Here is a 94,994-nt window from a genome sequence, read left to right as displayed (position 1 = left end):
CTGAGGATCCTCACCGACCGCCGCTCCGACCTGACCGCCGACCGCACACGCCGGATCAACCGACTTCGCGGCCAACTCACGGGCATCTTCCCAGCGTTGGAACGCGTCCTGGACCTCGGCAACGTCGGCCCGCTGGTCCTGCTGACCGGCTACCAGACTCCGGCCGCCCTGCGCCGGACCGGCCGCAGCCGGCTGGAGGCCTGGCTCCGCAACCGCAAGGTCCGCGGCGCCGACGCCTTGGCCCAGGCCGCCTTGGAGGCCGCCGAGCGTCAGCACACCACCGTCCCCGGGGAGAAGATCACCGCCCAGGTGGTCCACACCCTGGCGAAGGAGGTGATGGGCCTCACCGAGCAGATCACGGAGATCGACAAGCTCATTGCGGCCCGGTTTCGCGACCACGGCCTCGCCGAAGTGATCGCCAGTATGCCCGGGATCGGCCCGCTGCTGGGCGCGGAGTTCCTGGCCGCCACCGCCGGCGACATGAGCCGCTTCGGCAGCTCCGACCGCCTGGCCAGCTTCGCCGGAGTCGCCCCGGTGCCCCGCGACTCCGGCAACGTCAGCGGCAACCTGCACCGTCCACGCCGCTACCACCGCGGCCTGCAACGCGTCTTCTACACCTCCGCGCTCATCAGCATCCGCAGCTGCGACGAGTCCCGCCGCTTCTACGAACGCAAGCGCGCCGAAGGCAAGCGACACACCCAGGCCGTCCTCGCACTGGCCCGCCGACGCGTCAACGTCCTGTGGGCCCTCATCCGTGACGGACAGTGCTTCCAACGTGAACTCCAGGTCACAGCGGTCGCTTGACAACAGCATTAGGAGGTGATCGGTGCATTCGGCACCTGGCGGAACGTGCCCATCACCTTCGGCAGCGGCGGGGACGCCGGGTCGGCGCAGGCGTCGAACTACCTGCGGATGGTCCCCAACACCGAAGGGGGGATGTTCGCCAACTCCATCGAGGTCGGTCTCTACGCCGAGAAGACCGGTCCGACGACCAGCACGTACGGGCCGCAATGGACCGAGCTGGGCAACAGTGGGGGCAAGACGAAGGCCATCACGGCCGGAATCAACCCGGCGCTGGCGGACAACATGAACCACACCTACATGACGGTCCGCCAGGCCAGTGGTGACCAGTGGGACGTGCTGTATGACTTCAACTGGGTCGGCAGCACCACCGACCAGCTCAAGGTCCCACGCGGGAACTCCAATCGGATCGACATCGGTCTGGAGGTCATGGGACCGCAGCACGTCACCGTTCCGGAGATCGCCAACCGGGTCCAGTTCATGGCTGAGAACAAAGCCTGGTCCCGGGCCGCGACCGCGGATACCGCCCAGGTCACCACTCTGGGGATCTGCGGCCAGTCGAAGGGACTGCCCTCCGACCCGACGGCCGTCTACACCGCCCCGTACTGCTTCAATGCGAAGCTGACGGACGCGACGAAGTTCACCCAGTGGACCGTGAGCAAGCCCGGCGCCACCACCTCGCAGGCGAGCCCGCTGCCTCCCCAGTCGACGGGCACGTTCAACGGCGTCGACCAGAAGGCGCTGTCGCGGTGCCTGGCCACCGACCCCAACGCCTGTCTGACCTCGGTGCCAGGCCTGTCCACATGCGTGCAGACCGCCAAGGTCTGCAACGCCGCTGCGCTCCAGAGCGCCCCCCGCTCCTCCGCGCGCGCGGGCAGCGGCCCGGGGGAAGTTACTGACATCGGCGCCCGCGCTGCGGCGTCCTTCGGGGTTGCCCAGAACACCGTGCGCGTGACCACGGGAACCCGAGCACCCAACGCCGCAGCCACGTTCGGTCTCAGCTTCCCGTCGCCCGCCGCCAGTGACACCAACGTGGTGACCGTGGAGTCCTCGGCGCCGAACCACGGACTGGAGCAGCGGGGTCTGACCTTTGGGGGCTTCCGCGCCACCTACTCGGCCAGCACCGGGCAGCTCCTGGATGCCTGCTGGGGGCAGATGTGCCGCTCCTGACCACCACCGCCGTGACCGCCCCGCCCATAGCCGAGGAGCCTTCCGTGCCTGACGGCCGCACGCCCCTGCCCGGCCGGCCCCGCCAGCGCCGAACCGCGACGATGGTCCTGTCCACCGTGCTCATGCTCGCAGCCGGCCTCGGAACAGCTGGTCCAGTCAATGCGGAAACGATTCCGCAGGGTGGTCCGAATGCCACGGCCGCAGTCGGCCAGGAGGAGAAGGACCTGCGCACCGAGTGCGCCGCCCATCCGGAGGCGAAGACCCGCAAGGGCTGGATCAAGAGCCGCTTCGAGACGTGCGTGCACCAGCCCGTCTACCTCAAGCTCATGGACAAAGAGCGCCGTCTGAGGGGCGAACTCTGGTTCGACCTGTGGATCCTCGGTTTCTCCTACGACGGATCCCGCCGTGTCGATTACACCAGCAGTATCGAGAACATCCGCACCAAGGCGGTCGCCGGTGAGAATCCCGCGACGTGGAAGATCGAGCAGAACTTCAGCCACACAATCAACGCGTCGGCCAGCGGCCCCAACCCCCAGATGACCAAGCCGGCCGTCACCACCCGCAGCGAGAACATCGCGCAGTGGACTGCCAAACCCTTCTGGCAACTCAACTACACCTCGCCCGACACCGGGAAACTCGACCCCGCCAACACCCAGGTCGTCACCGGGATGATCACCCTGGACATGCGGGTGTCGTCACCCACGGCAGTGCCCTGGACGGATCCCGTCATGGCCTACTCCAGCGTCCGCTTCGACTACGCCGGGCCGACCGCGGGCAAGCACAAGGGCACCGTCTTCACCGAAGCCCGCGTCGAACTCGTGATGAGCCTGAAAGACCCTGCCGTCGACCAGAGCGCCCGGCACATCCTCGACGCCCAGCAGCTTCCCGAGCGCACCTTCCCCTCCTGGGCGGGCAAGACCGTGCCTGGCGCCACGGAACCGCTGCACCGCCTCATCGACAAGGACAAGCAGAAGAAGAACCGGGAGAACGCGATCGCGACATGCAACGATGTCTGGGGTGACTACAGCGGGACCAAGCTCCAGTGCGACGAGTACCCGTTCGCCTCGACGAAGGAGGGCGCCGCGGCCCCGGGGAACCGATTCTCCGCCCGGCTCATCGAGGGCGCCGACAACGAGACGGGCGGCCGCCGCCTCAACGACATGTTCACCCTGAACCGCGTCCTCGACGGAGACGCGTTCTACGTGAAGATCACTCCCTGAGTGACGACGGAGACACCCCATGCCCCTCATCGCCGAGTACGGCACCATGGCCCAGCCGGACCGCGGGATCGTGGAGGTCTACGACTCTGACGCCTACCTCGGCGACGAAGAGGCGTTGCAGCAGTCAAGGACCCAGGTAGTCGCCGGGAACGGCTATCACCTCTACCTTCACAGCCTCCAACCCGACATCGAAGTACAGGTCACCATCAGGGTCTGGGACACCCCCCAGAAGCCCCCGGAAGACGCTGAGGGCACGATCCCTGTCTCCCTGGAGTCAGAGACGGGCCAGCTCGTCGTCAACCAGCTCACCTTCGGGCCGGCGGGCATAATGGACCTGCCCCGACCCGGCGTCTACGAAGGGCACGCGGCATGGAGCGGACGAGAAGCCACGGCCGCCTACTACAACACGTGCCTCCAGCGCGCTGTCGATGAGCAATGGGACGCGGAACAGATCGGAGCAGCGTGGAAACAGTGCTCCACGGCTGAGCAGTACACCCTCGACCTCTGGTTCGTAAGGGAATCCGAACCCGAGGACGACGAATAGCCTTGGGTACTGCTTCCCCAAGCACAAGATGGGGCCCGTGACTTCCGTCCACCCGCGCCGGAGCACGGGCTCTCCATCAGCCGCGCCTGGATGATACGGCCGCGTCAGGCGGCCTGGCCGAAGCCGGCGGCAGCCAGGTCCTGGTCGCGGAGCTGGGTGAAGTCGACGTCCAGCTTCGGGTCGTACGCCTCGGGCTGGACGCCGAGCTCGTGTGTGCTGTACTCGCCGAACCGGTTGATGTGCTCGGTCAGGTACGGCGAGATGTGAGACAGGTCCTCCGGCTCGATGGTCCAGCCCTCTTCCAGGAGCTGCCGCACGATCTCCGCGATGTCCAGGGCGTTATGAAAAATGACCGCGTTCGTGAGCAGAGCATTGAACTTCATCGCCTTCTCCTGCTCGACCGGGTCGTTGTCCGCGATGACCCCGCGGTTGCCGAAGCCGATCCACTGGGAGAACCGGTTGAACGACTCCGTCTTGTTCGTCGCCGCGGTCACCCTCCGGCGAAGCGCCGGATCAGAGAGGTAGCGCAGTAGCTGCACGGTGCGAATCACGCGGCCGACCTCGCGGAAGGCGGCGTAGGTGGCGTTCTTCTTGGAGCCCGAGCGCAGCCGCTTGAGCAGCGTGGACGAGGAGATCGCCCCCTCCCGTACGGAGACGGCCACTTTCATCAGGTGCCTGAACTGGGACTCGATCAGGTCGAAGTCGATGACGTTCTTGCCCGGCTCGCCGAACAGCGCGTCGATGTGCGCGTACTCGGTCTGCTTGCTGGGCCGGTAGAAGGTCAGCCCCTTCCAGTTCCTGATCCTGGGCATGAGGTCGAAGCCCAGCAGATGCGCCATCGCGAAGACCGGCTGAGACTGGCCCTGGGTGTCCGCATGCACCGTGGTCGGCTTCACCTCGGAGGAGTTCTTCAGCAGGCCCTCGATGATGTACACGGCCTCCCACACCCCGCACGGGATGAAGTGCGTGAACAGCGCGACGTACGTGTCGGAGACGTGGTGGTAGGCGATCCCGCCCGGCTTGCCGTACCGGACGCTCGTCTCGGCGAGCAGGTTGTCGAGGTAGGTGTCCATGTGGGTGCCGTCGGCCGCCACCGCTGTGCCGTCGCCCCACGCCTGCGAGATGTCCAGACGGGCGTGCGCGTTGACCAGGTCGGCGATGGCCTCGTTCAGCAGCACGATGGAGAAGTGCCGGTTCGCCGTGTACGACAGCTCGTGTCCTGAGACTCCTGGGATGTGCCGGGCGGCCTCGTACGGGCCCATGTTCGTGCCCTTGACGAAGGTCGTGATGACGTAGCGGCCGAAGGGATCATCCAGCTTCGGCTCGTTGCCGGACGCAGGGCCGAAGCGCTGCCACCAGTCCACCCAGTACGCGGTCCGGGCCACGATCCCCATCAGCGACCGCTCCGGCATCCTGGCCTTGATCTCCTGCTCCAGGCGTTTCGCCGAGGGCCGCTGTCCCTCCGAGCGATGCGGCTTCAGCGACGGGATGCCGGTGGCGGGGTCGATGACCAGGCCCTCGTTGTCTGGGTACCCGGCGTCCGCCGCCGCGGGGGCGTTCCGCAGCTTGTCCTCCAGCTGCCGGCGGAAGACCTTCGCATCGAACGCGGCACTCTCGCCCTCCTCGCACAGGCCGACCTCGACCAGGTAGGAGCCCAGCTTCTCCTTCACGACCTCCCAGTCCAGCAGCTGCTTGGACCAGTCCGCGTACTCCTCCGAGCCGACCACCGCCACGTCGCCGGTGCGCAGTTCCTCGGCGAGCGCGGTGAAGACCATCGCCTCGAAGTGCTTGCGTACGAACTGCCCCGTACGAGTCCTGTCCGCCACAGCCTTGCGCCAGTTCTGCGTGGCGAAGGAGATGTCCACCTCCTTGCCCTCCTCATCGAAGGCGGTGATGTACTCGCCGCGGGCGTGTCGGTGCCGCTGGGCGTGCGCAAGCGCGTCCAGTACCCGCCGGTCCTCGGACGTCTCGGTGAACTCCAGCTTTTCGGCCAGGTCGAACATCACCGCGCGGTCCCGGCCGATCTGCCCGTACAGCAGCACCTCCCAGAAGTTGCCCTGGTGGGCACAGACCTTCTCGATCTGCTCGTACTGCCCCGCGAACCCACCGAAGCCCTCCACCGCCTTCGTGACGGCGCCGAGCCCGCCGGCCTGCACCACCAGGGCCTTGGCCATCGCCAGGACCGCCGGGGAGACCTTGCCGTCCAGCCGCTGGGCGACCTCGTCCACCGATGCCTCGTCGTCCAGGCCCTCCAGGGCGCGGCGGACCTCGGCGGTCATGGCCGCGGCCTTCGCCAGTGCCTCCTGAGCCGGGCCGTCGGCGTCGATGTTCTTGAGCACAGTGCGGTAGTTCCCAATCAGGGCCTCAACGATCTCCCGCTCGGCGAGCCGGATCTCCTCCAGCTCCTCCTTCGCCTTCTTGATCTTCGTGGCCACCCGCTTGCAGAACATCGTCGCCAGGTCGTCGCGGACCCGCATCCTCGCCTTGTGCGCCAGGCACGCGATCAGGGCGACCTGCTTGATGGGCGCGTAGTCCCGCAGCTCCGAGGCGTCCGCCGCGTCCGCCTCCCCGGCGAAGTCGTTGATCTTCCCCGTGGCCACCGACTCCATCCACACCGACGTATCGCCGAGCTCGTCCACCCACTCCAGGCGCTTGGCCAGGTTCTTGAAGTGCGACCAGGTCGGCCCCTTGGCGGGCTTCTTCAACCGGTTGAACAGCGTCGTGCCGTCGCTGTCGCGCTCCTCCAGCAGCCGCAGCAGCCCGGCACGCTCAATGGGGCTCATCCGGTCGTGGATGCCCGCACGGATCGACGCGTTCACCTCGGTGCGGATCTTCGAGGCAATCTTGTCGAAGGTGGAGAACCCCGGCAGCTCCAGCCCGGCCTCAACGACCTTCTCCAGCGCGATGTTGATCAGGTCCGCCGGCCGGTTCTTCGCCGCGGCTTCCTTGCGGATCGACCGCTCGACGATCTTCCGGGCCTCGCCCTGGTCGTACTTCACGCCGACCTTCTTGCGGACCAGGCCCCGGTGGTGCTTGGCGGTCCGCTCCGCCCGATACAGCGGCAGCGTGCCCTCCGGTAGCTCCACCTGCCGCCGGACGAACTCCACGACCTGCTCCGAGACCTCCTCCAACGCCGGGAAACAGCCCATGCGCTGGTACGACTTCAGCATCAGCAGCAGAGCCAGCAGATGCTCATCCCCATCCGTGGCATCGGCCGCCCACTGAAGCTCATCGCGAGTCGGCGAGAAGAACAGATGCAGCTCATGCGCGGTGATCAGCCGCTTGAACCGCGGATACGCGGTCCGCTCGATCGAGGTCACAATCCCGCCCCGTGCCCAGACGACAACAACATCAACACCAACGACACTGGGCCGAACGGGTGGCGGGGGCGGGGCGTTCAGGACTGCAAGATCAACTCATTGCCCCTTTGCCCCGTATCTCGGCGCTACCCCCGCATGGGCTGCTCCGCCCGCTCGGTCACCAGACCGGGCCAGCATCAGACCCCGGCGCATCTCCAGGTGGGCACGGAAGCATCGTCACGGTGGGCTACGCCCTGGAAGTAACTCGTGGGTCGATCCCGACGAGAACCTCACGGACAGCCGCTTGAGCCCCACTCCCCCCTCGCCCCTGCCCGAACGGGGGACCAGGTCTCAGTCAGGAGGAACCGACCCTCAACCGACTGGTCTCCAGCTCCAGAACTTCCTTGAAGATTTTCAAGGCTTCTAGATTCCACGCTTCTTCGTCACTTGGCTCAACAGATCTGGCCAGAGCGCCACTAGCCCTCTCGGCGACATCATGCGGCGAGATCACATAGACAGCCATATCTCGCCCCTTTTCCTTGGGGTGCCCCCAGACGAACAACCGAAAACCAGCTTCACGAAGGAAGGGTCCCTGCTCCTTCCAGCCTGTCATTTTGGACCACTTCTCGGCGTAGGTCTGGCCGGTTCCGATGACCTCCCACCGCCCCGGCACGAAGGGTTCAGCCGCCAGAGCTTCGAGATTGACCGCATGCCGCTCCATCGTGCCGGTCAGGGAGGAAATCACGGCAGGAGAGGCGGCCAAGGCGATTGATTGCGACAGATTGTCGATGGCGCGCTCCAGCTCCTTGATCCGCTTCCTGTTGTCCCTACCCGGAACGTACTGGCGTTCCATGATTGCCTCGTCACCCAACTTGGCAAGGAATGCATGCTCCGCCATGGCGTAGAGCTGATCCTGAGGCCAGGAGACGGAGAACTCACACGCCTTGCCGTTGGACCATGAGGAACAGCGGAAGTACTTGTGCGGCCGAACCTCTCCCGTGTTCAACTTTCCGACCGAGCTGTTCTCGTACATCTTCTTTCCGCACGGACAGTGGAGAACACCCGCCATGGGAGATGCATTGGACTTGATGCCCGCACGATGCTGGCCGAGGGCAGTAACGGCCACCTGCAACTTGGCGAATTCATCATCGCTGAGGATTGGGTCTGCCCATCGCACAGGAATCCCGTCGCGGAGAAGCGGCTCACCCTTGTGCATGGCGATTCCTTGAAGGATCGGCTTCTTCAGAATCTTCCCCAAGGTGGCAGTGGTCCACCGGGTTCCCTTGATAGCTGTCTTGACGCCGGCCTTCTTCTCGCCTGCGTTCACGCTCCGCTGGTAGTCCTGCGACGTGAGGACACCCCGCTTGTTCCAGTCCTCACAGAGGCGGCTCATGCTCCACCCCTGGACGCCGATTCGCTCGTATGCCTCACGGATCAGGGGGCCCGTCACCGGGTCGACAACCAGCTTGTAGCGCTGCCTGCCCTGGCACTCCGTCAGCACCGGGCGGTAACCGAAGGGCCAAGTCCCGCCGCCCCACAGGGATTCATCACGGTAGTACTGAGTCTGATTCCGGCGTTTCTGCACGATGGCTTCCCGGTACTCCTGCGCTTGCGTCGCCTTGATGTAAGCGATCATCCGGCCGTTGCCGGGGGTGATGTCCAAGGAAGGGTCATCGAGACAGATGACGTCCTTTCCTCCCTGATAGCACTTGTCGGCAAACATCTCCCAGTGGGTCTGATTCCGAGTGATGCGGTCGAGGGAAGTGACCATGATCGCGTCCCACTCGTACCAGAGCGGCTCACGCATCCACTTGCCGAGGCTGGGCCGCTCTTCGGGGCGGACCGCACCCGACACGAACGAGTCCTCTACCTCCCCCACGGCGTCGTAGCGGCCTTCGGCGACCGCTCCGTCCAGTGCCTCAGCCTGCCGGGCCAAGGCAGAGCTGCCTTCAGAGTCTCGGCTGATGCGTCGCATCTTCAGGACTCGGCTGCCAGGTGACGGCTTGTTCAGCATGTCGTTCCCCCCTGTAGCTCCTCTGCTCATACCAAGCTACATGGTGATCCTGTTTTCCGAGGGTTGGGAGGCGAACCACTCGATCCTGGCCCACCTCGCGGAGCGCCGCGCCCCCTGGCTGCCCTAGCCCCACGTGCGCTCTTGCGCGGCGTTGGACAATGGACGGTGGCCCACTCGGCCGTACGGATCCACGCGCACGGCCCGCACGCACAGCACGCACGCACAGCACGCACAGGAGGACACGCATGGCAGAGCCCGAGCGGACCGAGCGCAGGCTGCGGCCCGCACCGCTGCTCTTCGAGCCCGCGGAGGCCGTCACCGATCCGGAGCACTTCTTCGACCTCGAGTCGATCGAGGACCCGCGCGAGCTGCTGGCCCGCGCCACCGAGCTGACGGTCGCCTTCCGGGCGGCCCAGGACCGGGCCGTGGAGTTCCAGGCCCTGGCCGCGGCCCAACTGGCGGACCCTCGCCGCTTCGACCGGCTCGCTCCGGCGGCCATCGCGGAACAGGCCCAGTGGACCGAGGACTACGCCCGCAAGATGATCGAGTTCGGCGAGTCGCTCCTGCGCGGCGGCGACGGGGACGCCTCCTGACCGAGGCGCCTCCGGGATGCGGCGTACGTCACACATGGAATATGCGAAGCGCAAGATACCCCAACACGCCCCACGCCGTCCCGGTTTCCGGTAACTCCCGGAAACCGGAGCGCTACGGCGGGTAGACCTTGGCATATGACGACCCTGACCGGCTGCCCCGCCCTCGACGTACGCACCGCCGCGCCCGCCGCCGCCCACGTCACCCCGACGGGCGCCGCCTGGCTCGCCTCCGCCTCGGCCCACCCCGGCAGCACACTCGCGGCCTGGCAGGCCCGGCCCACCGCGCCCGCGGTACTGCCCTGCGGGACCGCCTTCGACGTCGTCAACGTCCCGCTCGTGCTCGGCCGCCGGATGCTCGACCTGCTCTGGCACGAGGGCCCCGGCTCCGGGCCGGCCGCGGTGCACCGCGGCCGGACGCTCCTGTTCGCCGCTCCCGGCACCGCCCACCGGCTCCCGGCCCTGCTGGCCTGGGAGGAGTGGGGCACCCCCGTCCCCGCGCCGCTGTGCCACGGCCACGGCGACGCCGTCACCGTGCCCCCGCTGGCCGCGACTCCCGGGCCGTCGCGCTGGCTCGTGGCCCCCGACACGCGGCTGCCGTGGCTGCCCGGGCCCGAGGCGCTGCTCTGGTCGCTGGTGCGCGCCGCCCGGGCAGCCGGAGCTGCGGATATCGATTTTTCGGATCGCCGATCCGGGTGCTAATGTCTACGACGTCAGGCAGGCGCCGCTAGCTCAGTTGGTTAGAGCAGCTGACTCTTAATCAGCGGGTCCGGGGTTCGAGTCCCTGGCGGCGCACAGACAGGGAAAGGCCCCCACGCGAGTGGGGGCCTTTCTCGTCCTCCCGCGGCCTCGCCGCTACGTCGTGACCTTCACCGTGTACGCGCCCGACTGGGTCCGGTCCGCCACCTCGATCGTGATCCGCTCGCCCGGCACCGTGAACCTCTCCCCGACCTCCAGCGGCGCGTCCGCCAGCGGCGGGTACACCGACCGCTCCCAGCAGGCCTCCGTGTCCGGGTGCGCGTCCATCACCTCGATCGGCCCGCCGCCCGACACGGCCTCGTTGCGGACCCGGTAGACGAGCACGCCCTCCGTGCAGGTTTCCCCGTCGTTGCCGGTGGAGCCGCGCGCCTCGATGGCGATGGCGCTGCCGGTGCCCGTACGGATCACCGCCAGCCGGGTCCCGCCCGTACCGCCCTGCCGGGGGGCCTCGGCCAGCGGCTGGAGCGTGTGCAGGGAGGAGCCGGACCGTACGCAGGCCACCTGGGAGTCGTCCAGCCAGCCCAGCTTCCACTTGTGCCAGGCGAAGAGGTCCGGGGCCATGCCGAACTGGCTGCCCATGACGTCCCAGTCGCCGACGTACGTGTCCCAGTCCCCCTTGCCGTCGGTCGGCCGGTGGTAGAGGTCGGGCAGGTCGAAGACGTGCCCGGTCTCGTGCGCCAGGACGTTCCGGTCCGGCGGGTGCTTCTCGAACACGGTGACGATCCGGCGCAGCTGCGCGCCGTCCGCGACGATCGGCCGTTCGAAGTTGACGACCTTGGTGGCGTCCGAGTCCACGCCGGGAGCGTCCGGGTCGGCGATGAAGTACACGACGTCGTACTGGTTGAAGTCCACCTGCGGGTCGGCGGCGGCGACCGCGTCGCGCAGGTAGGCCGCCCGGTTCCCGGGGGCCCAGTCGCGCTGTATCCCGTACGCGGTGGACGACTTGGGCATCTGGATCCACCGCTTCTGCGGGTGCGGGACCAGGCGGAACCGCCCGTACGAGGCCCGCTCGAAGAAGTCGCTGGTCGCCGGGAAGTAGTCGCCGGTCAGCTGCTGCGTGGTGAGCGTGGTCCGGTGGTCGGGGAAGGAGAGGAAGACCATGACCGCGTTGAGGGTGCGCTCGGGCTTGGGGTAGGCGGCGTTCCAGGTGTCCAGACCCAGGGAATGGTGCGCCGAGGTGCGGGTCAGCTCGCAGGGGCCGGCCCCGGTGACGGCCACCGCGGGTCCCGCGACGAGCGACATGGCGGCCAGCGCCGTCAGGGAAGTGAGCGCCGCCGCAGTACTTCGCATGCGGGAGCGGTCCACTCCCCCGGGTGTCTGCTGTCGCGGCACATCGACCTCCGGTGGTGGATTCGTACCCTCTTCATCCACCTTGAGGCGATTGTCTTACTAACGCCCTGTTCCGCTGCCCCACAAGAGTGAGCACTACGGCAAGCCGGTGACGCCTGACCCCGGGCACATGCCTACGGAAAGTTACTAGCGGTCACGTGAGATCAGCCGCCGCCATCGGTGCTCAGAGCCGCGCAGGTTCGATCGCCCGGCGCCGGTCCGACGCTGCGTCAGCACGGCGTCAGCCCAGGGAAGTGCCGTGCCCCACACGGCGACGCCGCTGGATAGGGCCGTCCGGCAGCCTCTATGATTCGGCACACTTTCCTGCACGGACACTCACAAGCAATGCGGGGCCAACGGTGAGCGGAACCCCAGAAGGAACCGGTTCGGCGGCCGACAGCATCCGATCGGCCGTCACGGAGCGTCACAACACGGTGTCGGCAACGGCAATTCCGGTCCGATCCGAGTCCGAACTGCACGATTACCGGGCCGCCTTCAACGCGGCCCACCTCGCCATGGCCGTCGTCGACCGGGACGGTCACGTCGTGGCCGCCAACCAGGCCCTCGCCGGTCTGCTCGGCACCGAGCCGCACGCGCTCGTCGACCAGTCCGCCGCCGACCTGGTGGACCTGGCCGCGGAGGCCCGCACCTGGCAGGCGTACCGCGAGGTCCTGCGCGGCCGCCAGGCCAGACTGCGCTGCACCCGCCGGCTCAAGCACCCCGACGGGCACTCGCTGTGGACCGAGGTGACGGTGGGCCCGGTGCCGGGGACCCGTGACGTCCTGCTGTCCGTCGCCGACATCAGCGACCGGCGCGACCTCCAGGCCCGGCTGCGGCACCTCCAGATGCACGACCCGGTCACCCGGCTGCCCAACCGGGCGCTGTTCTTCGAGCGGCTCTCCACCGCCCTGGAGGCCTCCTCGTACGAGCACGGCGGCACCGGCCGGATCGGGCTGTGCTACCTGGACCTCGACGGGTTCAAGGCCGTCAACGACACCCTCGGCCACCGCGTCGGCGACCGGCTGCTGACCGCGGTGGCGGCCCGGCTGACCCAGTGCGCCGACCAGTCCGGGTACGGGCGCACGGGCGGGCACCTGGTGGCCCGGCTCGGCGGCGACGAGTTCGCGCTGCTGGTCGAGGAGTCCACCGGCACCGAGCAGCTCGCGGACCTGGCGCGCAGCGTACTGGCCGCCGTACAGGAGCCCTTCGACCTGGCCGGGCAGCGGCTGTCGGTCTCCGCCTCGATCGGCGTGGTGGAGCGCGACGCGGCCGGGACCTCGGCGACCGGGCTGATGCAGGCCGCGGACACGACGCTGTACTGGGCCAAGGCGGACGGCAAGGCGCGCTGGACCCTCTTCGACCCGGAGCGCAACGCGCACCGCATGACGCGCCAGGCGCTGTCCTCGACGCTGCGGCCGGCCGTGGAGCGGGGCGAGTTCGCGCTGGAGTACCAGCCGCTGGTGGATCTGGAGAGCGGGGCGGTGCGCGGGGTCGAGGCCCTGGTGCGCTGGAACCACCCGCAGTTCGGCACCCTGACGCCGAATCGGTTCATCGGAATTGCGGAAGAGGACGGCTCCATCGTCCAGTTGGGCCGCTGGGTGCTGCAGACCGCCTGCCGGCAGGCCAGGCGCTGGCAGATCGAGCAGCCCAGCGACTCCCCCGTCTTCGTGTCCGTCAACGTGGCGGTGCGCCAGGTGTGGGACTCCGACCTGGTCGGCGACGTCGCGGAGATCCTGGCCGACACCGGACTGGCTCCGCAGCTGCTGCAGTTGGAGCTGACGGAGTCGGCGGTGATGGGCTCGGCCGGGCGGCCGCTCCAGGCCCTCCAGGCGCTGAGCGACATGGGGGTGCGGATCGCCATCGACGACTTCGGCACCGGGTACTCGAACCTCGCCTACCTCAGCCGGCTGCCGGTGTCGGTGCTGAAGCTGGACGGCTCCTTCGTCCGGGGCTTCCGCTACGAGGAGGGCACCCACCCGAATCCGGCCGACGAGACCATCGTGGAGGCGCTGGTCCAGCTCGCGCACCGGCTGGGCCTGACGGTGACGGCGGAGTGCGTGGAGACCGCCGGCCAGGCGGCCCGGCTGCGCCGCGTCGGCTGCGACACCGGGCAGGGCTGGCTGTACTCGCGGGCGGTGGCCCCGGAGCGGATCGCCGAGATGATCGCCGACCGGCCCGGGACCCTCCCGTAACGCGGCGCACGGCCGCCCCCGCCTCCCTGGGGAGGAGGCGGGGGCGGCCGGCGCTCGGCGCGGGGTGGGGGGATCAGCAGGCGCCGAGGTCCTTCCAGACACCCCATTCACCGGTGGTGCCGGGCACCTCGTTCTGCGTCCACCACTGGGCCTTCCACTTGCGGCCGTTGTACGAGACCTCGCTGCCGCCGGTGTAGATGCTGCCCGGGACGTAGGCCGCGGCGGTGCAGCCCGTGGTGGGCGGCGTCGTCGGCGGGGTCGTCGGGGGCGTGGTCGGCGGGGTGGTCGGAGGCGTCGTGGGCGGGGTGGTGGGCGGCTGTGTGGTCCCTCCGAGGGCGTCCGAGATCTGGTTGAGCAGGGTGGTGTTGGCGTCCAGGCCGAGCAGGGAGTACATCATCGCGCCGGCCAGGCCGCGCTGCTTGCCGTAGTCGACGCGGGCCTGGATGGACCGCTGGTTCAGGCCGGTGAAGAACTCGCCGTCCTTGAAGAAGTACGAGGCCTTGGCCTGGTCGTCCCAGAAGGTGTTCGCCGGGCTGTCGACGATCCCGCCGAGCTCCTTGTACAGCGCGATGCCCGCCTGCTGGCTGGTCGGCCGGGCCCCGGAGGCCTGGCTCGCCGGCTGGGCGAGGCCGTTGGTGGCGCCGGCCTGCACGCCCTTCCAGCCGCGGTAGTAGAACTCGTAGCCCAGCGTCAGCTTGTTGGCGGGGAAGCCGCCCGCGATCCCGTAGGCCGCGTTGCCGTCGATCCAGGAGTCGATGGCGTTCTTGATGCTGTACTTCTCGCTGCCCGGCGCGATCGGGTCGGTCGGGTCGGCGGAGGAGGGCAGGAGCGGGGACTGGTGGTACGTCGGCCCGTCGGAGTCCCAGGCGCCGTGCATGTCGTACGTCATGATGTTCGCGTAGTCGAGGTACGCGCCGATCTTGTCCGTCTCGATGTACTTGATCTTGTCCTGGCCGGCCGGGAGCGCGGAGGTCAGCAGGTACTTCTTGCCGCCGTTGGCCGCGCCGTGGGCGTCGAGCTGGGTGCGGAACTCCTTGAGCAGGAGCGTGAAGTTCTGCTTGTCCTCGGGGGCGTAGTGGTTGCCGAGGTGGCCGCCGGACGAGCCCGGGTACTCCCAGTCGATGTCGATGCCGTCGAAGATTCCGGCCGCGCTGCCGACGCCGCCGTAGCCGCCCTCGACCGGCAGGTTGCCCTTGATGTACTGGTCGATGCAGGAGGAGACGAGCTTCTTGCGGGAGGCGTCGGTCTTGGCCGCGTCGCTGAAGTACTTCGAGTACGTCCAGCCGCCCAGCGAGATGTTGATCTTCAGGTGCGGGTACTTGGCCTTCAACTGCTTGAACTGGTTGAAGACGCCGACGATCGGCTGGTCCCACTTGTCGGCGACCCCGCTGACGCTGTCCGCGGCGCTGAAGGACTTCTGGTAATCGGCGTACGAGTCGCCCGCGCCGTCACCGGCGTTGGGGTTGTTGTCGTCGCCCGCCGCCTTGTTCGCCTCGAAGCAGGTGAGGTCGGTGGGGTGGATGTTGCCGAACGAGTAGTTGATGACGTCCAGCTTGCCCGCTATCCCGCGGGTGTCGAGGTGCTTGGGATAGAAGGCGTTCCCGTACACGCTCCACTGGTCGTAGTAGGCGATCTTGACGTTGCCGGCCGCGGCGGTGGTCGTGGCGTCGGCGGCCGCCGCGGTACCGAGCCCCGCGAAGGTGGCCAGCGCTCCGGCTGCCAGCGCGGCCGTGGCAGCGGCCGCGATGAGGGGTTTACGGATGTGCATGAACTGCCTCCGGGGGGTGGGAGGGGAGAGCAATTGATTCAGGTGGGAGAAGTGATAGCGATCACGCAAGGCCCGCGTCAATGGTTTGGACCAAAGAAGGACTAGACCACTCATGGCCCACATCCCCACGTCAGAGACTTGAGGGCACGTCAAAAACCGCCCGCCACCCCGGGTGACGAGCGGTTTAAGGTTGCCTTCAGCCATGCTCCCGCAAGGTTTCGGCAACAAACCAGCCGAACTCCGTCAGCGTCCGGTCAACCGGCAGCGGGGGCCTCCACCGGCATCCCGTACGCATCTGCGACGAGCCCGTACGAGCGCAGCCGGGCGGCTCCGCTGTGGGCGTTCGAGGTCAGCATCAGCTCGTCGGCGCCCGTCCGCTTCGCGAGGTCGTCGAGTCCGGAGCGGACCTCGTCGGGGGTGCCGTGGACGATGTTGGCCATCCACGCGTCGACGAACTCCCGCTCCGCCGGGGCGAAGGGGTACGCGGCCGCCTCCTCGGGCGTCGGGATCAGCCCGGGCCGCCCCGTGCGCAGCCGGAGCATCGACAGGGCGCCGGTCAGCACCTGGGCGCGGGCCGCCCCGGCGGTGTCGGCGGCGAGCGCCGCGACCCCGATCACGGCGTACGGAGCGTCCAGTACGGCCGAGGGGCGGAAGCTCTGCCGGTAGAGGTCGAGCGCGGGCAGCGTGCCGGCGGCCGAGAAGTGGTGGGCGTACGCGAAGGGCAGCCCGAGCTCGCCCGCGAGCCGGGCGCTGAACCCGGAGGAGCCGAGCAGCCACAGCGGCGGCCGCCCGGCGGGGCCCTGCACCGGACCCGGTACGGCGTGCACCCGGGCGTAGGGGTGCCCGTCGGGGAAGTCGTCGTCCAGGAAGCGGGTGAGCTCCGCGAGCTGCCGGGGGAACTCGTCGGGGGCGTCGCCCTGGCGCCCGGGCCCGCGCAGCGCGGCGGCCGTGCGCCCGTCGGTGCCCGGCGCCCGCCCGAGCCCGAGGTCGATCCGCCCCGGCGCGAGCGCCTCCAGGGTGCCGAACTGCTCGGCGATGGCGAGCGCGGCATGGTTGGGCAGCATGACCCCGCCCGAGCCGAGCCGGATCCGGGAGGTGTGCGCGGCCAGGTGGGCCAGGATCACGGCCGGGGAGGAGCTGGCGACCCCGGGCATCGAGTGGTGCTCGGCGACCCAGTGGCGGTGGTAGCCGCGGGACTCGGCGAGCTTGGCGATCTCCACGCTGGTGCGCAGCGAGGCGTGGGCCGTGCTGCCCGCGCCGACGGTGACGAGGTCGAGGACCGACAGGGGTACCGGTGCCCGGCCGAGGGCCGTGCCCCGGATGCCGTCGGGGTCCGGGCGGCGCCCGCCGCGACTCCCCTGCTGCTGCGCGTCCCCGGTGTCACTCATCGTCGCTCCCGCCTCGTGCTGCCGTTCGTACGACATCCGTACACATCCGTACGAGGATTTCGAACTCTCGATGACGGCCCGGCATTCCCGGCACTCCGGGACACCGCGCGTGACCATGGCATATGCCAAGCGGGTAGATCCAGGCAGGGGGACATGATTGAGCCATCAATCTCATCAACAGGCGCTCCACGTGGGCCTCTTGATGGCTATCGTGGTAGGGCAAGCGGTAACAACCTGCTAGGGGGAAACCGTGGCGCTGAAGCCCGAGCCGACCGCGCCGTTCCACTCGGTGCAGTACGCCCTGCGCGTACTCGAAACGGTCGCCCGCCATACCGGCGGCGTGACCGATGTACAGATCGCACGAGAGACCGGCCTGCCCGCGGTCCACCTCGCGCCGATGCTCCTCATGCTGCGCCGGGAGGGGTACGTGCTCCAGGTGTCGGACGGCGCCTATGCCATAGGCGACTCGCTGGTGCTGCTCGGCTCCGGAGTGGACCGGCAGACGGCCCTGCAGAGCAAGCTGCAGGAGACCCTGGACCGGCTGCGGGACTCGGTGGGTGCGGCGGTCTACATCAGCCGGTACGTGGACGGCGAGGTCCGGATCACGCAGTTCGCGGACAGCCCCCGCACGCCGAAGGTGCACGAGTGGGTCGACTTCCGCTCGGCGGCGCACGCCAGCGCTGTCGGCAAGTGCCTGCTGACCCAGCTCGACCTGAACGGGCGGCGCGACCACCTGTCCCGCCACAAGATCGCCCGGCTGACGTCGAAGACGATCGTCAACGAGCGGATCCTCTTCTCGAAGCTGGACAGCCAGCCGGCCACGGTGCCGATGCTCGACCTCCAGGAGTACGCGGTGGGCACCGTCTGCGCGGCCGTCCCGATCACCGCCGGCTCCTCGGTCGGCTGCCTGGCCCTGTCGCTGCCGGTCGAGCACGCCCACCGGCTGCGGGCCGCGGCCGACGCCCTGAACCGCAAGGCCGCACCCCTGCTGCTGTCGCTCACCCTGTGACCCCTGTGATCCTTGCGGCCCCGGCCGGAGGGGGAGGGCCGCAGGCGGAGGCCCGGAAAACACTTCGGGCGGTTCCCGGTGAACCGGAAACCGCCCGAAGGACAGGTGCGCCGCCAGGGACTCGAACCCCGGACCCGCTGATTAAGAGTCAGCTGCTCTAACCAACTGAGCTAGCGGCGCCTGCTGACAGAGAAAATACTACCTGGTCATCCGGGGTGCTCAAAACCATTGCCCCGCTCCAGGAGGACCAGGCGCTCCTGGGCCCGGTAGGCCGCGAGGAGCCCGGCCAGCGCTGCTTCGTCCAGGAGCCGGTACGCCGCCTCGCCCGGGGGCCGCCACCACACCGGGTCCGGGCCGGGGGCGCCTCCCGGCGCCGGCCGGGGAAGGAAACCCGCGCGGCGCAGGCCGACCCGGTGGACCTTGTTCGTCGCCGTGGTCGGCATGGCGTCGAGGACGCGGACGTAGCGCGGGGCCATCTTGGTGCCCAGGTCCGGCTGCGCGGCCAGGAAGGCCGCGAACGCGTCCGGGGAGAAGCTCGCCCCCTCGCGCAGGGCCACGGCCGCCATGACCTGGTCGCCCGCGACCTCGTCCGGGACCGCGTACACGGCGACCGCGGCCGCGTCGGACCAGCGGGCCAGGATGTTCTCGATCACCGCCGCGGCCAGGTTCTCGCTGTCGACGCGCAGCCGGTCGTCGGTACGGCCCGCGAAGTAGAGGAAGCCGTCCGCGTCGCGGAAGAAGAGGTCCCCGGTCCAGTACCAGCCGTCGCGGGTCCGCGCGGCCTCCGCGTCCGGGTTGCGCCAGTACCCCTCGAAGAGGCTGCGGCCCTTGTTGACCAGCTCGCCGATCGCCTCGGCCCCGTTGAGCAGGCGGCCCCGCGGGTCGAGGACGGCCGCCGGGCACTCCAGGCCGGTCCCGGGATCGATGACCGCCAGGTCGTCCCCCGCCCCCGCGCGGCCCAGGGCGCCCGGCGGGGTGTCCGGCGTGCGCTGTACGGACGCCCCGCCCTCCGTGGCCCCGTAGCCCTCCACCAGCCGGACCCCGAAGCGCTCGGCGAAGCGCGCCGCGTCCACGGCGCCCGCCTCGGTGCCGAAGCCCAGGCGCAGCGAGTGCTCGCGGTCCTCCGGGCGGGGCGGGGTGGCCAGGAGGTACTGGACGGCGCGGCCGACGTAGGTGAAGTACGTCGCCCCGTACGCGCGGACGTCGTCGAGGAACGCGGACGCCGAGAAGCGGCGGCGCAGCGCCACCGAGGCCCCGCCGGCCAGCGCGGGCAGCCAGTCGGCGATCACGGCGTTGCCGTGGAACATCGGCATGCAGATGTAGTGGACGTCGTCCGGGGTGACCGCGAAGTGCCGCGCGAGGGAGCCCCCGGCACCGGCCAGCCGGCCCTGGGTGCAGATGGCCGCCTTGGGGGCGCCCGTGGAGCCCGAGGTGAAGTAGAGCAGCAGCCGGTCCTGCGGGCCGGGCGGGCGGCCGCCCAGCGTCGCCGCGCCGGGTTCGGCCGCCGCGTAGGGGGCGAGCAGGGCCGCGTACTCCTCGGTGTCGGTCACCAGGATCCGTACGCCGGGCAGCGCGAGCCCGTCGAGGAGCGGCAGGTGGGTCCGCTCGGTCACCAGGATCCGGCAGTCGGTGTGCAGGATGTCGCGGGCCAGCTCCGGGCCGCGCCGGGTGGGGTTGATTCCGGCGACGGCGGCCCCCGCGAGGGCCGCCGCGCCGATCCAGAACGGGAACTCGGGGGTGTTGTCGAGCAGCACCCCGATGTGCGGCTCCGCCCGCGGCGGCAGGAGGTCGACGAGCAGCGCGGCGCGCGCGGCGGCCTCCTGGGCGGTCCGGTGGCGGCTGAGGACGGTCTCCTCGAATGCCAGTCCTGGCCGGTGGTCGCCCCATTGGCGCGCGATGAGCTCCGCGACGGTTCCGGATGTCGTCCGCATGCCGCCGGAGGGTAGCTGACGTATCGTCAGAATTGAACGTCGGAACAGGCGTAGAAGGCGTTCGCCGTGTCGTTGACCGTCCAGACCGCCAGGATCAGGTGCCGGCCGCTCTTGCCGCTCGGCATCGCGCCCTGGTGGACGGTGGTCATGGCGGGGCGGGCCCCGTTGTAGGCCACCGTGAGGAAGGGCTGGGGTTCGAGGTCGGCGCGGGTGAGGGTCCTGGTGCCGGTCCAGCCGTTCTTGGTGACGTAGTACTTGAAGTCGGTGGTGGAGTGGTTGGCGGTGAACTGCCACCGGAAGCCGTAGCTCTGCCCGCTGGTCACCTTGGTGGTGGGCCAGGCGCCGCCGCGGGGGTTGTCGAGCTCCGCGAACTGCGTGAGGCCCGCGGAACATATCCTGCCGTCGGCGGGGCCCGCGGCCGGGAACCCCTTGAGGCCCTCGACGCTCTGCGGCTCCCACTGGATGGCTCCGCAGTCGGCGACTGTCTTGTTGGCGCAGAGCTTCTGGCGGCTGATGGGGGTGTCGGTGTAGCCGTGACTGCTCGCGGTGGGGGCCGTGAGGAGCGTGAGGGCGGTGACGACGCCGAGGCCGACCGCGGCGGCGCCGGCCTTCCTGGCCTGGCCGGATCTGGGCATGCGGATGTTACGCATGATGCTCCTTGAACGTGGGGGGAGTTCGACGAGAGCGTGCGCACGCGTGGGGATGTTTTAGGTCTAGACCAAGTCTCAGATTATTGACGGGAGTTGGCCATGTCCATACCAACGGAAGAACGGGTGGTCCGGTCCTTTCCGGCTCCACCCGTTCTCCTGGCTCCGCCCGGCGGCCCGGGCCCCTGCCGACGCCGCGTCGCCGCCTACTCCGCGCGCCCCGTGTAGAAGGCGACCGTGAGGTCCTTCACCAGCGCCTTGCGCTCGTAGTCGTCCAGCTCCACGAGCCCGCGCGAGGTGAGGCGGTGGACGGTGTCGTCGACCGCGTCCACCACCGAGGTCAGCACGGTGTCCCGGTGCTTGGCGTCGATCGCCGCGACCCGGCGCCGCCGCATGGCCTCGGCCACCTCGGGCGCGTACTCGATGCGGGTCGGCTGCGCCGAGTACACCTCCACGCCCACGGCCTCGGTCTCGGCCGCCAGCATCCGGGTCAGCGCGTCGCCGACGGCCTCGGCGTCGCGCAGGGTCGGGGCGTCCTCGTGGAAGGCGTCGGCCGGGAGCTGGGACAGCACCCGGGCCATGGCCGATTCCACCTGCTCGGCCAGGTACTCGGTGTGGTCGGCGACGGCGAGCGTGGCGCGGGCGGTGTCCTTGACCTGCCAGACGACCTGGACGACGACCTGGAGGGCGAGGCCTCCGGAGTCGACGGCGGGCATCGGATCGCTGCGCCAGTGCCGCAGCCGTACGTCGACCCGGCGGCGCAGGAGCAGGGGGCTGACCCAGGTCAGGCCGGTACGGCGGACCGTGCCGCGGTAGCGGCCGAAGAGGGTGAGCACCCAGGCGTGGCCGGTCCGGGCGCGGCCGAGCCCGCCGAGGGCGAGGAGGGCGACGATGCCGAGGAAGGCGAGCGGGGGCCAGTGCGTCGCCTGGAGCCCCCGGTAGGCGCGGGGGGTCGCGCCGAAGGCGGCCACGAGCGGGGCGGGGACGGCCCCGGCCCGCCAGAGCACCGCCGCGCAGCCGGTGAGGGCGATGCCGCCGACGGCGACGCCGATCCAGCCGGGGATGACGGGGCCGCGGTGCTCGCGGAGCCGGTCGTCCCCGCGGGGGACCCGGCGTCCGGGGGCGGGTGCCGGGCGGCGGGTGGCGGGACGCCGGGCCTGGGCGGGGGCCGGGGCCTGCGCGGCCCCGCGGAAGGGCAGGTGCACCGGCACGTCGGTCACCGCGGTGCCGCGGACGCGGCCGACGGCGGGCAGGTCGAGCGTGTCGTCCTCCATGCCCCGGGCCACGGCCCGGGCGACGATGTCCGCCACCGCGACGCCGGGCACGGCGGCCGCCTCGGGCGCCGCCTCCCCCGCGCCGGGCTCGTCCCGTACGTACGGGGCCGCCGGTTCGGGCGCCGCGTCTTCCGCGACGGACTCGCGGTCCAGGGCGGGCCCGTACCCCGGGGCGGGCTCGTCCCGTACGTACAAGGCCTCGGGCTCGGGCTCGGGCGCCGGTGCGGGCATGTCCCGTACGTACGGGGCCACGGGCTCGGGCTCGGGCGCCGGTGCGGGCATGTCCCGTACGTACAAGGCCTCGGGCTCGGGCTCGGGCGCCGGTGCGGGCATGTCCCGTACGTACGGGGCCACGGGCTCGGGGGCCGGCGCCGGCGGCTGCGCCGCGGCCAGGGCCACCGGGGCGGGCCAGGGCTCGGGCACGGGCGGCGCCGCGTCCCGGACGTACGGCGCGGCCTCGTCCGCGGAGCGGGCGTGCTGTTCCGCCCCGGCGGAGACCACCGCGGGCCAGGGGTGGCGCTGCCCGTACGCGGGCTCGGCCGCGAGGACGGCTTCGGGCGTGCGCAGGCGCTGGGTGGCCACGTCCGCGTGGGCCGCCTCGTCCTGGGGGTGCGGGATGTCCACACCCGGCGCCGGTGTAGCGGCATGGACCGGTTCGGCCTCGGTCTCCACCCGCGCCGCCGGCACGTCGCAGACCGACTGCCCCGAGGCTTCGGCCGGGACCACGGACCGCGCCGCGGGCTCCGTCGCAAGACCGAACCCGGCGTGCGGCGCGAGGCCCGGGGCGTGCTCCGACGCCCGGCCCGACGCAAGGTCCGAGCCGAAGCCCGAAGCGAGGCCCGGCGCGGAATCCGCGGCGGCTTCCGACGCGAAGCCGGACACGGGTTCCGGCGCGAAGCCCGGAGCGAGGGCCGAGCCGAAGCCCGACGCCCGGCCGGGCACGGAATCCGCGGCGTGTCCCGGCGCGAAGCCCGAGCCGGCGTCCGGCGCGACGCCCGGCGCAAAGCCCGACGGTTCCGGAGCGAGGGCCGAGCCGAGGCCCGGGGCGGGGCCCAGTGCGAAGCCCGGCCGGGAATCCGCGGCGGGTTCCGGCGCGGAGCCGGACGCGCCGCCCGCGCCGAGGCCCGGCGCGAAGCCGGAGGCGGGTTCCGGCGCGGAGCCCGCGCCGGGGCTCGGCGCGGGGGGCGGGGTGGGTTCCGGCGCAAGGGGCGCCATCGGCAGGGCCGGGGGGACCTGGAGGGTGCCCGTGGTCGATGTGGTGCGCGTGGGGTACATCGTTGCCTCCGTCATACGAACAGCCGGCGCCAGGTTTCCGGGCCCGGATAGCCGTCGGCCGAGGCGCCGCGCCAGCCCTGGGCGCGCTGGAAGGCCTCGACGCTGCGGCGGTCGGCCTCGCTCCAGCGGGGGCCCGGGCCGGACGTGTAGTTCTTGCCGAAGCCCTTCTTCACCAGCTGGCGGCCGAGGGCGGTGATGGACGGGTGGGACGCCCCGGGACGGAAGGCGGCCCGCCCCGGGTAGGCCGGGACCCCCGACGGGCCGGGTGCGCCCACCGCGCTGCCCGGCGTCGGCGGGATGTCCTTGCCCTGGTGCAGGGCCAGCAGCCGCCAGGTGTGTTCGCCCGGGATGCCGTCGGCGTCGGCGCCAGTCCAGCCCTGGGCGCGCTGGAAGGCCTGGGTGGCCAGCCGGTCGGAGTCGGTCCACAGCTTGCCCGCGCCCTGGGGGTAGAAGCGGGCGCCGCCGCGCTCGATCAGCATCCCGCCGAGCTGGGCGACGTACTCGTTGCTGGCGCCGGGGCCGAACTTCGACGCGCCGGGGAAGGTCGCCGAGACCACCGGCTTGGCGCCCGGCGCGGGCGGCTCGGCGGGCGGCTCGGCGGGCGGCTCGGCGGGCGGCTCGGCGGGCGTTTCGGCACCCGGGGGCTCGGGGACGATCCCGCCCGTCACCCCGTTGAACCGGTAGGGGATGTACTTCGCCGAGTTGTTCCAGTACCCGTACGGCGTAGCCTGCTTCCGCGTCGTCGGCCGGGTCTGCTCGTAGGCGACGTAGTGGCCCCGCGTCTCGTCGACCCAGCCGCCGAAGAGCACGACGTGCGAGCCCTTGTTGGGGTCCGCCGGGTTGTGGAAGAGCAGCATGTCCCCCGGCAGCAGCTCCTCCTTCGTGATCTTGGTCGCGAAGGTGTCGAGGCTGCCGGTCCACTCGTTCGTACCAAGGTTCCAGGCCATCGAGACGTACCCCGAGCAGTCCTGCCGGTAGCCGTCCGTCCAGTACTCGGTCATGCTGTACGGGACCTGCGCGTCCAGCCACAGCTTCGCCCGCTTGACGATCGTCGTGCGGTCGATCCGCTTCACCGCGGGCGGCGCCCCCGGCCGCCCGGGCGTCCCCACCGGCCCCGGCTTCGCCGGACGGCCGTGCAGCGGGGACTTCTCGCCCTGCGGCGAGCCGGGGTCGTCCAGCGAGACGGCCTCGGGGCTCTGCGCCGTCACCGCCACCGCGGCCCCGCCGCCACCGCCCAGCACCACTCCCGCCGCGGTGGCCAGGACCAGCGCCCGGCGGGCCCCGCGCGCGGCGGGGTGTCCGCCGTCGCGCAGCCGTATGGCCCGGCCGCGTGCGAGAGCGCGACGGCGCTGCGCGCAGCCCCGGCACACGCAGTCGCCGGCGGGCTCGTACTCCTCGAAAACGGGCATCGGCATCGACGTCGGCGTGCACACGTGCTTCGGAGGCTGCGTCGTCATGCGGTTCCGTCCACTCCCCTGCTCGTCCCCTGCTGCCACTGATCGGGCGGGCCGCATCTGGCGGGGCGTCAGATACGGCCTGACCCAGACATATCGTGCACGATAAACCCCCCAAACATGGGTTAATCGGACAACGCGGGCGCGGCTGGTCACGAGCACCGCCGGAGGTGGGGTAGAGTTTTCCCTGTCAGCAAGCGCCGCTAGCTCAGTTGGTTAGAGCAGCTGACTCTTAATCAGCGGGTCCGGGGTTCGAGTCCCTGGCGGCGCACAGACGGAGGAAGCCCCCCGCAGCGAAAGCTGCGGGGGGCTTCTTCGTCGTGCCCTACGGCCCTACAGTGGCGGGCGGGCCTCCCGCCGGTTCCCGGACTCCTCCCGCGCTCCGGGCACTCCCGCGCGGTCGAGGGCCGGCCGGCCGGCGGCCGGAGCGGAACTTCCTCACGCCGCCGTGCCGGGCCGGACCCCGACGCCCGTCAGGTAGGCCGACACGACCACGTTCGCCGTGTACTGCTTGCTCGTCTTGTCGTAGGTGCCGCCGCAGGTCACCAGCCTCAGCTCGGCCCTGCCCCTGACCCGCGGCCCGTAGGCCTTGTCCGGGTCGAAGCCCGCGCGCTCGTGGACCCGTACGTCCTCGATCGTGAACTCCGCGACCGATCCGTCCGCCCGCACCACGCGCACCTTGTCGCCCGGCTGCGCCGAGCTCAGGCCGTAGAACACGGCCGGCTTGGACTTCGTGTCCACGTGCCCGACCATCAGCGCGGTCCCGGCCGCGCCCGGCTGGGCGCCGGCGCGCCACCAGCCCACCGCGCCCGGCCGGTCGTACGGGGGCGGGTCGATCGCGCCTTGGGGGTCCAGGTCCCGGGCGATCACCGGGGCCTGGATGCCTATGGACGGTACGTCGACCCGCGCGGGCGCGGCCGCCTCCAGCGGGGCGTGCGCGGCCGGCAGGCCCGGCAGCGCCGAGCCCCCGGCCTGACCGGTGAGCGGGGCCGGGACCCCGGTGATCTCGCGGCCCCAGAGCCACAGCCCGAGCACCAGCACCGACCAGGCGGCGAAGGTCAGCAGCCGGCCGCCGCTGCCGGCCCGGCCCTCGTTCACTCGCCGCTGCGGCGACGGCGCAAGGTCAGCGCCCGGCCCGCGACCGCCAGGGTGGCGACGGCGGCGAGGATGGCGCCGATCACCGTGTGCGGCAGACCGGGGCCGTCGCCCTCGTGGTTGCGCTTGGCAGCGGCGGCCTGCTCGCCCGCCTGCGGCGCCGCGGCGTTCTTCCCGGCCTTGGCCGCCTCGGCGAGCTCCGCCTTCTCGGCGAGCTCCGCGGCCATGCCGCCGCCGCCCGCGTGGACCGGCCAGACGGGCGTGTGGTGCGGGTTGGGGTGGTGGTCGCGGCGGCGGACGATCTCGATGGAGCCCCACTCCCGGTCGCCGCCCCGGCCGCCGCACTTCACCCGGATGTCGTGCCGGCCCGGATCGGCCCAGGAGCGGATCATCGCGTCGCCCCACAGGGTGCGGCGGTCGTCGCGGCCGGAGGACAGCCGGACCTCGGACACGAACACGGAGGACTGGGCGACGGCCCAGTCGGCGTCGCAGCCGTGGACGCGCAGTTTGACCTGCGCCCCCGGTTCGGCCGGGTTCGGGTCGGCCGAGACGCTGCCGCGGTTCCCCTCGTTCGCGAGGGCGATGGGTGCGGTCACGGCGGTGAGGGCCGTCAGGACGACGGCCACCCCGGCGGCACGGAGAGCGATCGGATCGGTGCGCATGGTGAACCTCCTCAACAAGGAGATTCACGCGCGACGCGACGCGCCGCATCCGGAGCGGCGCCCTCTTGGCCCGTACGAGTCAGCCGAACGCGCTAAACGAGGTCGACCAGGTCGGCGATGGAGTTCACCGTCTTGGTGGGCCGGTAGGGGAACTTCTCGGTGTCCTCGACCGAGGTCAGTCCGGTCAGTACGAGGAAGGTCTGCATCCCCGCCTCCAGCCCGGCCAGTACGTCGGTGTCCATCCGGTCGCCGATCATCGCGCTGCTCTCGGAGTGCGCGCCGATGGCGTTCAGACCGGTCCGCATCATCAGCGGGTTGGGCTTGCCGGCGAAATACGGCTTCTTGCCGGTCGCCTTGGTGATCAGCGCGGCGACCGCACCCGTGGCCGGGAGCGGACCCTCGGTGGAGGGGCCGGTCTCGTCGGGGTTGGTGCAGATGAAGCGGGCGCCGCCGTTGATCAGCCGGACGGCCTTGGTCATGGCCTCGAAGCTGTAGGTGCGGGTCTCGCCCAGGACCACGTAGTCGGGCTCGTGGTCGGTGAGGATGTAGCCGATGTCGTGCAGGGCGGTGGTCAGACCGGCCTCGCCGATGACGTACGCCGTGCCGCCCGGGCGCTGGTCGTCGAGGAACTTCGCGGTGGCCAGCGCCGAGGTCCAGATGTTCTCGACCGGAACGTCGAGGCCCATGCGGCTCAGGCGGGCCTGGAGGTCGCGCGGGGTGTAGATGGAGTTGTTGGTCAGCACCAGGAAGGGCTTGCCGGAGTCGCGCAGCCGCTTGATGAAGGCATCGGCGCCGGGGATCGGGGTGCCCTCGTGGATGAGGACCCCGTCCATGTCGGTGAGCCAGGATTCGATCGGCTTGCGCTCTGCCACTGGACTGTTCTCCGCTCTCGGTGGCGTCTGACCTCTGGGACCTGTGGTCTCTACCACCCTATCCGGGCCGGGCCGCGGACGCGTTCGGCGTCCACGGCCCGGACGGATCAGCCGAGCCGGACGTTGTCCACGGTCCAGAACCAGTTGTTGGTGCCGCTGTAGCGGAAGCGGATCTGGACGTCGGTGGCGCCGGCCGGGACCTGGAGCGCGAGCGACTCGGAGCGGGCGACGGCGTCCGCTGTGTAGGTCTTGACCACCGTCGGGGCGGCACCGTTGTAGGAGACCAGGACCTGGGCGGTCTGGCCCGTCTCGTGGCGGTAGTGCGTCTGGAAGGTCAGGTTCTTCGTGGTGCCGCCGGACACCGCCCACTTGGGGGTGACCAGCGTGGAGTCGAAGGTGCCCGTGTGGGTCTTGTCGTCCCACTCGTCGGAGTCGGCCACGGCGAACACGTCACGGGAGCGGACGTTCAGCTCGCGCCACTGGTCGCGCTGCGACTGGCTCCAGAACTCGTCCGTCGCGAAGGCCCAGCCGGCCCACTCGGTGACACCGCCGGTGCCCATCCTGGAGTTGTCGACCGACCAGCCGGCCGGCGGGGTGTGCGTGAAGCCCTTGGTGCCGGCCGGGATGCCCGTCTCGTCCACGCGCGCCTGGAGGCTGGGGCGCAGGGTGTCGAAGGGGTCGCTGTCCGGGGCGTTCAGCGGAAGCCCGTCGATGGCGGGGCTGGTGACGCCGACCTGGCCGAGGGCGATGGCCGCGACGTCGACGAGCTTGACGTCGTCGCGTACCGAACCGGCCGGGATCCCGGCGCCCTTGGCGATGACGAAGGTGCCGCGTTCCGCGATGCTGGAGCCGCCGTGGCCGCCCGTGGCGGTGTGGCCGTGGTCGGTGGTGACCACGATCTTCCAGTTCTCCTGGCCGTACGTCGGGCGGGACTGGACGGCGGTGAGGAGCTGGCCGACCAGCTTGTCCACGCGGGCGATGGTGTTCAGGTACTCCTGGCTGGCGGCGCCGGAGGTGTGGCCCGCGTGGTCGATCTCGCCGAGGTAGACGAAGGCGGCGTCCGGGTTCTGGTCGCGCAGTTCGGCGGCTGCCGCGGCGGCGATCTTCGGGTCCTCGCTGCCGTAGCCGTCGCGGTCGCCCTTGAGGCTCAGGCGCTTGTCGACCTTGGCCGAGAAGATCGGGCCGTTCTGGTCGGTGGAGGTGACCGGCTCCCAGTCGGCGGCCGCGTACGTGTTGAGCGCCGGCTTGGCGTTCTCGATGCGGGTCAGGAAGTCGGGGTACGCCGTGTAGTTCTTGCCGGTGAAGGAGTTGTCCTTCACGCCGTGCTTGTCGGGCCAGACGCCGGTGGCGATGGTGGACCAGCCCGGGCCCGAGGAGGTGGCGCCCATCGGGGCGGCGTAGAGGCTGCTGCGGGCGGTGAGGCCCTGGGCCATCAGACCGTTCAGGTGGGGGGCGTCGGCGACCTTGACGCGGTCCAGGACAGCGCCGTCGATGCCGATGACGAGGACCTTGTCGGTGTTGGCAGCGGCCTTGGCGGCCGGGGCGGCGGTGGCGGCGTGCGCGCCGAGGGCGGTGGCGAGCAGGGCAGTGGCGGTGGCGGCCACGGCGAGGGTCCGTCCGGACAGGACAGTGGGCACGTACTCCTCCGGGAGTAATCGTGGGGAAGGCGCTCGGACATGCGCCGGGTCCGGACCGAAGGTGCGGTCTTCGGTCCAGACCCGTTATGCAAGTGTCACTGTCCTGGTCGGGGGTGACCAGGAGGCGACCAGTCAGCTTCCGGTTGCCGACTTCCACGCGTCGACGTAGGAGGTGAGGTTCTTGTCGATGTCGGCCCAGTCCGGCTCGAAGATCTCGACACCACCCATGATCTTGGTCAGCTCGACGGCGTTGGCATCGGTGGGCTTGACGTCGCTGCGCGCCGGGAAGCCGCCGCCGACACCGCTGACCAGCTTCTGGGCGTCCTCGCTGAGGAGGTAGTCGAGGAGCTTCTTGCCGTTCTCGGTGTGCGGGGCCCTGTCCACCAGGCCGGCCGCGTACGGGAGGGCGAAGGTGGTGGGCCTGCCGCCGTCCTTGGCGGGGAACCAGATGCCCAGGTTCGGCATGGACTTGGACTGCGCGAAGTTCATCTGGACGTCGCCGTTGGCGACGAGGAGCTCGCCCTTGTCGGTCTTGGGCGCGAGCTTGCTGGTGGAGGAGGACGGGCCGACGTTGTTGGCCTGGAGCTTCTTCAGGTACTCCAGCGCCGGCTCCTTGCCGCCGAAGTCGTGCATCGACTTGATGAGCACGGCGGTGCCGTCGCCCGCGACACCGGGCGTGGAGTACTGGAGCTTGCCCTTGTACTTGCCGTCCAGCAGCTCCTCCCAGGTCTTGGGGGCGGCGGCGAGCTCCTTCTTGTTGTAGATGAAGCCGAAGTAGTTGTTGACGACCGAGGTCCACTTGCCGTCGGCAGCCTTGTCGGCACCCTTGACCTTGTCGGAGCCCTGCGGCTTGTAGGCCTGGAGCAGGCCCTTGCCGTCGGCCTGCTGGATGAACGGCGGCAGCGTGATCAGTACGTCGGCCTGCGTGTTGGTCTTCTCGCGGACGGCGCGCTGCACCATCTCGCCGGAGCCGCCCTCGACGTACTTGACCTCGATGCCGGTCTTCTTGGTGAAGTCGGCGAAGACCTTGTCGTACCAGCCGTCGCCCTTGTCGCTCTTGAGGCCGTCGGCGCTGTAGACGGTGACGACCTTCTCGCCGCCGTCCTTGGAGTCCGCGGTGGAGGAGCCGCCGCAGGCGGTGAGGGAGACGGCCAGGGCGAGGCTGCCGGTGACGGCCGCGGCGGTACGGAGCAGGAGCTTGCTGGGCATGGAACTTCCTTACGGGGAAAGGGAGTCAGCGGGGGAAGCAGCGGAGACCTCAGCGGTACGAGGCTTTGGTGCGGATGCGCGAGACGGCCAGCAGCACCAGCAGGGTGGTGGCCATCAGGACCACGGCGACGGCGGAGCCGCTGAAGAGCGAACCGCGGTCGGTGGCGGTGAAGATGCGGACGGGCAGGGGCAGCCAGTCCGGCGGGTAGAGCATCATCGTGGCGCTCAGCTCGCCCATGGACAGGGCGAAGCAGAGCCCTGCGGCCGCGGTGAGGGACGGCAGCAGGAGGGGCAGTTTGACCCGCCACAGCACGTACGAGGGACGGGCGCCCAGGGAGGCCGCCGCCTGCTCGTACGCGGGATCGAGACGCATGATGGCGGCCGAAACCGACTGGTAGGCGAACGCCGTGACAAGAATCGTGTGCGCCAGGATCACGATCGAGCTGGTGCCGTTGAGCAGCAGCGGGGGCTTGCTGAACGCCACGAGCACGGCGAGGCCCACGACCACCGACGGCACGGCGACCGGCAGCACGAACAGCGCGTCCAGGGACCGCTTCCCGCGCTTGCCCAGCGCGTCCGCGGCCAGCGCCGCCCAGCTGCCGACGGTGAGCGCGAGCAGGCTGGCGACCAGGGCGGTGACCAGCGAGGTGGTCAGCGCCTGGAGGGATTCGCCCTGGACGGCGGAGGCGTAGTTCGAGGTGGTCGGGCCGGAGGGGAAGGCGCCGGACCAGTGGGTGGCGAAGGAGGCCGCGACCACGACGAGCAGCGGCAGGGCGAAGAGGGGCAGGAAGAGGAGGCCGAAGAGGCCCCAGGCCGCCCAGCGGCCGGTCTTGCTATGCACCAGCACGCTTGCCCACCACCCGGTAGAGGCCGAACAGGCCGACGGAGATCGCGATGTTGACGACGGCGACCACGCAGGCGGCCGAGTAGTCGGATTCGAGGATCGCCTTGCCGTAGATGAGCATCGGGAGCGTGGTGACGTCCTTGGCTCCCGTGAAGAGGACGATCCCGAACTCGTTGAGGCACATGACGAGGACGAGGCTGCCGCCGGCGGCCAGGGCCGGGAGGGCCTCGGGGAGGATCACCCGCCGGATGATCCGGCCCGGCTTCGCCCCGAGCGAGGAGGCCACCTCCAGTTGGGCGGTGTCCAGCTGCGAGAAGGCGGCGAGCAGCGGGCGCATCACGAAGGGCGTGAAGTACGTGATCTCCGCGAGCAGGACGCCCCACGGCGTGGTCAGGAAGCGGAAGGGGCCGTCCGCGACGCCGAACACGTCGGTCCACAGCCCGTTGGCCATGCCGACCGTGCCGTAGAGGAAGAGGAGGGCCAGGGTGATGAGGAAGGAGGGGAAGGAGAGGAAGACGTCGATGAACTTCGCGACCGCGCGCGCCCCGGGGAAGGGGACGAAGGCGATGACCAGCGCGAGCACGAAGCCGAGGACCAGGCAGCCCGCGGTGGCGCCGACGGCCAGCCACACCGTGGTCCCGAGGGCCTCGCGGAAGCCGCGCGAGGCGAAGACGGAGGCGTACGCGTCGAAGGCGCCGCCGCCGTTCTCGGGGGTGAGGGACTGCTGGACGACCAGTGCGAGGGGGTAGAGGAAGACCACCGCGAGCACGGCCACGGGCGGCAGGGACCACACCCAGCGCGGAACCCCGCGGGGCGCCCGCGCGGCGGGGCCGGGCTCCTGCGGGGTGGTGCGCTTCCCGCCTCCCCCGCGCGGCTCGGCGGGCACACCGCGTCCGGCGCGCTGGGCCGGGACGGCCTCGGTGCGCGGCGCGGCCTCAGCCATCGGACACCCCCGCGGCCAGCAGCACGGCGTCGCGCGGCTCGAAGTGCAGGGTGACGCGGTCGCCGAGGGCCGGGGTCTCGCGCAGCTCCGGGAGGTCCGCCTTGACCCGGTGGCCGCCGACGTCGACGTAGAGCCGGTGCGTCGCACCGCGCCACTGCACCTCGGTGATGGTGCCGCTCAGGGCGTTGGGGCCGTCGCCGAGGCCGAGCAGGTGCGGCCGTACGCACAGCGTGGCGCGCGCGCCGGCGGCCGCCCGGCCGGGGTCCAGTTCGAGCGCGCGCCCGGCGAAGAGCGCGCCGCCGTCGGCCACGGTCACCGGCAGCAGATTGGCGTTGCCGACGAAGGAGGCCGTGAACTCGGTGCGCGGGGCTCGGTACAGCTCCTGCGGGGTGCCGCAGTCCTGCAGCCGGGCCTTGTCCATGACGGCGATCCGGTCGGCCAGGGTGAGCGCTTCGACCTGGTCGTGGGTGACGTAGAGGATCGAGACGTCGGGCAGTTCGCGGTGCAGCCGGGCGAGTTCGGTGAGCATTCCGGAGCGCAGCTGCGCGTCGAGCGCGGACAGCGGCTCGTCGAGCAGGAGCACGCCGGGGCGGATGGCGAGCGCGCGGGCGATGGCAACGCGTTGCTGCTGACCGCCGGAGAGCTCGCGGGGGTAGCGCTTGGCGTACGCGGCCATCCCGGTCATCTCCAGGGCCTCGGCGACGCGGCCGGGGACCTCGGACTTGGGGGCCTTCTGCGCCTTCAGCCCGAAGGCGACGTTGTCCTCGACCCGCATGTGCGGGAAGAGCGCGTACTGCTGGACCACCATGCCGATGCCGCGCTTGTGGGGCGGGAGCGCCGTGACGTCCCGGCCGCCGATCAGCACCCGGCCGCGGACCGGCCGTACGAAGCCGGCCACCGCGCGCAGGGCGGTGGTCTTGCCGGAGCCGGAGGGGCCGAGCAGCGCCATGACCTCGCCCGGCTCGACGGTCAGGTCGAGGGAGTCCAGGACGGTGTTGCCGCCGTAGGCGACGGAGACCGAGTCGAACCGGATGCCGCTCACGCGCCGGACTCCTGGGCCAGCAGCGCCGGGAGTCCGGCGATGGAGGCGAGGACGTGGGTGGCGCCGTTCGCGGTCAGCGCCGCGCGGTCGTGGGCACCGGTGAGGACGCCCGCGACGATCCCGGCCCCGGCGCGGCTGCCGCTGAGCATGTCGTACGCCGTGTCGCCGGCGACCACGGTGTGGCGTACGTCGGCCACGGCGCCGGTGCGCAGGAAGGCGGCCAGCACCATGTCGGGGAACGGCCGGCCGCGGCCGCCCGCGTCGGCGGGGCACAGGGTGAGGTCGGCCAGGTCCCGCCAGCCGAGGGCGTCGAGGATGGCGTCCTGGGTGACGCGGGCGAAGCCGGTGGTCAGGACGACGGTGCGGCCGTCGGCGCGGAGTTCCTCGATGGTCTCGCGGGCGCCGGGGAGCGGGGCGACGAGACCGCCTTCGACGAGCCCCCCGTAGGCCTCCTCGAAGGCGGAGTTGGCGCGCCGGGCGAGCTCCTCGGTGCCGAAGAGGTGCCGGAAGACCGAGATCTTCGACTCGCCCATGGTGTCGCGTACGTACTGGAGCTTGGCGGCGTGGTCGGCGCTGCCGGGCTCGACACCGAGGTGCTCGGCGGCCCGCTCGAAGGCGCGCTCGACGAGGCCGCCGTCGGCGACGGTGGTGCCGGCCATGTCGAGGACGATGAGGTTGGACTTGGTGGGCTTCTCGGACTCGGTGGACTCTTCTTGGGTCATTGTGCTTACCAGCCCAGTTCGTCGGCGGTGGTCTCGGCTATGGCGGGCGAGCAGGTCATGCCGCGGCCGCCGGGGCCCGTCACCAGCCAGACGCCTTCGGCCACCTGCTGGCGGTGGACGACGCGGGTGGTGTCGGTGCACTGCGCGTACACGCCCGCCCAGCGCCGTGTGATCTTCGGCAGCGGGCGGCCCAGGAAGGACTCGACGACCCCGGTGAGGTGGTCGTAGGGGTCTTCGAGGGTGTCGAACGCGAAGGGGTGCTCGTACTCGTGGGTGTCGCCGATGGTCAGTCCGCCGTCCTGGCGCTGGACCATCAGGAGCTGCATCCTGTGGGCGGCGGCGATCGGGGCCTGCGCCTGCGCGGCGCCCAGCGCGTCGAGGGCCTCGCCCCGGTACGCCGGGTAGTAGCGGAAGCTGTCGGCGTCCGCGACCGAGGTGGTCAGCGGCTCGCCCAGCGGGGCGGTCTGCATCATCTGGAGCCGGACCCGGCGCACGGGCAGGTCGGGGACCAGCTCGCGGACCAGGCCGGACAGCCATGCACCGGTGGCGAGGACGACGGCGTCGCCCCGGTGGACGTCGCCGTGGTCGTCGCGGACGGCGCCCGCGCCGACGACCTCGCGGACCTCGCGTCCGGGCAGGAAGGTGTAGCGGCCGGTGGCCCGGAGGGCCTCGCGCAGGTACGGCTGCGCGGTGCGCGGCTCGACGGCCGCGTCGCGCTCGCACCACAGGGCGGCTTCGAAGTCCCCGCGCAGGGCCGGGTTGATCTCCCGCGCCCGGGCGGCGGTGACCAGTTCGTAGCCGCGGGCGGCGGCGTCGGGGCGGGCGACGGCCGCCTCGGCGACCGCGTACTCGTGGGCGCCCCGTACGGGGGTGAGGGAGCCGATCGCACGGAAGCCCAGGCCGGGCACCTCCGCGCCGATGCGCTCCCAGAGCTCACGGGCCCGCAGGGCGGTGTCGAGCTCCTCGCCCCCGGCCCGTCCACTGACCCAGATCTGGCCGAAATTACGCAGGGATGCTCCGCGGGCCTCCGCTTCTCGCTCGATCTGGACGACCTCGTGGCCGCGTTCGACTGCTTGCCAGGCGTGCATGGTGCCGACCACGCCGCCTCCGACGACTATGACTCTCACGGCGTCCACGGTGGCCGCGGCCCATGGACCCGGGGGATCCCCCCGGCAACGGGCCGGTGAACAGCCTCCGACGCTTGGACCAGACCCGTTACCATTCCGTGATGTCAGTACATGCCTTTCTTCCGTTAATGGCTGTTCGGCCGGGGACTATTCGGGCCGCAGCCGGGTCGTGAAGCTGAACCGGTCGCCACGGTAGAGCGAACGCACCCGCTCCAGCGGCCGGCCGTCCTGGTCGCGCGAGAAGCGGTGGATGAGCAGCATCGGGAGGGCGGGCGGGGTGCCGATCAGCAGCGCTTCGCGGGGGGTCGCGAGCACCGTCTCCAGCTTCTCGTCGGCGTCGCCGAAGGAGATCCCGAGGCTGTCGCGGAGGTATCCGTAGAAGGAGGAGTCCGGCTGGAAATCGCCGTCGAGGCGGGGTGCGCGGGCGACCCGGATGTAGGTGCTCTCCAGGCCGACGCGCTCGTCGTCGGCGAGCAGTACGCGCTCCAGGTGCCAGACGGGCTCGCCCGGCTCGGCGCCGATGCCGGCGGCCAGGTCGGGCGGGCAGGGGAACTGCTCCAGGCCGATGAGGTGGCGGCCGGGGCTGCGGCCCTGGCGGCGTACGCCCTCGGTGTAGCTGGCGAGCGAGAGCGGCTGCTCCAGCTTCGGCCCGGCGACGACGGTCCCGCGGCCGGAGCGGCGCAGCCGGCCCTCCAGCAGCAGCTCGCGCAGGGCCTGGCGGACGGTCTCGCGCGAGACCTCGTACCGCTCGGCGAGATCGCGCTCGGTGGGCAGCAGCCCGCCTTCGCCGAGCTCGTCGAGGAGCTCGGCGATGCGGGCCTTGACGGCGTAGTACTTGGGGATGCGGCCGTGCTCCGGAATACCGGAACGCACCGGCCGGCCGGGCCGATGGGGCTGATACCGGGTCTGTTCTTCCACCCTCGGACTGTACGTGGGCGAGGTGTACGGAGATCACGGGGCGCGGGGGGCGCCGGTGGCGGGGTCCGGGCCGCCGGGGCGCGGATCCCGCCGCGGGTGCGGGCCGGGGCTGCGGGACAGCCGGCCGGGGGGGGGCGGCGGCGCGTCAGTGGGCGGCGGGGCGGCGGAGGCGGCGGGCGCCGAGCAGCAGGCCGCTGCCGGCGGCCAGGGCGGCCACCGCGCCGAGCGCGTACGTCGTCCCGCGCGGGCCGGTGTCCGCGAGCGAGCCCGCCCCGCCGTCGTCCGGCCCCTCCACGGTGAACCGGTAGCCGCCGGCCTCGCCGACCCAGTCGCCGTCGTCGCCCTTGCGCTGCACGAGGGCCGCGTCGGCGACGGCCTCGCCGTGCGGGGCGTCGGGGGTGAAGGCGAGCCGGACCTTGACGGTCAGGGACCCGCCGGCACCGACGGTGAAACCGGAGAACGCGTCGCCCCCGTCGAACACGGCGATGATCTCGTCGCGGTCGGTGCGCTCCATGCTGACGGGGAAGGTGCCGCCCTGGGTGTCGAACTCCATCCGGAAGTGCGCCGGCCGCAGTGCGCGGGCCGTGTCCGTGAACACCACCACCGGGTGGATGGCGCTGCATTCACCGCCGGTGGTGTTGGTGAGGTCCAGGTACCAGCCCTGCGCGTCCCCGCCGGTCCGGTACACGGCCGGGCCGCCCCGGATCCGGGCCCCGATGGGGAACTGCGGGGCCTTCGCGTCCCCGCACGTGGCCTCCACGCGGGAGGGCAGCGCGGGCGCGGGGCGGGCTCCGCCGCCGGTGCCGATGTCCGCGGCCGCGGAGGATGCGGCGGCGGCGACCAGGACGGCGGCGAGGGCAAGGGCTTTGCGCAGTCGCATGGAGGGCCTTCGCTACTCGCCGGACAGGACGATGGTCGGACCAGGCGACAATCACTCCGGCCCTGCCCGCACCCTGCCACGCGTGCGCGACCCCCCTCCGCCGCCACGCCCGGATCACTCGGGTTTACCCCCATTCGGCCACCCGGTCAACCCACCCGATGGCCGACGCCACGACCGGACGCCGGCCGCAGCCCGGCTACGGGGTGCCGCGACCGAAGAAGGGGGTCAGGGCCAGTTCCGCCGCGCCTTCGGCGACGCTCGTCGGGGACAGGGAGACCTCGGGCGGGGCCGGGGTGAGGGCGCGAGCCGCCAGGACCGCGCGGACCCCGTCCACGAAGACCTCCGGGGCGGCCGCCACCACGCGCCCGCCCAGCAGCACCCGGTCCACGTCCAGCAGCGCGACCAGGTTCGCCGCGGCCTCGCCCACGATCCGCGCCGCCCGCGCCGAGTCCCCGCGGGCCACCGCGGCCAGGCAGAGCACCTCCGCGCAGCCCCGCGCCCCGCACCGGCACGGCGGCCCGTCCAGCGACAGCACCTGGTGGCCGAACTCCCCCGCCGCCGAACGGGCCCCGCGGTACACCTCGCCGCCCAGCCGGAGTCCCGCGCCCAGCCCGGTGCCGAGGTGCACGTACACCGCGGAGCCGTCGCCGAAGCCGGCCGCGGCCGCCGCACCCGCGTTGGTGTCCTTGTCCAGCCGCACCGGAGCCCCCAGCCGCCCCGCCAGGACCTCCCGCAGCGGGAACCCCTCCCACTCCGGGTGCCCGGTGACGCGCCCCAGCACCCCGGCCCGCCAGTCCAGCGGACCCGGCGCGGCCACCCCCACGCCGAGCGGGGGCCCGGCCGGGTCCGCCACCCGCGCTACCCCCCGTACGACCGCTTCCACGACCGCCTCCGGACCGGCCCCGAAGTCCAGCGGGCCCCGCCACCGCTCCAGGACGCGGCCCGCGAGGTCCACCCGTACCGCTGTGAGCTCGTCGCGGTCGAGCTGCACCCCGATCGCGTGCCGCGCCCCCGGCGCGAGCCGCAGCAGCGTCCGCGGCTTGCCGCCGGTGGAGGGCTCGCGGCCGGCCTCCGCCACCAGCCCCTCGGCCCGCAGCCGCGCCGTGATCTTGCTGACCGCCTGCGGGGTGAGCCCCGTACGGCCGGCGAGCTCGCCGCGCCCCAGCCCCGCCGGGCCGGCGCCGCGCAGCAGGTCCAGTACGAGCGCGTCGTTGTGCCCGCGCAGCGCCGGCAGGTTCACCCCGCCGCGCCCATCGCGCGTACCGCTTCCGCCCGTACCGCTACCGCCCTCATCGCCCCTGTTCACCCGCCCATTCTCCACCCTCCTTGCACTTCAGCAACACTGTTGCCAAAGTGTTCACCATGAACGACACCGCCCCCGGCACCCCCCTCCGCGTCGGACTGATCGGCTACGGACTCGCCGGTTCCGTGTTCCACGCCCCCCTCGTGACCGCCACCGAGGGCCTCGCCCTCGACACCGTCGTCACCTCCGACCCGGACCGCCGGACCCAGGTGCGCGAGGCGTACCCGGACGCCCGGACCGCCGACTCCGCGGCCGAGCTCTGGGAGCGCGCCCCCGCCCTCGACCTCGTCGTCATCGCCTCCCCCAACAAGACCCACGTCCCGCTCGCCACCGCCGCCCTCAACGCCGGCGTCCCGGTGGTCGTGGACAAGCCGCTGGCCGCGACCGCCGCCGAGGCCCGCGAACTGGCCGACCTGGCGGACCGGACCGGAACCTTCCTCTCGGTCTTCCAGAACCGCCGCTGGGACAACGACTTCCTCACCCTGCGCCGCCTCCTCGCCGAGGGCGAACTCGGCGAGATCCAGCGCTTCGAGTCCCGCTTCGAGCGTTGGCGTCCGCAACTGAAGGGCGGCTGGCGCGAGTCCGGCGCCCCGGAGGAGATCGGCGGCCTCCTGTACGACCTGGGCAGCCACGTCGTGGACCAGGCGCTGGTGCTGTTCGGCCCGGCGGTACGGGTCTACGCGGAGACCGACGTGCGCCGCCCGGGCGCCGAGGCGGACGACGACACCTTCATCGCCCTCACGCACGCGAGCGGGGTCCGCTCGCACCTGTACGTCAGCGCGACCACCGCCCAACTGGGTCCGCGCTTCCGCGTCCTGGGCTCGCGGGCCGGCTACGTGAAGTACGGCCTCGACCCGCAGGAAGCCGCCCTGCGCGACGGGCTGCGTCCGGGCACGGACGTGCTGTGGGGCGAGGAGCCGCCGCACGTGTGGGGCCGGCTGGGCTCCGGCGAGTCCCCGCTGACGGGCGGCGGGACCCCGGTGCCGACCGAGCACGGCGACTACCCGGCGTACTACGCGGCGGTGGCGGCCGCGCTGCGCGACGGCGGCCCGGCCCCGGTCACGGCGCACGAGGCGGCCGAGTGCCTGGCCGTGCTGGAGGCGGCGCGCACGTCGTCCCGGGAGGGCGTGGCCGTCGAACTGAAGGCGGCGCATTAGCGGAAAAACGGCGTGCTGGGGCCGGAGAACGATCTATCCTTCACAGGTTGTTGATGATCACACATGTGAAGAATGGAATTCCGCTTTGAAGCTGCCCCGGATCGCAAACGTCGTCGCCGCCGCGGCGATGGCCCCGGCCGTCATGCTCTCCTCCCCGGCCTTCGCAGCCGACTCGGCGTCGGTGGCGGCGCCTTCGGGCCCGGCCGTGGCCGACCGGCTGCCCGGCGGCGAGAGGTCCGGGGAGCAGGCCGCGGGGCCGGGGGCCGACGACGCGCAGGCCGCGAGGGACCGGGCGGCGATCGAGGCGCTCCTACGGGACCCGGCGAGCGGCCCCGGCGTACGCCGCGCAGCGGAGACGGCCCTGCGGGGAACGGCCGCGAACATGCGGCAGTTCCTCGACGTCGAGTGGGCGAAGGAGCAGCTCACCGACGATCGGGTGCGGGTCTCGCAGATCCACACCGCCGGCGGCGTCGCCGTGAAGCGCGAGGCCAAGCGGGCCCTCGCGGCGAACACCCAGGCGGCTCTCACCGAGTTCCTCACGAACGGGCAGCACGTGGCCCGCTTCGAGGACGACCGGGTCGAGCTGGCGCGGATGCTGGACGGCGCCGGCAAGGGCATCACCGAGGCGGCCAACCGCCTGCTGGACACCGGGACGCGCGAGCAGGTCCGCGAGTTCGTCGCGAACGGGCAGCACACGGTGCGGGCCCAGGACGACCGGGTCGCGGTGCTCCGCATGCTGGACGGCGCCGGGCCGGGCCTGAAGGCGGGCATCGTCAAGCTCCTCGAAGGCAACCCGGGCCCCGCGCAGCTGCGCGAGTTCGTGAAGACCACGCAGCACCAGCTGCGCGACACCGACAACCGGGTGCTCATCCTCTCGATCCTGAGCAAGGAAGCCGGCCCGGAGATGAACAAGGCCGCCGTCGCCGCCCTCAACGGCACACCCGAGGACCGCGCCCAGTTCCTGAAGACCGGGCAGCACGAGGCGCGCGCCAAGGACAAGGCCGCAGGGGGCCAGACCGGCAAGCCGGACGCGGACAACACCGGCGCCGCCAAGCCGGCCGTGGCGACAGGCACGGGCAACGTCACCAACACCGGAAGCGGCACCGGCACCGGCACCGGCACCGGTGGCAACACCAAGGTGACCCCGGCGGGCGGCTCCGGTTCGCTCGCGAAGACCGGCGCCGGCGACGAGAACGGCTGGATCGCGGGCGCCGCGGCCGCCGCGCTCGCCGCGGGCGCGGGCCTCGTGCTCGCGGGCCGCCGTCGCCGCACCTCGGCCGAGGGCTGACACGTACGACGGAAGGGGTGGGACCGCCGTCGGCGTCCCACCCCTTCCGCTTGCTCGCGCTGCGCGCTACGCGCCCTTGAACTCCTGGCGCTGGCGGCCGAGGTTCTCGATCTCCAGCTCCACGACGTCGCCGGCGCGCAGGTACGGCTTCGGCTCCGGCTGGCCCATGGCCACACCGGCCGGGGTGCCGGTGACGATGACGTCGCCCGGGTGCAGCGTCATGAACTGGCTCAGGTACCGCACGACCTCGCCGACCGGGAAGATCTGGTCCGCGGTGTTGCCGTCCTGCTTCAGCTCGCCGTTGACCCACAGCTTCACGTCCAGGACCTGCGGGTCCGGGATCTCGTCGGCCGTGACCAGCCAGGGGCCGAGCGGGGTGAAGGTCTCGCAGTTCTTGCCCTTGTCCCAGGTGCCGCCGCGCTCGATCTGGAACTCGCGCTCCGAGACGTCGTTGACGAGTACGTACCCGCCGACGTGCGCGAGGCCCTCCTCCGCGGAGGCCAGGTAGCGGGCGGTGCTGCCGATGACGACGCCGAGCTCGGCCTCCCAGTCGGTCTTCACGCTGCCGCGCGGGATGAGCACGGTGTCGTCGGGGCCGCCCACGGTGTCCGCGGCCTTGAGGAACAGGATCGGCTCGGCCGGCGGCTCGGCGCCGACCTCGGCCGCGTGCCCGAAGTAGTTCAGGCCGATGCCCACGATCTTGCCGATGCGGCCGACGGGCGCGCCGATGCGCAGCCCCTCGGCGTCGAGGACCGGAAGCTCGCCCGATACCGCGGCGTCCCGTACCCGGGACAGCACGGAGTCGTCGGCCAGGAGTGCGCCGTCCACATCCGTGATCAGGCCGGACAGGTCCCGCAGGGTCCCGTCCTGGTCGAGCAGCGCGGGGCGCTCCGATCCGACCGGTCCGACACGCAGCAGCTTCATGGGCATTCTCCCGTGGTCGAGGGTGGTCGGCCCATGGGCATGCCCGGGGCCGGCCGATGGGTTGCGGCCATCGGAGGATTGGTCGATCCTCCAAGAAGTCGGACCAATCCGCAAGACCCTGTTCACAGACTGGAACGCGCTGCTCCGGCTTCCGCTCCCACTCCCGCGATCTTCGACTCCGCCCGATCCTTGCGGTGCTGGAGCCACACGCGCTCCGCCACCGACCAGGCCGTGGTCGTCACCAGGTACAGCCCGGCGGCCAGCGGCACGACGGCAGCGGTGATCAGCGTCCCGAACGACAGCAGGGGCAGTACGCCGCCCAGCTTGCGCATGAGCTCCTGCTGCTCGGCGGTCACGGCGGGCGCGACCCCCGCCCGGCCGTTCGCCCCGGCCCTGGTGGCCGCACCCCTGGCCCCGGCCTTCGCTCGACGGCCCGACGCCGACACCGCCGACGCCGTCTCCGCGGCCGCGGCAGCCGTCAGCGCCGCCGCCCGGCGCCCCCGCACCGCGCTCCACGCGGCCACCGCCGCGGTCGCCGCGAACAGTCCGAGGAACACCAGCCCCTGCGCCCCGAACAGGCCGCCCTCCCCGAGCGCCTCCGTCCACCGGGACCCGAGGGGCGCGGCGAACAGCCGGTGGCCCAGCAGCTCATTGGCGGCCCCGCCGATCCGGTCGGAGGAGAACGCGCGGTACATCACGAAGAACACCGGCAGCTGGAGCAGTACGGCCAGGCAGCCCGCCGCCGGCGTCGCCCCGCGGAAGGCGGCACGGCTCAGCGGGTGCAGGGCGAGCCGTACGAGAACAGTGAACAGCACGATCGCGGCAGCGGTCGCGGACCCGGCCAGCGCCGGCTCCAGGAGCCGGCCCAGCTCGGCGACAAGATGAGTGAAAACGGACACGCGGGCCCTCCGAGGGGTCTCGTCGAACGTCGAAAAGAGGTGCATTTCGGCGTGACGACCCGCGAGGGGCGACAGCAGTGATCAGTCAGAAGAAGGCGAGAAGTCGAGAAGTCGAGAAGTACTGCGCGCCCCTACGCGGCCGTCAGGACGAGACGGCCGGGAGCCCTGGGCCTCGACCGGCCCGAGGCGTCGGGATCGCGCTGCGGCAGGAACGCCGTGCGCTGCTCGCGATCACGGATCGCGGTGCGTATTCGGTGCGGCGGCACGGGCCGGACGAGACGCGCGGCCAGTGCGGCGGTGCCCACGGCGACGGTGGCCGCGAGGGCCACCACGACGGCGCCCACTCCGACCAGCCCGCCCTCCCCGAGGCAGAGCCCGAGGAATCCACCGACCAGGAGCAGGCACAGGGACAGGAACGACAGCGAGCGCGCACTGCTGTGCCGGACCATCCGAACCGCCCCCTCCCGCTCGCGCTCCCGCGCACGAACTCTCGTACGAGAACCAGTACTCGGTTCCGATACTAACCGGGCCCACTGACAACACGCCGTACAGCCCCTGGAGTTTCCCCGTCCCCGCACCCGCACCCGTCCCCGCACCCGTCGTCGTCCCCGCACCCGGGCAGCGGATCGCGGGCCAGCACCTGCTCGTCCGGGCGCCCGTCCCCCGTCTCGCGCGGCCCGAGCCAGGTCACCGCCAGAGCCACCGCGAGGTTCGCGGCGAGCGCGACCATGCCCGCGTTCACGCCCCACGCCGGGTCGTTGCCCGTGAAGACCAGCGCGCAGACCACCCCGACCCCGACGAGCAGCCCGCTCAGCGCGCCGGCCGTCGTCAACCGCCGCCACACCAACCCCAGCAGCAGCATCGGCACCAGTTGCGCCATGCCCTCGTAGGAGACGAGCGACAGCCGCACGAGCGTGTTGGGGGCGATGTACGTCATCACCAGCGCCACCGACCCGACCGCCACCACGACCACCTGCGAGGCGAGCTTCTGCCGCTCCCCCGAACTCCAGCGCGGCGCGAGCGAGAGCACGCCGCGCCCCCACATCGTCCCGATCACCAGCATGAACACCGCCATCGGCACGATCGACGACAGCGCCGCCGCCACCCCGATCAGCCCGACCGCCCACGCCGGCAGCAGGTCCACGACCAGCCTGAACAGCGCGAGGTTGGAGTCCGCGCCCGCCAGCCCCGGCACCACGAACAGCGCGGCCATGCCCAGCAGCATCGGCACGAACAGCAGCACGTTGTAGGCGGGCAGCAGGATCGCGTTGCGGCGCAGCGCGTCCGCGTCGCGCGCGCCCAGGTACCCCGCCACCGTGGTCGGGAAGATGACGACGGTCAGCGCGTTGAGGACGGTGGTGGAGGCGAACCACGCCGTCCCCAGGTTCCCGCGTCCGCCCGCCCCCTGGGCGTCCGCCCCGCGACTCCCGTGGCCGGGCAGCGTCAGCCACTGCGGCCGCTGCTCCACGAGCCGGTCGAAGAGCTCCCCGTACCCGCCGAAGTAGTGGACCGGGACGTAGACCGCCAGGAACCCGAGCGTGCCGATGACCAGCACGTCCTTGAGCACCGACACCCACGCGCTGCCGCGCAGCCCGCTGACCACGACGAAGCCGGTGGTCACGGCGAAGGCGACGAAGTAGGCCCACTCCAGCGACACGGCCCCGTACGTCACCGTGGAGACGACGACACCCATCCCGGTGATCTGGAGCTGGATGTAGGGCAGCAGGAAGACCGTGGCCAATACGGCCACGGCCGCGCCCAGCCAGGGCCGCCGGTAGCGGTGGGCGACCATGTCGGTGATCCCGACGAGCCCGTGGCGCCGCGCGTAGTCCCACAGCATCGGACCGACCACGTAGCCGAGGGCGTATCCGCAGGTCATGTACGCGACCACGTACATGACCGGGGCCCCGTAGTTGTACCCCCAGCCGGCGGCGCCGAGATAGCTGAAGCTGGTGTAGCCCTCGCCCGCCATCAGGACCCAGATGAACACGGTCCCCAGCGAACGCCCGCCCACCGACCACTCGGCGAGCCCCCCGCCGCCCGCACCCTTCTTCCCCTTCCCCGGACCGCCGCGCACTGCGAGCAGCCCGAGCACGACGGTCGCCACCATGAACACGGCGAAGACGGAGGTCGCCACGGCTGCCGCACTCACCGGCGGCCACCGCCGTGGGCACTGCTGTGGGTACTGCCGTGGTCACCGCGCCAGGCCCGCCAGACGGCGAACGGGGTCACCAGCGTCGCCCCGACCAGCCACGCCAGCAGGAACGGCACCCTCCCGAACACCAGCGGCTCCACCCGGTTCACCAGCGGAAGCGCCCCGCAGAACAGCACGAACGGCACACCCAGCCACAACAACTGAGGACGTATCACCCGATTCCGACGCACCGCCCCACCCTAGGACTTGAGGGTCCCCCAGACCACCAGGCGGTACTTGGAGGTGTACTCCGGCGTGCAGGTGGTGAGCGTGATGTACGCCCCGGGCGCGCTGTAGCCGTACTCCGGCTTGACGGCGCTCCGCGGCACGGGCCCGATGACGCCGGTGTCCCGCTCGGTCGTCTCGGCGAGCACCTTCCCCACGACATACGTGTACCGCTTGCCCCGCACGTCGACGAGGACCTCGTCCCCCGCCCGCAGCCGGTTGATGTACCGGAACGGCTCCCCGTGCGTGTTGCGGTGCCCGGCGAGCGCGAAGTTCCCCTGCGCTCCGGGCTGCGCGGTCCCGGCGTAGTGCCCGGCGTACCCCTTGTCCAGCACGGTGCGCTTGTCGACCCCCTGGGCGATCGGCACGACGACGCCGAGGCGCGGGATGCGCAGCACCCCGTACGCCGATTCCCGCGGCCGGGGCTTGGGGGCGACGGGGGCGGGGGAAGCGGGATCGGGATCGTGACTCGGATCGACTACAGCCGGCGGGTCCGACGAGGCGGACGGCGGGGACGGGGCGGACGAGGTGGACGGTGTCGGGGGCAGATCCGGCGGAAGACCGATCCACTCCCGCTCCAGCTGGCCGACCCGCTCGTGCGCGGCGGCGAGGGCCTGCCGGTTGGTCCACCACACCTGGTGCACCACCAGCAACAACACCACCACGCCCACCGTGACGGCCACCTCGGCGCACACCCACAGCAGCCCCACGAGACCGGCCCGGCGCACCCGCCGGCCACGGCCCTGCACCACCACCCGCACGTGATCCCGCACGGCCCGCACCTTAAGTCCTCCCCCGTCAACTGACCAGCAGCAGTACGGTGTGAACCATGCGCCCCGACACGCCTGCCGAGCACATCGCCGAAGCCGAGCGCCTCATCCGCACGGCGACCCGCTACCCCGAGGACCAGGAGCCCCTGCTCCTCCAGGCCGCCGCCCACCTCGAACTGGGCGACGCCCGGGACCGCGCCAGCGCGCTGTACGACCAGCTCCTCGCCGCCTCGCCCGCCGACCCCCACCTGATCAAGGCCCTCCAGGCGGCCAACCTCTGGGAGTACGGCCACGAGCCCGAGGCCCGCGCCCTCATCCAGGGCATCCGCGCGGCGGCCCCCGCGGACCCGGCCCCCTGGGAGGTCATCGCCGAAGCCCTGGAGGCGCACGACGAGTTGGAGGCCTCGCACGACTGCTTCACGGAGGCGGCGACCCTCCTCATCCCCGACAACGCCCCCCTCACCCGGGCGACCACCGCGCTGCTCACCGGCCGCCACCGGGTCCGGCGCCTGCTCGGGCTCCCGCACGACGACTGGGACATGGTCGCCGACACCCGTCACATCGGCCCGATCCCGCTGGACGAGCTGCACGACCCGAAGCGCATCTGGGCCCTGGGCTCCGACGACCCGGCCGAGCTGCGGGCCGAGATCGCCCGCCTGCGCGCCGAACTGGGCGACCGCCGCGCCGCCCTCTCACGGCCCTTCCCCGTCGCGATCCTCCACTGGCCGCAGCGCGAGCTGGCCGAACTCCTGACCAGCTACCCGACCCTCGGCGCGGAGTACCCCTCGCACGAGGCCCACCTCGCGCAGATCGAGACCTCCCTGCGCGCCCTGGCCGCCTCGGGCACGACGAACCTCGGCATCGTCACCGCGAGCGTCCCCTCGTACGAGGCCTTCGCCGCCTCGGAGAAGACCTCCCCGGCCTCCCCGTCCCTCCTGGCGGAGTACGCCACCACCCTGGCCGCCCGCGGCAAAGCCACCCCCTGGCCCCCCACCCCCACCACCCCGTGCTGGTGCACCTCGGGCAAGCCGTACGCGGAGTGCCACGGCGACACCTCCCCCGGCCCGGTGTAGCGCCGCCGAATCCATGCGTATCGCATCTCGGACAGTAATGTCCTATGACTGCCTGAAATAAGATCCGTGCGTTAGCGTCGTCCTACATCCGCAGACGTGGAGTGGCAACTGCCTCCGATGCCGGGTGCCTCTGCCCCTGCACACAAGAGGTTTGCCGCTCACATGCCCTACTCAAGTTCCGGCGATTGGCAGTTCAGCGTACCCACGCAGGGCAGCAAACGGCTTCCGCCAGCTGCCCGCTACGTGGAGTCCCTGGCCCACCAGGGGTACGGCTTTGAAGCTGCCATCGCTGACCTCGTCGACAACTCGATCGACGCGGGTGCCAGAAACGTCGTGGTCAGCTTCCTTCGCGACGGCGACCGTCTGGTCAGCCTGCTGGTCATAGATGACGGCAAAGGCATGGACGACGGCGCCCTGGATGTCGCCATGGTCGTCGGCGGTCGTGAAGCGTACGAGGACAACTCACTCGGGCACTTCGGCGCCGGCCTCAAGGCCGCCTCACTCTCTCACGCTGACTCACTGACGGTCATCAGCCGTACCAAGCGAAGCCCCGCCACCGGACGGCGCTGGCTCACCGCACACGCGCAGCAGGACTTCAGCTGCGACATTGTCGACTCTCAGTACTGCCAGGACCTGGTCGACCGCTACGACGGGATCATCGACTGGCATGGCACCATCGTCCGCTGGGACGGCGTCCGCGCCTTCGAGACGATCCTTTCCGGACAGAGCGACCGCTTCCTCAATGAGCAGATCGACAAACTCGAGACCCATCTCGGTCTGCATCTCCACCGGTTCCTCGCAAGGGATGACTTCCACATCGACCTCGTGGTCGAGGACGTCAGGACGAAAGAAGAACTTGACCACCGCGGGGTAGAGCCGATCGACCCATTCGGATATCGGTTGCCGGGCCGGTCCGGATATCCGCGGGCGTACACAGCACTCGTTGAGGGGGTCGGCCCTGTCACGCTCAACGCGCACATCTGGCCGCCGAAGTCCCAGCTGGTCCCCTATCGGGGCATCGGCCCGCTCGCAGACCGGCAGGGCTTTTACATCTACCGCAATGACCGCCTGGTCCAGGCTGGGGGCTGGAATGGCACCCGGAGTGCTGAGACGCATCACAACCTGGCCCGCATCGCCCTCGATCTCCCCTCTTCTCCGAATGCGGTATTCAGTCTCACCGTGAAGAAGGACGGCGTGACCGTCACACCCGCCTTTGCCCGCGGCCTGGAGAGCGCTGCCGATTCCAGCGGACACACCTTCACCGCATATCTGGCGGAATCGGAGAGTGCCTACCGGGAAGCAGCCAAACGGTCCGCGGAAGTTCAGCGCAAGGAAGCCGTGCCTCCCGGCAAGGGAATAGACCCCAAGCTCAAGCGCACGCTCCGCGACGAACTACCCCAGCTCGACGGTGAAGCACCAGTCACCTTCCGGTGGGACGTATTGCCGCCTCATCTCTTCTTCGATCTCGTCCGCGATGAGCACGTTATCCGACTCAACAAGGACTTCCGGTCGGCCTTCAATAACGGCCGGCGATCCGGTGCGAATGACGCTCCGGTCCTGAAGGGTCTGCTGTACCTCATGCTCGAAAAGAACTTCCGCCTGGGTCGTTCAAGTGCCCAGCGCGACGACGAGATGGCTCTATGGAACAGCATCCTGCTGTCTGCCGCCCGTTGCGAAATCTCCCGCTGACTGGAGCCGCTGACTTCCATGCAGGACCATCTCCTCAACCTTCACACCGACGCCCTCGGAGCCATGCGGCGCGCGCCGCGGCCCTTCGCGCCGCTCGCGGCAAGCCTGAGCGACACCGCCGACGGGCATGACGCGGACCTTGACCTCTTCCAGTCCCGCATGACTGGGGGAGATCCCGAGCTCTCCGCGCTGTGGAACCGGTCCCTCGCCCAATGGGATGCCGTGCCGGACACGGCATGGTCCTACGCCGCGCCCAGGACGGATGAACGACGATTGGACGCGTACACCCGCCTCGGATTCGGCGCGGATCTGCGCAAGATTCTCGACGCGGCAGCACCGGTCGACAAGGAACCTCGTGCCGTCGTCATCAGTGAGACCAACCAGGCGTGGTACACGCGGGACGGCGCGGCCTCACGGTCCTTCTACTGGCCTGCGTACGAAAACCTGCTCCGCTCGAAAGGCTGGACCGAACCGGCGATCACGAGTCTGGGAGACGCGGCGCACAGCGTCGTCGAGCGCCTGGCCAATCCTGCACGTGCGGAAGCCTATGGCGCCCGTGGGCTGGTCGTCGGCTATGTCCAGTCAGGCAAGACCGCCAACTTCACCGGTGTCATCGCCAAGGGGGTAGACGCCGGCTACCGGCTCGTCATCGTGCTCGGCGGAACTCTCAACCTGCTCCGGGGCCAGACACAGCGCCGCCTCGACATGGAACTGATCGGACGGGAGAACATCCTGCGGGGCGCAGATCCCGGTGATCTCGATTCCCTGATCGGCGTCGACTACCAGGATGACGAAGACTGGCCCCGGAAGTTCGTATCGCACGGCGGCCGGCCGTCCCAGCTCGGGGCCTTCGATATGGAGCGGCTGACCACGAAGGACAAGGACTACCAAGGTCTGGAACAGGGGATTCGGGCACTCGACATCGAGAAGCTCGACCGTTCGCTCCCTCTCTACGACACCGCCAATCTGCACCATGCGGCAGCACGCATCATGGTCGTCAAGAAGAACAAGGCCGTCCTCACCAAGCTGGTGAAGGATCTCAAGAAGATCGGCCCGATCCTGAGCGAAATTCCCGCTCTGATCATCGACGACGAGTCGGACCAGGCCTCCGTCAACACCACGGATCCCCGCAAGCGGGAAGAGGGCAAGGCCAACCGGTCAGCGATCAACAGCCTCGTCTGCGATCTGCTGGACCTGATGCCGCGAGCCCAGTACATCGGCTACACGGCGACTCCCTTCGCGAACGTCTTCGTCGACCCGGACGACGCGGCGGACATCTTCCCGCGCGACTTCTTGATTTCCCTGCCCCGGCCCTCCGGGTACATGGGAGTTGAGGACTTCCACGACCTCAACTGCGACCTGCCCCTTGCTGAACGCACGCTCGCGACCTCCCAGGAAGCCGCTCACGTCCGAGGAATCGACAGTACGAGTGGCGACCGCCTCCTGGAAGCCATGGACGCCTTCGTACTGGCCGGAGCAATCAAGCTCTACCGGGCCGAGCACGGTGTGGCCGACAACAAGTTCCGGCATCACACGATGCTGGTTCACGAATCGGTACGAATGGCGGACCACGCCGCACTTGCAGGGCGCATCCAGGGCCTGTGGAACTCCTCATACATGAGCAGTGAGTCCCATGTCCGTCTGGCGGCGCTCTACGACTCCGATTACAAGCAGGTCTGCGACGCACGCGCCGACGGACTGCCGGTCCCCTCTTCCTACGAGCAACTGCGGGCTCACGTCAGCAGGGCGCGGCAGCTGATCGGGGCGGGCGGCAACCCTGTCATCATCGTCAACGGCGCCAGCGAGCGGGACTACGAGCAGGCCGAGCTGGACTTCGACCGTACTCCCCACGTATGGAAGATCCTGGTCGGCGGGACCAAGCTGTCCCGGGGCTTCACCGTAGAGGGACTCACCGTCACGTACTACCGCCGCAAGACCCAACAGGCGGACACACTGATGCAGATGGGCCGCTGGTTCGGGTTCCGGGATGGCTACCGCGACTTGGTACGCCTCTACATCGGCCGCGAGGAGCCGTTCGGCCGGGACAAGACCCTCGACCTGTACGAAGCCTTCGAAGCCATCTGCCAGGACGAGGAGGCCTTCCGATCACAGCTATCCCAGTACGCGGAGATGGTCGACGGAGAACCACAGCTGACGCCGCGCCGAGTACTGCCGCTCGTCTCTCAACACCTCGGCTTGGTGAAGCCTTCTGCGCGGAATAAGATGTTCAACGCGGAACTTGTAGAGATCCGTTCACCAGGCCGGCCGATTGAGCCCGCCGCCTACCCCGGCAACCCGGCCACGGTCAGGGCCAATGCAGGACGCTGGGAACCGCTCCTGCACGTCTTCGGTTGCGACAGGCAGACTCTGGAACTTCCCCCGGACGACACCAGCCCGCTCAGGCGGAGGTTCGAAGCAGCCACCGCCCGCGTCGCGCACTCCACCGTGGTGAACGTGCTGAGCCAGCTGGAGTGGGAGGGAGACAACCACTTCGCACCCCACCTCAGCTATCTGAGTCAGCTCAACGGAACACTGGCCACGGTGGACGACTGGCTCATCGTCGCCCCGCAGACGACTCCGGGCCGGCGCATCGAGGGCAGCCTCCTCGGATCCGCCCCGACCTCACTTGTCCGGCGCACGCGACAACTGGGAAAACTGTCGTTCGGCCGAATCTCCGGGATGGATCACCGACGATGGGCCGAAGCTCTCGTCAAGAACACGCAGGGAGGTTCCGTCCCCGCACCGGTGAACGTCGGACCGCACACCGGGGTCCTCCTTCTCTATCCCGTCATTGAGGCGTCCAATGACAGTGAGCTGAGGTCAGCCGTCAACAACGGCGCGGTTGATCCGGCGCGCACCATCCTGGCGTTCACCGCGATACCGCCCACCGCGGCCAACGACTCCTCGCGTCGGCTGCTGCGCTACCAGGCCATACGCTCCGACTCCTGAAGCCAGTTGAGGGCAGCTCACGAACGAGCCAGAGCCGCCTTGCTCCGTGCCGCGCTCCAAACAGACAGGACGATCAGCCTTGCTCCCTCTGGACATCTCAGCCGCTGCCAGCATTCACGCGCAGGGCCTCCTGCAGGCTGACCAGGAGCTGGTGGATGTCCATGCCCATTTGCTCAGTCTGGACCCCACTGGACACCGCTTCGCCGGCGTCCTGCGTGACACGATCGACCAGCTGCTGAACGGCGAGGTAACGGGCCGCTTCGACTGGAAGACTCTCTTCAAGACGGAGAAGACGCACGCCGGCACGCTCGTAGAGATCAATCTTCAGAGGGAGTTCAAGTTCACCGACGGCATCGACATGGACTACCGGATTGCTGGCACGGAGGTCGACTGCAAGTACTCCCAGCAGTTCGGCGGCTGGATGATTCCCCCGGAGGCAATCGGACACCTGTGCCTGCTCGTTTGGGCCGATGACTATAGCAGCCGATGGAGCGCCGGCTTGCTGCGCATCGACCGAAGGTGGCTGAACGGCGGCAGCAACCGGGACATGAAGCTGACCGTGAAGGCCGGGCACCGGGATAAGATCCTCTGGCTCTGGCACGAGCAGCCGCTCCCGGAGAACGTCCTGCTTCACCTCTCTGCCCCCACCCGTGACACGATCTTGTCATCATCCTCCGGGCAGAAGCGGGTCAACGAGCTCTTCCGGCGGGTGCAGCAGAAGCGGATCGGGCGCGGGGTGGTCCGCACGGTGGCACAGCAGCGGGATTACATGGCGCGTGTCCGTGAGGCGAAGGGGCGCGCCCGGACGGTCCTGCGCGAGGAGGGAATCCTGATTCCCGGCCACTTCAGCAGCCACCAGGCCGTAGCCCGAGCCTTCGGCGTGGAAGTGCCGCGTCTGGGGGAACTCGTCAGTTTCCGGGTCGCCCGAGCGCGGCAGCATCACGGAACCCGGCCCCGTGTGGAGATCGGCGGAGAGCTCTGGGTGCTAGCGGACGCAGCTGACCCGGTGGAGACGGCACCATTCCTTCCCAAGCACACGGAGGGCGAGTCTGATTGACCTGGAGAGCCGGGGCGTGGACGGCTAGTGTGCACGCCACAGGCACATGGGACGACATGATGGGATTCCCCTGAGGAGCAGGGCAGCACGATGACCGATGACTGGGACCCCCCGGCAGGATCCTGGGCTTCGTCGGCGGCCCGGCGTCGGAACATGCAGGCGATCCGGAGCCGCGACACCAAGCCTGAGCAGCTGGTACGCAGGCTCGTGCATGCGCAAGGACTCCGGTACCGGGTTTCTGCACGGCCACTGCCGGACTTCCGGCGGACCGCCGACATGGTCTTCCGCCCGACGAAAGTAGCGGTCTTCATCGACGGCTGCTACTGGCACGGCTGTCCAGAGCACTACGTCCCGCCGAAGACCAACAAGGGCTACTGGTCGGAGAAGGTCACCCGGAACATGGCCCGCGACCGCGACACCGATGCCCATCTGCGCGAGGCCGGCTGGACCGTCCTGCGTTTCTGGGAGCACGAACCGCCAGAAACCTGCGCACTCACGATCGCCACAACGGTCACCCGGCTCAGGGGCTGAGCCGGGCTCCCCTCAGCTCTAGGCGCTGGGCGGCACCGTCGGCGTCTTCTTCTCCAGCGCGTCCCGGATCCTCTTGCCTACGGCCTCGGCAACCGGGGGCGGGAAGGCGTTGCCCACCTGCCGGTAAGCAGCTGTCTTCTTCCCCATGAACTTCCAGCTGGCGGGGAATCCCTGGATGATCGCAGCCTGCTCAACGGTCAGCTTGGGGCCGCCATCTGCGAACAGGTCCCGCTCCTTATCCTTCATCTGGTCCATGTCATTCGCTACTCCGAGGCCGCACACGCCCAGCTTCGACCAGGCCCTCTTCGCGCGCGTTGGGCCGAGGTCCGCGCCGCCGTGTTTCTTCGAACCACCGACCAGCGTGGGTGCGATGTCGGTTCTTGCGCTGTCGAGCCATTCCTTGAACTTGTCGTCAGCACGCGCATCACCTGAGCCGTCGAACCTGTCCCGCATAGTGTCGTGCAGGGCGTCACCGACGGTCACTTTCTGGATCTTCCGCTCGTCCTCTTCACTCACATTCCCGAAGGGAACGAAGTAGGGCGCGTACTCAGGCCGCAGGGCGACCAGGATCGCCCGAGGCCGCAGCTGCGGGACACCGAAGTGCCAGGCTTCCAGGACCTGCCACATGCAGACCTCATAGCCTTCCTCTTTCAACCGGCGCTCGATGGTGTTCTCCCGGTACTCCCGGAACTTATGAGGAGGCTCCAGCAGGCCGCGGACGTTCTCGATCATCACGGCCTTCGGGCGGAGGTCCCGGACCATGTCGAGCATCGTCGGGAACAGATCGCGTTCGTCGTTCTCCCCGAGCTGCTTGCCCGCCGCAGAGAACGGGGGGCACGGAACGCCGCCGGCCAGCAGATCGAGCTCCCCCTCGGCCAGTCCCAGCTCGGTCACGTCGAACGTGGTCAGGTCCCGCTGGAGGATGCGGACACCTTCCCAGCCCTTGCCCTTCGCATTGTGCTGGAGCGTAGCGATGGCATTCGCGTCGATCTCCACCAGTGCGTGATGCCGGAAGCCCGCACCATGAAGCCCCAGCGCCTGCCCCCCCGCCCCGGCACAGATCTCAACCGAGGTAAAGCTGCGCTCCGACTCAGTACTGGTCATGCACCCTCCATCCAGACTTAGCGGCGGCTACACCTTGCAACCCACCATCACAGAGGGTGACAGACCCCACTGACAACACGACTCCCAAGTGTGCGACACGATGGTGCCCGCCAGGAACTCACCACCCATCACAACGAACACACATACGATATGTGGCATGCGAAGCCCCTCGTGGTCCTGGGATGAACTGCTGCTCGCCTGCTCGCTCGTGGTCAGAAACGGATGGCGAGAATTGAGAGAGGGAGACGGAGCTGTGATGGAACTCTCGAACCTCCTCCGCTCGCTGCCCCTGCCGCAATGCGCGGCCATGGCTCAGACGATGCCGCAGTACCGGTCCGTCGGCAGCGTGTCCCGCAAGACCACCGACCTGGCATCAAACCGGCCCGGGTATGCAGGCACGCCGACCAACTGCAGCAAACTGGACAAGAAGATCATCGAGGCGTTCTGCCGCCAGGAGGCCGAGATGCTCAGCGCGGCGCAGGCGATCGAAGACGGTATCGCCTCGGGCCAGCTCGCCCTGATCCCCGAGCAGTATGGAGAGTGGGACGAGGATGAGGCAGTCGCCCAAGAGGGCCGGCTCCTGAAGCGATGGGCTCTGTCCAGAGAACGGAGCCCCGCTCTACGGCGAAGGAAGCTCGCGCAGATACGCAAGCAAGGACTGCCCTTCGCGTGTTCGGTCTGCGCCTTCGACTTCTCCCGCACCTACGGGCCGCTGGGTGAGGACTACATCGAGGTGCACCACGTGCTCCCGCTGCACATCGCGGGCCCCCGCGATACGAGGCTAAGCGACCTTGCGCTGCTCTGCGCTAATTGTCACCGTATGTGTCACCGCAACCACGAGGGTGTCTCTTGGCGTACCCCGGATGAGCTGAGAGCCACTCTGCCGCCTGCATGAATCCCCGTCATAACGGAAGCGCCAATTGGACGTGGCCGCGGGCCAGGGCTGTGGGTGGGGTGGGGCGGGTGGTGGCCAGGGTGAGGAGGGTGCGGAGGGCTGCGAGGACTTGGTCGGGGGTGTCGCGGATCATCGACGGGGTCGCGCTGACCACCAGGATGCCGTGGGACTCCAGGCGCAGGCGGCGGCGGAGCGTGGCGTGCCAGGCGTCGCGCGTGTAGTGGTACTCCGCGGAGTCGACCTCCAGGGCCACGCCCTCGTCGGGCCAGTAGGCGTCGGGGCTCGCCAGGAAGGTGCCGTCCGGGGCGTGGAGGCGGGCGTTCCAGAGCGGGGTCGGCAGGTCGGTCGCCGTCAGGGTGTCGCGGGCCCGGGCCTCGGCGAGCGAGCGGACGCCGACGAGCAGTTCCGCCGCGGCCGCGCGGACCGCGGGGCGGGCGAGGAGGCGGGCCGCGCGCAGTTCGGCGTACAGGTCCTGCGGGTGGCACCAGCCGGCCTGGACCACGTGGGCCAGGGTCGAGCGGATGCGGTCGGGGTCCCGCGCCCGGGCGGCGAAGTCGGCGGCCGCGCGGACCGGGCGGGTGCTCGGGATGCCCGACACCGCGATCGTGCGGGGCCAGAGGGAGGTCGGCAGCGGGTGGACCTCCGCGGTACGGGCGAGCCGGCGCGGGGCGCGGATCAGGACGTCCGCGGGGCGGTACGGGGCGTCGCGGATGCCGAGGAGGGCCAGGGCGGCGGCGCCGGTGAGGGCGGCCGTGTCCCCGGACAGGGGGTCCGTGGCGGGCTCGGCGGCGTACAGGACGGCGGCGAGGGCGCGTTGGCGGTGGTCGGGCGGGCCGGTCTGGAGCAGGTAGACGCGTGGCAGAAGGCGCTGCCAGGGGCCGCCGGGGCGGGTACGGGAGGTGATCGTGCCGCCGGGGACGCCGGCTGCGGTGGTGAGTTGGTGGCGCGTGGCCAGGTTGAGCTGGCGGCGCCCGATGCGGACCGTCGTCTCGCTGGTCGACGCATGCGTGGTCGACGCATGCGTGGTCGACGCATGCGTGGTCGACGCCCGCGTAGTCGACGCCCGCGTAGTCGACGCCCGCGTAGTCGACGCCCGCGTAGTCGACGCCCGCGTAGTCGACGCCTGCGTAGTCTGCGGCGTCGTTTGCCTCGTCGTCTGCGGCTTCGTGTCGCTCGGTGTGCGTGTCGTGATCATGCGCGGGTTATGCCCGGCCGCGGGCCCCGCACGCCCCCGGTTGGAAAGCGGTTGCCCTTGACCCGTGGCATGCGGTGGTATCCCCGCATGAGCAGGATTGCGCAGGTCATCGTGTTGGCAACGTACGCGGACGAGGTCATGGAGCCCCTCACCCGGCCCGACGAGTCGCGCAGCTGGAAGGGGGAGTTCAAGCCGCTCGACCTGTTCGTCGGCGGCTGGGTCATCGAGTTCTACCGGCAGTGGACCCGCTCAGGTCTGCTGGCGCACCTGGAATCGCTTCCGTGGCCCCACCCCGGGCGGGTACAGGTGCTCATCCACGACGAGGAGGACGACTGCTTCGGCGTCTGGATGATGTACGACGGCGCGCTGGTCGAGGTGCCCCTCCCGCATGTCCAGCGGTTCCACGCTCCGGCGCCGCCGACGGACGAGTTCACGCCGAGCCCGGGATACCTCTGGCGGACGGACGGGGATGCCGGTGTGCCCGCAGGCCTGTCGACCGAACGGCAGGATCCGCGACCGGCCTGGTAGGGCGCGCCCGCGCCGAACCGCCCCGCCGTCCCCGCTAGCGGTCCGGGTGGTGGGGCGAGAGGAAGACGACCACGCCCGTCTCCGTGCCCGGCAGGGCCGGGACCTCGTGCCAGCCCAGGCGGCGGTACGTGGCCACCGTGTCCGCCGCCAGGCGGGAGGTCAGGAGCCAGGCCCGCTGGTCCGGGGCGTCGGCGGTGATCTCCGTGAGCAGGGCCCGGCCGGTGCCGTGGCCGCGCGCGTAGGGGCGTACGGCGAGTTCGTCTATCTCCAGCGCACCCGTCAGGAGCTGCTTCACCCGGTCCGGCCCGAGCTGCGCCGCGACCTGTGCGTACGCGCGGTTCTTGGGGAAGGCCGCGGGGGTGATCCAGCCCGTGGCGAAGCCGTCGATGCCCGCCGCGGACTGGGCGAGGGCCGTACGGAACCCACGGCGCCGGGCGTCGGCCTGGAGGCGGATCGCGAACTGGCGAATGGTTTCTTCGTCCTCGTTCCACGGCGGGGCGGAGAAGACGTCGGCGTAGGCGTCGACCAGTTCGTCCGCGAGGTCGAGGACGGCCTGTCCGTAGCAGATCACGATGTCCGGGCTCCTGATGTCGATGTGGGAGAAGGGGCGGGGTGGGGGTGGTTTGCCCGTTTGGGTGGGGAGAGTGAATTTATGCCAGTCGCGTTCCAGGGTCCTACATCGCACGGATCCGGCGAGTGTGCGACAAATCCCCTCCCCGTCCTCCGTGTCGGGAAACCCGACGGGGGCGTTGAGCAGCCCGTGGACAGACTGTTTCGGGCCATCGGCTGGTGCGCGCTCGCGTTTCTTCTCGTGCTGGGCCTGGTGGCCCTGCTGCCCCGCACCGTGCAGGAATCGGTGCCGAACACCGTGATCGGCGGGGCCGTGATCGTCCTGGCGGGACTGGGTGCCCGCCGGGTGGTCAAGCGGTCGCGTTAGCCTCGTAGGCGATTCACTGATTCATGGATTCATCGATTCATCAGACAAGACGAACGAGGGAGTTGGCATGGCTCGCGTACCCAGTTCCGCAGTGGCGGCCGCCGGTCTGGTCGGCGGCTACGCCGTCGCCCGGTGGTCCAAGAGGCGCCCCCTCGGCGGTGTCGTGCTCGCCGCCGCCGGGATCGCCGCCGGCCGGGAGTGGCACCGCAGCGGCGGCGCCCCCGCCGCGGCCGGGCTCGGCGCGCTGTACCTCGCCGGGTTCGCGGGCGCGCACCCGCTGGCCAAGAAGGTCGGCGCCTGGCCGGCGGTACTCGGGGCCACCGCGGTCGTGGCCACCGCCGCCTGGGTCGTCGCCGACCGCGGCTGACCGGCAAAGCGGCCGCCGCCCGCTACGCCCCGAACGCCCGCGACACCGTGTAGATCAGCAGGCCGGCCAGGGCGCCGACCACCGTGCCGTTGATCCGGATGAACTGCAGGTCCCGCCCGATGTGGGCCTCGATCTTCCGCGACGTGTGCTCGGCGTCCCAGCCCGCCACCGTGTCCGTGATCAGCGAGGTGATCTCGGTCCGGTAGGTGGTGACCACATACACCACCGCGCCCTCGATCCAGCCCTCCACCTTGTCCTGGAGCCGGCCGTCGGTGGCCAGCCGCGCCCCCAGCGACATCAGCGAGGACCGCACGCGCAGCCGCAGCTCGCTGCGCTCGTCCTCCGCCGCCGAGATGATCATCGACCTGATCGCGGTCCAGGCGGAGGCGATCACGTCCTGCACCTCGCCCCGCTCCAGGATCTCCGACTTGAGCCGCTCCACCTTGGCGCGCGTCTCCGTGTCCGACTGGAGATCGGCCGCGAAGTCGGCGAGGAAACGGTCCACCGCCCCGCGCGCCGGGTGCTCCGGCATGTCCCGCATCTCCTGGAGGAAGCGGAGCAGCTCCTTGTACACCCGCTCGCCGACCTTGCGGTCCACGAACCGCGGGGTCCAGCCGGGCGCTCCGCCCTGCACCGCCGCCTCCACCGAGTCGGCATGCGTGACCAGCCAGTCGTGCGCCCGCGCGCACACCAGGTCCACGACCCGCCGGTGCCCGCCGTCCGCGACGACCTTCTCCAGGGTCTTGCCGAGCCCCGGCGCGATCTCGGCGGTCTCGGCCCGCCGCGTGATCGCCTCCCCCACGACGGCCTGCACATCGGAGTCGCGCAGTACGGTCAGGGCCCCGCGCAGCGCGGTGGCCAGCTCGGCCGTGACCCGGTCGGCGTGCGCGGGATCGGCCAGCCAGGCCCCGAGCCGGCCGCCGATGCCGAGCGCGTGCAGCCGCGTACGGACGACGTCCGCCGAGAGGAAGTTCTCCCCGACGAAGTCGCCGAGGGTGACCCCGAGCTGGTCCTTCTTGGTCGGGATGATCGCGGTGTGCGGAATGGGCAGGCCGAGCGGGCGCCGGAACAGCGCGGTGACGGCGAACCAGTCCGCGAGCGCGCCGACCATGCCCGCCTCGGCGGCGGCCGCGACGTAGCCGGTCCAGCCGCCGGCGCCCCAGGCGTGCTGGGCGACCTTGGCCAGGACGTAGACCAGCGCCACCAGGACCAGCAGACCGGTCGCGGTGGTCTTCATCCGGCGGACGCCGCGCTGTCGCTCCTCGTCGGCCGCGCTGAACACGAACCCGCCGCGTACGGGTGCCGGGGCCACCGGCGGTGATGCCGGTGGCGCTGGTGGCGATTCGGCCGTGCTGCGGTTCTCCACGTGCTCCTGCCTTCCCCCGGGGGCGCCGGTTTTGTCTGCATAGCATCCGACTCCCGGGAGGCCCGCAGAGTTCCCGGCACGCCGTGTCGCGCCCCCTACGGCCCGCCTGCGGCCCAGCCCGCCTGCGACCCGCCTCGGCCCAGCCGGCCGGCCCGCGCCGCGCTCACAGCTCCTTGCGCAGCGACGGTCCTCCGCCGTCCAGCCCCTTGCGGGACTTCGGGGCCTTGACCTTGACCTCCACCCCGCCCCAGAAGGCGAAGCCCGTCACCACCACCCGCGGGGCCCCCGGCTGCCTGGGCCCCGTACCGTCGCTCTGGTCGAAGGCGCCCATGACGCCCACGCCCCGTACGTCGACCTCCACGCCCGGCGGCACCGTGATCTGGATGCCGCCCATGATCGCGACGCAGGTGATCACGACCTCCCGCTCCGCGAAGTTCGCCTCGCGCAGGTCGAGCTCGCCGCCGCCCCAGAACGCCACCGCGTTGAAGCGTGCGGGCACCGTCCAGTTGCCCTTGCGCTGGAAGCCCGACATGACGGCGACGGCCGTCGCGGACGTACCCGACCCCCCGATCCGGGCCGGCCAGGCGGAGTCGGCCCCCGCGGAGCCCGCCGCCGGGGAGAACGGCGCGGCCGCCCCCGCAGCCCCCGAAGGCGCCGGCAGGTCCCGCGTCAGCGGTTCCAGTTCCGCGTACGTGCGCGACTTGTACGCTGCGTCCAGCCGCTCCTCGAATTCCTCCATGTCGAGCCGGCCCTCGGCGACGGCGTCCCGCAGACGCTCCACCACCCGGTCCCGGTCGGCATCCGACGCCCTCAGTTCCGGCAACGGCTTCTCCGGCCGCTCGTCACTCATGAGCACCAGCCTATGCAGTGATCCTGGGGAGTTGTATGACTTAGCCCCGACGCCGACCCCGGCTCGTCCCTGATGTCATCCCCTACCCGCGTACATCCGCGCGATCACGTCCTCGATGTCCGGCTCCCGCACCGACAGGTCCACCAGCGGGTACTGCGCAGCCACCGCCGCCACCAGCGGCGCCGCCGAAGCCTGCGCCGGGAAGGCCAGCCACTGCCGCGGCCCCTCCACCTTCACCACCCGCGCGCCCGCCACGCTGATCGGCGCCAGCTCCCGCTCCAGGTCCACCACCAGCGTCCGCTCGCTCTCCCCCGCGCCGCCCGCGGCGTGCAGCCCGCCCAGGGGGCCGTCGTACATGAGCCGCCCGTGGTCGATCACCATCACCCGCTCGCACAGCTGCTCGATGTCCTGGAGGTCGTGCGTGGTGAGCAGCACCGTCGTGCCGAGTTCCTCGTTCAATTGCCGCAGGAAGCCCCGTACCTTCGCCTTGCTCACCACGTCGAGCCCGATCGTCGGCTCGTCCAGGTAGAGCACGTCCGGGTCGTGCAGCAGCGCCGCCGCGATGTCCCCGCGCATCCGCTGCCCGAGCGACAGCTGCCGCACCGGCACGTCCAGCAGCTCGGCCAGGTCCAGCCGCTCCACGCAGCGCTCCAGGTTCTCCTTGAACCGGGCCGGCGGCACCCGGTACATCCGCCGCATCAGCCCGTACGAGTCCTTCAGCGGCAGGTCCCACCACAGCGTCGTGCGCTGCCCGAAGACCACTCCGATCCGGTGCGCGAGCCGCATCCGCTCCCGCGCCGGGTCGATGCCCGCGACGCGCAGCCGGCCGCCGCTCGGCGTCAGGATCCCGGTCAGCATCTTGATCGTGGTCGACTTCCCCGCGCCGTTGGGCCCGATGTAGCCGACCACCTCGCCCCGCGCGACCTCGAAGCTGATCCCGTCAACGGCCCTGACCTGCCGTTTCTCCCTGCGCACCAGGCCCACCCGACGCCGTACGTCGAAGACCTTCTCGACCCCGTCCAGCTCGATCAACACATCTGCCACGGCCGGCTCAACTCCCCGTGCTTCGGTACGAACGGACTCCCGCGCGCCACGCCAGCGACGCGGGCAGGAACACGGCGAGCGCCACCAGCGGGCTCGCGTACGCCAGCCACCCGGGCAGCCCCAGCGGGTCCGGGCGCCCCAGGAGGTACAGCGCGGGCAGCCAGTTGACGAAGGCCAGCGGCACGACGAAGGTCACCCCGCGCAGCAGGTCCTTCGCGAACACGGTCGGCGGGTACTCCAGCATCGTGCAGCCGCCGTAGGTGAAGGAGTTGACGACCTCCGCCGCATCGCCCGCGACGAACTGGAACGCCGCACCGGCCACCATCACCGCCCCGAAGATCCCCGCCCCGGCGATGATCATCGCCGGCACCAGGACCAGCTTGCCGACCGTCCAGTCCACCTCCCCGGACAGCGCCCAGAGCGACCAGCCCAGCACTCCCAGGCCCTGCGCGATCCGGCCCAGCCGGCGCAGCGCGAAGCGGTCCGCCGCGACCTGCGCGAGCACCGGGACCGGGCGGACCAGCATCGTGTCGAGCGAACCGTCGCGGATCCGGGCGCCGATCCGGTCGGTGTTGCCGAGCAGCAGGTCCGCCAGGCCCAGGGAGGCCGAGCAGGACCCGTAGAGGAGGGCGATCTCGGGCAGCGTGAAGCCCCCGAGCACGTCCACGTGCGAGAACATGATGTAGATCGCGGCGAAGTCGAGGAGCGTGATCGCCGCGTTCCCGAAGGTCGACAGGAAGAAGGACGTCCGGTACGTCATCGTCGACCGGATCCACATCGACACGATCAGCCCGTAGCCGCGCAGCCCCTCCACGGCCCGGTTCCGCTTCGGCCCGCCGAGCGGGAGGGCGCCGAGCGGGAGGGCTCCGGACCGCCCCCGGCCGGCATCCGCCAACGGCCGCGTCGCCGCGTCCGCCGTCGCGTCCGTCGTCGCGTCGGCCGTCGTGTCAGCCACCCTGGACCACCACCTTCCGCGTCGCCGCCGCCTGCACCAGCCGCCCCAGGCCCAGCAGTACGAGCGCCCACCCGGCCTGGAACCCCAGCGCCCGCAGCGCGCCCCCGGCCCCCGCGCCCATGCCCAGCAGCACGTCCAGCGGCACCTGGAGCATCGCCGCCCAGGGCAGGAGGCGTACGAACTCCCCGAAGCCGCCCGGGAACACCGTCAGCGGCAGCAGCATCCCGGAGAAGAAGATGGAGACGACGGTGGCCATCAGGTTGATCCCGGCACCGTCCATCAGCCAGAACGCCGCGAGCCCCAGCAGGTAGCGCAGCGCGAAGCTCACCACCACCGCCAGCACCACGGCCACCAGGAACAGCAGCCAGCGCAGCGGATCGGCGGGCAGCGCCAGCCGGAAGGCGAGCGCCCCCACCACCATCGGGACCGCCCCTCGGGCCACCAGGTGGTAGGCCGCCCGGCCCAGGTCCCCGGCGAGCCACCACATCTGGAGGTCCACCGGCCGGTAGAGGTCCACGGCGATGTCCCCCGTGCGGACCCGCTCCTGGAGCTCCTCCTGGAAGCCGCCGCCGATCAGCGCGGCGGCGGCGAGCATCGCCTGGCTGACCCAGATGAAGGTCAGGGCCTGCGCCTGGTCGTAGCCGCCGAGCCCGGGCCGCTCGTCCCACAGTGCGATGAACGTGTAGGCGAGGATGAAACCGAACACCGTGTTCGTGAACACCCCGGCCGCGGTGGCCATCCCGTACGTGGCGTACCGGCGGAATCCACCGGCCGCGACGGCCAGGTGGAGTCGTACGCTCCGACCCGCTCTCCAGTGCACCGTATCCCTCCGTTTTCCACGTCGTTCCTACGTCGGCCAAAGCGCGCGAGCTTAGTGCGGAGGGGCGAGCCACGGAATCGATTTATGCCCGTCCGGAGCGGAATCAGCGGCCATCGGGTAGACACCATGAGGTACAGATGTGGATGTTTCGTACGGCGCCGAGGAGTACCGGAGATGAGCGACCAGTCACCACCACCCGGCTGGACCCCTCGCGACCCGGACACCCCCGACGAAGCGCAGGCCGCGCGGGCGGACCGGGCGGAAAACGCGGAGCGGCCCACACCGGGGGCCGAGACCGGAGCCGGGGCAGAGACTGGAGCCGGAGCAGAGACTGGAGCCGGGCCCGGGGCGAAGACCAAAGACAAGAAGGCCGGGCGGAAACGGTCCGGCTGGCGCCGCATCTTCCCCACCTGGCGCATGGTCCTGGGCGGAGTGCTGCTGCTCGCCCTGCTGCTGGGCGGCGCCCTCGTCGCCGGCTACCTGCTGGTCGACATCCCGCCCGCCAACGCCGCCGCCACCGCGCAGTCCAACGTCTACCTCTACTCCGACGGCTCCCAGCTCGCCCGCGACGGCGAGGTCAACCGCGTCAACGTCCCGCTCTCACAGATCCCGCGGACCGTCCAGGAGTCCGTACTGGCCGCCGAGGACCGGGACTTCTACTCCGAACGGGCGGTGGACCCCGCGGCGATGCTCCGCGCGGCCTGGAACACCGCGACCGGCAAGGGCACCCAGTCCGGCTCGACCATCACCCAGCAGTACGTCAAGAACTACTACCTGGGCCAGGAACAGACGATCAAACGCAAGGTCAAGGAGTTCTTCATCGCGATCAAACTCGGTCGCGAGAAGTCGAAGAACTACATCCTTGAGGGCTACCTGAACACCAGCTACTTCGGACGCAACGCCTACGGCATCCAGGCCGCCGCCCAGGCCTACTACGGCAAGGACGTCGGCAAACTCACCACCGCCGAAGGCGCTTACCTCGCCACCCTCCTCAACTCCCCCAGCGCCTTCGACGTCGTCTCCCACCCCCAGAGCCGCGCCCGCGCCCTCGGCCGCTGGAACTACGTACTCGACGGCATGGTCAAGAAGAACTGGATGACCCCCGCCGAACGGGCGGCCACCACCTTCCCCGAGCCCGGGAAGGTCCGCGGCGCCGCAGGGCTCTCCGGGCAGCGCGGCTACCTCGTCGAAGCCATCAAGGACTACATCGTCGAGAACAAGATCCTCGACGACAAGACCCTCGCCGAAGGCGGCTACCGCATCACCACGACCATCGACAAGCGCCGCCAGACCGCCATCGTCGACGCCGTCAACGACAAGGTGGTCAGCAAACTCGACCCCGAGAAGCGCAAGGCGGACCGCGTCGTGCGGACCGGCGCGGTCTCCATCGACCCGGCCACCGGCAAGGTCGTCGCCATGTACGGCGGCATCGACTACACCAAGCAGTTCGTCAACAACGCCACCCGCCACGACTACCAGGTGGCCTCCACCTTCAAACCCTTCGTCTTCGCGGCCGCCGTGCAGAACAACTCCCGCACCCAGGACGGCCGCACGATCACCCCGTACACGATCTACAACGGCGACAACAAGCGCCGCGTCGTCGGCACCCGGATTCCCTACGCACCGGAGAACGAGGGGCAGGTCAGCTACGGGAACATCACCGTCAACACCGCCACCGACCTCTCCGTCAACGCCGTCTTCGCCCAGATGGTCGTCGACGTCGGCACCGAGAAGGTCAAGAAGACCGCCATCGACCTCGGCATCCCCGCGGGCACCCCGAACTTCGACGCGGGTCCCGCCATGGCGCTCGGCACCATGCAGGCCAGCGTCCTCGACATGACCCAGGCGTACGCGACCCTCGCCGCGCACGGCAAGCACACCCCGCACACCTTCCTGGAGAAGATCACCAAGGAAGGCGACACCGTCACCCTCCCGGACCGGGACACGAAGCAGGCCGTCAGCCGCGAAGCCGCCGACACGACCACGTCCATGCTGGTCAGCGTCGTGGACAACGGCACCGGTACGGCCGCCCTCGCCGCCGGGCACCCCGCCGCGGGCAAGACGGGCACCGGAGAACTCGACCGCTCGGCCTGGTTCGCGGCGTACACCCCGGACCTGGTCACGGTCGTCTCGATGATGGGCCAGGACCCGGACACCGGCGCCCTGGAGTCCCTGTACAACGCCCTCGGCGAGGCCCGCATCGGGGGCGGCGGCTACCCGGCCCGGATCTGGGCCCAGTACACGAAGACGGCCCTGGAGGCCACCGACCCGGTCGACTTCGACCTCGAACTCATGCCGGGCGCGGACCGGCCCCCGCCGGTGGCCCCGAACACTCCGCAGCAGACCCCCGACGACGACTTCTCGGGCCCGCCGGTACGGCCGAGCCCCCCGACGGGCGGCCAGAACCAGGGCGGGCAGACCAACGGCGGCCAGACGCAGGGCGGGCAGACGCAGGGCGGACAGACCAACGGGGGCCAGACCCAGGGCGGCCAGACGCAAGGCGGCCAGACCCAGGGCGGACAGACCAACGGGGGCCAGACCACCGGGGGCCAGACCACCGGGGGCCAGACCACCGGCGGTCAGACGACCGGAGGCCAGACCGACGGCGGCGCCACCACAGGAAACCTGGGCGGCACCACCGAAGGCCTACGCCCCCGCCCGCCGGCGGACTACCTCGAATGACCTCGAATGACCTCGAACGGACTCGCCCCCATGACCCCGGTCAGTGACCGGAGGTCATCTTCAGCCCCACCACTGCGACCAGCAGCAGACAGATGAAGAAGATCCGGGCGGCGGTGACGGGCTCACCCAGCACCACCATGCCGAGCACCGCCGCACCGGCCGCACCGATACCGACCCACACGCCGTACGCCGTACCGATCGGCAGGGTCTTGGCGGCGTACGAGAGCAGCACCATGCTGGCGACGATGCCGGCGCCCGTGAACACACTGGGCCAGAGCCGGGTGAAGCCTTCGGTGAATTTCATGCCGATCGACCAGCCGACTTCGATCAGACCGGCGACGATGAGAAGAACCCAGGCCATGACAGGCACCTCCGGGACGAGAGCGAACGGGGTGCGTCGTCTTTGCGTCCAGCTACCCGGTACGGCGCGTCTCGTCGGGGGTTCCCCTCCACCCTAGCAAAGAACGGGCAAAGCGCACGAGAAGGGCCGGTGACGATGGTCACCGGCCCTTCTCGCACAACAATCAGAAGCTCAAAGACTCAGACCAAGAACTCAGAGATACAGCCCGGTGGAGTCCTTCGACCCCTCCAGCCGCTCGGCGGCCACCGCGTGCAGGTCCCGCTCGCGCATCAGCACGTACGTCGCCCCGCGCACCTCCACCTCGGCCCGGTCCTCGGGGTCGTACAGCACCCGGTCGCCCGGCTCCACACTGCGCACGTTCTGCCCGACCGCGACCACCTCGGCCCAGGCCAGCCGCTTGCCCACCGCGGCCGTCGCCGGGATCAGGATGCCGCCGCCCGAGCGCCGCTCGCCCTCGGGCGAGTCGGACTTCACGAGCACGCGGTCGTGCAGCATGCGAATGGGGAGCTTGTCGTGCGTGGTGGTGTTGGTGGTGTCGTCGCTCACGCCCCGAACCTACCTCAGCGCTTGCGCCGCGCCGACAGCACGAGCAGCCCGAGCACACCCACCGCGACCAGCGCGACCGGGACGATCCGCTCGACGCGCGGAGCCCCGTCCTCGTGCCGCAGACCGTCGCGCACGTCCGTCACCAGACGGTTCACGGCCACCACGGCGCGCCCGGCGGTGTGGTCCACGACGCCGACGGCCCTGGCCTTGGCATCCCCGATGATCGTCTTGGGGTGCATGCGCACGCCGATCTCATCGAGCGTCTCGGCGAGCTGCTCGCGCCTGCGGACGATGTCCGCCTCGATCTGTGCGGGGGTCCTGGCTTCCGGCACCGCGCTGCCTCCGTCGTCGTGGTCGTGGTCGTGCTCGTATGTGAACAGGCTGTCAGCTTAGTCTCGTGGCATAACGATGCCCTCCCGAGGAGACTGTTGAGATGAGCGAGCGACTGCAGCCGGGCGACACCGCCCCGGCCTTCACCCTGCCCGACGCGGACGGCAACGAGATCTCGCTCGCCGACCACAAGGGCCGCAAGGTGATCGTGTACTTCTACCCGACCGCACTGACCCCCGGCTGCACGAAGCAGGCCTGCGACTTCACGGACAACCTCGCCGTCCTGGCCACGGCCGGCTACGACGTCATCGGCGTCTCCCCGGACAAGCCGGAGAAGCTCGCGAAGTTCCGCGAGAAGGAGCACCTGAAGGTCACGCTGGTCAGCGACCCGGAGAAGGAGACCCTGACCGCCTACGGCGCGTACGGCGAGAAGAAGCTGTACGGCAAGACGGTCACCGGCGTCATCCGCTCCACGATCATCGTGGACGAGGAGGGCAAGGTCGAGCGCGCCCTCTACAACGTCAAGGCCACGGGCCACGTAGCCAAGATCATCAAGGACCTGGGCATCTGACCCCGCCCCCGCCCGACGAAGCGGCCCGCACCCAGCCGGTGCGGGCCGCTCCGCTTATCGGACGAAACAGCCCGTACACGAAGGAACGCCTCACGGAGGCGGCGAGCACATCACGCACCCTGACGGAGGCGCTGGAGCAACTGGGGGGCGACCCGAAGAGCGGGTCGCGACGGTACCTCCACGACCGCATGCGGAAGCTCGGCGTAGATGTCTCGCACTTCGAGCGGGAGGCAGCCCTCAGATGGACGAGGGAGATCCTGGCCGAGGCCGTCGCCGCTTCCACCAACATGTGCGAGGTTCTACGGCACCTCGGCCTTGAGGTCGTGGGCGGCCACCACACGCACATCAGCCGCCGGGTGAAGGCATTCGGGATAGATACCTCCCACTTCAGACTGCCGTCTCCCGCAGGACGCCCCAAGTCTCGACGCACACCGGAATCGATCCTGGTCAGGCAGGACGATGCGGGCGCCCGCCGGACACAGAGCGAGCACCTCAAGTACGCGCTCGCCTCGCTGGGCGTCCCCGAGCGGTGCGCGATGTGCGGCATCGAGCCGACCTGGCAGGGCTGTCCGCTGCCTCTGGAGGTCGACCACCTCGACGGTGACTGGCGCAACAACCAGCCGGAGAACCTCCGACTGGTCTGCCCCAACTGCCACTCCACGACGTACACATATCGCGGCCGCGCGAAGGGCCGTCGATGAGCGCCCGCGCCCCGCGCCGGAAGTACAGCAAGCGCGTGAAGCCGGATGGGGCGACCTTGCGTGAGGCGGTTGCCGACTCACACTCACTGGCCGAAACTCTGCGGCGTCTGGGCATGCCCGCCTCCGGCAGCATGAACAGGGCGCTCAGCAGAGGAGGGCGCCGCAGCCGATAGCGCGGAATCACCCGCCGCAGAACGCCGCCTTCCCGCTAAGATGGCGGCGCGAGCGGCCGTTGCTGAATTGGCATAAGCGGGTGTTTTAGGGGCACCTGGGAGTGATCCCATGTGGGTTCGAGTCCCACCGGCCGCACTGACGGTGGAATCCAAGGCCCGGCTCCGAGAGCCGGGCCTTCGGCGTATCCGGCTCAGACCAACAGGGCGCGGACGAAGGGGGTCAGGGCGCGGAAGGCCTGGCCGCGGTGGGAGATGGCGTTCTTCTCCGCCGCCGAGAGTTCCGCGCAGGTGCGGGACTCGCCCAGGGGCTGGAGGATCGGGTCGTAGCCGAAGCCGCCCGTGCCGGCCGGGGTGTGGCGCAGGGTGCCCAGGAGGCGGCCCTCGACGACGCGTTCGGTGCCGTCCGGGAGGGCCAGGGCCGCCGCGCAGGCGAAGTGGGCGCCGCGGTTCTCGTCGTCGATGTCGCCGAGCTGGGCCAGGAGGAGGGCGAGGTTGGCCGCGTCGTCTCCGTGCCGGCCGGCCCAGCGGGCCGAGAAGATGCCGGGGGCGCCGTTCAGGACGTCCACGCAGAGGCCGGAGTCGTCGGCGACCGCCGGCAGGCCCGTGGCCCTGGCCAGGGCGTGGGCCTTGAGGAGGGCGTTCTCGGCGAAGGTGACGCCGGTCTCCTTCACGTCCGGGATCTCCGGGTACGCGTCCGCGCCGACCAGCTCGTGCGGCAGGCCGGCGTCGGACAGGATGGCGTGGAGTTCGGCGATCTTGCCCGGGTTGCGGGTGGCCAGGATCAGGCGGTGGGGCGTGGAGGTCATGCCCGCCATTATTCCGGCCGCCGCCGGCGGATCGGCCCGGCGGATCAGCCCGGCGGATCAGCCCGGCGTGCAGACCATCGAGATCTCCTTGGCCGCGTCGGCGACGGGCGTGACGTCCGGTACCGAGTTGCCGGTCTCGATGGACTTACGGACGTTCTGGACGGCCGTGTTCATGGAGGTGATGGCCTTGCGCAGGTCGGCGTTGTCCGCCTGGTCGCCGACCTTCCTGAGGTTCGCGTCGATCTGGTCGAGCGCGTTCTTGGCGTCCTGCGGGCTGTTGCCGGCCTGCGAAACGGCCTCGCTGAGGTCGTTCACGCTGTTCGTGATGGCCACCGCCGTGTTCGCGCAGTCCATCGCCGTCGAAATGGCGTCGCAGGAGGTGATCGCCGGGACGGCGAGCGCGGCCGCCAGTGCCACGGCAGCTATGCGGAGCTTCGGGTTCTGCTTCTGCTTCTGCTTCACTTCGGGTCTCCCCCGCTCTGGTACATGGACGGGCGCACGGTTGTGACACCGTGCGCCCGTATTCGCGTAGACGCCGGGGCGGACCCGGCGGTTGCCGTGGAAGCGTAGAGGCGTGGAGGCTACAGCTCCAGGGCGCCGAGCTGGATGGCCTCCAGGTCGGCGCAGCCGCCGGCGGCCAGGTCGAGCAGGGCGTTGAGCTCCTTGCGGTCGAAGGGCTCGCCCTCGGCGGTGCCCTGGACCTCGACGAAGCGGCCGTCGCCGGTGCAGACCACGTTCATGTCGGTCTCGGCCCGCACGTCCTCCTCGTAGCAGAGGTCGAGCAGCGGGACGCCGTCCACGATGCCGACGCTGACGGCGGCGACGGTGCCGGTCAGCGGCTTGCGGCCGGCCTTGATGAGCTTCTTCTGCTGGCCCCAGGCGATGGCGTCGGCGAGGGCGACGTAGGCGCCGGTGATGGCGGCGGTGCGGGTGCCGCCGTCGGCCTGGAGGACGTCGCAGTCCAGGACGATGGTGTTCTCGCCGAGGGCCTTGTAGTCGATCACTGCGCGCAGCGAGCGGCCGATGAGGCGGGAGATCTCGTGGGTGCGGCCGCCGATCTTGCCGCGTACGGATTCGCGGTCGCCGCGGGTGTTGGTGGAGCGGGGCAGCATCGAGTATTCGGAGGTGACCCAGCCTTCGCCGCTGCCCTTGCGCCAGCGCGGGACGCCTTCGGTGAAGGAGGCGGTGCAGAAGACCTTGGTGTCTCCGAAGGAGATGAGGACGGAGCCCTCGGCGTGCTTGCTCCATCCGCGTTCGATGGTGACCGGGCGGAGCTGTTCGGGCGTACGGCCGTCGATGCGAGACATGGCTCCGAGCCTAGTCGGTGCGGGGGTACGGGAAGACCCCGTCCGGGTGCGTCCGGTACGGGGTCTTGTCGTACAGCCGTATGAGGCCGTGGAGTCCGAGCCGGGGGGCTCAGATCACATCATGTCCTCGATGTCGGCGGCGATCGGGTCGGCGTCGGTGCCGATGACGACCTGGATCGCGGTGCCCATCTTGACGACGCCGTGGGCGCCGGCGGCCTTCAGCGCGGCCTCGTCGACCTTGCTCGGGTCGATGACCTCGGTGCGCAGGCGCGTGATGCAGCCCTCGACCTCTTCGATGTTCTCGATACCGCCGAGCCCGGCGACGATCTTCTCAGCCTTGGTGGCCATCTGTGTCTCCCTGAGTGTTACGAAGAACGAGTCTCGGCGGCCGTAACCCGCATCGTCCGCTTTGTCACGGTAACTCACGGTTGGCCTATCTACGCGAGCGCGTGCCCGGTAGCTGCCGAATGATGACCATCAGCAGCAACCTGCCCACAACTGGTCTACACCAGTGTGCCGCAAGTGTCGCAACTGCCAAAAACGGGCCGGTCAGGGAGGACGCCGATGAGCGCGAGCAGCGCCGCAGCAGTGCCACAGCAGAAGTGGTGGAACGGCCTGTTCCAAGGGCTGCAGAAGATGGGGCGGAGTCTGCAGCTGCCGATCGCCGTGCTGCCCGCGGCGGGCATCCTCAACCGGCTCGGCCAGGACGACGTCTTCGGCAAGGACCGCCTGAACTGGGTGAACGTCGCCAACGTCATGAAGGGCGCGGGCGGCGCCCTGCTCGACGCCGACCTCGGCCTGCCCCTGCTGTTCTGCATCGGCGTCGCGATCGGCATGGCGAAGAAGGCCGACGGCTCGACGGCGCTGGCGGCGGTCGCCGGCTTCCTGGTCTACCGGGGCGTGCTGCACGCCTTCCCCAAGGACTGCCCCGCGGGGACCAAGGACATCGGGGGCGGCTGCCTGGGGCAGGGGGACGCCTTCGCCGGGTACGCGTACCAGAACCCGGGGGTCTTCGGCGGCATCATCATGGGCCTGCTGGCCGCCTGGTTCTGGCAGCGCTACCACCGGGTCAAGCTGGTCGACTGGCTCGGCTTCTTCAACGGCCGCCGGCTCGTCCCCATCATCATGTCCTTCGTCGCGATCGCCTTCGCCGCGCTCTGCCTGTGGATCTGGCCGCCGATCGGCGATGCGCTGGAGAGCTTCTCCGACTGGCTGGTGGGACTGGGCGCCTGGGGCGCCGGCATCTTCGGCGTCGCCAACCGCGCTCTGCTGGTGATCGGCCTGCACCAGTTCCTGAACGTGCCGGTGTGGTTCCAGTTCGGCAGCTACACCAAGCCGGACGGGCAGACCGTACACGGCGACATCAGCATGTTCCTCAACGGCGACCCGAACGCCGGGCAGTTCCTGTCCGGCTTCTTCCCGATCATGATGTTCGCCCTCCCGGCGGCCGCGCTGGCGATCACGCACTGCGCCAAGCCGCAGCGCCGCAAGGAGGTCGGCGGCCTGATGCTGTCGGTCGGCCTGACCTCCTTCGTCACGGGCATCACCGAGCCGCTGGAGTACTCCTTCCTCTTCGTGGCGCCACTGCTGTACGCGATCCACGCGGTGCTGACGGGTGTGTCGATGGCAGTGACGTGGGCGCTCGGGGTGAAGGACGGTTTCAGCTTCTCGGCGGGCCTGATCGACTACCTCATCAACTGGAGCCTGGCCACCAAGCCCTGGCTGATCATTCCGATCGGGCTGTGCTTCGCGGTCCTCTATTACGGGATCTTCCGGTTCGCGATCACCAAGTTCGACCTGGCCACCCCGGGCCGGGAGTCGGACGAGGAGATCGAGGCGATGCAGGCGGAAACCACGAAGGCATAGAGATGAAGGCGTAGACGCCAAGAGGCCTCCGCCTCTTGGGTCCAGGGCCCCCGGATCCTTTGATCCGGGGGCCTTCCGTCATGTGGTTTAGACCACATGAAATCGAAGGTTCCTTATCTAACCCCGACCGTGCTACAACTGGTCTACACCACCCAATGGTGTAGACCATGCGCATGCCGAGCAGCCTTGGTCTCTCTTTCTGAGACGCCGCCGTCCCCCTTCTTCATGCCCCCGCGCGGCGCCTTGCCCCACTGGAGGAACCACATGTCCACAGCTACTGCTGCGGAAAACAAGAAGGGCGCAGGCGTGATGGCCGTCATGCAGCGCATCGGCCGGAGCCTCATGCTCCCCGTTGCGGTGCTGCCCGCCGCAGCGCTCCTGGTTCGCCTCGGCGACAAGGACATGCTGGGCTCGGCCTCGATGCCGGAGTTCATCAACAAGATCGCCGGTTACATGGCCGCCGGCGGCGGCGCGATCCTCGACAACATGGCGCTGCTGTTCGCCGTCGGCATCGCGATCGGCTTCGCCAAGAAGTCGGACGGCTCGACCGCCCTCGCCGCCGTCACCGGCTACTTGGTCTTCAAGAACGTGCTCGCCACGTTCACCGACTCCAACCTGCCGAAGGTCGCCAAGGCCGTCGAGGGCAAGGTCGTCATGGTCGACGCGCCCGTCGACGCCAAGGTGCTCGGCGGTGTCGTCATGGGCATCGTCGTCGCCCTGCTGTACCAGAAGTTCTACCGGACCAAGCTGCCGGACTGGGCGGGCTTCTTCGGCGGCCGCCGCCTGGTCCCGATCCTCTCGGCCTTCGCCGGCCTGGTCATCGGCATCGTCTTCGGTCTCATCTGGCCGGTACTCGGCACCGGTCTGCACAGCCTCGGTGAGTGGCTGGTCGGCTCCGGCGCGGTCGGCGCGGGCATCTTCGGTGTCGCCAACCGCGGTCTGATCCCGGTCGGCATGCACCACCTGCTGAACTCCTTCCCGTGGTTCCAGGCCGGCGAGTACCAGGGCAAGAGCGGCGACATCTCCCGCTTCCTGGCCGGTGACCCGAGCGCCGGACAGTTCATGACCGGCTTCTTCCCGATCATGATGTTCGCCCTCCCGGCTGCCTGCCTCGCGATCGTCCACTGCGCCCGACCCGAACGCCGCAAGGTCGTCGGCGGCATGATGTTCTCCCTCGCGCTCACGTCCTTCGTCACCGGTGTGACCGAGCCGATCGAGTTCACCTTCATGTTCATCGCTCCGGTGCTGTACGCGGTCCACGCGGTCCTGACCGGTGTCTCCATGGCGCTGACCTGGGCTCTGGGTATGAAGGACGGCTTCGGGTTCTCCGCCGGCGCCATCGACTACCTGCTGAACCTCGGCAAGGCGACGAACCCGTTCGGCCTGGCGCTGGTCGGCCTCTGCTTCGCGGTGGTCTACTACGTCGTCTTCCGGTTCGCGATCACCAAGTGGAACCTCCCCACCCCGGGCCGCGAGTCCGACGAGGAGCTCGCCGAGCTGCTCAAGGCCGAGGCCAAGTAGTCCCGGTCGTACCTACGCCGAAGCCCCCGCTCTCCCGGACAGGGAGGGCGGGGGCTTCTTCGTACGCGCGGGCGGTGCGGTTCAGACCTCGTAGACGGCGCCCGCGTACGCGAGGTCGACCGGGCCGTCGTAGACCGCGCGGGCGTCGGCGAGGTTCTGCTCGGCGTCCGTCCACGGCGGGATGTGGGTCAGGACCAGCCGGCCGACCCGGCCGCCGCGGGCGTACTCCCCGGCCTCGCGTCCGTTGAGGTGGAGGTCGGGGATGTCCTCCTTGCCGTGCGTGAAGGAGGCCTCGCAGAGGAAGAGGTCGGTGCCCTCGGCGAGCAGCCCCAGCTCGGGGCAGACTCCGGTGTCGCCGGAGTACGTGAGCGAGCGGCCGCCGTGCTCGATGCGGATCCCGTAGGCCTCGACCGGGTGGCAGACCTTCTCGGTGCGGACCTGGAACGGGCCGATCTCGAAGCTGCCGGACTTCAGGTTCCGGAAGTCGAAGACCTCGCTCATGGAGCGCTCGTCGGGGACGTCCTCGTACGCGGTGGTCAGGCGCTTCTCGGTGCCTTCGGGGCCGTAGACGGGGATCGTGCCGCAGCGCCCGCCCTCGTGGCGGTAGAAGCGGGCGACGAAGTAGGCGCACATGTCGATGCAGTGGTCGGCGTGCAGGTGGCTCAGGAAGATCGCGTCGAGGTCGTACAGGCCGCAGTGGCGCTGGAGCTCGCCGAGGGCGCCGTTGCCCATGTCGAGGAGCAGCCGGAAGCCGTCGGCCTCGACGAGGTAGCTCGAACAGGCCGATTCCGCGGACGGGAACGAACCCGAGCAGCCGACGACGGTGAGCTTCATGGAGCGTGAACCTCCGTGGACGGTCCGTGGACGGAATGCGGGCCGTGCGTGGGTCGAGCGTAAGGCGCGAAACCTCCGGTCGCTCCTCCGCGGCGGGCCGTTGTGGGGGGAATCACCTGTCCTGTCACCCGGGGGAGCGACGCCCTGGAGGCGGGTTGCCGCGCCGCGGTGTCCGGGCGCGGCTACGGTCGGAGTATGGACACGTCCTGGTGGCCGGCGGTCGCCGCGGTGGTGGCCGTGGCGCTGCTGGTGCTGATCCCGCAGCGGGTCCGGGGCGTGCGGCGGACGGCGGTGCCGGCGCACGGGCCCGGTCCGGAGCCGAGGCCGGGGGCGGGCGAGCTGTGGGCCCTGGGGGACGGTCGGCCGTGCCTGGTGCTGGGGGTACGGACGCACCGGGCGCGGGTCGCGTGGATCACCGGGAAGTACGACGACCGGCGGGCCGGGGTGATCCCGCTGCCGCCGGGGACGGTCGGGGGGCAGGGCCGGGCGAGTTTCCTGGAGGCGGACCGGGTGGCGGAGGTGTCGGTGTGGGAGTTCCGCGACAGGCTGGGGACCCTGGACCCGGCGTTGTGGGACGAGGTCCGGGGACTGGGAGGTACCGGATGATCCGGTTGCGGCGCGTCTACGATCCCCCGGAGCCGGGGGCGGACGGCGTGAGGGTGCTCGTGGACCGGCTGTGGCCGCGCGGGCTGTCGAAGGAGGCGGCCGGGGTGGACCGGTGGCCGAAGGCGGTGACGCCGTCGGCCGAGCTGCGCAAGTGGTTCCACGGGGGCGGCTCCGCCGGGGAGTTCCGGGAGCGCTACGAGGCGGAGCTGGCGGAGCCCGAGGCGGTGGCCGAGCTGGCGCGGCTGCGGGGGCTGGCCGAGGGCGGCCCGCTCACCCTCCTGACGGCGGTGAAAGACCCGGCCTCCAGCCATGCGGCGGTCCTGGCGGAGCTGCTGGGCGCGCCCTCCTGACAGCTGTCCGTACGGCCGCGCGGGCCGGGATGCCGCATCGGCGTCCCGGCCCGCGCGGGGCCTTGGGGGGTCAGAAGGCGCTGGGGCTGCGGTCGACGCACAGGGCCCAGATCACGAACACGCCGATCGCGATCGCGATGAGGGACCAGAACGGCTGGTAGGGCAGCCAGAGGAAGTGGAAGATGATCATCACCCCGGTCAGGGCGATGCCGACGGCCCGGCCCCATTGCCGGCCCTTGAGGATCGCGATACCGACGAGCAGGAGCAGGATGCCGAGGATCAGGTGGATCCATCCCCAGGAGGTCAGGTCGAACCTGAAGGTGTAGTTGCGGACCCGCCAGATGACGTCGTCCTTCGCGAGCGCGGTGATGCCCTCGAAGATCGCGGAAACGCCGGCGATGATCATCAGGACGGCGGCGAACATCGTGCCGCCCGCCGCCCAGGGGGACGGCTGTCCCGGTGGGGTCGGAGGGGCGTTCGGGGTACCTGGGGATGCGGGGCTGGGAGTGGTCGTCATCGTGCCACCGCCCTCTCTCTGGGGTCGGCCGGCCCGTTCAGCCTCGGCCGGGCACATTCAGCCTCGGCCGGTACCGCCGTCCCGGCGACTTCCGAGGGCCGTTCGGGTGAATGCGCCCCGGAACGCGCCTGCGCCCGCCTCCCCCGTGTCGGGGAGGCGGGCGCAGGGCGAAGAGGGCCCGGGCCGCAGGGCTACGCCCAGAGCTGGCCCTGGAGGACCTCGATGGCCTCTTCCGTCGTCTTCGCCGTGTAGACGCCGGTCGACAGGTACTTCCAGCCCCCGTCGGCCACGACGAAGACGATGTCCGCGCTCTCCCCCGCGGCCACCGCCTTGCGGCCGACGCCGATCGCCGCGTGCAGGGCCGCCCCGGTGGAGACGCCCGCGAAGATGCCCTCCTGCTGGAGCAGCTCGCGCGTGCGCGTCACCGCGTCCGCCGAGCCGACCGAGAAGCGCGTGGTGAGCACGGAGGCGTCGTACAGCTCGGGGACGAAGCCCTCGTCGAGGTTGCGCAGGCCGTAGACGAGGTCGTCGTACCTCGGCTCGGCCGCGACGATCTTGACTCCGGGTACGTGCTCGCGCAGGTAGCGGCCCACGCCCATCAGCGTGCCGGTGGTGCCGAGGCCGGCCACGAAGTGGGTGATCGACGGCAGGTCCCGCAGGATCTCGGGGCCCGTCGTCGCGTAGTGGGCGCCCGCGTTGTCGGGGTTGCCGTACTGGTAGAGCATCACCCAGTCCGGGTGCTCCGCCGCCAGCTCCTTGGCCACCCGCACGGCGGTGTTGGAGCCGCCCGCCGCCGGCGACGAGATGATCTCGGCTCCCCACATCGCCAGCAGGTCGCGCCGCTCCTGCGAGGTGTTCTCCGGCATCACGCACACGATCCGGTAGCCCTTGAGCTTCGCCGCCATCGCCAGGGAGATGCCGGTGTTGCCCGAGGTGGGCTCCAGGATGGTGCAGCCGGGGAACAGGCGGCCGTCCCTCTCCGCCTGCTCGACCATGTGGAGCGCGGGGCGGTCCTTGATCGAGCCGGTCGGGTTGCGGTCCTCCAGCTTCGCCCAGATGCGGACGTCGTCCGAGGGCGAGAGCCGGGGCAGCCGGACGAGCGGCGTGTTGCCGACCGCGGCCAGCGGGGAGTCGTAGCGCATTACTTCGAGCCGCCGGCCACGGCCGGGAGGATGGTGACGCTGTCGCCGTCCTTGAGCGCGGTGGAGATGCCGTCGAGGAAGCGGACGTCCTCGTCGTTGAGGTAGACGTTCACGAAGCGGCGCAGCGCCCCGCCATCGACGATGCGCTCCTCGATGCCCTTGTGACGGGTCTCCAGGTCGGCGAAGAGGTCGGCGAGCGTCGCGCCCTCACCGGTGACGGCCTTCTCGCCTTCGGTGTACGTGCGCAGGATGGTGGGGATGCGGACCTCGATGGCCATGGCAGGCTCCAGTGTGGTGAAGAAGGGCTGAGGGAAGTCAGGCGTGGCGGGGCGCGGTACTCGCGGCTCGCAGCCCCCTCGCGAGGGGGCCGTGGGGTTCAGGCAGCCGGACAGATGGCACTGGCGAGGCGGCACAGGTCGACGTGCAGCCGCGCCACGAGCAGCGGGCTGCCGGGCGTCTCGATGCTCACGTCGGAGGAAACCATGCGGTCATGTTAACGATTCCCGGTCCCCCGTTTGGAGTGTGATCCCGCATCGTGGACTCCACCGGCTCACATACTGGTCAGTAGGCCTCTACGACCTGCACTTTCTCCTCCGTGATCACGCCTTCGACGATCCGGTAGGAGCGGAACTGGAACTCCCCGAGGCCGTCCTTGTCCGCCGTGGAGACCAGCACGTAGTGCGCGGCGGGCTCGTTCGCGTACGTGACGTCCGTACGGGAGGGGTAGGCCTCGGTCGCGGTGTGCGAGTGGTAGACGATCACCGGCTCCTCGTCCCGGTCGTCCAGTTCGCGGTAGAGCTTCAGCAGGTCCTTCGAGTCGAACTCGTAGAACGTGGGCGAGCGGGCCGCGTTCAGCATCGGGACGAACCGCTCCGGGCGGTCGGTGCCCGCCGGGCCGGCGACGACGCCGCACGCCTCGTCGGGGTGGTCCTGGCGGGCGTGCTCGACGATCCGGTCGTACAGGGCCTGGGTGAGGGTCAGCATGAGCGACAGGATAAGCAAACGGGCCCTCTCGTACCGAGGAGCGGTACGAGAGGGCCCGAATGCTGGACACGAGGTCCGTGGGAGCGCGGTTCCCGGCCGTGGCAGGCGGCCGGGACTCGCGTTTCGCAAGGCCTGGGTCAGGCCTGGGTCAGGCCGGGATCAGGCCTTGGTGAACGCCTCGCCCCGCGGGTCGCGGGACTTCATCACCAGGTAGGAGACGCCGAGGATCAGGCCCCACAGCGGGGCGCAGTACAGCGAGACCCGCGCGTCCTTGTCGGCGCCCATCATCACGATGACCATGCCGATGAAGAGCAGCGCGAACCAGCTGGTCCACGGTGCGCCGGGGGCGCGGAAGGCGGACTGGGGCAGCTCGCCGCGGTCGGCCTTGGCGCGGTAGCGGATCTGGCAGACCAGGATCATGATCCAGGCCCACATGCCGGAGATGGTGGCGAAGGAGACGACGTAGTCGAAGGCCTTGCCCGGGGCGACGTAGTTGATCCAGACGCCCACCAGCATCAGGCCGGCGGAGAAGGTGGTGCCGATGAGCGGGGTGCCGTTCTTGGTCAGCCGGGTGAAGAACTTCGGGCCCTGGCCGTTGAGCGCGAGGTCGCGCAGCATGCGGCCGGTGGAGTACATGCCCGAGTTGCAGGAGGAGAGCGCCGCGGTCAGCACCACGAAGTTGACGACGGCCGCGCCGACGCCGAGGCCCATCTTCTGGAAGGCTGCGACGAAGGGGCTGACGCCCGGCTGGAACTCGTGCCACGGGACGACCGACAGGATCATGATCAGCGCGCCGACGTAGAAGACGGCGATGCGCCACGGCACGGTGTTGATGGCCTTGGGCAGGGTCTTCTCGGGGTCCTTGGACTCGCCGGCGGTGACGCCGACCAGCTCGACCGCCAGGAAGGCGAACATCACGATCTGCAGGGTCATCAGCGTGCCGCCGATGCCCTTGGGGAAGAAGCCGCCGTCGTTCCACAGGTTCGTGACGGTCGCGGTGTCCGCGGCGTCGGAGAAGCCGATGGTCAGGATGCCGGCGCAGATCAGGATCATGCCGACGATGGCGGTGACCTTGACCATGGAGAACCAGAACTCCAGCTCACCGAAGAGCTTCACGGAGATCAGGTTGGCGCCGTAGAGGATGACGGTGAAGATCAGCGCGTACGCCCACTGCGGGAAGCTGTCGTGGGTCCAGTACGACATGTACTGCGCGGCGGCCGTCACCTCGGTGATGCCGGTGACCACCCAGAAGAGCCAGTACGTCCAGCCGGTCACGTACCCCCAGAAGGGGCCCAGGAACTCACGGGCGTAGTCCGAGAAGGACCCCGAGACGGGGCGGTACATGAGCAGCTCGCCCAGGGCCCGCATGATGAAGAAGATGACCAGACCGGCGATGGCGTAGGCCAGGATCAGACTCGGTCCGGCCTTCGAGATCGCCTTGCCGGCGCCCAGGAAGAGGCCGGTGCCGATGGCTCCGCCGATCGCGATCATCTGGATCTGGCGGGCGCCGAGTGCGCGGTGGTAACCCTCGCCGCCCTCGGCCCCGGTCGCCCGACCGCCCTCGCCGGGCGTCTTGTCGTGCTGCTCGACCTGCACAGAGGTCATGTTTTGGTGCGCCTTTCTCCACGCCGACCCGCGCCTTGACTGGCTGCGGATCGGGTCCTCGATCCCCCCGGATACGGATGGAGTTGCACGCCGGCGGTCAGCCGGTTCAAGCGGGCCGGGGGGCATGGGTGGCGCCCCGTCGGCGGTCGTGAAGATTTATCACGGCCTTATGGGTGGGCGAGGGGTCGAAATGTGGCACAAGGCACGGGAAATTCGGGGCATACACCCAGAAACGCATCAGATCACCGCATGACGGTGATCTGATCGTTATTTGGATTTGAGGGTCCGCTGAGCGAACACCGCCCGCCCTTGAGGATTCTCAGAGGGTCTCGATGAGGCTCTCCTGCAGGCCGCCGAGCCAGAGGTACGCCATCACCATCGGCTTGCGCGGATCGTCGTCCGGCAGCCGGAAGAGCAGCGCGCTCTCGTCGTCCTCCGTGATGTCGAGCCGCGCCGCGAGCGTGAGCCGCAGGTCGTTCAGCGCCCCGAGCCAGCGCAGCGGGAGCTCGCCGGTCAGCTCCAGCACGGCCGCCCCGTCGCCGGCCGGGGTGAGCTCGTTCAGGCTGTGCACGACGGCCAGCGCGTCCTCCCGCTTGCGGGTGCGCAGGTCGTTCTCGGTGAACCGGCGGAACTCCGCCGACCGGGCCTTCAGCTCCTGCGGGTCGTCCTTGGGCCCCGCACCGGGGCCGCCGTAGGCGTCGGGGAAGAGCCGGGCCAGCGCCGGGTCGGACGGGGGCTCGGTGGGCCCCTCGTTCCCCTCCGCGAACAGCACGGCGAGCGGGTCGGCGTCCTCCGCGGGCTCGGGCGCGCCGGGACCGATGAGCTCCAGCAGCTGTACGGCCAGGGAGCGCAGGATCGAGATCTCGATCTCGTCCAGCGCGACGGCGGCCCCGCCGCCCTTCAGCGTCTCGAACGTCCCCATGGAGCGGCCCATCAGTTCCGGTCCTGGGAGAGCGTCGCCCACAGGCCGTAGCCGTGCATGGCCTGCACGTCGCGCTCCATTTCCTCGCGGCTGCCGCTGGAGACGACCGCCCGCCCCTTGTGGTGGACGTCCATCATCAGTCTGGTGGCCTTGTCCTTGGTGTAGCCGAAGTACGCCTGGAACACGTACGTCACGTAGCTCATGAGGTTGACCGGGTCGTTGTGCACCAGGGTCACCCAGGGGACGTCGGGCTCGGGGACCGCGAAGGTCTCTTCGGCCGATTCGGTGCGTTCGATCTCAATGGGAGCAACACTCACTTGTCCCATGCTGCCACCGTGACGGGCCGGTCGCACAAACGGGCCCTACATCTCGTCACTTTGACGAGATGTGCGCTAGCATCCCTGACATGAACCCTGCGGACCTGGGCCTGCCGGTGGACGTGCCGTCGACAGCGCTCTTCACGGACCATTACGAGCTCACGATGCTGCAAGCCGCCCTGGCCAACGGCACCGCCGACCGCCGCTCGGTCTTCGAGGTGTTCACCCGGCGGCTGCCCGAGGGCCGGCGCTACGGGGTGGTGGCGGGCACCGGCCGCGTGCTGGACGCGGTGGAGAACTTCCGCTTCGACAGCGCCGTGCTGGAGTTCCTGCGCGAGCGGGCCGTCGTCGACATGCGCACGCTCGACTGGCTGGCCTCGTACCGCTTCTCGGGCGACATCTGGGGCTACCCGGAGGGCGAGGTGTACTTCCCCGGCTCGCCGATCCTGCGCGTCGAGGGCAGCTTCGCCGAGTGCGTGCTGCTGGAGACCGTGATCCTGTCGATCCTGAACCACGACTCGGCGATCGCCGCGGCCGCCTCCCGGATGGCCACGGCGGCGGGCGGCCGGCCGCTGGTCGAGATGGGCGCGCGGCGCACGCACGAGCTGGCGGCCGTGGCCTCGGCGCGGGCCGCGTACGTCGGCGGCTTCACCTCGACCTCCGATCTGGCGGCCGGGTTCCGGTACGGGATCCCCACGGTCGGCACCAGCGCCCACGCCTTCACCCTGGTCCACGACAGCGAGCGCGACGCCTTCACGGCGCAGGTGGCCTCGCTGGGCAGCGGGACGACCCTGCTGGTGGACACGTACGACGTGGCGGAGGCGGTCCGCACGGCCGTGGAGGTCGCCGGTACGGGGCTGGGCGCGGTCCGGATCGACTCCGGCGACCTGCTGCTGGTGGCGCACCGGGTGCGCCAGCAGCTGGACGAGCTGGGGGCGACGGGAACGAAGATCGTGGTCACCTCGGACCTGGACGAGTACGCCATCGCCTCGCTGGCGGCGGCGCCGGTGGACGCGTACGGGGTGGGCACGCAGCTGGTGACGGGCAGCGGGCACCCGACCTGCTCGATGGTCTACAAGCTGGTGGCGCGGGCGGTCTCGGCCGACCCCAAGGCCCCGCTGGCGCCGGTGGCGAAGAAGTCCTCGGGCGGCAAGACCTCGATCGGCGGCCGCAAGTGGGCCGCGCGGCGGCTGGACTCCGAGGGGGTGGCGGAGGCCGAGGTGATCGGCACGGGCCCGGTCCCGGCGGCCCTGGCCGGCTCGCAGCTGCTGGTCGAGCTGGTCAAGGCCGGCGAGGTGGTCGCCCGCGAGCCGCTGGAGGCGGCCCGCGACCGGCACGTCGCCGCCCGCGCGGGGCTCCCTCTGTCGGCGACCCAGCTCTCGCGCGGCGAGGCCGTCATCCCGACGGAGTACGCGTAGCACCGACAGCCTCGCCGGCGTTCGAGGCGCGGGGTGCGGGGCGGAGCCCCGCGAACGGGGGCTGGGGCTCCGCCCCAGTTTCGGGAAGGGGCGGGGCGGGGGAAGAGCCCCCGCAGGGTCCCCGTCGCACCACCACACCAAGCCGAAGGGCACCGGACATGCACCGCGCACTGATCGTCGTCGACGTACAGAACGACTTCTGCGAAGGCGGCAGCCTCGCGGTCGCGGGCGGGGCCGACGTCGCCGCCGCCATCACCGAGCTCATCGGGCAGGCCACCGCCGGGTACCGGCACGTCGTCGCCACCCGCGACCACCACGTCGACCCCGGGTCGCACTTCGCGCACCCGCCCGCGCAGCCGGACTACGAGACCTCCTGGCCGGTCCACTGCGTCGCCGGGACCGAGGGCGTCGGGTTCCATCCGAACTTCGCTCCGGCCGTGGCCTCGGGGGCGGTCGCCGCCGTCTTCGACAAGGGGGCGTACGAGGCCGCGTACAGCGGTTTCGAGGGGACGGACGAGAACGGGCACACCCTGGCCGACTGGCTGCGCGAGCGCCACGTCACCGAGGTCGACGTGGTCGGCATCGCCACCGACCACTGCGTGCGGGCCACGGCCCTGGACGCGGCCCGCGCCGGCTTCACCACCCGCGTGCTGCTGGACCTGACGGCCGCCGTGGCCCCGCACACCGCCGCGCGGGCCCTGGAGGAGCTCCGCGCGGCCGGAGTGGCCCTGTCCGGCGACCTGGGCCGCGGGGACCGGCCGGGGGCCTAGACACCGCCCAGCAGGGCCCGGATGGGGTGCCACAGCTCTTCCGCCCGGTCCGGGGCGCAGCGCCAGAGCAGGCCGTCCGGGTGGTGCAGGACGGCGGTGACCTCGTCCGGGGTCGGCGGCTGGGCATTGCCGCGCAGGTACACCGCCCGCATGCCGAGGTTCCGCAGCCTGGTCAGGGCGCGGGCCCGGTTCGCGGCGTGCACCAGCACCCGTACGTTTCCGCCCTCGCCGGACGGTCTGGGCAGCGTCAGTGCGACCACCACGCTGCCGCCTGGCAGTCTGACGAAACCTCCACCGGGCATGATCCTCAGCTCCCCCGTGTCTCCCCTGTCAATAAGAACTCGCACCACGCATCTAAACGCGATCGGCCGCCGCCCGCTAGAGGGCGACGGCCGATCATGCTTTGACCTGCGGTTTTACCGACTACTTCACAGAGGGGCCGACCTCGACCGTCATCTGGAGACCGTCGTACGGCTCCTTGACGATCTTGATCTTGGTGTTGGTGTCAGTGACCTTCACCGAACCGGTCGGGTTCTCGTCGTAGTAGTACTTGCCCTTGTGGTCGTCGAAGGCCAGGTTGGCGGCCTTCGGCTTCAGGAACAGGGACTCGCCGTTCTTGTGCAGCGTGAACGCGTCCGTCGAGTAGGCGCTGAAGGTCGCGTCGTACGGCTGGATCTTGTTCCGCAGCAGGGTGCCGTCCGACCACTTCATCGGCTTGGCGTTGGCGTCGATCGGAAGGATCAGACCGGCGCCCGGGTGCTGGCTGGTGTTGTTGTCCTTCTGGGACTTGTCCCAGAGCCAGATGAGCAGGCCGTCCTGGTACGGGTAGTGCTCGACCCAGCCCGGCTTGGTGTTGGCGAAGCCGAAGTTGTACGGGCCGACCTTGAGGGTCGAGTCGTACGAGACGTAGCGGCGGTTCTCGGCCAGGTAGTACTGGTCGTACTCCTTGGTGAAACCGGCGCCGATGCGCGAGAAGCCCTTGCCGGTCCAGCCGTTGTCGCCGTTCTCGGCGCCGTCGGCGAAGACCGTGGAGCCGTCCGCGGTGACGGTGACGGCGTCGGCCGCGAAGCCCTTGCCGCCCGCGCCGCCGTCCGTCTGGTAACGGAAGCGGACGTCGACCTTCTGGCCCGCGTAGGCGTCGAGCGGGAAGTTCAGCGACTGCCAGGCACCGGAGACACCGGTCAGCGACGGGCTGCCGGAGGCGTCGGCCGGGATGGCCGTGCCGTTGGCAGTGCCGGCGAGGGCGGTCCAGGTGGCGCCGCCGTCCGTGGACACCTCGGTGTAGAGGTAGTCGTAGTCCGCCTCGATGTCCCACCAGCCCTTGAGGGACAGGGCCGCGGAGGACTTGCCGGTGAGGTCGAGCGACCGGGTGAGGGTGTTCTTGAGGTCGTCACCCATGTTGCTCCACCACTGCGAGGAGCCCTCGGCGGGAGCGACGATGTCGGTCGTGACCTTCTTCTTCGGCAGCTCGACGACCAGCGCCTGCTTGTCCTTGGTGTTGAAGGCCGAGACGCCCAGCTTGTGGGTGGACTTCGTCGCGGCCTTGGCCGTGTCGTAGTTCAGCCAGCCCAGCTGGAGCTTGTCCCAGGCGGTCATGTCGCCCGGGAGGTCGCCTATGGAGTCCTCGCCCTTGCCGAGCCAGGAGCCCGCCGACATCAGGGACCAGAAGCCGACCGAGTTCTCGCCGCCACCGGAGGTGTCGTAGAGGTCCGGCAGGCCGAGGTCGTGGCCGTACTCGTGCGCGAAGACGCCGAGGCCGCCGTTCTCCGGCTGCATCGTGTAGTCGCCGACCCAGATGCCGGTGCTGCCGATCTGGGTGCCGCCGGCCTTGTTGTTCTCCGGGCCGGTCTTGCCCGCGTCGGTGCCGTAGGCGTACCAGCGGTGCGCCCACAGGGCGTTGGTGCCCTGCGCACCGCCGCCGGCCGACTCGTCCTCGCCCGCGTGGACGATCTGGAAGTGGTCGATGTAGCCGTCGGGCTCGTTGAAGTTGCCGTCGCCGTCGAAGTCGTTGCGGTCCCACTGGTCGTACTGGGCCAGCAGGGCCTTGATCTCGGCGTCGGTCTTGCCGGCCTTCTTCTGCGCCTCGGTCCACGCGGTGACGCCGTCCTTGACGGTGTCCCACACGTTGGAGCAGTTGCTCTGGAGGCAGTAGTTGGAGCCGTAACGGGCCTCGTTGTACGGAACCTTGACCCAGTCGGAGACCTGGCCGTCGACCGAGTAGCGGCCCGAGGAGGTCTTCTCGTAGTAGGTCTTCAGGGAGTCCTTGCCCTGGCCGGTACCGAAGTACAGGTCCTGGAAGTACTCGCGGCTGAAGTCCTTGCGCCACGCGGTGCTGTTGTTCGTGGCGCGGTCCGGCTGCGCGATGGTGTTGTGCATCGGGCCGGGGGTGCCGCCGTACTTCGGAACGGCCGGCTTGGGGCCGGGGCCGTCCGGGTCGAACATGGTCGTGTTGTCGACCTGGTCGCCGAACTCGACGAGGATCGTGAAGATCTTGTCGGTCTTCTCACGGCCCAGCTCGACGTACTTCTTGTCGTCGAGCTTGACGACCTTCGAGGCGCCGCGCTGCTCGACGTCCTTCTTGCCGGCCAGCACCTGCTCCAGCGCGGCCTCGCGCTGCTGCGCCTGCTGCTTGCTGAACGGGCCCTCGAGGTTGTGCTTGACCTGCTCCTTGGCGGGAGCGGTCGGGTCCTGGCGGTCTGCGGCGGGGGCACCCCACCGCTCGTCGGCCTGGGCGACGGTGAAGAAGACCCCGGACGCCGCGGTGGCGGCCAGAGTGACTCCGATGGCCGCGGCGCGCAGGGTGCGCCTTCTGGCGGAATTGCTGGTCACTTGATGTCGTTCCCCTCCCGCGGCCGCGACATAGGTCGGAACGTCTCCATAGGAGCGGGGGGTTCCGCGCGGCGCGCGTCTCAAGTGACGACATTTGACCGGAGAGTCGCAAGAAAAGACAGACCTTGACTTGCTCCTTACAACTGCACTATGCGGGCAAGGAGTTCCGCTATTCGGACGTTCCACGGCCATATGGGGCGAACGCCGCTTCCCGCCCTTGAGGATCACCGGAGAATGACCCGCGTGCGCCCCCCGTGCTCCGGCACCGTGGGTTAGGTCGTGCTTACCGGTAGTTCCGCTCGGGCATCCACCGTCTTAGAGTCACTTGACGCGCGACCTGGTTGAGCCGACTCCCCCTCCCGCCTTGAGGACGGATATCGCCATGCCGCGTCCGACTGCCGCACAGCTCGCCTACGGGTCCGCCACCGTCATCGTGTCGACGATCGCCATGCTGCTGCTCTCGCAGACGAGCACCGGGCTCGGGGTCGCGGTCATCTCCGCCGCCGCGCTCACGCTCGGGCTCCTCGTCGCGCTCACCGTGCCCCTCCCGCGCCGGCGCGGCCGGCACGCGGCGGGGCGTACGGGCCGGGCCGGCGCCCCCGTCGCCCTGGACGTGAACACGGCGGCCGCCGCCCGGGTGCCCGATCCCCGGACCGCGACCGCCGAACATCCCGTCCACCACTGACCGGCCCCCGCGGGCGGACGAAGCGGCGCGGGCGGCCTCCCGGATGGGAGACCGCCCGCGGCGCTCACAGTGCTGCGTGGATGGTGACGCAGGTCCTATGTGACGCGTACCACCACGGTCTTGGCGACCTTGTCGTGCAGGCCCTGCTTGTACGGCTTGTCGACGAGCATCGAGATGGCGAGCGCGATCGGCCAGAGGCAGAAGCAGCAGATCAGGGTCGGCAGCCAGAGCATGGCGGCGCGGGAGAGCGCGGCGTTGGACTGCGGGACGCTGCCGTCGTTGAGCATCGCGACGCGCAGGCCCAGCCACTTCTTGCCGAAGGTCTGGCCGTTCTTCTTCGTGAACCACCAGTCGTAGCCGACGTACGCGGCGATCGAGATCAGCGTCATGACCAGGCCGCTGCCGCTGTAGGACTTGGTGATGACCTCGCTGACGTCCTCGCCCTTGTCCGTCTCGACCGTGTAGCGGTTCGTGCCGAAGGCCAGCTGGATCAGGAACAGCGGGACGGCGACGATCACCACGTCGACGATGCGGGCGACGAGCCGCTTGCCGAAGTCGGCGAGCGGCGGCATCCCGGCGAGCGGATCGGGCATGCCGTAGCCGCCGCCACCGCCGTACGGGTCACCGCCGCCGCCGTACGGGGGCGGCGGGGGCGGATAGCCGCCGCCCCCGGGCGGGGGCGGCGGGAACCCTCCCGCGCCGGGGGGCGGCGAGCCGTACGGCGAGCCGCCCGACGGGGGCGTCGGTTCCTGTGGCTTCTTGAGGAACGGGTCGTCCTCGGGCGGCTGGCCCGGCGGCGGCTGGTCGGTGCTCATGGCCCGAGTCGAACCCGGCCCCGGGACCCCCGCAACGGGACCGCGTCCGTTCGGGGGACGGGTACCCCTGCACGGCCGTACGCCGGCCGCGGGCGCAGCCCTAGCGGGATACGTAGGTCCGGGCGGCCTTGTCGTGCCAGGCCTGGCGGCGGGGGCGGTCCAGCAGGCACCACAGGCTGCCCGGTAGCCCGAGGAGGGCGTACACGAGCCAGCGCCGCAGGGCCGCGCCGAAGCCGGGCGGGCGCAGCGTGGCGGTGGCCAGGACCCGTACGCCGAGCAGCTTCTTGCCCGGGGTGCGGCCCCAACGGGCGGTGGGCAGGGCCTCGTACAGGACCCCGAAGAGCAGTACGGCGCCGAGCACCAGGGCGAGGTGGCCGGCGATGGTGGCGTCGAACAGCCAGACCGTGGTGATCCGCCCGCTGAGCCGGGCGGCGTCCACCTTGGCCTCGATGTGTGCGGTCGCCTCGGGTACGAGGGGCCGCGCGACCGCCGCCGCGACGGCGCCGAGCACGAGGGAGTCCAGGAGGCGGGCCACCGCGCGGCGCGCCAGCCCGGCGGGGCGTACGGCGCGCTCCGCCATGCGTTCGAACACGGCCCGTTCGGTACGGCGGGGGGCGGCGGGGGCCGCGGCTTCCGCCGGGGCGGCGGGGGCGGCCGGGGCAGCGGGCTCGGGGACCGCTGCCGCGGCGGGCCGCGCGGGAACCGCGGACCGGGGGGCGGGAGCCGGTACCGGGGCGGGGGCCGGCGTCGGAGCGGGGGCCGAGGCAGGGGCGGGAGCCGACGCCGGCGTCGGGAGGGGCACCGGGAGGGGCTGCGCCGGGGCCGGGGCGGCCGGCTGGGGCCAGGAGGTGGTGAGGCCGGACCCAGCCCCGGAGACTCCCGGGGCGGCGGGCCACGCCGTCGCCGGAGGCGCGGCGGACACGGCCGCGGCGGCCGGGGAGCGGGCCGAGAGGATGCCGACGCCCTGCTGCGCGGGGACCGGCGTACGGGCCAGCGAGATCCCCGCCGCGCGGGCCGGGGGTTCGCTGCCCCAGGACACCCGGTGGTCGCGGGGCCCGCCGAAGCCGGACTGCTGGGCGGGGTCGGCCTGCCAGGCGGCCACCGGTCCGGGACCGGGACCGGAGCCGTGCCCGTGCCCGTGCCCGTGCCCGTGTCCGGGTTCGGGCTCCGGCCCGGGCAGCGCCCCGGTCGCCGAGGTCTCGTCCAGGAACACCGGCCCCGTCCCGTCGGCCGCGACGGCGGGGGCGGGCGCGACGGGAGCGGGCGCGGGAGCGGGGGCAACAGGGGCGGGCGCAACGGGGGCAGGGGCAGGGGCGGGGGCAACGGCGGCGACCGGCCCGGGCACGGCGGCCGCGGGGCGGCTCGTACCCGGCACCCAGGACGCTCCGTTCCAGTACCGGACGAACCCGGGGATGGACGGATCGGGGTAGTAGCCCTCGCGGGCAGCGTGCTCGCCGTCACCAGGGGAGGCCGTCAATGTCCCCAACTCCGATCGTGGCTTGAGGCTTGTGCAGGGGAGGACCATAGCCAAGAACCTCCCCCCGACAGGTCCGGTAACGGGAGAATCCAAGCGTTCGGGCGAACGCAGTGACGTACGGCCGTTTTCGGTCAGCCGACAGATTTCGGCCAATCTCCCGTTTGCTGCCCGAAGTCGCGTCATACCCGGGCGGTTCGGCGCTCTCTCCGGGCGTGGGGCGCGTTCCCGGCCCCGCACCCGTAGCGCACCGAACCGCACCGCAGCGAAGTGAGGCCGTCATGCACCACCCCGTCATCGAACGCGAGCTGGAACTGAAGCTGGTCCTGTCCCCCGAGCGCAGCATCGCCGTCCCCGCCAGGCTCCTCTACTTCACGGACGACCCGTACGCCGTCCACATCACCTTCCACACCGGCTCCAGCACCCCGGTCAACTGGACCTTCGCCCGCGAGCTGCTGGTCGAGGGGGTGTTCAGGCCGTGCGGCCACGGAGACGTCCGGGTCTGGCCCACGAAGATCGACAACAAGGCCGTCCTCTGCATGGCGCTCAGCTCCCCCGACGGCGACGCCCTGCTGGAGGCGCCCGCCGCGTCCGTGTCCGCGTGGCTGGAGCGCACCCTGCGGGTGGTGCCTCCGGGCACCGAGGCCGAGCGGCTCGGCCTCGACGACGCGCTGGCCGAGCTGCTCGCCCCGACGCCGGCCGACGACCTGTGGATGCGCGATCCGTGGCCGTCGGACGAGTCGGCGGACGGGGAGCAGTGAGGGCCCCCGGCCCGTACGGTCAGAAGAGCTTGCCCGGGTTGAGCAGCCCCTCCGGATCGAAGGCCTGCTTGACGGCGCGCTGGATCTCCAGCCCCACCGGGCCCAGTTCGCGTGCCAGCCACTCCTTCTTCAGTACTCCGACGCCGTGTTCGCCCGTGATGGTGCCGCCCAGGGCCAGCCCGAGCGCCATGATCTCGTCGAAGGACTCGCGGGCCCGGCGGGTCTCGTCCTCGTCGGACGGGTCGAAGCAGACCACGGGGTGCGTGTTGCCGTCGCCCGCGTGCGCGCAGACCCCGATGAGCAGGTCGTGCGTACGGGCGATGGCGGCGGTCCCGTCCAGCATCTCGGCGAGCCGTGAGCGCGGTACGCACACGTCGTCGATCATCGTCGCGGGTCGCAGGGTCTCCAGTGCGGTCAGGGACATCCGGCGTGCCTGGAGCAGCAGTTCGGACTCCGCCCCGTCCTCGGCGGGCACCACCGCGGTGGCCCCGGCGGCGGTGCACAGCTCCCCCACGGCGGCCAGGTCCGCGGGGGCCTGCGGGGTGTCGAAGGCGGCGAGCAGCAGCGCCTCGGTGGTCTCGGGCAGGCCCATCTTCCCGAGCGCGTTGACGGCCCGGACGGTCGTACGGTCCATCAGTTCCAGCAGCGAGGGCGTCAGACCGGCCTCCATGACGGCGCACACGGCGGCGCAGGCGGCCGCGGCCGAGGGGAACTCGGCGGCCAGCGCGAGCCGGCGGGGCGGCGCGGGCCGCAGCGCGAGGACGGCCCGGACGACGACGCCGAGGCTGCCCTCGGAGCCGACGAAGAGCCGGGTGAGGTCGTACCCGGCGACGCCCTTGGCGGTGCGCCGGCCGGTGCGCAGCAGCCGCCCGTCGGCGAGGACCACGTCGAGGCCGATCACGTACTCGGCGGTGACCCCGTACTTGACGCAGCACAGACCGCCCGACGCGGTGCCGATGTTGCCGCCGATCGTGCACTGTTCCCAGCTGGACGGGTCGGGCGGGTAGTACAGGCCCTGCTCGGCGACCGCCCGCGAGAGGACGGCGTTGACGACGCCCGGTTCGACGACGGCGATCCGGTCGACGGTGTCGATCTCCAGGATCCGGTCCATCTTGACCAGGGACAGCACGATGCAGCCGTCGGAGGCGTTGGCGGCGCCCGACAGGCCGGTACGGGCGCCCTGGGGGACGACGGGGACCCGTAGGGCGTGGGCGGTGCGCAGGACGTGCTGGACCTGTTCCACCGTGCGGGGCAGGACCACGACGGCCGGGGTGCCGGAGGCGCAGAAGCTGGCCATGTCGGTGGCGTACGAGGCGGTCACCTGGGGGTCGGTGAGGAGGGCCTCGGGCGGAAGTCCTTCGCGGAGCCGCGCCGTGAGCCGTGCGATGAGCTGTGCGGAGAGATCATCATCCATGGGGTCAGCGTGGCAGCCGGGGCCATCGGTGTGAACACGGCCGCAACGCTCTTCGGACACCTCGGCGAGCTCTTCATATTGACGCACAGTGACCCCATGGACGAGGAATCGCAGCAGTCGGCCCCGCCCGTGACCTTCACCGGCCGCAAGACGCTCGTGGCGGCCGCGGTCGCGGTGACCCTGATCGCCGGCGCCCTGCTGATCCGGCCGGCCCGGACGAACGACGACGCGCGCCCGCCCGGACCCAGCGAACGCGCCGCGGCGGCGGTCGGAATGGGTGCGCCCGCCGCGGCGGTGGACCTGACGGCCCTGGTCGCGGACCGGGAGAAGTGGGTCGCGGGGCACGCGCAGGACGACGCGTCGTGGGCGGTGCTCGGGTCCGCGTACCTGGAGCAGGCGCGGCGGACGGCGGACCCGGGCTGGTACCCGAAGGCGGAGAAGGCGCTGAAGCGCTCGCTGGAGCTGCGCCCCGCGGAGAAGGGCAACTTCGACGCGATGACGGGCATGGGCGCGCTGGCCAACGCCCGGCGGGACTACGGGACCGGGCGCAAGTGGGGCGAGCTCGTACGGGCCCAGGCGCCGCGGCGGTGGACGGCGTACCCGGTGCTCGTGGACGCGTACACCGGGCTCGGGGACTACAAGGCGGCCGAGAAGGCGATGGAACGGGTGGTGGACCTGCGGCCGGGGCTGGCGGCGTTCATCAGGGCCTCGCAGGTCTACCGGGACCGCGGCTGGCGCGAGGACGCGACGATGGCCATGGAGCACGCGGCGGGCGCCGCGAAGGCTCCGGCGGAGAAGGCGTACGTGCTGTTCCGCCTCGGCGAGCTGGCCTGGGAGCGCGGCGAGGCCGCGGAGGCGCTGCGGCAGTACGAGGGCGCGCTGCGCACCGATCCGGCGCAGGCGGAGGCCCTGGGCGGCCGGGCGCGCGCGCTGGCGGCGCTGGGGCGGGGCGGGGAGGCGGTACGGGACTACCGGATGGCGCTGGGGCGCACACCGGTGCCGCAGCTGGCGCTGGAGCTGGGCGAGCTGCTGGAGTCGCTGGGCCGGGCGGACGAGGCGAAGGTCCCGTACGACGCGCTGAGCGTGCTGGCCGCGCGGGGCAGCACGAACGGGGTGAACGAGGAGGTGGTCCTCGGCCTGTACGAGGCGGACCACAAGGACCCGGCGGCGGCCGTGCGGCGCCTGTCGGCGGAGTGGTCGCGGCACAAGAGCGCGCAGGTGGCGGACGCGCTGGGCTGGGCGCTGCACAAGTCGGGGAACGACGCGGCCGCGCTGGAGTACGCGAAGAAGGCGACCGAACTCGGGCTGCGGCTGGCCGACTTCTCCTACCACCGGGCCATGATCGAGCGCGGGCTGGGCGACGAGGCGGCGGCGCGGCGGCACTTGCAGGAGACGATGCGGACGAACCCGGGCTTCTCGCCGGTGCGGTCGCGGTCGGCGAAGGAGGCCCTCGCCTCGATCGGCCAGCCGCCGCCGGGGGGCCCGGAGAACATGCAGCCGACCACTCCGTGGGTGGCGCCGGACCTCCCGATGGCCCGCCCGAAGCCCAAGCCGAAGCCCGCGGCGGCCCCGAAGCCGAAGCCGACGGGCCGCTAGCGCCGAGAACGCCGGCGGGGCCGGAACGGCGCTGTGCGCCCTTCCGGCCCCGCGGACCCGCAGCCCGCAGCCCGCAGCCCGCAGCCCGCAGCCTCAGAGGTTGCCGCGCTTCTCCTGCTCGCGCTCGATCGCCTCGAACAGGGCCTTGAAGTTGCCCTTGCCGAAGCCCATGGAGCCGTGGCGCTCGATCATCTCGAAGAAGACCGTCGGCCGGTCCTGGACCGGCTTCGTGAAGATCTGCAGCAGGTAGCCGTCCTCGTCGCGGTCGACGAGGATCTTCAGCTCGCGCAGGGTCTCGACCGGCACCCGGGTCTCGCCGGCCCACTCGCCGAGGGTGTCGTAGTAGGAGTCCGGGGTGTCCAGGAACGTCACGCCCGCGGCGCGCATGGCGCGCACCGTGGCGACGATGTCGTTCGTGGCCAGCGCGATGTGCTGGACGCCCGCGCCGCCGTAGAACTCCAGGTACTCGTCGATCTGCGACTTCTTCTTCGCGATCGCCGGCTCGTTGATCGGGAACTTCACTTTGAGGGTGCCGTCCGCGACGACCTTGGACATCAGGGCCGAGTACTCGGTCGCGATGTCGTCGCCCACGAACTCCTTCATGTTCGTGAAGCCCATGACCTTGTTGTAGAACGCGACCCACTCGTTCATCCGGCCGAGCTCGACGTTGCCCACGCAGTGGTCGATGGCCTGGAAGGTGCGCTTGGCCGGGGGCTCGACCATCGGGTCGACGGCGACGAAGCCGGGCAGGTACGGGCCGGTGTAGTCGCGGCGCTCGACCAGCGTGTGGCGGGTCTGGCCGTAGGTGGCGATGGCGGCCAGTACGACCGTGCCGTGCTCGTCCTTGACCTCGTACGGCTCGTCCAGGCCGCGGGCGCCGTGCTCCACGGCGTACGCGTACGCCGCCCGCGCGTCCGGGACCTCGATCGCGAGGTCGATGACGCCGTCGCCGTGGTCCGCGACGTGCTCGGCGAGGAAGCGGCCGTGGTCGGTCGCCACCTTGATGACCGAGGTCAGCACGAAGCGCGCGGAGCCGTTGGTCAGGACGTAGCTCGCCGTCTCGCGGACGCCGTTCTCCGGTCCGGAGTACGCCACGAGCTTCATGCCGAAGGCGGTGGAGTAGAAGTGCGCGGCCTGCTTGGCATTGCCCACGGCGAAGACGACGGCGTCCATGCCCTTCACCGGGAAGGGGTCAGCCTCACGCGCGGTGTGCGGAGTGGTTTCGAGGTTCGCCAGAGACTCAGTCATGAGCGCAGAGTCCCGCCGATCCACAAGCTGCGCAATAGTTTCCATTTCTCCTGTACAGGATGCCCAGTGTTACCGGAGGATTGCTGAAACATCTGTGCACTATGACCACCCCCGAGGCCGGGAGACACCCATGGGCATCGACGATCTCGACGGCCGGCTCATCGTCCTGCTCGCGCGCGAACCCCGGATCGGCGTCCTGGAGGCCTCGCGCCGGCTGGGGGTGGCCCGCGGCACCGTGCAGGCCCGCCTGGACCGGCTTCAGTCGAATGGAGTCATCCGGGGTTTCGGCCCGCAGGTCGACCCGGCCGCCCTCGGGTATCCGGTGACCGCCTTCGCCACGCTGGAGATCAAACAGGGGCAAGGGGCGGACGTACGGGCGCACTTGGACGGGGTGCCGGAGGTGCTGGAGCTGCACACCACCACCGGGCACGGGGACATGCTGTGCCGGCTCGTGGCGCGGTCCAACGCCGACCTCCAGCGGGTGATCGACCGCGTTGTCGCATTTGATGGGATTGTTCGGGCTTCGACAGCGATTGTCATGGAGAATCCCGTACCCTTGCGGATCATCCCACTGGTCGAACAGGCGGCCGAGGACGACAGCCGCTGATCCGAGGCGGCCCGGCACAGGACGAGGTGACCAGACGTGAGTTTCTGGACGTACCTGTCCAACCGCCACCAGCAGCTCCTGACCGACGCCTTCCAGCACGCCAGCGCCGTCTTCCAGTGCATGGTGATCGCGACCGTGCTCGGCATCGCCATCGGCGTCCTCACCTACCGCAGCGGCTGGGCCGGGAACCTCGCCGTCACCGCCACCTCCACGGTGCTGACCGTCCCCTCCCTCGCCCTGATCGGCCTGCTGATCCCGCTGGTCGGGCTCGGCGTCGCACCCACCGTGATCGCCCTGACGCTGTACGGGCTGCTGCCGGTGGTCCGCAACTCCATCGTGGGCCTGCGCGGGGTGGACCCGGCCCTGGTCGACGCGGCCAAGGGCATCGGGATGTCCCGCACCGCCCGGCTGCTCAGGGTGGAGCTGCCGCTCGCCTGGCCGCCGATCCTGACCGGCATCCGGGTCTCCACCCAGATGCTGATGGGCATCGCCGCCATCGCC

90 protein-coding genes, 4 tRNA genes, 1 pseudogene and 1 riboswitch (1 of these 96 running past the window's edge) are annotated in these 94,994 nt (G+C 70.7%); of the genes and pseudogenes, 36 read left to right on the top strand and 59 right to left on the bottom strand.

Features of this window, described 5'->3' with window-relative positions:
- The 4 genes from AB0M99_RS19000 to AB0M99_RS18985 all read left to right on the top strand — a co-directional run.
- A partial coding sequence (locus tag AB0M99_RS19000; RefSeq protein WP_365921772.1) for an IS110 family transposase occupies positions 1–804 on the top strand: 804 nt, incomplete at its 5' end.
- 15 nt (positions 805–819) lie between these two features.
- Positions 820–1,971 carry a hypothetical protein gene (locus AB0M99_RS18995; protein ID WP_365921771.1) on the top strand — a complete coding sequence of 384 codons (1,152 nt, stop codon included), beginning with the start codon at positions 820–822 and terminating at the stop codon, positions 1,969–1,971.
- A 44-nt stretch (positions 1,972–2,015) separates the two neighbouring features.
- Positions 2,016–3,191, top strand: coding sequence for a NucA/NucB deoxyribonuclease domain-containing protein (locus AB0M99_RS18990; protein ID WP_365921770.1), 1,176 nt, complete (start codon positions 2,016–2,018; stop codon positions 3,189–3,191).
- A 19-nt stretch (positions 3,192–3,210) separates the two neighbouring features.
- Positions 3,211–3,735 (top strand): hypothetical protein, encoded by a 525-nt coding sequence (locus tag AB0M99_RS18985; protein WP_365921768.1) that lies wholly within the window; start codon positions 3,211–3,213, stop codon positions 3,733–3,735.
- A 104-nt stretch (positions 3,736–3,839) separates the two neighbouring features.
- Here AB0M99_RS18985 and AB0M99_RS18980 read toward each other — a convergent pair whose 3' ends face one another.
- Complete coding sequence (locus AB0M99_RS18980) at positions 3,840–7,055, bottom strand: Tn3 family transposase (protein WP_365921766.1); 3,216 nt, start codon at positions 7,053–7,055, stop codon at positions 3,840–3,842.
- A 334-nt stretch (positions 7,056–7,389) separates the two neighbouring features.
- Positions 7,390–9,048 carry a recombinase family protein gene (locus AB0M99_RS18975; RefSeq protein ID WP_365921764.1) on the bottom strand — a complete coding sequence of 553 codons (1,659 nt, stop codon included), beginning with the start codon at positions 9,046–9,048 and terminating at the stop codon, positions 7,390–7,392.
- A gap of 245 nt (positions 9,049–9,293) precedes the next feature.
- Between AB0M99_RS18975 and AB0M99_RS18970 the strand changes: the two genes are divergently transcribed.
- From AB0M99_RS18970 to AB0M99_RS18960, 3 genes and pseudogenes are all read left to right on the top strand, one after another.
- Positions 9,294–9,641 carry a hypothetical protein gene (locus AB0M99_RS18970; protein WP_365921762.1) on the top strand — a complete coding sequence of 116 codons (348 nt, stop codon included), beginning with the start codon at positions 9,294–9,296 and terminating at the stop codon, positions 9,639–9,641.
- A gap of 135 nt (positions 9,642–9,776) precedes the next feature.
- Positions 9,777–10,398: pseudogene (locus AB0M99_RS18965) on the top strand (bifunctional DNA primase/polymerase).
- Positions 10,360–10,433, top strand: a tRNA-Lys gene (locus AB0M99_RS18960). The pseudogene AB0M99_RS18965 and the gene AB0M99_RS18960 overlap by 39 nt, the downstream one beginning before the upstream one ends.
- A 60-nt stretch (positions 10,434–10,493) precedes the next feature.
- Here AB0M99_RS18960 and AB0M99_RS18955 read toward each other — a convergent pair.
- Positions 10,494–11,729 (bottom strand): M6 family metalloprotease domain-containing protein, encoded by a 1,236-nt coding sequence (locus AB0M99_RS18955; protein ID WP_365921760.1) that lies wholly within the window; start codon positions 11,727–11,729, stop codon positions 10,494–10,496.
- 512 nt (positions 11,730–12,241) lie between these two features.
- On the opposite strand from AB0M99_RS18955, the gene AB0M99_RS18950 reads away from it, so the two are divergent.
- Positions 12,242–13,918 (top strand): EAL domain-containing protein, encoded by a 1,677-nt coding sequence (locus tag AB0M99_RS18950; RefSeq protein ID WP_365921792.1) that lies wholly within the window; start codon positions 12,242–12,244, stop codon positions 13,916–13,918.
- 73 nt (positions 13,919–13,991) lie between these two features.
- On the opposite strand, the gene AB0M99_RS18945 is transcribed toward AB0M99_RS18950, so the two are convergent.
- Positions 13,992–15,686: a glycosyl hydrolase family 18 protein gene (locus AB0M99_RS18945; RefSeq protein WP_365921758.1), complete on the bottom strand. Its 1,695-nt coding sequence runs from the start codon at positions 15,684–15,686 to the stop codon at positions 13,992–13,994.
- 254 nt (positions 15,687–15,940) lie between these two features.
- Positions 15,941–17,074, bottom strand: coding sequence for an LLM class flavin-dependent oxidoreductase (locus AB0M99_RS18940; protein WP_365921756.1), 1,134 nt, complete (start codon positions 17,072–17,074; stop codon positions 15,941–15,943).
- A gap of 250 nt (positions 17,075–17,324) precedes the next feature.
- Here AB0M99_RS18940 and AB0M99_RS18935 point away from each other — a divergent pair, with 250 nt between their 5' ends.
- Entirely contained in the window at positions 17,325–18,083 is a 759-nt protein-coding gene (locus tag AB0M99_RS18935; protein ID WP_365921754.1) for an IclR family transcriptional regulator C-terminal domain-containing protein, read from the top strand.
- Positions 18,084–18,189: 106 nt separating this feature from the next.
- Here AB0M99_RS18935 and AB0M99_RS18930 read toward each other — a convergent pair.
- The 5 genes from AB0M99_RS18930 to AB0M99_RS18910 form a co-directional block, all read right to left on the bottom strand.
- Positions 18,190–18,263: transfer RNA gene (locus tag AB0M99_RS18930), tRNA-Lys, on the bottom strand.
- Positions 18,264–18,289: 26 nt separating this feature from the next.
- Positions 18,290–20,014 carry an AMP-binding protein gene (locus AB0M99_RS18925; protein WP_365921752.1) on the bottom strand — a complete coding sequence of 575 codons (1,725 nt, stop codon included), beginning with the start codon at positions 20,012–20,014 and terminating at the stop codon, positions 18,290–18,292.
- A gap of 26 nt (positions 20,015–20,040) precedes the next feature.
- On the bottom strand, positions 20,041–20,664 hold the full coding sequence (locus AB0M99_RS18920) for a lytic polysaccharide monooxygenase (RefSeq protein ID WP_365921750.1): 624 nt from the start codon (positions 20,662–20,664) through the stop codon (positions 20,041–20,043).
- A gap of 203 nt (positions 20,665–20,867) precedes the next feature.
- Positions 20,868–23,210, bottom strand: a complete 2,343-nt coding sequence (locus AB0M99_RS18915; protein WP_365921748.1) for an SPFH domain-containing protein — start codon at positions 23,208–23,210, stop codon at positions 20,868–20,870.
- Between the two features lie 11 nt (positions 23,211–23,221).
- Positions 23,222–24,625, bottom strand: coding sequence for a peptidoglycan-binding protein (locus AB0M99_RS18910; protein ID WP_365921790.1), 1,404 nt, complete (start codon positions 24,623–24,625; stop codon positions 23,222–23,224).
- A gap of 236 nt (positions 24,626–24,861) precedes the next feature.
- Here AB0M99_RS18910 and AB0M99_RS18905 point away from each other — a divergent pair.
- Positions 24,862–24,935: transfer RNA gene (locus tag AB0M99_RS18905), tRNA-Lys, on the top strand.
- 167 nt (positions 24,936–25,102) lie between these two features.
- Here the strand turns inward: AB0M99_RS18905 and AB0M99_RS18900 are convergent.
- The 13 genes from AB0M99_RS18900 to AB0M99_RS18840 all read right to left on the bottom strand — a co-directional run bounded on the left by AB0M99_RS18900 (position 25,103) and on the right by AB0M99_RS18840 (position 37,921).
- Entirely contained in the window at positions 25,103–25,762 is a 660-nt protein-coding gene (locus tag AB0M99_RS18900) for a class F sortase (protein WP_365921746.1), read from the bottom strand.
- Positions 25,759–26,421, bottom strand: coding sequence for a hypothetical protein (locus AB0M99_RS18895; RefSeq protein WP_365921744.1), 663 nt, complete (start codon positions 26,419–26,421; stop codon positions 25,759–25,761). The genes AB0M99_RS18900 and AB0M99_RS18895 overlap by 4 nt, the downstream gene beginning before the upstream one ends.
- 92 nt (positions 26,422–26,513) lie before the next feature.
- On the bottom strand, positions 26,514–27,293 hold the full coding sequence (locus AB0M99_RS18890; RefSeq protein WP_365921742.1) for an HAD-IIA family hydrolase: 780 nt from the start codon (positions 27,291–27,293) through the stop codon (positions 26,514–26,516).
- A gap of 107 nt (positions 27,294–27,400) precedes the next feature.
- Positions 27,401–28,930 carry an alkaline phosphatase family protein gene (locus AB0M99_RS18885; protein WP_365921740.1) on the bottom strand — a complete coding sequence of 510 codons (1,530 nt, stop codon included), beginning with the start codon at positions 28,928–28,930 and terminating at the stop codon, positions 27,401–27,403.
- A 132-nt stretch (positions 28,931–29,062) separates the two neighbouring features.
- Positions 29,063–30,139: a 2-aminoethylphosphonate ABC transporter substrate-binding protein gene (locus AB0M99_RS18880; protein ID WP_365921738.1), complete on the bottom strand. Its 1,077-nt coding sequence runs from the start codon at positions 30,137–30,139 to the stop codon at positions 29,063–29,065.
- Between the two features lie 49 nt (positions 30,140–30,188).
- Entirely contained in the window at positions 30,189–30,986 is a 798-nt protein-coding gene (locus AB0M99_RS18875; RefSeq protein ID WP_365921736.1) for an ABC transporter permease subunit, read from the bottom strand.
- Positions 30,973–31,926 (bottom strand): 2-aminoethylphosphonate ABC transporter permease subunit, encoded by a 954-nt coding sequence (locus AB0M99_RS18870; RefSeq protein WP_365921734.1) that lies wholly within the window; start codon positions 31,924–31,926, stop codon positions 30,973–30,975. The genes AB0M99_RS18875 and AB0M99_RS18870 overlap by 14 nt, the downstream gene beginning before the upstream one ends.
- Positions 31,919–32,968 (bottom strand): ABC transporter ATP-binding protein, encoded by a 1,050-nt coding sequence (locus AB0M99_RS18865; protein WP_365921732.1) that lies wholly within the window; start codon positions 32,966–32,968, stop codon positions 31,919–31,921. The genes AB0M99_RS18870 and AB0M99_RS18865 overlap by 8 nt, the downstream gene beginning before the upstream one ends.
- Positions 32,965–33,690 carry a phosphonatase-like hydrolase gene (locus AB0M99_RS18860; RefSeq protein WP_365921730.1) on the bottom strand — a complete coding sequence of 242 codons (726 nt, stop codon included), beginning with the start codon at positions 33,688–33,690 and terminating at the stop codon, positions 32,965–32,967. Before AB0M99_RS18860 ends, AB0M99_RS18865 begins: the two co-directional genes overlap by 4 nt.
- A 5-nt stretch (positions 33,691–33,695) precedes the next feature.
- Complete coding sequence (locus AB0M99_RS18855; RefSeq protein WP_365921728.1) at positions 33,696–34,817, bottom strand: TIGR03364 family FAD-dependent oxidoreductase; 1,122 nt, start codon at positions 34,815–34,817, stop codon at positions 33,696–33,698.
- A 147-nt stretch (positions 34,818–34,964) separates the two neighbouring features.
- On the bottom strand, positions 34,965–35,735 hold the full coding sequence (locus tag AB0M99_RS18850) for a GntR family transcriptional regulator (protein WP_365921726.1): 771 nt from the start codon (positions 35,733–35,735) through the stop codon (positions 34,965–34,967).
- A gap of 145 nt (positions 35,736–35,880) precedes the next feature.
- Positions 35,881–36,615: a hypothetical protein gene (locus AB0M99_RS18845; RefSeq protein WP_365921724.1), complete on the bottom strand. Its 735-nt coding sequence runs from the start codon at positions 36,613–36,615 to the stop codon at positions 35,881–35,883.
- 196 nt (positions 36,616–36,811) lie between these two features.
- The gene (locus tag AB0M99_RS18840; RefSeq protein WP_365921722.1) at positions 36,812–37,921 is read right to left on the bottom strand and encodes an ROK family transcriptional regulator; all 1,110 of its coding nucleotides are present in this window, start codon (positions 37,919–37,921) and stop codon (positions 36,812–36,814) included.
- 56 nt (positions 37,922–37,977) lie between these two features.
- Here AB0M99_RS18840 and AB0M99_RS18835 point away from each other — a divergent pair, with 56 nt between their 5' ends.
- Both AB0M99_RS18835 and AB0M99_RS18830 read left to right on the top strand, forming a co-directional pair.
- On the top strand, positions 37,978–39,075 hold the full coding sequence (locus AB0M99_RS18835; RefSeq protein ID WP_365921720.1) for a Gfo/Idh/MocA family oxidoreductase: 1,098 nt from the start codon (positions 37,978–37,980) through the stop codon (positions 39,073–39,075).
- Between the two features lie 85 nt (positions 39,076–39,160).
- Positions 39,161–40,363: an ALF repeat-containing protein gene (locus AB0M99_RS18830; protein WP_365921719.1), complete on the top strand. Its 1,203-nt coding sequence runs from the start codon at positions 39,161–39,163 to the stop codon at positions 40,361–40,363.
- Between the two features lie 66 nt (positions 40,364–40,429).
- Here the strand turns inward: AB0M99_RS18830 and AB0M99_RS18825 are convergent, their stop codons facing one another.
- The 6 genes from AB0M99_RS18825 to AB0M99_RS18800 form a co-directional block, all read right to left on the bottom strand.
- Positions 40,430–41,287, bottom strand: coding sequence for a fumarylacetoacetate hydrolase family protein (locus AB0M99_RS18825; RefSeq protein ID WP_365921717.1), 858 nt, complete (start codon positions 41,285–41,287; stop codon positions 40,430–40,432).
- Between the two features lie 122 nt (positions 41,288–41,409).
- Positions 41,410–42,186 (bottom strand): hypothetical protein, encoded by a 777-nt coding sequence (locus AB0M99_RS18820; RefSeq protein WP_365921715.1) that lies wholly within the window; start codon positions 42,184–42,186, stop codon positions 41,410–41,412.
- Between the two features lie 131 nt (positions 42,187–42,317).
- Complete coding sequence (locus AB0M99_RS18815) at positions 42,318–42,635, bottom strand: DUF6412 domain-containing protein (RefSeq protein WP_365921713.1); 318 nt, start codon at positions 42,633–42,635, stop codon at positions 42,318–42,320.
- 71 nt (positions 42,636–42,706) lie between these two features.
- Complete coding sequence (locus AB0M99_RS18810; RefSeq protein ID WP_365921788.1) at positions 42,707–44,296, bottom strand: sodium:solute symporter family protein; 1,590 nt, start codon at positions 44,294–44,296, stop codon at positions 42,707–42,709.
- Positions 44,297–44,334: 38 nt separating this feature from the next.
- Complete coding sequence (locus tag AB0M99_RS18805; RefSeq protein WP_365921711.1) at positions 44,335–44,571, bottom strand: DUF3311 domain-containing protein; 237 nt, start codon at positions 44,569–44,571, stop codon at positions 44,335–44,337.
- 9 nt (positions 44,572–44,580) lie between these two features.
- Positions 44,581–45,378, bottom strand: coding sequence for a class E sortase (locus tag AB0M99_RS18800; protein WP_365921709.1), 798 nt, complete (start codon positions 45,376–45,378; stop codon positions 44,581–44,583).
- Positions 45,379–45,434: 56 nt separating this feature from the next.
- Between AB0M99_RS18800 and AB0M99_RS18795 the strand changes: the two genes are divergently transcribed.
- The 5 genes from AB0M99_RS18795 to AB0M99_RS18775 all read left to right on the top strand — a co-directional run bounded on the left by AB0M99_RS18795 (position 45,435) and on the right by AB0M99_RS18775 (position 52,674).
- A complete protein-coding gene (locus AB0M99_RS18795) occupies positions 45,435–46,448 on the top strand; it encodes an SEC-C metal-binding domain-containing protein (protein ID WP_365921707.1) in 1,014 nt (337 codons plus the stop codon).
- A gap of 162 nt (positions 46,449–46,610) precedes the next feature.
- The gene (locus AB0M99_RS18790) at positions 46,611–48,137 is read left to right on the top strand and encodes an ATP-binding protein (protein WP_365921705.1); all 1,527 of its coding nucleotides are present in this window, start codon (positions 46,611–46,613) and stop codon (positions 48,135–48,137) included.
- An 18-nt stretch (positions 48,138–48,155) separates the two neighbouring features.
- Positions 48,156–51,086: a Z1 domain-containing protein gene (locus AB0M99_RS18785; protein ID WP_365921703.1), complete on the top strand. Its 2,931-nt coding sequence runs from the start codon at positions 48,156–48,158 to the stop codon at positions 51,084–51,086.
- A 79-nt stretch (positions 51,087–51,165) separates the two neighbouring features.
- Positions 51,166–52,143: a NaeI family type II restriction endonuclease gene (locus tag AB0M99_RS18780; RefSeq protein ID WP_365921701.1), complete on the top strand. Its 978-nt coding sequence runs from the start codon at positions 51,166–51,168 to the stop codon at positions 52,141–52,143.
- A gap of 90 nt (positions 52,144–52,233) precedes the next feature.
- A complete protein-coding gene (locus tag AB0M99_RS18775) occupies positions 52,234–52,674 on the top strand; it encodes a very short patch repair endonuclease (protein WP_365921699.1) in 441 nt (146 codons plus the stop codon).
- A gap of 18 nt (positions 52,675–52,692) precedes the next feature.
- Here AB0M99_RS18775 and dcm read toward each other — a convergent pair whose 3' ends face one another.
- Complete coding sequence (gene dcm, locus AB0M99_RS18770; RefSeq protein ID WP_365921697.1) at positions 52,693–53,778, bottom strand: DNA (cytosine-5-)-methyltransferase; 1,086 nt, start codon at positions 53,776–53,778, stop codon at positions 52,693–52,695.
- A 256-nt stretch (positions 53,779–54,034) separates the two neighbouring features.
- Here dcm and AB0M99_RS18765 point away from each other — a divergent pair, with 256 nt between their 5' ends.
- Complete coding sequence (locus tag AB0M99_RS18765) at positions 54,035–54,673, top strand: HNH endonuclease (protein ID WP_365921695.1); 639 nt, start codon at positions 54,035–54,037, stop codon at positions 54,671–54,673.
- A 7-nt stretch (positions 54,674–54,680) separates the two neighbouring features.
- Here AB0M99_RS18765 and AB0M99_RS18760 read toward each other — a convergent pair whose 3' ends face one another.
- Positions 54,681–55,868, bottom strand: coding sequence for a hypothetical protein (locus AB0M99_RS18760; RefSeq protein WP_365921693.1), 1,188 nt, complete (start codon positions 55,866–55,868; stop codon positions 54,681–54,683).
- 87 nt (positions 55,869–55,955) lie between these two features.
- Here AB0M99_RS18760 and AB0M99_RS18755 point away from each other — a divergent pair, with 87 nt between their 5' ends.
- Positions 55,956–56,396 (top strand): hypothetical protein, encoded by a 441-nt coding sequence (locus tag AB0M99_RS18755; RefSeq protein ID WP_365921691.1) that lies wholly within the window; start codon positions 55,956–55,958, stop codon positions 56,394–56,396.
- A 34-nt stretch (positions 56,397–56,430) separates the two neighbouring features.
- Here AB0M99_RS18755 and AB0M99_RS18750 read toward each other — a convergent pair whose 3' ends face one another.
- A complete protein-coding gene (locus AB0M99_RS18750; protein ID WP_365921689.1) occupies positions 56,431–56,967 on the bottom strand; it encodes a GNAT family N-acetyltransferase in 537 nt (178 codons plus the stop codon).
- A gap of 189 nt (positions 56,968–57,156) precedes the next feature.
- Here AB0M99_RS18750 and AB0M99_RS18745 point away from each other — a divergent pair, with 189 nt between their 5' ends.
- Together AB0M99_RS18745 and AB0M99_RS18740 are read left to right on the top strand one after the other, a co-directional pair.
- Positions 57,157–57,333, top strand: a complete 177-nt coding sequence (locus tag AB0M99_RS18745) for a hypothetical protein (RefSeq protein ID WP_365921687.1) — start codon at positions 57,157–57,159, stop codon at positions 57,331–57,333.
- Positions 57,334–57,400: 67 nt separating this feature from the next.
- On the top strand, positions 57,401–57,700 hold the full coding sequence (locus tag AB0M99_RS18740; protein WP_365921685.1) for a hypothetical protein: 300 nt from the start codon (positions 57,401–57,403) through the stop codon (positions 57,698–57,700).
- A 22-nt stretch (positions 57,701–57,722) separates the two neighbouring features.
- Here the strand turns inward: AB0M99_RS18740 and AB0M99_RS18735 are convergent, their stop codons facing one another.
- From AB0M99_RS18735 to AB0M99_RS18715, 5 genes are all read right to left on the bottom strand, one after another.
- Positions 57,723–59,012, bottom strand: a complete 1,290-nt coding sequence (locus AB0M99_RS18735; protein WP_365921683.1) for a DUF445 domain-containing protein — start codon at positions 59,010–59,012, stop codon at positions 57,723–57,725.
- A 217-nt stretch (positions 59,013–59,229) separates the two neighbouring features.
- A complete protein-coding gene (locus AB0M99_RS18730) occupies positions 59,230–59,916 on the bottom strand; it encodes a DUF1707 domain-containing protein (protein ID WP_365921681.1) in 687 nt (228 codons plus the stop codon).
- 75 nt (positions 59,917–59,991) lie between these two features.
- Positions 59,992–60,960 (bottom strand): ATP-binding cassette domain-containing protein, encoded by a 969-nt coding sequence (locus AB0M99_RS18725; protein WP_365921679.1) that lies wholly within the window; start codon positions 60,958–60,960, stop codon positions 59,992–59,994.
- Positions 60,961–60,967: 7 nt separating this feature from the next.
- Positions 60,968–61,738, bottom strand: coding sequence for an ABC transporter permease (locus AB0M99_RS18720; RefSeq protein WP_365921786.1), 771 nt, complete (start codon positions 61,736–61,738; stop codon positions 60,968–60,970).
- Between the two features lie 169 nt (positions 61,739–61,907).
- A complete protein-coding gene (locus AB0M99_RS18715; protein WP_365921784.1) occupies positions 61,908–62,654 on the bottom strand; it encodes an ABC-2 family transporter protein in 747 nt (248 codons plus the stop codon).
- Positions 62,655–62,909: 255 nt separating this feature from the next.
- Here AB0M99_RS18715 and AB0M99_RS18710 point away from each other — a divergent pair, with 255 nt between their 5' ends.
- Positions 62,910–65,417, top strand: a complete 2,508-nt coding sequence (locus AB0M99_RS18710; protein ID WP_365921677.1) for a transglycosylase domain-containing protein — start codon at positions 62,910–62,912, stop codon at positions 65,415–65,417.
- 40 nt (positions 65,418–65,457) lie between these two features.
- On the opposite strand, the gene AB0M99_RS18705 is transcribed toward AB0M99_RS18710, so the two are convergent.
- From AB0M99_RS18705 to AB0M99_RS18695, 3 genes are all read right to left on the bottom strand, one after another.
- On the bottom strand, positions 65,458–65,778 hold the full coding sequence (locus tag AB0M99_RS18705; RefSeq protein WP_365921782.1) for a multidrug efflux SMR transporter: 321 nt from the start codon (positions 65,776–65,778) through the stop codon (positions 65,458–65,460).
- Positions 65,779–65,808: 30 nt separating this feature from the next.
- A riboswitch (guanidine-III (ykkC-III) riboswitch) is annotated at positions 65,809–65,887 on the bottom strand.
- Between the two features lie 83 nt (positions 65,888–65,970).
- A complete protein-coding gene (locus AB0M99_RS18700) occupies positions 65,971–66,273 on the bottom strand; it encodes a co-chaperone GroES (protein WP_048475576.1) in 303 nt (100 codons plus the stop codon).
- Between the two features lie 65 nt (positions 66,274–66,338).
- A complete protein-coding gene (locus AB0M99_RS18695) occupies positions 66,339–66,656 on the bottom strand; it encodes a DUF3618 domain-containing protein (protein WP_365921675.1) in 318 nt (105 codons plus the stop codon).
- Positions 66,657–66,757: 101 nt separating this feature from the next.
- Here AB0M99_RS18695 and bcp point away from each other — a divergent pair, with 101 nt between their 5' ends.
- The 3 genes from bcp to AB0M99_RS18680 all read left to right on the top strand — a co-directional run bounded on the left by bcp (position 66,758) and on the right by AB0M99_RS18680 (position 68,235).
- Positions 66,758–67,225, top strand: a complete 468-nt coding sequence (bcp, locus tag AB0M99_RS18690; protein ID WP_365921673.1) for a thioredoxin-dependent thiol peroxidase — start codon at positions 66,758–66,760, stop codon at positions 67,223–67,225.
- A 56-nt stretch (positions 67,226–67,281) separates the two neighbouring features.
- Positions 67,282–67,926, top strand: coding sequence for an HNH endonuclease (locus tag AB0M99_RS18685; RefSeq protein ID WP_365921780.1), 645 nt, complete (start codon positions 67,282–67,284; stop codon positions 67,924–67,926).
- 225 nt (positions 67,927–68,151) lie between these two features.
- Positions 68,152–68,235, top strand: a tRNA-Leu gene (locus AB0M99_RS18680).
- Between the two features lie 55 nt (positions 68,236–68,290).
- On the opposite strand, the gene rdgB is transcribed toward AB0M99_RS18680, so the two are convergent.
- The 4 genes from rdgB to AB0M99_RS18660 form a co-directional block, all read right to left on the bottom strand.
- Positions 68,291–68,905 (bottom strand): RdgB/HAM1 family non-canonical purine NTP pyrophosphatase, encoded by a 615-nt coding sequence (gene rdgB, locus AB0M99_RS18675; protein WP_365921671.1) that lies wholly within the window; start codon positions 68,903–68,905, stop codon positions 68,291–68,293.
- 57 nt (positions 68,906–68,962) lie between these two features.
- On the bottom strand, positions 68,963–69,367 hold the full coding sequence (locus AB0M99_RS18670; RefSeq protein WP_365921669.1) for a hypothetical protein: 405 nt from the start codon (positions 69,365–69,367) through the stop codon (positions 68,963–68,965).
- 119 nt (positions 69,368–69,486) lie between these two features.
- On the bottom strand, positions 69,487–70,212 hold the full coding sequence (gene rph / locus AB0M99_RS18665; RefSeq protein ID WP_365921667.1) for a ribonuclease PH: 726 nt from the start codon (positions 70,210–70,212) through the stop codon (positions 69,487–69,489).
- A 114-nt stretch (positions 70,213–70,326) separates the two neighbouring features.
- Positions 70,327–70,638: a PTS glucose/sucrose transporter subunit IIB gene (locus tag AB0M99_RS18660; RefSeq protein ID WP_365921665.1), complete on the bottom strand. Its 312-nt coding sequence runs from the start codon at positions 70,636–70,638 to the stop codon at positions 70,327–70,329.
- A gap of 138 nt (positions 70,639–70,776) precedes the next feature.
- On the opposite strand from AB0M99_RS18660, the gene AB0M99_RS18655 reads away from it, so the two are divergent.
- Positions 70,777–72,078: a PTS transporter subunit EIIC gene (locus tag AB0M99_RS18655; RefSeq protein WP_365921663.1), complete on the top strand. Its 1,302-nt coding sequence runs from the start codon at positions 70,777–70,779 to the stop codon at positions 72,076–72,078.
- Positions 72,079–72,342: 264 nt separating this feature from the next.
- Positions 72,343–73,599, top strand: coding sequence for a PTS transporter subunit EIIC (locus tag AB0M99_RS18650; protein ID WP_365921661.1), 1,257 nt, complete (start codon positions 72,343–72,345; stop codon positions 73,597–73,599).
- A gap of 81 nt (positions 73,600–73,680) precedes the next feature.
- Here AB0M99_RS18650 and AB0M99_RS18645 read toward each other — a convergent pair whose 3' ends face one another.
- Positions 73,681–74,433 (bottom strand): MBL fold metallo-hydrolase, encoded by a 753-nt coding sequence (locus AB0M99_RS18645; RefSeq protein ID WP_365921659.1) that lies wholly within the window; start codon positions 74,431–74,433, stop codon positions 73,681–73,683.
- Positions 74,434–74,628: 195 nt separating this feature from the next.
- On the opposite strand from AB0M99_RS18645, the gene AB0M99_RS18640 reads away from it, so the two are divergent.
- A complete protein-coding gene (locus AB0M99_RS18640) occupies positions 74,629–75,039 on the top strand; it encodes a hypothetical protein (protein WP_365921657.1) in 411 nt (136 codons plus the stop codon).
- A complete protein-coding gene (locus AB0M99_RS18635; protein WP_365921655.1) occupies positions 75,036–75,389 on the top strand; it encodes a DUF488 family protein in 354 nt (117 codons plus the stop codon). The genes AB0M99_RS18640 and AB0M99_RS18635 overlap by 4 nt, the downstream gene beginning before the upstream one ends.
- Before the next feature lie 70 nt (positions 75,390–75,459).
- On the opposite strand, the gene AB0M99_RS18630 is transcribed toward AB0M99_RS18635, so the two are convergent.
- From AB0M99_RS18630 to clpS, 8 genes are all read right to left on the bottom strand, one after another.
- A complete protein-coding gene (locus AB0M99_RS18630) occupies positions 75,460–75,813 on the bottom strand; it encodes a hypothetical protein (RefSeq protein WP_365921653.1) in 354 nt (117 codons plus the stop codon).
- A gap of 284 nt (positions 75,814–76,097) precedes the next feature.
- Positions 76,098–77,048 (bottom strand): cysteine synthase, encoded by a 951-nt coding sequence (locus AB0M99_RS18625; protein WP_365921651.1) that lies wholly within the window; start codon positions 77,046–77,048, stop codon positions 76,098–76,100.
- Positions 77,048–77,326: a MoaD/ThiS family protein gene (locus AB0M99_RS18620; protein WP_365921649.1), complete on the bottom strand. Its 279-nt coding sequence runs from the start codon at positions 77,324–77,326 to the stop codon at positions 77,048–77,050. Before AB0M99_RS18620 ends, AB0M99_RS18625 begins: the two co-directional genes overlap by 1 nt.
- A 98-nt stretch (positions 77,327–77,424) precedes the next feature.
- Positions 77,425–77,532, bottom strand: coding sequence for a putative leader peptide (locus AB0M99_RS18615; protein ID WP_365921648.1), 108 nt, complete (start codon positions 77,530–77,532; stop codon positions 77,425–77,427).
- Between the two features lie 77 nt (positions 77,533–77,609).
- Positions 77,610–78,032 carry a M67 family metallopeptidase gene (locus AB0M99_RS18610; protein ID WP_365921646.1) on the bottom strand — a complete coding sequence of 141 codons (423 nt, stop codon included), beginning with the start codon at positions 78,030–78,032 and terminating at the stop codon, positions 77,610–77,612.
- 159 nt (positions 78,033–78,191) lie between these two features.
- Positions 78,192–79,637, bottom strand: coding sequence for an amino acid permease (locus tag AB0M99_RS18605; RefSeq protein WP_365921644.1), 1,446 nt, complete (start codon positions 79,635–79,637; stop codon positions 78,192–78,194).
- Positions 79,638–79,956: 319 nt separating this feature from the next.
- Positions 79,957–80,571, bottom strand: coding sequence for a DUF2017 domain-containing protein (locus AB0M99_RS18600; protein WP_365921642.1), 615 nt, complete (start codon positions 80,569–80,571; stop codon positions 79,957–79,959).
- Positions 80,571–80,885, bottom strand: coding sequence for an ATP-dependent Clp protease adapter ClpS (gene clpS / locus AB0M99_RS18595; protein ID WP_365921640.1), 315 nt, complete (start codon positions 80,883–80,885; stop codon positions 80,571–80,573). The genes AB0M99_RS18600 and clpS overlap by 1 nt, the downstream gene beginning before the upstream one ends.
- 80 nt (positions 80,886–80,965) lie before the next feature.
- Between clpS and AB0M99_RS18590 the strand changes: the two genes are divergently transcribed.
- Both AB0M99_RS18590 and AB0M99_RS18585 read left to right on the top strand, forming a co-directional pair.
- Positions 80,966–82,294, top strand: a complete 1,329-nt coding sequence (locus tag AB0M99_RS18590) for a nicotinate phosphoribosyltransferase (RefSeq protein ID WP_365921638.1) — start codon at positions 80,966–80,968, stop codon at positions 82,292–82,294.
- Between the two features lie 158 nt (positions 82,295–82,452).
- Positions 82,453–83,064, top strand: coding sequence for an isochorismatase family protein (locus tag AB0M99_RS18585; protein ID WP_365921636.1), 612 nt, complete (start codon positions 82,453–82,455; stop codon positions 83,062–83,064).
- Here AB0M99_RS18585 and AB0M99_RS18580 read toward each other — a convergent pair.
- A complete protein-coding gene (locus tag AB0M99_RS18580; protein ID WP_365921634.1) occupies positions 83,061–83,366 on the bottom strand; it encodes a hypothetical protein in 306 nt (101 codons plus the stop codon). The two genes, AB0M99_RS18585 and AB0M99_RS18580, sit on opposite strands and share 4 nt — an antisense overlap.
- Before the next feature lie 121 nt (positions 83,367–83,487).
- Positions 83,488–85,893 (bottom strand): immune inhibitor A domain-containing protein, encoded by a 2,406-nt coding sequence (locus AB0M99_RS18575; RefSeq protein ID WP_365921632.1) that lies wholly within the window; start codon positions 85,891–85,893, stop codon positions 83,488–83,490.
- A 382-nt stretch (positions 85,894–86,275) separates the two neighbouring features.
- Here AB0M99_RS18575 and AB0M99_RS18570 point away from each other — a divergent pair, with 382 nt between their 5' ends.
- Positions 86,276–86,578, top strand: coding sequence for a hypothetical protein (locus AB0M99_RS18570; protein WP_365921630.1), 303 nt, complete (start codon positions 86,276–86,278; stop codon positions 86,576–86,578).
- A 95-nt stretch (positions 86,579–86,673) separates the two neighbouring features.
- On the opposite strand, the gene AB0M99_RS18565 is transcribed toward AB0M99_RS18570, so the two are convergent.
- Positions 86,674–87,393, bottom strand: a complete 720-nt coding sequence (locus tag AB0M99_RS18565; RefSeq protein ID WP_365921628.1) for an RDD family protein — start codon at positions 87,391–87,393, stop codon at positions 86,674–86,676.
- Between the two features lie 100 nt (positions 87,394–87,493).
- Positions 87,494–88,870: an RDD family protein gene (locus AB0M99_RS18560; protein WP_365921626.1), complete on the bottom strand. Its 1,377-nt coding sequence runs from the start codon at positions 88,868–88,870 to the stop codon at positions 87,494–87,496.
- Between the two features lie 278 nt (positions 88,871–89,148).
- Between AB0M99_RS18560 and AB0M99_RS18555 the strand changes: the two genes are divergently transcribed.
- Positions 89,149–89,628 carry an SsgA family sporulation/cell division regulator gene (locus AB0M99_RS18555; RefSeq protein ID WP_365921624.1) on the top strand — a complete coding sequence of 160 codons (480 nt, stop codon included), beginning with the start codon at positions 89,149–89,151 and terminating at the stop codon, positions 89,626–89,628.
- A gap of 19 nt (positions 89,629–89,647) precedes the next feature.
- Here AB0M99_RS18555 and AB0M99_RS18550 read toward each other — a convergent pair whose 3' ends face one another.
- Complete coding sequence (locus AB0M99_RS18550; RefSeq protein ID WP_365921622.1) at positions 89,648–91,042, bottom strand: FAD-linked oxidase C-terminal domain-containing protein; 1,395 nt, start codon at positions 91,040–91,042, stop codon at positions 89,648–89,650.
- Positions 91,043–91,138: 96 nt separating this feature from the next.
- Here AB0M99_RS18550 and AB0M99_RS18545 point away from each other — a divergent pair, with 96 nt between their 5' ends.
- Positions 91,139–92,638 (top strand): hypothetical protein, encoded by a 1,500-nt coding sequence (locus AB0M99_RS18545; protein ID WP_365921620.1) that lies wholly within the window; start codon positions 91,139–91,141, stop codon positions 92,636–92,638.
- Positions 92,639–92,731: 93 nt separating this feature from the next.
- On the opposite strand, the gene hppD is transcribed toward AB0M99_RS18545, so the two are convergent.
- A complete protein-coding gene (gene hppD, locus AB0M99_RS18540; protein WP_365921618.1) occupies positions 92,732–93,886 on the bottom strand; it encodes a 4-hydroxyphenylpyruvate dioxygenase in 1,155 nt (384 codons plus the stop codon).
- 130 nt (positions 93,887–94,016) lie between these two features.
- On the opposite strand from hppD, the gene AB0M99_RS18535 reads away from it, so the two are divergent.
- Positions 94,017–94,493, top strand: a complete 477-nt coding sequence (locus AB0M99_RS18535) for an Lrp/AsnC family transcriptional regulator (RefSeq protein WP_365921616.1) — start codon at positions 94,017–94,019, stop codon at positions 94,491–94,493.
- A gap of 36 nt (positions 94,494–94,529) precedes the next feature.
- Positions 94,530–94,994, top strand: the 5' portion of a protein-coding gene (locus AB0M99_RS18530; RefSeq protein ID WP_365921614.1) for an ABC transporter permease. Its footprint extends 183 nt past the window's final position; only the first 465 of its 648 coding nucleotides appear in the window; its start codon is at positions 94,530–94,532; its stop codon lies off the right edge, out of view.

The sequence above is a fragment of the Streptomyces sp. NPDC051183 genome, assembly GCF_040682455.1.
In the GTDB taxonomy this organism is placed as follows: domain Bacteria; phylum Actinomycetota; class Actinomycetes; order Streptomycetales; family Streptomycetaceae; genus Streptomyces.
The sequence above is the reverse complement of the archived record's forward strand: the minus strand, read 5'-3'. Positions and strand labels throughout refer to the sequence as shown.

Bases quoted from the DNA above. Each gene is read 5' to 3' on its own strand.
- AB0M99_RS18985 (WP_365921768.1), top strand. From the start codon at position 3,211: ATGCCCCTCATCGCCGAGTACGGCACCATGGCCCAGCCGGACCGCGGG.
- AB0M99_RS18975 (WP_365921764.1), bottom strand. From the start codon at position 9,048: ATGCTGAACAAGCCGTCACCTGGCAGCCGAGTCCTGAAGATGCGACGC.
- AB0M99_RS18970 (WP_365921762.1), top strand. From the start codon at position 9,294: ATGGCAGAGCCCGAGCGGACCGAGCGCAGGCTGCGGCCCGCACCGCTG.
- AB0M99_RS18950 (WP_365921792.1), top strand. From the start codon at position 12,242: ATGGCCGTCGTCGACCGGGACGGTCACGTCGTGGCCGCCAACCAGGCC.
- AB0M99_RS18945 (WP_365921758.1), bottom strand. From the start codon at position 15,686: ATGCACATCCGTAAACCCCTCATCGCGGCCGCTGCCACGGCCGCGCTG.
- AB0M99_RS18940 (WP_365921756.1), bottom strand. From the start codon at position 17,074: ATGAGTGACACCGGGGACGCGCAGCAGCAGGGGAGTCGCGGCGGGCGC.
- AB0M99_RS18925 (WP_365921752.1), bottom strand. From the start codon at position 20,014: ATGCGGACGACATCCGGAACCGTCGCGGAGCTCATCGCGCGCCAATGG.
- AB0M99_RS18920 (WP_365921750.1), bottom strand. From the start codon at position 20,664: ATGCGTAACATCCGCATGCCCAGATCCGGCCAGGCCAGGAAGGCCGGC.
- AB0M99_RS18915 (WP_365921748.1), bottom strand. From the start codon at position 23,210: ATGTACCCCACGCGCACCACATCGACCACGGGCACCCTCCAGGTCCCC.
- AB0M99_RS18910 (WP_365921790.1), bottom strand. From the start codon at position 24,625: ATGCCGATGCCCGTTTTCGAGGAGTACGAGCCCGCCGGCGACTGCGTG.
- AB0M99_RS18895 (WP_365921744.1), bottom strand. From the start codon at position 26,421: ATGCGCACCGATCCGATCGCTCTCCGTGCCGCCGGGGTGGCCGTCGTC.
- AB0M99_RS18880 (WP_365921738.1), bottom strand. From the start codon at position 30,139: ATGCCCAGCAAGCTCCTGCTCCGTACCGCCGCGGCCGTCACCGGCAGC.
- AB0M99_RS18870 (WP_365921734.1), bottom strand. From the start codon at position 31,926: ATGGCTGAGGCCGCGCCGCGCACCGAGGCCGTCCCGGCCCAGCGCGCC.
- AB0M99_RS18860 (WP_365921730.1), bottom strand. From the start codon at position 33,690: ATGACCCAAGAAGAGTCCACCGAGTCCGAGAAGCCCACCAAGTCCAAC.
- AB0M99_RS18845 (WP_365921724.1), bottom strand. From the start codon at position 36,615: ATGCGACTGCGCAAAGCCCTTGCCCTCGCCGCCGTCCTGGTCGCCGCC.
- AB0M99_RS18835 (WP_365921720.1), top strand. From the start codon at position 37,978: ATGAACGACACCGCCCCCGGCACCCCCCTCCGCGTCGGACTGATCGGC.
- AB0M99_RS18825 (WP_365921717.1), bottom strand. From the start codon at position 41,287: ATGAAGCTGCTGCGTGTCGGACCGGTCGGATCGGAGCGCCCCGCGCTG.
- AB0M99_RS18815 (WP_365921713.1), bottom strand. From the start codon at position 42,635: ATGGTCCGGCACAGCAGTGCGCGCTCGCTGTCGTTCCTGTCCCTGTGC.
- AB0M99_RS18810 (WP_365921788.1), bottom strand. From the start codon at position 44,296: ATGGTGGCGACCGTCGTGCTCGGGCTGCTCGCAGTGCGCGGCGGTCCG.
- AB0M99_RS18795 (WP_365921707.1), top strand. From the start codon at position 45,435: ATGCGCCCCGACACGCCTGCCGAGCACATCGCCGAAGCCGAGCGCCTC.
- AB0M99_RS18790 (WP_365921705.1), top strand. From the start codon at position 46,611: ATGCCCTACTCAAGTTCCGGCGATTGGCAGTTCAGCGTACCCACGCAG.
- AB0M99_RS18785 (WP_365921703.1), top strand. From the start codon at position 48,156: ATGCAGGACCATCTCCTCAACCTTCACACCGACGCCCTCGGAGCCATG.
- AB0M99_RS18775 (WP_365921699.1), top strand. From the start codon at position 52,234: ATGACCGATGACTGGGACCCCCCGGCAGGATCCTGGGCTTCGTCGGCG.
- dcm (WP_365921697.1), bottom strand. From the start codon at position 53,778: ATGACCAGTACTGAGTCGGAGCGCAGCTTTACCTCGGTTGAGATCTGT.
- AB0M99_RS18765 (WP_365921695.1), top strand. From the start codon at position 54,035: ATGGAACTCTCGAACCTCCTCCGCTCGCTGCCCCTGCCGCAATGCGCG.
- AB0M99_RS18760 (WP_365921693.1), bottom strand. From the start codon at position 55,868: ATGATCACGACACGCACACCGAGCGACACGAAGCCGCAGACGACGAGG.
- AB0M99_RS18755 (WP_365921691.1), top strand. From the start codon at position 55,956: ATGAGCAGGATTGCGCAGGTCATCGTGTTGGCAACGTACGCGGACGAG.
- AB0M99_RS18740 (WP_365921685.1), top strand. From the start codon at position 57,401: ATGGCTCGCGTACCCAGTTCCGCAGTGGCGGCCGCCGGTCTGGTCGGC.
- AB0M99_RS18730 (WP_365921681.1), bottom strand. From the start codon at position 59,916: ATGAGTGACGAGCGGCCGGAGAAGCCGTTGCCGGAACTGAGGGCGTCG.
- AB0M99_RS18720 (WP_365921786.1), bottom strand. From the start codon at position 61,738: ATGTGGATCCGGTCGACGATGACGTACCGGACGTCCTTCTTCCTGTCG.
- AB0M99_RS18715 (WP_365921784.1), bottom strand. From the start codon at position 62,654: ATGGCCACCGCGGCCGGGGTGTTCACGAACACGGTGTTCGGTTTCATC.
- AB0M99_RS18710 (WP_365921677.1), top strand. From the start codon at position 62,910: ATGAGCGACCAGTCACCACCACCCGGCTGGACCCCTCGCGACCCGGAC.
- AB0M99_RS18705 (WP_365921782.1), bottom strand. From the start codon at position 65,778: ATGGCCTGGGTTCTTCTCATCGTCGCCGGTCTGATCGAAGTCGGCTGG.
- AB0M99_RS18700 (WP_048475576.1), bottom strand. From the start codon at position 66,273: ATGCTGCACGACCGCGTGCTCGTGAAGTCCGACTCGCCCGAGGGCGAG.
- bcp (WP_365921673.1), top strand. From the start codon at position 66,758: ATGAGCGAGCGACTGCAGCCGGGCGACACCGCCCCGGCCTTCACCCTG.
- rdgB (WP_365921671.1), bottom strand. From the start codon at position 68,905: ATGACCTCCACGCCCCACCGCCTGATCCTGGCCACCCGCAACCCGGGC.
- rph (WP_365921667.1), bottom strand. From the start codon at position 70,212: ATGTCTCGCATCGACGGCCGTACGCCCGAACAGCTCCGCCCGGTCACC.
- AB0M99_RS18655 (WP_365921663.1), top strand. From the start codon at position 70,777: ATGAGCGCGAGCAGCGCCGCAGCAGTGCCACAGCAGAAGTGGTGGAAC.
- AB0M99_RS18650 (WP_365921661.1), top strand. From the start codon at position 72,343: ATGTCCACAGCTACTGCTGCGGAAAACAAGAAGGGCGCAGGCGTGATG.
- AB0M99_RS18645 (WP_365921659.1), bottom strand. From the start codon at position 74,433: ATGAAGCTCACCGTCGTCGGCTGCTCGGGTTCGTTCCCGTCCGCGGAA.
- AB0M99_RS18640 (WP_365921657.1), top strand. From the start codon at position 74,629: ATGGACACGTCCTGGTGGCCGGCGGTCGCCGCGGTGGTGGCCGTGGCG.
- AB0M99_RS18635 (WP_365921655.1), top strand. From the start codon at position 75,036: ATGATCCGGTTGCGGCGCGTCTACGATCCCCCGGAGCCGGGGGCGGAC.
- AB0M99_RS18630 (WP_365921653.1), bottom strand. From the start codon at position 75,813: ATGTTCGCCGCCGTCCTGATGATCATCGCCGGCGTTTCCGCGATCTTC.
- AB0M99_RS18625 (WP_365921651.1), bottom strand. From the start codon at position 77,048: ATGCGCTACGACTCCCCGCTGGCCGCGGTCGGCAACACGCCGCTCGTC.
- AB0M99_RS18620 (WP_365921649.1), bottom strand. From the start codon at position 77,326: ATGGCCATCGAGGTCCGCATCCCCACCATCCTGCGCACGTACACCGAA.
- AB0M99_RS18615 (WP_365921648.1), bottom strand. From the start codon at position 77,532: ATGGTTTCCTCCGACGTGAGCATCGAGACGCCCGGCAGCCCGCTGCTC.
- AB0M99_RS18610 (WP_365921646.1), bottom strand. From the start codon at position 78,032: ATGCTGACCCTCACCCAGGCCCTGTACGACCGGATCGTCGAGCACGCC.
- AB0M99_RS18605 (WP_365921644.1), bottom strand. From the start codon at position 79,637: ATGACCTCTGTGCAGGTCGAGCAGCACGACAAGACGCCCGGCGAGGGC.
- AB0M99_RS18600 (WP_365921642.1), bottom strand. From the start codon at position 80,571: ATGGGCCGCTCCATGGGGACGTTCGAGACGCTGAAGGGCGGCGGGGCC.
- clpS (WP_365921640.1), bottom strand. From the start codon at position 80,885: ATGGGACAAGTGAGTGTTGCTCCCATTGAGATCGAACGCACCGAATCG.
- AB0M99_RS18590 (WP_365921638.1), top strand. From the start codon at position 80,966: ATGAACCCTGCGGACCTGGGCCTGCCGGTGGACGTGCCGTCGACAGCG.
- AB0M99_RS18585 (WP_365921636.1), top strand. From the start codon at position 82,453: ATGCACCGCGCACTGATCGTCGTCGACGTACAGAACGACTTCTGCGAA.
- AB0M99_RS18580 (WP_365921634.1), bottom strand. From the start codon at position 83,366: ATGCCCGGTGGAGGTTTCGTCAGACTGCCAGGCGGCAGCGTGGTGGTC.
- AB0M99_RS18570 (WP_365921630.1), top strand. From the start codon at position 86,276: ATGCCGCGTCCGACTGCCGCACAGCTCGCCTACGGGTCCGCCACCGTC.
- AB0M99_RS18565 (WP_365921628.1), bottom strand. From the start codon at position 87,393: ATGAGCACCGACCAGCCGCCGCCGGGCCAGCCGCCCGAGGACGACCCG.
- AB0M99_RS18555 (WP_365921624.1), top strand. From the start codon at position 89,149: ATGCACCACCCCGTCATCGAACGCGAGCTGGAACTGAAGCTGGTCCTG.
- AB0M99_RS18550 (WP_365921622.1), bottom strand. From the start codon at position 91,042: ATGGATGATGATCTCTCCGCACAGCTCATCGCACGGCTCACGGCGCGG.
- AB0M99_RS18545 (WP_365921620.1), top strand. From the start codon at position 91,139: ATGGACGAGGAATCGCAGCAGTCGGCCCCGCCCGTGACCTTCACCGGC.
- hppD (WP_365921618.1), bottom strand. From the start codon at position 93,886: ATGACTGAGTCTCTGGCGAACCTCGAAACCACTCCGCACACCGCGCGT.
- AB0M99_RS18535 (WP_365921616.1), top strand. From the start codon at position 94,017: ATGGGCATCGACGATCTCGACGGCCGGCTCATCGTCCTGCTCGCGCGC.